This is a genomic window from Symbiopectobacterium purcellii (assembly GCF_019797845.1).
Lineage (GTDB): Bacteria > Pseudomonadota > Gammaproteobacteria > Enterobacterales > Enterobacteriaceae > Symbiopectobacterium > Symbiopectobacterium purcellii.
In genome coordinates this window covers 1,613,125-1,728,467 of sequence record NZ_CP081864.1, presented here as the reverse complement: position 1 = coordinate 1,728,467, position 115,343 = coordinate 1,613,125, and the positions used below count along the sequence as shown (strand labels likewise).

General features: G+C 51.3%; 83 protein-coding genes, 2 tRNA genes, 8 pseudogenes and 1 riboswitch (2 of these 94 only partly in view). Of the genes and pseudogenes, 36 read left to right on the top strand and 57 right to left on the bottom strand.

Translation table 11 applies throughout. The features are described 5' to 3' along the window. Positions 1-137, bottom strand: the start of a protein-coding gene (gene ompX / locus K6K13_RS07965; protein ID WP_222160306.1) for an outer membrane protein OmpX. The gene continues 379 nt to the left of window position 1, outside the view; 137 of the gene's 516 nt are visible here — the first part of the coding sequence; the start codon lies at positions 135-137; its stop codon lies off the left edge, out of view. Positions 138-545: 408 nt separating this feature from the next. Here ompX and rhtA point away from each other — a divergent pair, with 408 nt between their 5' ends. The 5 genes from rhtA to glnQ all read left to right on the top strand — a co-directional run bounded on the left by rhtA (position 546) and on the right by glnQ (position 4,777). Further along, on the top strand, positions 546-1,427 hold the full coding sequence (gene rhtA, locus K6K13_RS07960; RefSeq protein ID WP_222160305.1) for a threonine/homoserine exporter RhtA: 882 nt from the start codon (positions 546-548) through the stop codon (positions 1,425-1,427). Between the two features lie 340 nt (positions 1,428-1,767). Beyond that, on the top strand, positions 1,768-2,274 hold the full coding sequence (gene dps, locus K6K13_RS07955; protein ID WP_222160304.1) for a DNA starvation/stationary phase protection protein Dps: 507 nt from the start codon (positions 1,768-1,770) through the stop codon (positions 2,272-2,274). A 354-nt stretch (positions 2,275-2,628) separates the two neighbouring features. Beyond that, positions 2,629-3,372 carry a glutamine ABC transporter substrate-binding protein GlnH gene (gene glnH / locus K6K13_RS07950; RefSeq protein WP_222160303.1) on the top strand — a complete coding sequence of 248 codons (744 nt, stop codon included), beginning with the start codon at positions 2,629-2,631 and terminating at the stop codon, positions 3,370-3,372. A 26-nt stretch (positions 3,373-3,398) separates the two neighbouring features. After that, positions 3,399-4,058 (top strand): glutamine ABC transporter permease GlnP, encoded by a 660-nt coding sequence (gene glnP / locus K6K13_RS07945; RefSeq protein WP_222160302.1) that lies wholly within the window; start codon positions 3,399-3,401, stop codon positions 4,056-4,058. Beyond that, positions 4,055-4,777 carry a glutamine ABC transporter ATP-binding protein GlnQ gene (gene glnQ / locus K6K13_RS07940; protein WP_222160301.1) on the top strand — a complete coding sequence of 241 codons (723 nt, stop codon included), beginning with the start codon at positions 4,055-4,057 and terminating at the stop codon, positions 4,775-4,777. The genes glnP and glnQ overlap by 4 nt, the downstream gene beginning before the upstream one ends. Positions 4,778-4,905: 128 nt before the next feature. Here glnQ and K6K13_RS07935 read toward each other — a convergent pair. From K6K13_RS07935 to dinG, 5 genes and pseudogenes are all read right to left on the bottom strand, one after another. After that, a pseudogene (locus K6K13_RS07935) lies at positions 4,906-6,782 on the bottom strand (M3 family metallopeptidase). Between the two features lie 64 nt (positions 6,783-6,846). Then, positions 6,847-9,714 (bottom strand): hypothetical protein, encoded by a 2,868-nt coding sequence (locus K6K13_RS07930; RefSeq protein WP_222160299.1) that lies wholly within the window; start codon positions 9,712-9,714, stop codon positions 6,847-6,849. Between the two features lie 3 nt (positions 9,715-9,717). Beyond that, positions 9,718-10,788, bottom strand: a complete 1,071-nt coding sequence (locus tag K6K13_RS07925) for a hypothetical protein (protein WP_222160298.1) — start codon at positions 10,786-10,788, stop codon at positions 9,718-9,720. A gap of 289 nt (positions 10,789-11,077) precedes the next feature. Further along, positions 11,078-12,046 (bottom strand): DNA-binding protein YbiB, encoded by a 969-nt coding sequence (ybiB, locus tag K6K13_RS07920; RefSeq protein ID WP_222160297.1) that lies wholly within the window; start codon positions 12,044-12,046, stop codon positions 11,078-11,080. Between the two features lie 56 nt (positions 12,047-12,102). Further along, positions 12,103-14,202, bottom strand: coding sequence for an ATP-dependent DNA helicase DinG (gene dinG / locus K6K13_RS07915; RefSeq protein WP_222160296.1), 2,100 nt, complete (start codon positions 14,200-14,202; stop codon positions 12,103-12,105). A 130-nt stretch (positions 14,203-14,332) separates the two neighbouring features. On the opposite strand from dinG, the gene K6K13_RS07910 reads away from it, so the two are divergent. From K6K13_RS07910 to K6K13_RS23150, 3 genes and pseudogenes are all read left to right on the top strand, one after another. Further along, the gene (locus tag K6K13_RS07910; protein WP_222160295.1) at positions 14,333-15,172 is read left to right on the top strand and encodes a helix-turn-helix domain-containing protein; all 840 of its coding nucleotides are present in this window, start codon (positions 14,333-14,335) and stop codon (positions 15,170-15,172) included. A gap of 61 nt (positions 15,173-15,233) precedes the next feature. After that, a pseudogene (locus K6K13_RS07905) lies at positions 15,234-15,864 on the top strand (LysE family translocator). Positions 15,865-15,942: 78 nt separating this feature from the next. Beyond that, positions 15,943-16,050 carry a YohO family small membrane protein gene (locus K6K13_RS23150; protein ID WP_252120450.1) on the top strand — a complete coding sequence of 36 codons (108 nt, stop codon included), beginning with the start codon at positions 15,943-15,945 and terminating at the stop codon, positions 16,048-16,050. 76 nt (positions 16,051-16,126) lie between these two features. Here the strand turns inward: K6K13_RS23150 and bglX are convergent, their stop codons facing one another. Further along, positions 16,127-18,442 (bottom strand): beta-glucosidase BglX, encoded by a 2,316-nt coding sequence (gene bglX, locus K6K13_RS07900; protein ID WP_222160294.1) that lies wholly within the window; start codon positions 18,440-18,442, stop codon positions 16,127-16,129. A 491-nt stretch (positions 18,443-18,933) separates the two neighbouring features. On the opposite strand from bglX, the gene K6K13_RS07895 reads away from it, so the two are divergent. Next, positions 18,934-19,620, top strand: coding sequence for a glutathione S-transferase family protein (locus K6K13_RS07895; RefSeq protein ID WP_222160293.1), 687 nt, complete (start codon positions 18,934-18,936; stop codon positions 19,618-19,620). Positions 19,621-19,690: 70 nt separating this feature from the next. Here the strand turns inward: K6K13_RS07895 and pbpG are convergent, their stop codons facing one another. From pbpG to K6K13_RS07805, 18 genes and pseudogenes are all read right to left on the bottom strand, one after another. Beyond that, positions 19,691-20,644: a D-alanyl-D-alanine endopeptidase gene (gene pbpG, locus K6K13_RS07890; protein WP_222160292.1), complete on the bottom strand. Its 954-nt coding sequence runs from the start codon at positions 20,642-20,644 to the stop codon at positions 19,691-19,693. A gap of 204 nt (positions 20,645-20,848) precedes the next feature. Continuing rightward, the gene (locus tag K6K13_RS07885) at positions 20,849-22,267 is read right to left on the bottom strand and encodes a flavocytochrome c (protein WP_222160290.1); all 1,419 of its coding nucleotides are present in this window, start codon (positions 22,265-22,267) and stop codon (positions 20,849-20,851) included. 600 nt (positions 22,268-22,867) lie between these two features. Then, the gene (locus K6K13_RS07880) at positions 22,868-23,218 is read right to left on the bottom strand and encodes an FMN-binding protein (protein WP_222160289.1); all 351 of its coding nucleotides are present in this window, start codon (positions 23,216-23,218) and stop codon (positions 22,868-22,870) included. A 77-nt stretch (positions 23,219-23,295) separates the two neighbouring features. Next, a complete protein-coding gene (locus K6K13_RS07875; protein WP_222160288.1) occupies positions 23,296-24,714 on the bottom strand; it encodes a flavocytochrome c in 1,419 nt (472 codons plus the stop codon). Positions 24,715-25,055: 341 nt separating this feature from the next. Further along, complete coding sequence (gene cyaB, locus K6K13_RS07870) at positions 25,056-25,595, bottom strand: class IV adenylate cyclase (protein ID WP_222160287.1); 540 nt, start codon at positions 25,593-25,595, stop codon at positions 25,056-25,058. Positions 25,596-25,760: 165 nt separating this feature from the next. Next, positions 25,761-26,228 (bottom strand): GNAT family N-acetyltransferase, encoded by a 468-nt coding sequence (locus K6K13_RS07865; RefSeq protein WP_222160286.1) that lies wholly within the window; start codon positions 26,226-26,228, stop codon positions 25,761-25,763. 64 nt (positions 26,229-26,292) lie between these two features. Then, positions 26,293-26,868, bottom strand: a complete 576-nt coding sequence (locus K6K13_RS07860) for a hypothetical protein (protein ID WP_222160285.1) — start codon at positions 26,866-26,868, stop codon at positions 26,293-26,295. Then, positions 26,849-27,802 carry a homocysteine S-methyltransferase gene (mmuM, locus tag K6K13_RS07855; RefSeq protein ID WP_222160284.1) on the bottom strand — a complete coding sequence of 318 codons (954 nt, stop codon included), beginning with the start codon at positions 27,800-27,802 and terminating at the stop codon, positions 26,849-26,851. Before mmuM ends, K6K13_RS07860 begins: the two co-directional genes overlap by 20 nt. Next, entirely contained in the window at positions 27,792-29,225 is a 1,434-nt protein-coding gene (gene mmuP, locus K6K13_RS07850; RefSeq protein ID WP_222160283.1) for an S-methylmethionine permease, read from the bottom strand. The genes mmuM and mmuP overlap by 11 nt, the downstream gene beginning before the upstream one ends. A gap of 150 nt (positions 29,226-29,375) precedes the next feature. Further along, positions 29,376-30,311 carry a tRNA dihydrouridine(16) synthase DusC gene (gene dusC / locus K6K13_RS07845; protein ID WP_222160282.1) on the bottom strand — a complete coding sequence of 312 codons (936 nt, stop codon included), beginning with the start codon at positions 30,309-30,311 and terminating at the stop codon, positions 29,376-29,378. A gap of 97 nt (positions 30,312-30,408) precedes the next feature. Then, a pseudogene (locus K6K13_RS23710) lies at positions 30,409-31,774 on the bottom strand (MFS transporter). A 193-nt stretch (positions 31,775-31,967) separates the two neighbouring features. Continuing rightward, positions 31,968-33,332 carry an ATP-dependent RNA helicase RhlE gene (gene rhlE / locus K6K13_RS07835; RefSeq protein ID WP_222160281.1) on the bottom strand — a complete coding sequence of 455 codons (1,365 nt, stop codon included), beginning with the start codon at positions 33,330-33,332 and terminating at the stop codon, positions 31,968-31,970. Positions 33,333-33,528: 196 nt separating this feature from the next. Then, on the bottom strand, positions 33,529-34,332 hold the full coding sequence (locus K6K13_RS07830; protein ID WP_222160279.1) for an IucA/IucC family C-terminal-domain containing protein: 804 nt from the start codon (positions 34,330-34,332) through the stop codon (positions 33,529-33,531). Beyond that, positions 34,325-35,152 (bottom strand): ABC transporter ATP-binding protein, encoded by an 828-nt coding sequence (locus K6K13_RS07825; protein WP_222160278.1) that lies wholly within the window; start codon positions 35,150-35,152, stop codon positions 34,325-34,327. The genes K6K13_RS07830 and K6K13_RS07825 overlap by 8 nt, the downstream gene beginning before the upstream one ends. Positions 35,153-35,161: 9 nt before the next feature. After that, positions 35,162-36,163, bottom strand: a complete 1,002-nt coding sequence (locus K6K13_RS07820; protein WP_222160276.1) for a FecCD family ABC transporter permease — start codon at positions 36,161-36,163, stop codon at positions 35,162-35,164. After that, positions 36,156-37,145, bottom strand: coding sequence for a FecCD family ABC transporter permease (locus K6K13_RS07815; protein WP_222160275.1), 990 nt, complete (start codon positions 37,143-37,145; stop codon positions 36,156-36,158). Before K6K13_RS07815 ends, K6K13_RS07820 begins: the two co-directional genes overlap by 8 nt. Continuing rightward, complete coding sequence (locus K6K13_RS07810; RefSeq protein WP_252120447.1) at positions 37,142-38,038, bottom strand: ABC transporter substrate-binding protein; 897 nt, start codon at positions 38,036-38,038, stop codon at positions 37,142-37,144. Before K6K13_RS07810 ends, K6K13_RS07815 begins: the two co-directional genes overlap by 4 nt. 71 nt (positions 38,039-38,109) lie before the next feature. Next, positions 38,110-40,239 carry a TonB-dependent receptor gene (locus K6K13_RS07805; RefSeq protein ID WP_222160274.1) on the bottom strand — a complete coding sequence of 710 codons (2,130 nt, stop codon included), beginning with the start codon at positions 40,237-40,239 and terminating at the stop codon, positions 38,110-38,112. 441 nt (positions 40,240-40,680) lie between these two features. Here K6K13_RS07805 and K6K13_RS07800 point away from each other — a divergent pair, with 441 nt between their 5' ends. The 5 genes and pseudogenes from K6K13_RS07800 (at position 40,681) to K6K13_RS07780 (ending at position 46,398) form a co-directional block, all read left to right on the top strand. Further along, positions 40,681-41,370 (top strand): CerR family C-terminal domain-containing protein, encoded by a 690-nt coding sequence (locus tag K6K13_RS07800; RefSeq protein ID WP_222160273.1) that lies wholly within the window; start codon positions 40,681-40,683, stop codon positions 41,368-41,370. 23 nt (positions 41,371-41,393) lie between these two features. Beyond that, positions 41,394-42,387: pseudogene (hlyD, locus tag K6K13_RS07795) on the top strand (secretion protein HlyD). Further along, positions 42,384-44,126 carry an ATP-binding cassette domain-containing protein gene (locus tag K6K13_RS07790; protein ID WP_222160272.1) on the top strand — a complete coding sequence of 581 codons (1,743 nt, stop codon included), beginning with the start codon at positions 42,384-42,386 and terminating at the stop codon, positions 44,124-44,126. The pseudogene hlyD and the gene K6K13_RS07790 overlap by 4 nt, the downstream one beginning before the upstream one ends. Then, a complete protein-coding gene (locus K6K13_RS07785) occupies positions 44,119-45,279 on the top strand; it encodes an ABC transporter permease (protein WP_252120446.1) in 1,161 nt (386 codons plus the stop codon). The genes K6K13_RS07790 and K6K13_RS07785 overlap by 8 nt, the downstream gene beginning before the upstream one ends. 12 nt (positions 45,280-45,291) lie before the next feature. After that, positions 45,292-46,398 (top strand): ABC transporter permease, encoded by a 1,107-nt coding sequence (locus K6K13_RS07780; RefSeq protein ID WP_222160271.1) that lies wholly within the window; start codon positions 45,292-45,294, stop codon positions 46,396-46,398. 158 nt (positions 46,399-46,556) lie between these two features. On the opposite strand, the gene K6K13_RS07775 is transcribed toward K6K13_RS07780, so the two are convergent. From K6K13_RS07775 to moaA, 6 genes are all read right to left on the bottom strand, one after another. Then, positions 46,557-47,267, bottom strand: a complete 711-nt coding sequence (locus K6K13_RS07775) for a Bax inhibitor-1/YccA family protein (protein WP_222160270.1) — start codon at positions 47,265-47,267, stop codon at positions 46,557-46,559. Positions 47,268-47,690: 423 nt separating this feature from the next. Then, entirely contained in the window at positions 47,691-48,158 is a 468-nt protein-coding gene (moaE, locus tag K6K13_RS07770) for a molybdopterin synthase catalytic subunit MoaE (RefSeq protein ID WP_222161007.1), read from the bottom strand. Between the two features lie 2 nt (positions 48,159-48,160). Beyond that, on the bottom strand, positions 48,161-48,406 hold the full coding sequence (gene moaD, locus K6K13_RS07765; protein WP_222160269.1) for a molybdopterin synthase sulfur carrier subunit: 246 nt from the start codon (positions 48,404-48,406) through the stop codon (positions 48,161-48,163). Then, a complete protein-coding gene (gene moaC / locus K6K13_RS07760) occupies positions 48,403-48,888 on the bottom strand; it encodes a cyclic pyranopterin monophosphate synthase MoaC (protein WP_222160268.1) in 486 nt (161 codons plus the stop codon). Before moaC ends, moaD begins: the two co-directional genes overlap by 4 nt. 2 nt (positions 48,889-48,890) lie before the next feature. Then, entirely contained in the window at positions 48,891-49,409 is a 519-nt protein-coding gene (gene moaB / locus K6K13_RS07755) for a molybdenum cofactor biosynthesis protein B (protein WP_222160267.1), read from the bottom strand. 40 nt (positions 49,410-49,449) lie between these two features. Next, positions 49,450-50,439, bottom strand: a complete 990-nt coding sequence (gene moaA, locus K6K13_RS07750) for a GTP 3',8-cyclase MoaA (protein ID WP_222160265.1) — start codon at positions 50,437-50,439, stop codon at positions 49,450-49,452. Then, a riboswitch (molybdenum cofactor riboswitch) is annotated at positions 50,427-50,576 on the bottom strand. Its footprint overlaps the gene before it by 13 nt. Positions 50,577-50,814: 238 nt before the next feature. Here moaA and K6K13_RS07745 point away from each other — a divergent pair. Next, entirely contained in the window at positions 50,815-51,723 is a 909-nt protein-coding gene (locus K6K13_RS07745) for a gluconeogenesis factor YvcK family protein (RefSeq protein WP_222160264.1), read from the top strand. An 18-nt stretch (positions 51,724-51,741) separates the two neighbouring features. Here the strand turns inward: K6K13_RS07745 and K6K13_RS07740 are convergent, their stop codons facing one another. The 7 genes from K6K13_RS07740 to bioB all read right to left on the bottom strand — a co-directional run bounded on the left by K6K13_RS07740 (position 51,742) and on the right by bioB (position 59,360). Beyond that, on the bottom strand, positions 51,742-52,176 hold the full coding sequence (locus K6K13_RS07740; protein ID WP_222160263.1) for a glyoxalase: 435 nt from the start codon (positions 52,174-52,176) through the stop codon (positions 51,742-51,744). A 25-nt stretch (positions 52,177-52,201) separates the two neighbouring features. Further along, complete coding sequence (uvrB, locus tag K6K13_RS07735) at positions 52,202-54,214, bottom strand: excinuclease ABC subunit UvrB (RefSeq protein ID WP_222160262.1); 2,013 nt, start codon at positions 54,212-54,214, stop codon at positions 52,202-52,204. 863 nt (positions 54,215-55,077) lie between these two features. Then, complete coding sequence (locus K6K13_RS07730) at positions 55,078-55,608, bottom strand: hypothetical protein (RefSeq protein WP_222160261.1); 531 nt, start codon at positions 55,606-55,608, stop codon at positions 55,078-55,080. A 109-nt stretch (positions 55,609-55,717) separates the two neighbouring features. Next, positions 55,718-56,398: a dethiobiotin synthase gene (gene bioD / locus K6K13_RS07725; RefSeq protein WP_222160259.1), complete on the bottom strand. Its 681-nt coding sequence runs from the start codon at positions 56,396-56,398 to the stop codon at positions 55,718-55,720. Continuing rightward, on the bottom strand, positions 56,391-57,152 hold the full coding sequence (gene bioC, locus K6K13_RS07720) for a malonyl-ACP O-methyltransferase BioC (RefSeq protein ID WP_222160258.1): 762 nt from the start codon (positions 57,150-57,152) through the stop codon (positions 56,391-56,393). The genes bioD and bioC overlap by 8 nt, the downstream gene beginning before the upstream one ends. Next, positions 57,145-58,317 (bottom strand): 8-amino-7-oxononanoate synthase, encoded by a 1,173-nt coding sequence (gene bioF / locus K6K13_RS07715; RefSeq protein ID WP_222160256.1) that lies wholly within the window; start codon positions 58,315-58,317, stop codon positions 57,145-57,147. Before bioF ends, bioC begins: the two co-directional genes overlap by 8 nt. Before the next feature lie 5 nt (positions 58,318-58,322). Next, positions 58,323-59,360 carry a biotin synthase BioB gene (gene bioB / locus K6K13_RS07710; protein ID WP_222160255.1) on the bottom strand — a complete coding sequence of 346 codons (1,038 nt, stop codon included), beginning with the start codon at positions 59,358-59,360 and terminating at the stop codon, positions 58,323-58,325. 132 nt (positions 59,361-59,492) lie between these two features. Here bioB and bioA point away from each other — a divergent pair, with 132 nt between their 5' ends. The 5 genes from bioA (at position 59,493) to K6K13_RS07685 (ending at position 64,987) form a co-directional block, all read left to right on the top strand. Further along, entirely contained in the window at positions 59,493-60,785 is a 1,293-nt protein-coding gene (gene bioA, locus K6K13_RS07705) for an adenosylmethionine--8-amino-7-oxononanoate transaminase (RefSeq protein ID WP_222160254.1), read from the top strand. Positions 60,786-60,926: 141 nt separating this feature from the next. Further along, positions 60,927-61,337: a CidA/LrgA family protein gene (locus tag K6K13_RS07700; protein ID WP_222160253.1), complete on the top strand. Its 411-nt coding sequence runs from the start codon at positions 60,927-60,929 to the stop codon at positions 61,335-61,337. Beyond that, positions 61,337-62,032 (top strand): CidB/LrgB family autolysis modulator, encoded by a 696-nt coding sequence (locus tag K6K13_RS07695; RefSeq protein ID WP_222161006.1) that lies wholly within the window; start codon positions 61,337-61,339, stop codon positions 62,030-62,032. Before K6K13_RS07700 ends, K6K13_RS07695 begins: the two co-directional genes overlap by 1 nt. Before the next feature lie 189 nt (positions 62,033-62,221). Continuing rightward, entirely contained in the window at positions 62,222-63,109 is an 888-nt protein-coding gene (gene cdd / locus K6K13_RS07690) for a cytidine deaminase (RefSeq protein WP_222160252.1), read from the top strand. Positions 63,110-63,289: 180 nt separating this feature from the next. Then, a complete protein-coding gene (locus K6K13_RS07685; RefSeq protein WP_222160251.1) occupies positions 63,290-64,987 on the top strand; it encodes an NAD-dependent malic enzyme in 1,698 nt (565 codons plus the stop codon). Positions 64,988-65,048: 61 nt separating this feature from the next. Here K6K13_RS07685 and gsiD read toward each other — a convergent pair whose 3' ends face one another. The 4 genes and pseudogenes from gsiD to K6K13_RS07665 form a co-directional block, all read right to left on the bottom strand. Then, positions 65,049-65,954: a glutathione ABC transporter permease GsiD gene (gene gsiD, locus K6K13_RS07680; protein WP_222160250.1), complete on the bottom strand. Its 906-nt coding sequence runs from the start codon at positions 65,952-65,954 to the stop codon at positions 65,049-65,051. Positions 65,955-65,963: 9 nt separating this feature from the next. Next, entirely contained in the window at positions 65,964-66,884 is a 921-nt protein-coding gene (gsiC, locus tag K6K13_RS07675; protein ID WP_222160249.1) for a glutathione ABC transporter permease GsiC, read from the bottom strand. Positions 66,885-67,018: 134 nt separating this feature from the next. Then, positions 67,019-68,506 (bottom strand): annotated as a pseudogene (gsiB, locus tag K6K13_RS07670) (glutathione ABC transporter substrate-binding protein GsiB). A 99-nt stretch (positions 68,507-68,605) separates the two neighbouring features. Beyond that, complete coding sequence (locus tag K6K13_RS07665) at positions 68,606-70,516, bottom strand: dipeptide ABC transporter ATP-binding protein (RefSeq protein WP_222160248.1); 1,911 nt, start codon at positions 70,514-70,516, stop codon at positions 68,606-68,608. 352 nt (positions 70,517-70,868) lie between these two features. On the opposite strand from K6K13_RS07665, the gene moeA reads away from it, so the two are divergent. From moeA to K6K13_RS07650, 3 genes are all read left to right on the top strand, one after another. Further along, positions 70,869-72,107: a molybdopterin molybdotransferase MoeA gene (gene moeA, locus K6K13_RS07660; protein ID WP_222160246.1), complete on the top strand. Its 1,239-nt coding sequence runs from the start codon at positions 70,869-70,871 to the stop codon at positions 72,105-72,107. A 2-nt stretch (positions 72,108-72,109) separates the two neighbouring features. Further along, complete coding sequence (gene moeB, locus K6K13_RS07655; RefSeq protein ID WP_222160244.1) at positions 72,110-72,892, top strand: molybdopterin-synthase adenylyltransferase MoeB; 783 nt, start codon at positions 72,110-72,112, stop codon at positions 72,890-72,892. A gap of 384 nt (positions 72,893-73,276) precedes the next feature. After that, positions 73,277-73,876 carry a nitroreductase family protein gene (locus K6K13_RS07650; protein ID WP_222160242.1) on the top strand — a complete coding sequence of 200 codons (600 nt, stop codon included), beginning with the start codon at positions 73,277-73,279 and terminating at the stop codon, positions 73,874-73,876. A gap of 45 nt (positions 73,877-73,921) precedes the next feature. Here the strand turns inward: K6K13_RS07650 and K6K13_RS07645 are convergent, their stop codons facing one another. After that, the gene (locus tag K6K13_RS07645) at positions 73,922-74,812 is read right to left on the bottom strand and encodes a lipid kinase (protein ID WP_222161005.1); all 891 of its coding nucleotides are present in this window, start codon (positions 74,810-74,812) and stop codon (positions 73,922-73,924) included. A gap of 347 nt (positions 74,813-75,159) precedes the next feature. Between K6K13_RS07645 and K6K13_RS07640 the strand changes: the two genes are divergently transcribed. Next, the gene (locus K6K13_RS07640; RefSeq protein ID WP_434064594.1) at positions 75,160-76,611 is read left to right on the top strand and encodes a sensor domain-containing diguanylate cyclase; all 1,452 of its coding nucleotides are present in this window, start codon (positions 75,160-75,162) and stop codon (positions 76,609-76,611) included. Here K6K13_RS07640 and K6K13_RS07635 read toward each other — a convergent pair. From K6K13_RS07635 to K6K13_RS07620, 4 genes are all read right to left on the bottom strand, one after another. Continuing rightward, a complete protein-coding gene (locus tag K6K13_RS07635) occupies positions 76,608-77,519 on the bottom strand; it encodes an AEC family transporter (protein ID WP_222160239.1) in 912 nt (303 codons plus the stop codon). The two genes, K6K13_RS07640 and K6K13_RS07635, sit on opposite strands and share 4 nt — an antisense overlap. 250 nt (positions 77,520-77,769) lie before the next feature. Next, complete coding sequence (locus K6K13_RS07630) at positions 77,770-77,937, bottom strand: YqaE/Pmp3 family membrane protein (RefSeq protein ID WP_222160237.1); 168 nt, start codon at positions 77,935-77,937, stop codon at positions 77,770-77,772. Between the two features lie 454 nt (positions 77,938-78,391). Continuing rightward, the gene (locus K6K13_RS07625) at positions 78,392-85,147 is read right to left on the bottom strand and encodes an Ig-like domain-containing protein (protein ID WP_222160236.1); all 6,756 of its coding nucleotides are present in this window, start codon (positions 85,145-85,147) and stop codon (positions 78,392-78,394) included. Between the two features lie 601 nt (positions 85,148-85,748). Further along, positions 85,749-87,653, bottom strand: a complete 1,905-nt coding sequence (locus tag K6K13_RS07620) for a collagenase (RefSeq protein ID WP_222160235.1) — start codon at positions 87,651-87,653, stop codon at positions 85,749-85,751. 1,397 nt (positions 87,654-89,050) lie between these two features. On the opposite strand from K6K13_RS07620, the gene K6K13_RS07615 reads away from it, so the two are divergent. After that, on the top strand, positions 89,051-89,494 hold the full coding sequence (locus K6K13_RS07615) for a hypothetical protein (protein WP_222160234.1): 444 nt from the start codon (positions 89,051-89,053) through the stop codon (positions 89,492-89,494). A gap of 126 nt (positions 89,495-89,620) precedes the next feature. Further along, positions 89,621-90,514, top strand: coding sequence for a hypothetical protein (locus K6K13_RS07610; RefSeq protein WP_222160233.1), 894 nt, complete (start codon positions 89,621-89,623; stop codon positions 90,512-90,514). 540 nt (positions 90,515-91,054) lie between these two features. Here K6K13_RS07610 and K6K13_RS07605 read toward each other — a convergent pair. Further along, positions 91,055-91,144: transfer RNA gene (locus K6K13_RS07605), tRNA-Ser, on the bottom strand. Between the two features lie 96 nt (positions 91,145-91,240). Here K6K13_RS07605 and mtfA point away from each other — a divergent pair. From mtfA to K6K13_RS07580, 5 genes are all read left to right on the top strand, one after another. Further along, the gene (gene mtfA, locus K6K13_RS07600) at positions 91,241-92,032 is read left to right on the top strand and encodes a DgsA anti-repressor MtfA (protein ID WP_222160231.1); all 792 of its coding nucleotides are present in this window, start codon (positions 91,241-91,243) and stop codon (positions 92,030-92,032) included. 108 nt (positions 92,033-92,140) lie between these two features. Next, positions 92,141-92,216: transfer RNA gene (locus tag K6K13_RS07595), tRNA-Asn, on the top strand. Positions 92,217-92,445: 229 nt separating this feature from the next. After that, positions 92,446-92,604 carry an Arm DNA-binding domain-containing protein gene (locus K6K13_RS23705; protein WP_434064606.1) on the top strand — a complete coding sequence of 53 codons (159 nt, stop codon included), beginning with the start codon at positions 92,446-92,448 and terminating at the stop codon, positions 92,602-92,604. 754 nt (positions 92,605-93,358) lie between these two features. After that, positions 93,359-93,595 (top strand): hypothetical protein, encoded by a 237-nt coding sequence (locus K6K13_RS07585; protein ID WP_222160230.1) that lies wholly within the window; start codon positions 93,359-93,361, stop codon positions 93,593-93,595. Between the two features lie 126 nt (positions 93,596-93,721). Continuing rightward, complete coding sequence (locus K6K13_RS07580; RefSeq protein WP_222160229.1) at positions 93,722-93,967, top strand: hypothetical protein; 246 nt, start codon at positions 93,722-93,724, stop codon at positions 93,965-93,967. A 71-nt stretch (positions 93,968-94,038) separates the two neighbouring features. Here K6K13_RS07580 and K6K13_RS07575 read toward each other — a convergent pair whose 3' ends face one another. Next, positions 94,039-94,350: a hypothetical protein gene (locus K6K13_RS07575; protein WP_222160228.1), complete on the bottom strand. Its 312-nt coding sequence runs from the start codon at positions 94,348-94,350 to the stop codon at positions 94,039-94,041. Between the two features lie 277 nt (positions 94,351-94,627). Between K6K13_RS07575 and K6K13_RS07570 the strand changes: the two genes are divergently transcribed. Both K6K13_RS07570 and K6K13_RS07565 read left to right on the top strand, forming a co-directional pair. Continuing rightward, positions 94,628-95,185 (top strand): histidine phosphatase family protein, encoded by a 558-nt coding sequence (locus K6K13_RS07570; RefSeq protein ID WP_252120498.1) that lies wholly within the window; start codon positions 94,628-94,630, stop codon positions 95,183-95,185. 130 nt (positions 95,186-95,315) lie between these two features. After that, positions 95,316-95,561 (top strand): hypothetical protein, encoded by a 246-nt coding sequence (locus K6K13_RS07565; RefSeq protein ID WP_222160227.1) that lies wholly within the window; start codon positions 95,316-95,318, stop codon positions 95,559-95,561. A gap of 263 nt (positions 95,562-95,824) precedes the next feature. On the opposite strand, the gene fos is transcribed toward K6K13_RS07565, so the two are convergent. Both fos and K6K13_RS07550 read right to left on the bottom strand, forming a co-directional pair. Next, complete coding sequence (gene fos, locus K6K13_RS07560; RefSeq protein ID WP_222160226.1) at positions 95,825-96,223, bottom strand: fosfomycin resistance glutathione transferase; 399 nt, start codon at positions 96,221-96,223, stop codon at positions 95,825-95,827. A gap of 587 nt (positions 96,224-96,810) precedes the next feature. Beyond that, a pseudogene (locus K6K13_RS07550) lies at positions 96,811-102,135 on the bottom strand (autotransporter-associated beta strand repeat-containing protein). 1,577 nt (positions 102,136-103,712) lie between these two features. On the opposite strand from K6K13_RS07550, the gene K6K13_RS07545 reads away from it, so the two are divergent. Then, positions 103,713-104,464 (top strand): IS5 family transposase gene (locus K6K13_RS07545; RefSeq protein WP_252120271.1). Its coding sequence is split into 2 segments (ribosomal slippage): positions 103,713-104,046 and positions 104,046-104,464, totalling 753 coding nucleotides; the frame shifts between segments, so codons are not numbered across the junction. An 850-nt stretch (positions 104,465-105,314) separates the two neighbouring features. On the opposite strand, the pseudogene K6K13_RS07540 reads toward K6K13_RS07545, so the two are convergent. The 3 genes and pseudogenes from K6K13_RS07540 to K6K13_RS07530 all read right to left on the bottom strand — a co-directional run. After that, positions 105,315-106,002, bottom strand: a pseudogene (locus K6K13_RS07540) (integrase core domain-containing protein); the annotation flags it as partial. Between the two features lie 51 nt (positions 106,003-106,053). Beyond that, positions 106,054-108,150 carry a hypothetical protein gene (locus tag K6K13_RS07535; RefSeq protein WP_222160225.1) on the bottom strand — a complete coding sequence of 699 codons (2,097 nt, stop codon included), beginning with the start codon at positions 108,148-108,150 and terminating at the stop codon, positions 106,054-106,056. Positions 108,151-108,738: 588 nt separating this feature from the next. Continuing rightward, positions 108,739-109,158, bottom strand: a complete 420-nt coding sequence (locus tag K6K13_RS07530; protein ID WP_222160224.1) for a winged helix-turn-helix transcriptional regulator — start codon at positions 109,156-109,158, stop codon at positions 108,739-108,741. Between the two features lie 230 nt (positions 109,159-109,388). On the opposite strand from K6K13_RS07530, the gene K6K13_RS07525 reads away from it, so the two are divergent. Continuing rightward, positions 109,389-110,132 (top strand): SDR family oxidoreductase, encoded by a 744-nt coding sequence (locus K6K13_RS07525; protein ID WP_222160223.1) that lies wholly within the window; start codon positions 109,389-109,391, stop codon positions 110,130-110,132. A 230-nt stretch (positions 110,133-110,362) separates the two neighbouring features. Continuing rightward, positions 110,363-110,710, top strand: a complete 348-nt coding sequence (locus K6K13_RS07520; protein ID WP_222160222.1) for an urea transporter — start codon at positions 110,363-110,365, stop codon at positions 110,708-110,710. Positions 110,711-110,961: 251 nt separating this feature from the next. On the opposite strand, the gene K6K13_RS07515 is transcribed toward K6K13_RS07520, so the two are convergent. The 3 genes and pseudogenes from K6K13_RS07515 to tssM form a co-directional block, all read right to left on the bottom strand. Then, positions 110,962-112,320 (bottom strand): tetratricopeptide repeat protein, encoded by a 1,359-nt coding sequence (locus tag K6K13_RS07515; protein ID WP_222161003.1) that lies wholly within the window; start codon positions 112,318-112,320, stop codon positions 110,962-110,964. A gap of 26 nt (positions 112,321-112,346) precedes the next feature. After that, complete coding sequence (locus K6K13_RS07510) at positions 112,347-113,783, bottom strand: VasL domain-containing protein (protein ID WP_222160221.1); 1,437 nt, start codon at positions 113,781-113,783, stop codon at positions 112,347-112,349. Between the two features lie 49 nt (positions 113,784-113,832). After that, positions 113,833-115,343: pseudogene (gene tssM, locus K6K13_RS07505) on the bottom strand (type VI secretion system membrane subunit TssM) (it continues 1,987 nt past the right edge of the window).

Here is a 115,343-nt window from a genome sequence, read left to right as displayed (position 1 = left end):
CCTTTCGCTTTGTTCACCACGCCCTGGGCATCACCCTGAGCATAACCGGCGGATACGGTACTTTGGCCGGCGAATGCGGAACCTGCGCTTACTGCAAATACGCAAGCCAGTGCGGAAAGACACGCAAATTTTTTCATATACTGCCTCGAATTCATCTTATGAAAGAAGTTTAAGCAGGATTAATATAACAAAAAAAACCTGAGGTGCTGCCCATTAAATATTTATCAAACCGCTTATAGATGTAACAAAAATTTTCATAAAATAAATAAATCAATGATTTTTAATCATAAAAAAACACTGACAACGAAACTAAAATTAATTCCCCCCGACAGTAAAATGCAGACAAATCTTAATTATGCGTTCAGTTAATATACAGCCTGCTATTCATTCCGCACTGCAAATAAATATATCGTAAATAAAAGTCAATTAAAGTAAGCGCAGTGCCGACAAATCCTTTACACTAGATTAATGTGGAAAAATCCTAATTTAGGGGCCCTTTTTCCCACACCATCGTACTTTCTTTCCTGCTTATCAAGGCCCAAAGGATGACCTTATCAGCTTTGCGCAGCTCGACGCTGCTGCCTGTTCTTCTGATCGTAATAGCGATGCTTTCCATCCAAAGTGGGGCTGCTTTAGCGAAAAACCTGTTTCCGCTGATAGGAGCACCCGGCGTCACAGCGCTTCGCCTGGGGCTTGGTGCGTTGATTTTATGCATTGTGTTTAAACCCTGGCGCATGCGTATTCAAGGGAATCGATTACCCTTGCTGTTGTACGGCTTGACCCTTGGTGGCATGAATTTTTTGTTCTACCTCTCTATTCGAACTGTTCCACTGGGTGTCGCGGTCGCGCTTGAATTTACCGGCCCACTCGCCGTGGCCATTTTCTCGTCGCGTCGGGCACTTGATTTTCTTTGGATCCTTTTGGCACTAACCGGCATGTGGTTTCTATTGCCGCTGGATAACGACATTGCCAACGTCGATATGCAGGGCGCGCTCTGTGCCATCGGCGCAGGTGCCTGCTGGGCGTTATATATTGTGTTCGGAAAAAGCGCAGGCGCTAACCATGGTCCCGCGACAGTGGCGATTGGTTCATTGGTGGCGGCGGTGGTGTTTTGCCCCCTGGGGGCCTATTTTGCGGATACCTCATCACTCTCCCCTGCTATTCTGCCGCTAGGCATCGCTATTGCGATCCTCTCAACGGCACTGCCTTACTCGCTGGAGATGGTGGCACTGACGCGCCTCCCGGCCAAAACCTTCAGCACATTGATGAGCATGGAGCCGGCGATTGCAGCCCTATCCGGTATTCTGTTTCTCAGTGAGCATCTGTTGCTGACACAATGGCTAGCGCTGTTTTGTATCATCGCCGCTTCCCTTGGCGCTACGCTTACAGTAAAACGAGCACGCATCATCAATAGCGCCCAAGGTTGACCCCATTCCCGCCTGAATTTAATCGTATTTCTTCTCTTGCAGGCAACCTACTGCGGCAAGAGAAGGGCCATTTCAGCTATATTGCACCGCGAATAATGCCCGCGCCTGAATAGGTACAGGTTATTACTAGCGCTAAATAATTCTCATTCATTATCGTTATTTACTGTCATAATGACGTGCAATTTCTATAATTAAATCAGTGAAAAAGATATTCACCTGCATTGTATGTGGGCAATTTCTATAATAGGTATTACCTTGTTATTGCCTGCTTCGAACTCTGCTATAGTTATTTGCATTGAGCAGTCAGATTATTATTTCATTTATCAGGAGGAGATACCTTATGGCTACGGCTAAATTGGTAAAAGCAGCAGCATCCGACCTCATCTATACTCGCAATAATCTGGATGAGCACGTCAAAACGTCCACCATCAAACTGTTGGACAAGTTAGTTGTCGACTTAATCGATTTATCATTGATCACCAAGCAAGCCCACTGGAACATGCGTGGCGCCAATTTCATCGCTGTTCACGAAATGCTGGACGGCTTCCGTACCGCCCTGACCGATCATCTGGATACGCTGGCAGAGCGCGTGGTTCAACTGGGTGGTGTCGCGCTAGGCACGGTGCAGGTCATTAATAAAGAAACTTCGCTGAAAAGCTACCCGACCAATATCCACAGCGTACAGGATCACCTGAAAGCGTTGGCGGAGCGTTACAGCGTTGTCGCCAACGAAGTACGCAGTGCTATTGCGAAAACAGAAGATGAAGACAGCGCGGATATGTTAACAGCAGCCTCTCGCGATCTGGATAAATTCCTGTGGTTTATCGAAGCCAACATCGCAGAATAACTTGGCATGCTATAAATAGTATCAGGCCATCGTAGCTATCTCGGACACGATGGCCTGCCTATTACGTTACCGTTCATCTATCCTGCCATTCATACATTTTCCTCTTAAAATTCGTACAAAAAGTTAGTTTTTATCCCTTCAAACACAATCAACGGTTGTGTCCCGCAGCATAATCAGTTATTCATAGCGGCGTCCCGTGCCGGAGGCGATGTTTGCGTGCATTGGCGACACTGAATAAAAACAAGGAGTTATAAAACATAACCCTCTGTTTCTACAGCTTTTCCCTTAAATACTATTATTAGTAGTGCCTGCTTGAAACAGGCTTCCCACAAACGGCTAATTAGGAAGGATCGGATGAAATCACTACTTAAGGCCTCATTGGCAGCGCTGGCGCTGACCATGAGCGTTTCCAGCTATGCGGCGGACAAGCCTCTCATCGTTGCCACAGACACAGCGTTTGTTCCCTTCGAGTTTAAGCAAGGCGATAAATACGTCGGCTTTGACATCGACCTCTGGGACGCTATCGCGAAAGAGTTGAAACTGGAATACACCCTGAAACCGATGGATTTCGCAGGTATCATCCCTGCCCTGCAAACCCGCAACGTTGATTTGGCGCTGGCCGGGATCACCATTACGGAAGAACGCAAACGTGCAGTCGATTTTTCTGAGGGTTATTACAACAGCGGCTTGCTGGTCATGGTAAAATCAGATAACACCAGCATTCAGGGTGAACAGGATCTGGCAGGCAAAGTGGTAGCCGTGAAAAGTGGTACCGGTTCGGTTGACTACGCCAAGGCTAATATCAAAACCAAAGAACTGCGCCAGTTCCCGAATATTGACAATGCCTACATGGAGTTAGGTATCGGTCGTGCCGATGCAGTACTGCATGATACGCCGAACATCCTGTACTTCATCAAAACAGCGGGCAACGGTCAGTTTAAAGCGGTGGGTGATTCCATCAAGGCGCAGCAATACGGTGTCGCCTTCCCGAAAGGCAGCGAACTGCGTGAAAAAGTGAATGCGGCATTACAAACGCTGCGTGATAACGGCACCTATGCTGAAATTTATAAAAAATGGTTCGGCACTGAACCGAAATAATTGCCGTATCAGTCTGGAGAACGTTCATGCAGTTTGATTGGAGTGCCATCTGGCCTTCTCTGCCCCTTCTGTTAGAAGGGGCAAAAATGACCTTGCTGATTTCCGTGCTGGGTCTGCTGGGTGGCTTGGTTATCGGTGTCGTCGCGGGCTTTGCCCGCGTTTACGGGAGTTGGATTTCCAACAAAATCGCGTTGGTGTTTATTGAAATCATCCGCGGTACACCGATTGTTGTACAAGTCATGTTTATTTACTTCGCCTTGCCGATGATCCTGACGTCGGTGCGTATCGATCCCTTCGCTGCCGCGGTGGTCACCATCATGATCAACTCCGGTGCCTATATCGCGGAGATTACACGCGGATCGGTATTGTCGATTCACAAAGGATTTCGTGAGGCGGGTTTGGCACTGGGGTTATCAAAACGCGATACGCTACGCCATGTGATTGCACCGTTGGCGTTGCGTCGAATGTTACCGCCATTAGGCAACCAATGGATCATCAGTATCAAAGATACCTCGCTGTTTATCGTTATCGGCGTGGCGGAACTGACGCGTTCCGGGCAAGAAATCATTGCGGGTAATTTTCGTGCGCTGGAAATCTGGAGTGCGGTCGCGGTGATCTACCTTGTTATCACCTTGGTACTGAGTTTCATTTTGCGTCAGTTGGAAAGAAAACTTAAGATTATATGATTGAATTCAAGAACGTTTCTAAACACTTTGGTCAGACAAAGGTGTTGCATGACATCAATCTGAATATCAACCAGGGTGAAGTAGTGGTGATTATCGGTCCGTCAGGCTCCGGTAAATCCACGCTGCTGCGCTGCATCAATAAGCTGGAAGACATTACCAGCGGTGAGCTGATTGTCGATGGCCTGAAAGTGAACGATCCTAAAGTTGATGAGCGCCTTATCCGCCAGGAAGCGGGTATGGTGTTTCAACAATTTTATCTTTTCCCGCATCTTACCGCGCTGGAAAACGTGGCATTTGGCCCGATTCGCGTGCGTGGTGCCAGCAAAGCGGAAGCCGAAAAGCTGACGCTGGAACTGTTGGCGAAAGTGGGCCTGTCTGAACGTGCGAACCACTTTCCCTCCGAGCTTTCCGGCGGCCAGCAACAGCGCGTGGCAATCGCACGTGCACTTGCCGTCAAACCCAAACTGATGCTGTTTGATGAGCCAACGTCGGCACTCGACCCAGAATTACGTCACGAAGTACTGACAGTAATGAAAGATCTTGCCGACGAGGGCATGACCATGGTCATCGTTACGCACGAAGTGGGATTCGCTCATAAAGTTGCTTCACGGTTGATTTTCATTGATAAAGGCCGTATCGCCCAAGATGGCGATCCTGAAGAACTGATCACCAATCCTCCCAGTGAGCGGTTGCGTGAGTTCTTGCAGCATGTCTCCTGATACGGTAGCCGTAATGCACTAAAAAAGGGGGGAGCACCTTGCCGGTCTCCCCCCTTTTATTTGTCACGGCCCCTTGCGTTCCCGACCGAAATCCCCCGCTGTAGCCAGCACGCCCCCAACGTTGAGGCTCATGCTATATACGGGTATTCACGTTCGATGAACGCCGCAAACGCCTCACACATCGCACGATCGCCCTCCCGATTATCAGCCAATAGACGCGTACCATCGACGATACGAATGTGGGCATTCAAATCTGCATCAGCCTCAGGTTGCACATGCTCGGCAGCATGTTGGATAGCCGCTTGCGCCTGTTGCCACGCTTGCTCAACCGTCAAATTACAGGCTTCGGCCAGATAAGCCGGATTGAACCCTTCGCCGGTCAAACTGCGCAGCGTGTCATCGTGACTGACGCTGTTGCCAGGGCGCCAGTAATGCTGTGCCAGATCCGGACCAATGGCCGGGTTATCCGTAAGATAACCATCGCGCTTAAGAAAGAAATGCCGCGTCTGCTCGACCGCCATCAGTGCCAACAGATAACCTTGGTAGGAACAGGCCGACTCCATCGACAACAAATGCGGAATGGCAATGGTAGGACGTGGGCTGCCGCCAATACCTAAAATACGCTGCTCAATGTCACGTGCCAGCTGTGTAATCGCTGCTGGCGTGCGTGCCTCATCCTCCATGCTGTAAAGCTGCCATTCAAAGTAAGGCACCAGCAAAATGTGGCGCTCGTTAAAGGCACGCATCGGTTGACGCACCGCGATATCCGCTTTGATCAACGCATCGGAGAGGACCTCGCCCTCACGATTCTTCGCATAGCGCTTTAACCAGTCAGCGTCGTGCAGCAGGCTGTCAAAAAACATGGATTGCGTTTCCGCATAGGCCATCGATGTAGGTGGGAATTCCTGCGAGAAGCAAGGTGCATTCTGACGAATATTGGCAAAATGCGCCGCATGACCACCTTCATGAAACAGGGTATTGATGCCCGTGGCACCGCTGCCCACTTGATCCGGTTTAGCCAGACTGGTGAAATTGATTTTTGCTGGCAGCCACTGCCCTTCCTGCACAAAGGGGGGAACCGGACCATGCATAAAGCCATTTTCATATTTGCCTTTGCGCACCAACAGATCCAATTGCATCTCTGCACCGTTAAACGCGATATGCAGTCGCTTAAAGCTGTTAATCCAGCGTTCTAACGAGGCGGAGAAAGGAAAATAGGGATCCAATTGACGGGTAACGTCCCCAGAACTGGCATAACGAATATTCCAAGGTTGCAACGCACGGTCGCCCTTCTCACTCGCCAGTACGGCCAGACTGCGTGCATTCGCATCGCGCGTTTGCTCTTCAAAACGGTCGAGGATGGCAAACAATTGCTCAGGGGTCATCCGCTCCGTTTTATTCACTTTATAGTCAAAATAATTGCGATACCCCATCTGCCGGGCAAAACGGTTACGCAGGGTAATCAGCTCAGGGAAACCATGGTGCAATAACCACTGTTCTATATCGCGCAGGGCCTGCTGCGAACTGTGGCGATAAGATTCATTGTCGTTGGTCGCCTGGTTGGTGAGCAGTTCACCCAAGGATGCAGCGACGTTGACGCCTTCGGCATTCAGGTGCGTCACCTCATAGCTTTTTCGCTGCGTATAGAGTGCACTTTCCGCAGCGATAATCTCATCCATCAGCGCTTGAGCCAGGGGATCTTCAATCACATTACAATCAAAAAAACGATACCACCCCTGCAAGCCATGCAGTAACGCGCCTGCCTGGGCGTCCTCTGTTCGAGGTTCGGCAACGTCTCAAGGGTAGCGATATAAGTGCGCAATTCTTTCAAACGTTCAGGCGCAGCGATAAAGCGTTTATAGGCGCTTTCAGCAGTAGAGAAGTTCTCCGCTGCATTATCATCGCCAATGCCCATATAGTGTTGCCAAAAACACGCTTCTTTCTCTTGATGCACGGCGAGATAGTCGCGGTTCAGGGTATTAAAATACTCAACGACGTTTTGCATGTATTTACCTTTATCAACTAATTCACTTGCCTATTGAGATACGTATTAGGAAAGAGCACAAGCATCATCTTGCCCCTGATTCAGTAGCAACCAGGCCAATCAAGGCTTTTAGTGTCAAGTGATCAAAAGAATGGGATTGAGAGGGGGATGACTGTACATTACGCGTTACCCGAGACGGAAGCAATAGTTTATGAATGTCTATAATGATGTTGGATAATGAATCTGCGTTATCCATAATAATATTTGCTTTAAGCATATCATCATTGAGTATCATTTGCTTGAAGGATTCAATGTCAGGCCGCTCTATACCCATATGTGTGGCATAAGCATCCAGAAATTGGTTATCGAGATTCAGTGGGGCGCGGGTATCTGCACCTGTTAATTGTTCGACAAGCGCCTCTGGTATATCTTCAGGATCTCCCACCAGTTTGGTGTATGGGCTGTAAAAAAAATCTTGTGTACCTAATTCGGCATGTGTTGCTTCATGTATCATGGTCAAGACCATGTCATCGTTATAGCCACGTCCAGTGTCAAAACTATCAGTAAAAATTACGATACGTTTTTGGGAATCTTTGATGTTAGTAAAACCAAATACCTTAGGTCTGTCAGAAGAAGAAATGTCGTTCCTTTTGGTAGTCACCAAATACACTTTTTCTTCATAATTAACAAAATAATCACTAATTCGATTTAGCGCTAAACTTAATCTTTCCACCGCATTACGAAGAACATCAGGAGACTCTGTTGCGAGTACATTTTTGAGATATTCATTTATAACATTGTCACGCAAGTTAACATTTTCGGCTGATAATGTATGACTATGGAATAAAGTATCAAACTCCATCATAACATTATCAACGAGAAGCATTGCATTATTTAAACGTATTTTATAAAGATCGAAGTTATTTTTAAACTGAGAAAACACCTCAGGGATCATAATTTCACTTTCTGAAACACGTTGTATATGCATCAGGGAAAAAGCATTTTCCATATTAATGATTTCTTCATGGGTATTTGGAAAAGAGAGCTCTAAAGCGAATGACTTGTACTCGGTGTAATCTATAAATTCTTTATTGATGAAATCAAAATCGGCGCGTAGGGGAAGAAATGATTTGAGTCGTGGCACATCGACAGTAACACGCCCCCCTCTCAGATTAGCATTTGGGGCGGAATATGAATGTTCAGTTCGCCGCCGAGGATAATGAAACAATAGATTAGTTTTTCTTTTCAAGGCTTTTGGTAATTTTCTCTCGCCATGACGATCTTGCTTAGAAAATCGTTCATTTAAAACAAAGCCATTTTCTTTCAATTTAACACCAGATATACCCTTAAGAATATTACCCTGTTGCAGATGAAAATATTCGCCACCCATTTCACCAGTATCCGTGTTAACCATCGCGTAGACCCCTTGTTCTGCATCTGAGCCTACCTGTTGCATTGCTATTTCAATCTCGGAACCGGGAAATCGGGCGAAAACAACAGGTTTTTGTGGTAATAGCGATCGTTCTAACACACCAGAAAAAGCAATTCTCTCAGCTAGCTCAGTTGTTTTCGCATCTTTTCTCAGAAGATTGATTAATTCGGTCGAGAATTTTCTACCTATACCACCAATGAGTTCGAAGCCAGGATCCAGAACGTTGAGTGTATGTTTTCCCAACAAGCGCAATTCACTGGTTTTTGGCATCACAATGTCGTTCAGGAGTACCTGCCTCGCGGTAAACCGACTACCATGACGCAATACATGACTACCTTTATGTATACCCGATGCCAGCCCCATGCCAAATTTACTGCTGAGCTTTAGCACATGCCCAATAACGGGAATAAGTGAAAAAGCATCGAGTAAACAGGAGGGGACCGCTTGTACAGGATCATTATTGGCAACCCCGGATATGCATTCATAAAAAGGGATAAAATTTTTAATTACTTTCCATAAATTTTGAATATCAGAAAGAGAATTACCTTCAGCGTATAACCTCTGATATAAGACCTCACGATGAGATGAGCTTAGTTTATCAATAATAACTTTCTCATTGTTACCCTTTGGATACGGACTGCTGGTTTTAGTAAAAATTGAAAAATAAAAAGTATCCTCTGCTGTCCGTAGCACATTACCTTCAACAACAGTATTACTCTCAAAGCCATTATGATCCAGAATACCTGAATCAATGTATCGTTCAATCTGTCTGTCCACCCGAATTAGATTATAGTGCAACATGTTATCATGTGAATCCGCTTTCAATGCATATATTCTTTCTTCACCATCATGAATAACAGAAAAAAGATCAGTCTTATCAAGACGAACATGTACATCAACATCTTTAGCAACGCCATAAGCGGTGATCATCGGCTTATTGGTTTTCATGGTAAAAGAAACAGGGTAGATAGATGTATCGGGAGAGGTAATAAATTTTTTATCATCACTTACCAGAGAGTCAAGTGCTGTAAAAATAAGGTATCGATCAATTTCCCTAAACCCATCTGCAACATTTTCAGTTAACCGCTGATATTCATCACCCAAACTTTCTGGTGCTGTCTTACAGGGTTTAACCCATCCGTTCATATAAAGTTGCTTTGCATTTATTTCTGCCTTCTCACGCCTCTGTGACAAGGTACGGATAGGGTCAGCGACATCATACAAATAGGGTAACTCTTCGTCAGGACAACTATTAATAACTTTATCTGCCAGTTGGCTTTTACTAAACCATTCACTAACAGCCTTCTGATAATTATTTACCTTTTCGGCAATATCATTTTTTATTTCCGCAAAATCTCTTCGAGAGTCTATATAATCATGGATACAACGTTCAACATCATTAACGTCTCTTATCGCGGTCGCATCCCTTGATGTGTTGCTGGCTGAAAAAATCATAGATGGAAATAAAAAATAAACCAGATTATTCGCATTTACACCTTCATTTAATGCTATAGCCCACATCCTCTAACCAACGGATAAAATATTTTCACGACTTACACCGTGTAACTGGCCGACATCTTTGAGAAAGCGCGCACCTGCATATAAATGGCTAAACACTTCACTATCTATTGGTACGTCATTTATATTTTCATCATCGAGATATATAGCAGGAAAAGTATTTTTGAGTAGAGAGGACCACATTTCAACGAGATCAGATCTCCATTCAACGGGAACGTTATTCATGTTGAATACTTCACTATCACTCAGCGTCCCTAATTTCAATAAGTTTTTTATCTCTCCAATTGTCAACGGTATACCGTCCGAATGAGTCTCAATTTTACTAATAAGATATTCATTGAGAGACACTCCCAAAATTGCGTTGAACATCCATTGCGCAACTACTTTTTCAATGTAATGGTGAGATAATTTCTCGCGCTTTTTACTACCATACTCTCCAAACTCACTAAGGATACACTTGGCGATATCTTCAACTCTATGCAATGGCGTTATGTTTTCTTGAATGTCAGAATCATAAATCCAATGTGCCGCGCCAGAGAGTAACAATTCTTTTGATACTGATGGTATTTTCAAACCATGTGCCAACACCTTATTTCGCTTTAAAAAGTGAATCATTTTTTTATTTTTTGAATGATTTAATTTTCTATCATTGACACTGCGTTTTATTCCTTTTACAGCATCGAAATTAATTCTTTTAAATAAATCATCAATAGGAGTAACCGCTGTAACTGGCAATAAAGAAGGCTCATACGACTCAACGATACCCACTGTGGGAACCACACCATAAGGGGCCGAACCAGCTCCTGGCGACCTAAGCGATGTTGGTTGTGAATTGTCTATCCCTCTTGTTGTATTGATAGCCGTATTTGATACAATATTTAATAAAGAAATAAGCCTAACTAAAGCTTGCGCCACATTCTTCCTGTCTCGGTTTCCTGAATGTAGGCCAGGATTACTGGCCAATGCTTTGATACGTTCATTTTGGTCACGCTGGCTGCCATATTTCCCATCCTGCATGTTTGTATAATTACCGATAACATTTCTGTATTGATCATTTATCAAAGGGATTTTAGGCATGATATTTCCTTATAGGTATTCCATGTATAGCACTTGACTCACTGAATGCAAGTCTCATTACCACACTTCATAAAAAATCATGAAACAGCATCAAATAAAATAAAAATGCAGCACGCATCTACCAACATATCATTATCATCACATCCATCACCAACAAATAATAATCACATCATTGATCTCTCAATCCAAAAATCGTGAATTAATATGCATAATCACACCAGTAAACAAAAAATTTTTACTGGTGTTTTGGAAATAAAAATATTACCTGCAGAATACAATATCGACTATTTTAACCAAACCGTTTGCTAATGGTCGCCACAGCTTGTTCCATGGTTGGAGACATACCGCCCGCAACCAGACAGCACGCAAGTTGCAAACGCAGGGCATAAGGCACCGCAATTTCTCCCGCCAGGCACTGTGCTGTCCAGCGCGCCGTCGTCGCTACATCACGGGCGATCGGCAATTTATCCGGCGCAACAACAATGTCCTGACGCTGTTGCAGCACTACGCTGTGTTGGCCCTGAATAAAGCGAATTTCAGGGCAGCGCTGCGGATTAGCATAGACCTCGCCCTCCGTGCCGTGCATCAGCAACGCTCGGGTATCGATATCAAGGAAGAACTGATTAAGTCGAGTGACATATTCCGGATGGGAGACGCTGGTCAAACGTAATGCCGCTTGCTCGCCAAACGGCGTCAACAATTTAGCCAGCGTATGGCTGCTGTTACGCACGCCCATGCGCCAGCGCAGTTGCAACTGTTTATTTAGGGCAGGACTCAAGGCCGAAATCGGGATAAATACCGGGAACCCTTCATCAATCAATGACTGCGCAGACTTGGCGCTGCTGGCGCTTTTCACTCCGAGCGCTTGCAAAATTTCCGCGCTGGTGACCCGCGTAGGGTCATGGTCAACGCCATGCACCACCACCGGGAAGCCCAATTTAACCAGCAATAACGCCAGCAACGGCGTCAGATTGGGCTGGCGCCGCGCACCGTTGTAGCTAGGGATGACAATAGGCATCGGGCGACCCGCGGGCGCGTGCAAGCGCAACACCTGCTCGCTGGCGGCCTGATAGAAACCACGCAGCTCAGCCTCACCTTCCCCTTTGATTCGCAAAGCAATCAGTACACCGCCCAGTTCCAGATCGGGCACATCACCTTGCAGCATATGACGATATAGCGAGTAGGCAGCATCCTGATCCAAATCACGTGCGTGATTTTTCCCCCGCCCAATCTCTTTGATGATGGTGGTCAAGTCCATGCGTTCTCCCGCGAAAAAGACGATCGATCTCTTTGTGCAAAAATAGCATGTTTATATCAGGCTGGCACATCACGTTGTTCAATGGGAAATACCGGCAACGCCGCCAACAGTTGCGCCCCGTATCCCTTGGTCAACAGGCGTCGATCATAGATAATGATTTCACCGAAACAGGTATGACTGCGAATCAGGCGCCCAACCTGCTGGATCAGGTTAAATGACGCGGCAGGCAGGCTTTGCACCACAAAGGGATGGCGTTTCTGACTTTTTAACCACTCCCCTTCGGTCAGGATCACGGGGCTGTCAATCGGGGGGAAAGCAATCTTATGGATATGGACCTGCGACAGCAGTTCGCCTTTCAAATCCAGTCCTTCGGCGAAAGATTGCAAACCTACCAGTACGCTGACGTCTCCTGCTTCCACGCGTTGTCGGTGCAATGCAATCAGGCGCGAACGCGGCTGATCCCCTTGCACCAGCAGCATTAAGCGCAAATCGGTAACCTGTGAGAGAAACTGTTGCATCGCTCTTTGGCTGGCGAACAACACCAAGATCCCTTTGTGCTTCTGTTGCGCCAGTGATTGGCGGAAAAAACGCGCCATTTCGGCAATATGTGGCACTTCATTTTCCAGCAACGGCTCACAGTGCATTTTGGGGATCACCAGCGTGCCCTGCTGACAGTGGTTGAAAGGCGAATCCAGCGTAATAAAACGATCGCCCTCTTCTTCATCCAGGCCTGAGAGCTCTTTTAATCTCTGGTAGCTGTTCAGGGAGCGTAGCGTCGCGGAGGTCAGCACCACGTGCGAAACATTGCGCCACAGCAGGCGATCGAGCTGGTCACAGACGCGTATTCCCGCACAGTGTAGCGATAACCGCCACTGCCCTTCGCGGTATTCCCGATGCAGCCATTTGGATACCGGCGCATTGGAGACTTTCTCCAGTGCGGCCAAATGCCAGAGTTGCGTTTTACTCTCCAGATAGCCCATCGCACGGCTCATACGCAACAGCGCCTGATGCACCCGCACTACATCGTGCTTGCCGGTTTTCTCTCCCAGATCGTGAGACAGGTATTCGGTTAATCCACGCAGACCATCCGTTAGCTTGTGCAGCCTGACACACACCTGGCGCATCTCTTCCGGCATAACCCCCATCGGGAAGCGATAATCGCTCTCTTGCCCTTCTCCCTTAAGAAACAGCTCACTCATGGCAACAAAGGCGGCATTCTGCTCGATCATCTCTTCAATATGCGCTGTCAACCGCTCAGGGTTGGTCAGACGCGGCGGTGATTTTGGCGGAAACTGCGCCATACAGGTCGCTACCAGTTGGACCACGCTGTCCATCTGCGTTTTGACATACGCCGGGGTAATGTCCCCCGCCATTTCCAGCGAATCGCGCGCCACGTCCGGCACGTGATGCCCCTCATCCAGCACCAACAACAGATCTTTTGCCGCAGGCAGCACCGAATCGCTTTCCATTGCCGCCATCACCAAGGCGTGGTTGCTCACCACGACCTCCGTGTTTTCAATTTCACGGCGGGCAATAAAAAATGGGCAGTCACGGTAATAGTGGCAATTTTTACCCAGGCAGTTAGCTTTATCGGTACTGACCTTACGCCATAACGTATCGTCGATCGTCAGGCTATAATGGTCGCGCATCCCGTCCCACTCATACCCTTGAAACGCTTTCGCCATCGTGAGACACGCCCCGCGCTCTTCTTTGCTGGCTGGCTCCAGTTCATCACTGAGAAATGCCAGCAAATCCCCTTGCGCGGTCTCGGAGCTCAGCGCCGCCAGATTGCGCGGGCAGAGATAGCGCGCCCGGCCAAAAGCAGCGGTGAAGGTGAGTTCTGGGATAAATTTTTTCAGTAATGGCAGATCTTTGGTGACGATCTGATCCTGCAACGCGATATTGGCAGTGCTGATCACCAGCGTTTTGCTTTCGGCACGCGCGATGGCGATACCGGGAATCAGGTAAGACAGCGTTTTGCCCACGCCGGTAGGCGCCTCAATAACCGCGTGACGCGGATATTCACCCGCCAGGGTCTTCGCCACTTCGGCGATCATCTGTCGCTGTGGAGCACGCGAGATAAAATCAGGAATATGTTGTTGCAGCGCCTTATACCACTGGTCGATTTGCTGCTTGATTGTGGGAGTAAGCGCCATGCCATCTCAATGTCGGTCCAATTCTGCGGCTATTGTCCCACAGACAGCGGCAAACGTCAGCCGCCATTCCCCTCGACAAACCCGCACGCAGCCAGTAGGGTAAAGAAAATCGTGATAATGAGTCTTTCCCATGTCGGCGGTGCACCGCGTCAAACAAGCCTATTGGTTTTCTCCGCGCCTGCCTCAGGTCGAGTGCCGTTCGACCTGGTGCAGCAGTCAGGGGTATAAAACCCATACACACACCCAACTCTCCCTCGGCCTGATCGTAGCGGGCAGCACCGTCTGCCACTATCGCGGTGCAGACCACCTGTTGCACGCCGGCGAGATGGTTTTGATCGACCCGCATGCGCCGCACAGCTGTACTCCGCTGCCCGGACAAACGCGCAGCTATCATATGTTTTACCTCGACGCAGCCTGGTGTCAGGCGCTGTTGGCCGAACAGAGCGGACAGCCGGTAGCGGCGATCCATTGCCAGCCGGTGCGAGTACAAGACCCCATGCTGTTTAGCGATAGCCTGCAACTGCTCAACAGCCTCGCTCGCCACGATATAAACAGCGCGACACCACAGTTGAACGCGTTGGTATCCACGCTGTTGTCTCGTTATTGCTCGGCACAACAGCCTCTCGCAGAGCAATCCACCACGCGCTATATGCGCCAGCGTCTGCTCAGCAATTTGCAAACCTCACCGTCGCTGGCCACGCTGGCACAGGAGCTGCACCTGCGCCGGGAAACGCTGGTGCGACATTTCCGTGAAGATACCGGCATCACGCCCATGGCTTTCCTTAACAATGCGCGTATTGAATATGCCAAAACGCTGATTAAGCAAGGTGTATGGCTGGCCGATGCCGGATACCAAAGTGGCTTTAGCGATCAAAGCCATTTTCACAAAATCTTTGTGCTGCACACAGCGGCCACACCGGGGCAATATCAACAAGCGAATGAATCGTCGTCTGCCACGATCACTATTTGACAATAATTAGCCTGACAAGCTCACTAGACTTGGCCTCGTTTATTCCGTTGAGGTCACTGTTATGGTTATTGATGCCCTGTTTCCCGCTCATTTCCCCGCGCTGGCCTTAGCGCATTTTGTCGCACTGCTCAGTCCCGGGCCCGATTTCTTCTTGCTGGCAGCCTTCGCGCTGCGCCACCGCCTGCGCGGCAGTATCGGGATTGGTATTGGCATCGCGCTGGGCAATGGCGGCTATATCCTGCTGGCCATTATGGGCGGTGCAGCTATTCAGCAAATGCCACCGCTTTTTATTCTGCTGCAACTCGCCGGGGCGCTGTATCTGCTGTGGATCGGTTCACAGCTTGTGCGCAGTTCGGCACGGACCACCACACTGACGGCCACGGATACGCAGCTCCTGCCCTCACTGTCACATCAGTTACTACTCGGACTGGGGTCCTCGTTGCTTAACCCCAAAAATATGCTGTTTTATATCAGCCTGATGGCCAGTATTCTTGGCCCATCCGTCACGCTGACACAGCAAGCCGTCAGCGGTGTATGGATGTTCAGCGTGGTATTACACATTGGCCGCAACGATAGGACAACAACGGATACAGCAGACATTGCAACGCTACCTTTATCTGATTGAACGCGGCGCAGGGGCTATTTTGATACTGTTTGGTAGTTATCTGTTGCTGGGTTTATGGCTGGGTTGACACCGTAAATCGCGCAGGCCGCTTGTTTCATACGTGATAGGCTTTATAATTTATGGCGATTAACAAAAGGATAACTTTATGAATCTCGGCAAAATCGCCATGATCGGCGTGTTCTCATTGATGACGTTAGGCGGGATCAGCGGTCTGATGCTGGTTGGCTATATCATTCTGGTTCACGTTGGTTGAAACCGTCACGCCAATGTTATCGTTAAACAAAGGCGATCCCCGGCAAGCGCCGAGGATCGTGAGTGCACTACGGGTATCAGAGCAGCGTAAAGCTCTGCTGTTTCACGCGTTGTGAATCCAGACCAATAAATACCTCAAATTTGCCCGGTTCGACAACCTGCTGCATTTGCGCATTGTAGAACTTCAGATCATCTTCCGTGATGGTAAAGCTGATAACACGGCTTTCGCCCGGTTGCAGCATCACCTTCTCGTAACCGCGCAGTTCCTTGACCGGACGGCTGATAGACGCGACGACATCGTGCAGGTAGAGCTGCACCACGGTTTCGCCTGCGCGCTTACCGGTGTTGGTGACCGTTACGCTCGCATTCACGCTGCCGTTACGTTTCATCAGCGGACTGGACATGCTCACATCCGACACGCTGAAAGTGGTGTAACTCAAGCCGTAGCCAAACGGATAGAGCGGACCATTCGCTTCGTCGTAGTAATGCGACGTGTACTTGCCGGGATTTTCCGGCGTATACGGACGGCCGGAAGGCAAATGGTTGTAATAAATTGGGATTTGCCCAACAGAACGCGGGAAGGACATCGGCAACTTACCTGACGGATTATAGTCACCGAACAGGACATCGGCGATCGCATTGCCCCCTTCCGTACCGCTAAACCAGGTTTCCAACAGCGCGTCCGCTTGCTGATCTTCACGCACCAGCGCCAGCGGTCGACCGTTCATCAGCACCAGCACCAACGGCTTGCCGGTGGCTTTGAGTGCGGCGATAAGATCGCGCTGACTCTGTGGTAAATCGATGTTGGAACGGCTGGAAGCTTCATGCGCCATACCGGCCGCTTCACCGACGACCGCAACCACTACATCCGATTTCTTCGCCACCGCCACCGCTTCATCAATCATCGCTTGCGGTGAACGCGGGTCAACCTGTACCGCATCTTCATATTGATTCAGGAAATCAATAATGCCTTTGTGATTACTGACATTAGCTCCTTTGGCATAGAAAACCGTCGCATCATTACCCACTGCTGTACGAATACCGCGATACACGGTTACCGTTTGGCGCGCTAGCCCAGCCGCAGACCAACTGCCCATCGTATCGCGCTTGCTGTCCGCCAACGGCCCCACCACCGCAATTACGCCCGATTTTTTCAGTGGCAGAATGTTGAGGCGGTTTTTCAGCAATACCAGACTGCGTTTGGCAACGTCACGCGCCTCGGCGCGATGTAAACGGCTTTCCGCATTGGTATCCACCGGATCGCTGCTGGCAGCACCCAGCATACGGTAAGGATCGGCAAACAGTCCCATGTCATACTTCACGTTCAGCACCTGGCGGCAAGCCTCATCCAGCTCTTGCACCGTGATAGCACCGCTTTTCACCAACTCAGGCAGATACTTGACAAAGTACTCATCGCTCATGCTCATCGCGATGCCGGATTTCAGAGCAATACGCGATGCGTCACGAGGGTCGCTCGCCACACCGTGTTTCATCAGCTCTTTAATCGCACCGTGATCGGTGATGGTAATCCCCTGGAATTTCCACTGATCGCGCAGCAACTCTTTCAACAACCAGCGATTTGCCGTTGCAGGCACGCCATTAATCGAGTTCAGAGCGACCATTACCCCGCCACTGCCTGCGTCAATTGCCGCTTTATAAGGTGGCAAATAATCCTGAAACATACGCTGAGGACTCATGTCCACCGTGTTGTAGTCACGTCCGCCTTCCACCGCACCATAAAGGGCAAAGTGTTTGACGCTGGTCATCAGTGAATGCCTGTCGGTCGGGGCCTCGCCCTGAAATGCTTTCACTACCACGCGGGCAATTTGGCTGGTCAGCCAGGTATCTTCACCAAAGCCTTCCGATACCCGTCCCCAACGTGGATCGCGGGTGATATCCACCATCGGCGCCCAGGTCATGTTCAGCCCGTCTTCGGTAGCTTCATAGGCCGAGACACGGGCGCTTTTGGCGATGTTGTTCATGTCCCAGGAAGAGGCTAGCTCCAGGGCGATCGGGAAAATGGTTCGATGACCGTGCACCACATCGTAGGCAAAAAACAGAGGAATTTTCAGGCGACTCAGTTCCATTACCTGATCTTGCATCGCTCTGATGTCCTGACGCGTTACCGTGTTGAAAATCGCGCCCACCTGCCCGTCCCTGATCATCTCGCGGATCACGTGTTTCGGGTTATCGGTGCCCACACTGATCAGGCGTAATTGCCCAATTTTTTCGTCAGTGGTCATTTTACGCAGCAGATCGGAGACAAAGGCATCACGCTGAGCCTGATGTGCCGCATTACTTTGTGCCGCAACAGGCGCAGTGTTGGTCAGTTGCGCCCCGGCTGGCGCGCAGGCCAGGCCAATCGCAATCGTCAAAGAGGTAAGCCATTTCATTCGTTATTCTAGCCCAAGCATGCCGCACTCCACGTCATCGGGGAGCGCCTGTGAGGTTTGAAAATGACGTCGGTAACGTCGTCAAAATATCCAGCGCGTAATCATAATGTATTTGTTCTGATTGTCTTTAGTAAAACTGAAAGAATTACGCAATCCTGCGCCATCTCTCATCTGCTGCGTGTCATTAGTCGCATTTCATGATACTCCTACTGATCTCTCACACCGCTATACCCTAAATAATTCGAGTTTCAGGACAAAACGTTTACGTTTTGAACAGCGCTTGCGCTGGCCCTTTAGGGCGAGCGAATGAATCCCGATGAACTTACTCAGGTAAGTGATTCGTGTGACAAATCTGCCGGGAGCAGATTTGAACGCCGCGTGCGGCGGCCTCGTTAGAAGTGAGGCCCAGGGATGGGCCGAATAACGAGCGCCGCCAACGCACCTGCAGCTTGATGTATGACGGGTATAAACTGCCTGGAGCATCACTAACGATGTATCAATTGCATATCGCCAATAAAAACTATTCGTCCTGGTCACTGCGCCCCTGGGTATTGATGACAGCACTGGATATTCCTTTTACCGAACAGTTGATCCCCTTTAGCACAGGTGCGGTACAAACCGCCTTCAAAGCCTTTTCTCCGACGGCTAAAGTGCCCTGTCTGGTCGATGACCAGCAGGTGGTGTGGGATTCACTGGCGATCGTTGAATACCTGGCTGAACGCCACCGCGGCGTATGGCCCGAAGAGAGTGCAGCGCGCACCTGGGCTCGCTGTGCGTCAGCGGAAATGCACTCGGGCTTTACCGCATTGCGCAACCAGTGTGCCATGAGCTGTGGGATACGTGTCGCGTTGCCGGAAATATCAGCGGCATTGCGCGATGAGTTGGCTCGTCTCGATGTACTCTGGACGGAAGGTCTTACGCGTTTTGGCGGACCATTTCTGGCAGGAAAGACCTTCAGCGCCGTGGATGCCTTTTTCGCACCGGTGGTGTTTCGCATTCAAACCTATAATTTGCCGGTTTCACCCACCGTGAATAGCTACTGCCAGCATCTGTTAGGGCAACCGGCCATGCAGAACTGGTACACCAGCGCGTTGGCTGAAACCTGGCGCGAGCCGGCACACGAAGATGAAGTCACCGATAACAGTAAGCGGGTTGTCGTAGCGGATTTTCGCGCCTGACGGCGAGGAGCCCCCCCGACGGAGGAAAAGTTCGTCGGGGGATGCGACAAAGCGGCAGCGTGAAAACGCGTTATTCAATATCTGTTGTAACCCGAGCCACTTGACCCGGGGCGCGTGAGGCGAGCGCTTTTTGCTTTTTATAGCTCAACGCGGCATCCGGTACTGCGGTTACCTGCCCGGTTTCCATCCAGCGGCGCAGACGGTTGGCGTCCGCAAAATGGGTGTATTTACCGAATGCGTCCAGTACGACCAGCGCGACCGGTTTCTGGTTGATCACGGTACGCATGACCAGACAATGCCCCGCCTGATTAGTAAACCCGGTTTTGGTCAACTGAATGTCCCAGTCATTTTTGTAGACCAGATGATTGGTATTGCGAAACGGCAGGCTATAGCCCGGATTGGTGAAGGTGGCGGTTTTCTCCTGCGTGGTGCTCAGTTGGCTCAGAAGCGGATATTGCTTGCTGGCAATCAGTAATTTGACCAGATCGCGCGCGGTAGAGACGTTGTTAATCGACAGCCCCGTCGGTTCCACATAGCGGGTATGCGTCATGCCGAGCGCTTTGGCCTTGGCGTTCATCGCAGCGATAAACGCCTGATAGCCTCCCGGATAGTGGTGTGCCAGACTGGCCGCAGCGCGGTTTTCGGAAGACATCAGGGCCAATAACAGCATGTCGCGGCGGCTGATCTGACTGTTCAAGCGAACGCGCGAATAAACCCCCTTCATTTCCGGTGTGTGGCTGATATCGACCGAGATAACTTCATCCAACGGCAAATTTGCATCCAGCACCACCAGCGCCGTCATCAGTTTGGTGACAGAGGCGATAGGCACCACCACATCCGGGTTGGCGGAGTAAAGCACCTTATTATCACGCAGATCGACCACCATCGCGCTACCTGACGCGATCTTCTGATGTGTACTGGCAATGGCGGGAGCCGCCGTTTTCGCCAAGACGGAGGGGGTGAATGTCATCTGTGTGGACAGCAACAGCAATGCAAGCAGAGAAAACTTATGTTTTTTAATCATTATTCAACGTCTTAAATAAATAACGGTTACGGTATTGGTAACAACCCGGGCATTATAAGTTAGCGCTCGCCGCTACGCACTGCGCAGCAGAAAAAGCTTTTGTGACAAAGTTTAACAGCGATTATTCTTTCAGCTACAACGCTGAACGCAACAACACACAATAACGCCTGTGAACTCAGTCACAGGCGCTGCGTTGAGTGATGCTTATTGACCAGCTTTAATTTCTTTCACTGCCTCATCAGCGCCGATACGGCCAAAGGTCACGATATCTGCCAGTGAATTACCCCCCAGACGATTTGCCCCGTGCACCCCACCCGCCGCTTCACCGGCTGCAAACAAGTTCGGGATCACCTTGCCTTGGTTATCGACCACCTGCGCTTTGGTGTTGATGGCGATACCACCCATGGTGTGGTGGATACCCGGCGTCACTTCAATGGCGTAATACTTTCCGCTATCCAAGGCTTGCTTAAAGCTTTCACGGCCAAACTCGGTGTCTTTTTTTGCTTTCGCATAGCCTGTATAAGCGGCGAGCGTGGCAGACAGCTGTTTGGGATCCATCTTAATGGCAGTGGCAAGTGCCTCAACAGAATCACCTTCAAACACCAGTTTCTGTTTAAAATAGGTATCAATGGTTTTGTTCTGTTTTACCAGCGCGTCATTAAATATCACGTAAGCATGCGCATTGGGTTGTTTTAAAATATTTTGCGAAACCACGTCGCGCGTTAGCAACTCATTAATAAAACGTTTCCCTTGTTCATTGACTAAAATAGCACCATCACCGCGAACCCCCTCCGTGATAAGAATGCCTTTTCCGGGAACGGTGGTTGGGTGAATCTGGATATATTCCATATCCACCAGCTTGGCGTTAATACTTTCCGCCATTTTAACCCCTTCCCCCAGCGAACCTGGCGCATTGGTCGTTTTAAAACCGACCAGTTTGGGATCGTAGTGTTTAATCATGTCAAAGTTGGCACCAAATCCGCCCGCAGTGATCATTACCTTCTTGGCATCAATGGTGTAAACGTTCCCGTCTTTGCCCTTGGCTTTAATTCCCGTAACTTCACCTTTATCATTTTTGATGATGTCCGTCGCCGAGGTACGCGTACGTAAATCGATATTAAGCGCTTTGACTTTTTTGATCAGCGCCGTAGCAATAAAGCTGCCAGCAGGTTCCCCACCCACGGGCCGGTGAATGCGATCGACGCTGGCTCCGCCCGCTCGCGACACATCCGCCAGTTCAGCACCATTGATTTTCAAGAATTCAATGGAGTCTTTCGCCTGCTCGGAAAGGATACGCACCAGTTCAGGGTTATTAATATTGCGCCCCCCTTTCATCGTATCTTTAAAGAACAGCTCAGGATTATCCTCAATGCCCTTGGCTTTTTGATAAGGCGTTCCCGCCGCGTTTAAACCGCCCTCCGCGCGCGCGGTATTGCCTCCGGCAAACGGCATTTTTTCCAAAAGAATAACATTAACACCCTGGTTGTGTGCTTCAATGGCAGCGGACATGCCTGCCCCACCGGCACCAATGATAACCAGATCGGTAGATTCCCGGTTTTCACTTTGCGCCATAGAAGAAAAAGCGAGTGCCAGCGCACTGAATAACAGCACCTTTGTTTTCATGATATATTCCTTTATTCAATAGTATTGTCACAACATATTCACAGTGCATTACACCATCATGGCTTTTAATCATGGTATACCCGTCATACTTCAAGCTGCAGGTGCGTTGGCTGCACTCGTTATTCGGCCCATCCCTGGGCCTCACCTCTTACGAGGCCGCCGCAAGCGGCGTTCAAATCTGCTCCCGGCAGATTTGTCACACGAATCACTTACCTAAGTAAGCTCATCGGAATTCATTCGTTTGCCGCCTTCCCGCAACTCGAATTATTTAGGGTATCTACGACGTGCAACGACGCTGCTTTTTCAAATACTACACCCTTAGCAGAATAATTATTTTAACTTGATCATGAAATGATAATGCTTCAATGCTTTCAGCAACCATCAAATTACATGCCTACATAATAAAACCCGTTTTTTATCAATATTCATGCATGACACCAACATAATGAAAACAGCCAGCGATAACATTTACTGAAAGAGAGAATATCAACGTTGAAATTCGCGATAAAACGAGGGGAATACCGAGGTATATATAATAAAGAGCAATAAAGGTGAGAATAATAATAACGCCTGTGACAGTGGCCGCAGGCGTCTGACTGATTAGGATTTAGCTTGTGCCAGCGCTTGTTTCGCGGCTTCCAATACACCCGTACTGGACATGGTGGCACCCGTTACCGCATCAATACCGTCTGCCGTTTGTTTTTCCACAATTTCCGGCACGATATTATCAATAACCCCGAGCATCAGCGCTTCTGTGTCCTCGTGTTTTACCACTTCCACATTGGCAATTTTGCCCTCGCTGATTTTCACCGAAACTTCGATCTCCCCTTCTTTACCCTGCGCTTTGCCGGTGTAGGTACCGTCTTTATACGTTTGGGCAGCCTGAACGCCGGCTGAGGCAACAAACAACAAGGCAGCAGCAGCCACCAACGATGGAACGATTTTTTTCATAATTTTCTCGCTTTCTCTGGTTTTGTGATAATAGCAACGCCGCTGCTCACGAAGCGGCGTCCCCTGAACAATACGACTTATTTACCTGCTTTGATTTCTTTCACCGCTTCATCGGCACCGATGCGACCAAAGGTAACAATATCCGCCAGTGAGTTACCGCCCAGGCGGTTAGCACCGTGGACACCACCCGCCGCTTCACCCGCCGCAAACAGGTTCGGGATAACTTTCCCGTCTTTGTTCACCACTTGTGCTTTGGTGTTGATAGCAATACCACCCATGGTGTGGTGGATGCCCGGCGTTACTTCAATGGCGTAATATTTACCGGTATCCAGCGCCTGTTTAAAGCTGTCACGCCCGAATTCGCTATCTTTGTTGGCTTTTGCGTAGCCGGTGTACGTTTTCAAGGTTAACGGTAACTGCTTGGCATCCACCTTGATGGCGTTAGCCAAGGCTTCCGGTGTATCACCTTCAGCCACCAGTTTTTGCTTGAAGTAGCTGTTGATGGTCTTGTTTTGTTTTACCAAATCATCGTTGAAGATCAAATACGCGTGAGCACCCGGTTGTTTCAGGATACTTTGAGAAACCACATCACGCGTCTGCAATTCATTGATAAAACGTTTGCCCTCTTCATTGATCAAAATCGCGCCGTCACCGCGCACGGCTTCGGTGATCAGAATCCCTTTACCCGGCACGGTGCTGGGGTGAATCTGGATATATTCCATATCCACCAGCTTGGCATTGATTTTCTCCGCCATCTTAACCCCTTCACCCAGTGAACCCGGTGCATTGGTGGTTTTGAAGTTGGCGAGTTTCGGGTCGTACTGCTTGATCATGTCAAAGTTGGCACCAAAGCCACCTGAGGTGATCATGACTTTTTTAGCATTGAGCGCAAATTCTTTGCCATCTTTGCCTTTCGCTTTAATGCCGGTTACTTCGCCCTTGTCATTTTGTACAATTTCAGTGGCGGACGTATTGGTGCGCAGATCGATGTTCAGCGCTTTCACTTTTTTGATCAACGCAGTCGCAATGAAGCTACCGGCCGGTTCGCCGCCAGCAGGTCTGTGGGTACGATCCACGCTGGCACCGCCAGTACGGGTTAAGTCGGCCAACTCAGCGCCGTTATCCTTCAAGAATTGCACAGAATCTTTTGCGCGTTCAGACAGTGTACGCACCAGATCGGGGTTGTTGATGTTACGGCCACCTTTCATGGTGTCTTGGAAGAACAACTCAGGGCTGTCCTGAATGCCCTTGACCTTTTGATAAGGCGTGCCCGCGGCGTTCAGCCCCGCCTCGGCGCGCGCCGTGTTGCCACCGGCAAACGGCATTTTTTCCAGCAGGATAACTTTTGCACCCTGGTTATGTGCCTCAATGGCCGCAGACATGCCTGCGCCCCCTGCACCGATGATCACCAGATCGGTAGACTCGGGCGTCTCACTTTGCGCCATGGAAGAAAAAGCGAGTGCCAGCGCACTGAATAACAGCACCTTTTTTTTCATAATTCGGTTCCTTTATTCTGTTATTTTGCAGGATGAAGCAAACACGAATGATTTTTTTACTTACAAAAGCCGGTAATATAATATTTACTGCCTGCCACGTCTATCACCGATATCTCAAAAATCAATTCGCCCCAGAACATCCTTATACAAAGCGTTAAAGTTTTCACAACATAATTCACACCGCGCGGCCCCATCATGGATTTTAATCATGGTGTACGACGTGCAACGACGGTGCTTATTCAGATACTACGCTGATAACAGAATAATTATTTTAACTCGATCATAGAATGATAAATCCTTTTGCCAATTCTATGCATCGAGTTTAATCCAGGTTGACACCATCAAAAACCCAATAATTGACGGTATGAGCGAGGCTCTTTATTTTCCATATCCAGCCCCAGACGCAGCGCGCACTGCACACAGGCCTCCTCCAGCTCTGGCAACGCGGCTTCGTCATCGGTCATGACCGATATTTCTACGTAGTGCCCCAGCATAGCAATATAGTCGAGTGTGATGTGGAACTGATCGAGGAAATAGATACTGCGGGTTTTATTTACGTGATGAATAGGAATATAGCCTAAGGTATGCAACATGCTGTCTGCTTTTTCAGATGATTCGATATTAACAGCCTCGCAACGCCTTTCCTCCGGACCTTTAACAATCCATAATTTAATTCCAGAAGGCGACATAGATCGTAACACCATGCTCATATTTCTTTTATGTAGCGAGGCGAGTGGGTCATCGTAATAAATATCGTATTCATTATTCTCAAACACGAAAGCTTCTGGATGAAGACTTAATAACGTGTCACGAAACTCGCTAATATCCTTAATCTTGAATTTAAGCTCAATCTCATATTTCCCCAAAAAGTGTGTCGTCATGACTCTTCTCCACGTCCGGTGAACGACGAGGCCTCCTGCGCTGCCAAGAACCTGTCATGGCATCGCTTACGGCTGTCCCTTTGGATAAAACACAGCCTGCAAATCCGCTACTATGTCAAACCTACCACAGATAATAGACTTCATCACATAGTCTGCCAGCATGTTTCACTTTCCGAGCGATAAACACATCACAGTGACACTTTCTCCTGCCACATGACGTTGCTCTAGCGGTTGCCACCCCATTCGGGCATAGAGCGCATGCTTGTCAGGTGTATACAAATACAGCATCTCGATGCCCTGTTGCTGGCAGCGTGCCACACAGGCATTGACCAGCGCAGTCGCCAGCCCTTTACCGCGCTGAGACGGGGCCGTGACCACTTCCCCCAGCCAGTATTCGCGTTCTGGGCAATCGTCCAGTTCATAGCGAATGATACTGGCGGTAGCAACCGCATGGCCGTCGTGAGCGAACATCCCCAGCGAGAACGCGCGAGTGGTCGCCACACCACGCTGGCGTATAGCCGATTCAATGGCAGGCGTACTCGACCAGCGGGGAAACGCCGACCATTCGGCGTAGAGCAATGCAGCAACACCCGCAATGCGCGCGGGGTTGTCATGCAGATCGTGGATGTCCATAAACACGCTACCAACGGCCAGAGGAAATCTGACCTTACCGCGAGAGCACGCACAGAGGCAAGCGTTAGGGAGACTCGCTGTCAGAGGTATTAACGATAAATACCGACATATAGCCCAGATGGTGCATAAACTCGCGCAAAATCAACAAACGGGCCGTGAAAGCGTTATCCAGCGGAATGGCTTCCCAGCTGGCGGGGCGACCGAGCATCACCTGCTCGAAACGTTTAAACAGTCGCTCGATATCCTCCTGCTCTATATGCCAACCGTGCGCATTGGCCGGTACGCCGGTAGTCTCGGCCAATGACGTCAGGGCCGGATCGCACAGATAAAGGGGATATTGCGTATCCACCTGGTGGCGAATGCGGGTGACCTCATCCTCAACGGTCATGATTGCCCGCTCCATGTCGTCTGGCGTCGGGGGCAGATGGTGAAAAAAAGTCGCGGAGGTTTTCTCATACCCTAGTGCCAGCCGCAGCACGTCGGCGTCCGGTGATGCCACGACAACGGTTTGTTCCGCAGCGATATCCAGAAAGGTGATGGGTAAGGTAAGTCCCAGAGTCTCACACAGTTGGCGATAAGCGCGGTGAGCGCCCTCAGTCGGGTTGGTCATGATCTCTCCCTCAATAATGGTGCGACTCATGCTTGCACGCATGAGAAATCGCGGCAATGTCCTGCGGCGTGGTACGACAGCATCCACCGATCAGGCGCGCGCCCGCGGCTCTCCAGGCGGACAAATGCGCGGTCAGCGAACATGCCTGCTTCCCGGTTGCGCTCCAGCGTTTGGCATTCGCATCATAATGCTCGCCGGAATTAGGATAGACAACCAGCGGCAACACCGTCAGCGAGGATAAATACGCTAACGCCGCCGTCGCACTTTCTAATGCGACACAGTTTACACCCATCGCCACGACTTGCGGGTGGTTGTCCAATAGCGCCACAACGTCACGCAGTGGCGTGCCATCGCTGATGTGCTGCGCATCACGCAGCGTAAACGAGAACCAGGCAGTGATGGTGGGAAACTCGCGCAGCAACTGTAACAGAGCGGCCATCTCCGGCAGCGAGGGCTGGGTTTCGCACGCCAGCAGGTCAACACCCGCGTCAACCAACGCCGCGATACGTGGCCGGTGGAATGCCATCATCTCCGCCTGCGGCAGGTGATAATCGCCACGATATTCAGCGCCATTCGCCAGAAAAGCCCCATAGGGCCCGACCGAGCCCGCCACTAACAGCACGCCCACATCGGGATGTACCGCGTAATAATCTTCACGGGCACGCACCGCCAGCTCAACGCTGCGCGCGATCAGCGCCAGCGAGTCTACTTCGCTCAGTCCGCGTGCTGCAAACCCCTGTGGTGTCGCCTGATAGCTGGCGGTGATAGCGCATTGCGCCCCGGCGGCAAAATAATCGTAATGCACCTGATAAATTAACGCAGGTGCTTCCATCAACACTTTCGCCGACCAGAGTGGATCGCACAAATCACAGCCGCGCGCCTCCAGTTCGGTAGCCAACGCACCATCCAGGATCACCACGGGTGACTGCTCTAGCAGCGCGGCAAGGGGATTCTCAGGTAACATTATTCACTTCCTCAGGTAATTGACGTGTCTGTTGCCTTTGCGTGAAATAATACGCGGCATAACACACGGCAACAAAAGGCAATCCACACCACAAGGCAATACGCTGCGCGGGATCAAATGCCAGCCCGACACAGGCTAGCAGGCAAAGTAAAAAACCGGCGATGGGGGTAAACGGAAACCAGGGTGCGCGGTAGTTGAGCGCCGACAATGAACGTCCGGAACGCAGATGGTGACGACGAAAAGCAATATGAGACGCACAGATACTGAGCCATACAGCCACCACGGCAAACCCGGAGATGGCGGAAAGCGCCACATATACCGTATCGGGGGCAACGATACTTGAAGCCAACGCCAACAACCCACCCAACATGCTGACCGAGATCGCAATCAGCGGAATGCCGCGTCGCGTAAGACGAGCAAAACAGGCTGGAAGCGTCTTCTCATTTGAAAGCGACCACAGCATACGCCCCGAGGCATAAAGACCGGAATTAGCCGCCGATAAGATCGCCGTCAGAATGACAAAGTTAAAAATATCCGCCGCATAGGGAATACCGATGCGCTCAAATACCTGCACAAAGGGGCTTTTGACAATTCCCGCCTGTTCCATCGGAATCAATGCTGCCAGCACCAGCACGGTGCCAACAAAAAACACAATCAAGCGCACAACGGTGGTACGAATCGCCAGCGGCACCACTTTATGCGGATTCTCCGTCTCACCAGCAGCAATGCCAATCAATTCGGTGCCGGAAAAGGCAAAATTAACCGCAACCATGGTCATCAGAATAGGCAAGCCACCGAAGGGGAACCACCCGTGTGCGGTGAGGTTGGTTAACAGTGGCGCAGGCGTGCCATCTTTGAGCGGAATGACGCCGATCATCGCCCCAGCCCCGAGGATAATAAATGCCAGAATGGTAATCACTTTAATCACAGAGAACCAGAACTCGCCCTCGGCAAAAAAACGCGTCGAAATCACATTCAGGACAAAAATCAAGACGCAAAACACCAGACACCACACCCAGACCGGGACGGTTGGAAACCAGTATTGCATGCAAAAACCCGCTGCTGTCAGGCTCGAACCCAATGCCACTGTCCAGGTCAACCAATAGAGCCAGGCAACCGTGTAGCCCGTTGCCGGACTGAGGTAGCGTGATGCATAAACGTGAAATGCCCCGGTTTCGGGCATCGCCACCGACAGTTCCCCCAGAGACAGCATCACCAGATACACCACCACCGCACCAATCAGATAGGACAACAGCGTACCCGCAGCACCCGTGGTGGAAATAATATAACCGGTATTAAAAAACAGCCCGGTGCCAATGACACCGCCCAATGAAAGCATGATCAGATGGCGCGCCTTCATGGCTCGTTTAAAGGTACCTGATTGCGCGGGGATTTCCGGAGTGGGTGTTGTGTGCTGCGGCATGCGTTCCCTTATACGTATAGACGTCTACACTTCCAAAATGGCTGTGTTATACCGCTCCGTCAAGAGGAAAGCAATTGAATATCCATAAAGTGATTGAAATAGTGAGAAAAACCAACGACGCTGAGATGAAAACCATCAATACAGGCCGCATCAGGCCAGTGTGGCGATGGTTCGCGCAATAGCATCTGACGTGGTCAGAGTTCGAATTTGGCGAAACAGTTCGTCGGCCTCAACATAGGCTTTTCGTAAATAACCGAGCCACTGTTTGATGCGCGCCACATGGTACATGCCAGTATCTCCCTGCTTTTCGAGTTGGGTGTAGCGCTGCAACAACGCGACCACCTCGGGCCAAGGCAACGGCGGGGCATTGTATTTAATGACTTTACTCAGATTGGGCACGTTAAGCGCGCCGCGCCCAATCATAATGTCCTGACACCCGGTAACCGCGATGCAATCCTGAGCGCTTTGCCAGTCCCAGACTTCGCCGTTCGCCACCACCGGGATCGATAAACGTTTGCGGATTTCACCAATGGCCGCCCAGTTAATGCGCTCCGCTTTGTAGCCATCTTCTTTGGTGCGCCCATGAACCACCAACTCGCTGGCACCCGCTTGCTGAACAGCATCGGCAATTTCAAATTGACGATCGCCCGAATCCCAACCTAAACGGATTTTCACCGTCACCGGGAGATGACGTGGCACCGCCTCACGCATGGCCTTCGCCCCCTGATAGATCAATTCAGGATCTTTTAGCAACGTAGCGCCACCGCCGCTGCCATTCACCAGCTTTGATGGGCAACCACAATTGAGGTCAACCCCGTAGGAGCCGAGCGCCACTGCACGTGCAGCGTTCTCCGCCAGCCATTGCGGGTACTGTCCCAATAATTGGATACGCACCTGGGTGCCAGAGGGTGTGCGGCTGGCATGGTGCAGTTCGGGGCAAAGGCGGTAGAAGGATTTAACGGGCAGCAGCGTATCTACCACGCGTAAAAACTCGGTGATACACAGATCGTACTCATTGATGTCGGTCAGCAGTTCCCGTACCAGAGCATCGAGAACCCCTTCCATCGGCGCAAGGAGGATACGCATAACGCTATTCAGCTCATCAGAACGCCGCACGGCGCACCCGTTAAATCAGCCCGCCATGGTACTGCGGCGGGCAGGAAAAGCAAGCGTTACGCGGTCGTTAGCCTTTGTCCGCGACAGAGGGATTGAAGGCCTGACGCGTAAAACTCAGCAGACAGGCCAACGCCGCCGTACCGCACCCCATATAAAGCGCATAGTAACCGCCCTGCATATCAAAGCGCGCCAGCAACATGCCCACCAGCGCAGTGCCGCTTGACTGGCCTATCAAACGCGCGGTGCCCAGCATGCCGCCTGCGGCACCGCTGCGCTGGCGCGGTGCCGACGTGACCAACAGGCGATTATTGGGCGACTGAAATAACCCGAACCACGCGCCACACAGCGCCATGCGCCAGGCAATATCCGCCATGGTGGTGACGGGGGAAAGCTGGCTCAACGCCAACATCCCGACGGCGAGCAGCAGCAAGCCAACACCGCCCAGTATGGCCGGTGACATCCGATCGGAAAGCTTGCCGGCCACCATAGCCATAACGCCAGTTGCCAACGGCCAGGGCGTCATCATTAGCCCCACTTCGGCCGGCGTCAGCGCCAGTTCATGGTGAAACAGAAATGGCAAAGAAACAAAGGCCAACATCTGGGTGGTAAAGGAGGCGATGGAGGTCGCCAGCGACAAACTGAAACGGGAACAGCGGCGCTGTGGCAGAGGCTTCGCGGCGTACCAACAGTAGTGTCGCTACCAGTGCCAGCCCCAGTTGTCCGCCGATCAGCACGGCATTGCTTTTATGACCGATGCTCTCAATGGCGGTAATGGCCAAACCGATCATCAACGCGCTCAATAGCGCGCTCACGCCATCAAACGGCTGCTGGCTACGATCGTTATCCGGTAGACTGCGCAGTGCCAACAGAATGGCCGCGAGACCAAGGGGCAGATTGATGGCAAACAGCCACGGCCAAGAGGCTACGGATAAAATGCCTCCCGCCAGCGTCGGCCCTACAGTGGCGGCCATCGCCACCACCAACGCGTTAATACCAATGGCGCCGCCCAGCTTGGCACGCGGCACGATGTAACGGATTAACGCGGTGTTCACGCTCATCAGCCCTGCGGCACCGATGCCCTGCACCACGCGCGCCAGCGTTAACAGCGGCATGCTGTTCGCCAACATGCAAGCCAGAGACGACAGGATAAACAGAGTCAACCCGCACATATACACCGTACGATAGCCGTAAATCTCGCCCAAACGCGCGAACGGAATCAGGCATACCACCACCGCCAACTGATAACCGTTAACGATCCAGATAACGCTCGCCGCGCTAATGTTGAAATCCGTAGCAATAACCGGCAACGCCACATTGGCGACCACGGCGTCCATCACCGCCAGCGTAATGCTGATGGCGATCGTCAACATGGCATAGTGGCGCTGCGGCGTCGGCAGACCATCTTCAGTGATACCGGGGGCGGCTGTTCTCATTATTCAGTCTTTATTCGGGCAAAGCGCGTCGGCTTGCGGATGGAGGCGAGTTAAGCAGCTTACTGATAATCCACGTGAATGGGAAGTCTGTGAGAAGCGAGAAGGCCACACGGGCAAGACGTTGACGCAAAGGCATGAAACGAAGCAAGCACACTACCGCAGGAGAGCGACAGCTCCCCTGCGAACAGCTTAATTACTCGCTTCTGGCACGCGCCGGGCGACGCTGACCATTACCCTGCGAGCGTGATGCGGCAGGTTTCCCCTGACCGCCACGACGTTGCTCTCCAGAAGGCGAACCTTCGCCACTGCGCTGGCGGCGCGGTGCCGTGCTGTGGCGTTCACTGCCGGAACGATCGCCGCCACGCGGCGCACCGCGCTGGCTTTGGCGCCCATTTTGAATCGGCTCTGCCTTAATATTCGGATCGGGCTCAAAGCCCGGCTCGGCAATGCGTGGAATTTCGCGTTTCAGCAGTCGCTCGATATCGCGCAGCAGCTTATGCTCATCGACACACACCAGCGACAACGCTTCACCGGTAGATTCCGCACGACCGGTACGCCCGATACGGTGCACGTAGTCTTCCGGCACGTTGGGCAGCTCATAGTTCACCACATGGGGCAGTTGGTCGATATCCAGACCGCGCGCAGCGATATCCGTTGCCACCAGCACCCGAATCGATCCTTCCTTGAAATTCGCTAACGCACGGGTACGGGCTCCCTGGCTCTTGTTGCCATGGATAGCCGCGGCGGTAATGCCGTCTTTGCCCAATAGCTCAGCCAAGTGGTTGGCACCGTGCTTGGTACGGGTAAACACCAGCACCTGCTGCCAGTTCCCTTTGCCGATCAGCAAAGAGAGCAGCTCGCGCTTGCGTTTCTTATCGACAAAGTGCACGTTCTGGGTCACCAATTCCGATGGCGTATTGCGACGCACCACTTCGACCGACGCAGGGCGCGTCAGCAGTGTATTGGCCAGCGCCTTGATCTCATCCGAGAAGGTGGCCGAAAACAGCAGGTTTTGGCGTTTGGCCGGCAATTTTGCCAGCACACGACGAATGTCGTGGATAAAGCCCATGTCCAGCATGCGATCCGCTTCATCCAGCACCAGGATTTCGATACGGGAAAGGTCAACCGCATTCTGATGCTCCAGATCCAGCAGACGTCCCGGCGTTGCCACCAGAATGTCGACGCCACCGCGCAGTTTCATCATCTGCGGATTAATACTGACACCGCCGAACACCACCAGCGAGCGCAAGCGCAGGTACTTGCTGTATGCCTGCACGTTTTCACCAATCTGAGCAGCCAGTTCACGCGTCGGTGTCAGGATCAAGGCACGTACCGGGCGACGGCCTTTAACGTCACTGGGCTTGGCGCTTAGCAGCTGCAACAGCGGCAGGGTAAAACCAGCCGTTTTACCGGTACCGGTTTGCGCGCTGGCCATCAAGTCCTGACCCGACAGCACCACGGGAATCGCCTGGCGTTGTACCGGCGTAGGTTCACGATAGCCCTGTTCTTCAACAGCACGGAGAATATCGGCGCTCAGGCCGAGAGATGAAAAAGACATAGACAAAACAACTCCAGATCCACCCTGACCGAGCCAAAGCCGGTGCAGTTTCCAGGGGGAACATCAGGCGGGTTTGCTGAGCCACCATCAACCAAGGAATAACGACGTGAGCAACAACCACAATGAACGGGCACAAACTACGGTGCATAAGGCGGCTAGTGTAACAGAGATTTCACCTTCCTGATATGCCATCCGATTAGCGCTTATTCCTAAAAGGTAACCGGTGCGCTTTATCAGGCCTCAGCAAAGGGCAGGCCTGACAGAACTCTTGCGGCTGAGCGGCCTTATAGTAAAAACAGCAGGTACGACGAAAGCGGACCCACTCACCTTTCGCCGGTACCCAGGTTAACGGGCGAAAATAGACGGTAAGCGGATTGGCATCCAATCCAAACAGTGCGCCAGGTGCCTCGTGAACCACATAGTGAAAATCCTGTTTTACCCGCGCGTCGGTCGCCGCATCAGAGGTTTGCATTCGATGCTCAAACAGTGAAAACAGCCGCACTGCGGTATTCTCCCACAAAATCCGCGACGAGATGCCTGACGCAGCCGACAGCTCCTGCCACAACGGCGTCAAATGTTCCGCAAATACGCCACGTAGCTGGGCATCACGCCAACTCGCGCGCGCCAAATCCGACACGGGGGTTGAGAGCGATACCTCGTTCATCACCATATGCGACAGCCAACGATGTCCATCGTGACGCGTATCCAACAGGCAGTTGGTCAGCGCCATATTTAACCCTTTGTTGTACATCGATAAGGGATAAAAGGCAGCCGCGGTAGTAAGAAAAGCCACGCGTTTACTTAACAACGACGCGGTGATCCCCAGCGAGGGGGCCCCCAGTCGTGGAGCAAGCTGTTGCAACATACGCTGACACGATGCCGTCTCCAGGAGTGTCGATACCGGCACCGCGCTGCTGAACGGGTATTCCGCCGCTGCGATCAGATTAAAACGATCGGCGAGATCTGCCCGCTCTTCGGCGTGAAAGGAGAGATCACGCATCGCGCACGTTTTGCTGTTTCGGCGCATAACGGCCCAGTGGAATACAGAGTGGCGTACCGAACACGGGGTCAGCGATGATGCGGCTATCGAGATCGAATACCGTTTTGATCAGCGTTTCCGTCAGGATCGCCTGCGGTGCGCCTTGCGCAACTACGCCTCGCTGGTGAACCGCCACCATGTGATGTGCATAACGGCATGCCAGATTCACATCGTGCAGTACCATAACGATGGTTTTACCGTGTTGTTCGTTGAGCTCACGCAGCAAATCGAGCACCTCAATCTGGTGCGCCACATCGAGATAGGTGGTTGGCTCATCCAGCAGCAAAATATCCGTATCCTGCGCCAAGGTCATGGCGATCCACACCCGCTGACGTTGCCCGCCAGACAGCGTATCCACCACCCGCTCGCCCAGCGCGGTCAGCCCGGTACTGTTCAGCGCCTGCGCCACTTTTTCTTCATCCTGCGTCGACCACTGGCGTAGCCAACTTTGATGCGGGTAGCGCCCCATCGCAACCAATTGACGCACGGTCATGCCCTCTGGCGCAATCGGAGTCTGTGGCAAAATTGACAGCTTACGTGCGATGGCGTGGGATGATTGGCGATGAATATCCGCCCCGTTGAGCATGACACTGCCGGAGGTTGGCGAGATCAAACGGGCAAAGGCTTTTAGCAAGGTGCTTTTGCCACATCCGTTGCTTCCGACAAATACCGTGATGCGCCCGGCAGGCACCTGCAAATCCAGATGTTCAATAATCACCTGCTGGTCATATTGCAACGTCAGTGCACGTCCTGAGAGCGGAAAAGGGTTTGGTGAATCCATCGTTATGCCTTAATGATGACGTTTCCGAATCAATAAATAGAGAAAGAAGGGGCTGCCCAACGCAGAAATAAAAATGCCTGCGGGCAGATCCAACGGTAAAAAGAGCGTACGCCCCACCCAATCCGACACCACGACCAGATTGGCACCGATCAGTACCGTTGCCAACGCACTGCCAACAAAGGTTCGGCCCACCAGACGTTTCGCCATGTGCGGGGCAATCAACCCCACGAAACCTATCGCCCCCGCATGGGCGATCGCGCTACCGGCCAGCGCTACGCTCAGCAACAGTAATGCGCTACGTCGTCGCTCCAGCGCGATCGGCACATGGCGCGCCAGTAATACCAATAGCGGCGCGACAAGCGCCAGCCATCCAGTCAGCGATGTCACATCCTGCCAGTTAGCACCGTAAACACTGCCTGTCAGCCAGATGTAGGAGGAGAGCGTGGTATTGAATGGGCTAAGCAGCAGCAACCCCGTCGCCACCGCCCCCATCAAGGCGGAGATCCCTACCCCAACCAATACCAGACGGTAAGGCGATACGCCACGCCGCCAGGTCAACAGGTAGATCAGCAGCGCCGTTCCCCAGGCACCCGCAATGGCCGCCAACGGCATCCATTGCTGACCGAGCACACCCGCGCCGAACGAGAGAAAAGCAACGGCGGCAGCAGACGCGCCGCTGGTAACCCCCAGCAAATCCGGTGATGCCAACGGGTTACGCACCAGACTCTGTAATATCAGCCCCGAAAGCGCTAATGCCCCGCCTACCATCGCCGCCAACACCACGCGTGGCAGGCGCAATTCCCAGACGATAAACGCGTTACCCTCGATGGTGTGGTGCAGTGCGAACAGTATATGCATTACCTGCCACGGAGAGAGCGGCACGGCACCTCGCGATAGCACCAGGAGGATCGTCACCAGCGTTACAGCGAGCAGTACCAGATTCCAGAGACATGCGCGGCTATCCACCCGACGAGACAACATGCCGATACGCAGCGAGTAAGCGTTAGCCATGACGCGCCTCCCGCCGAACCAACGCAATAAAATACGGTGCCCCCAGCACGGCGGTCATGACCCCCAGTGGCAGTTCCTGCGGTAAAATCGCCACGCGCGCCACCATATCCGCCCAAAGTAGCAGACACGCGCCCAGCAAAGCGCTGGCGGGGATCAGCCAACGGTGGTCGTGAGAACACAATCGACGGGCCATGTGCGGCACAATCAACCCAATAAAACCGATGTTACCCGCAATCGCCACCGCACTGCCCGCTAACACAATCACACACACGCCCATCAGGCCGCGAATCCATGCGGTACGCACACCTAATCCGCGTGCCACGTCATCACCCGCCACCAAAATATTAATATGTGGAGCCAGCACCCTGCTGAATACCAACCCTGCCACCACATAGGGCAGTAAGGGCATCAGCAGATCGCTCTCTCGTCCCGCTACCGAGCCGGCTAGCCAAAACAGTACGCTGTCCAATCCATCCTGATTGATCACCAACATCGCTTGGGTAAACGAGAGGAAAAGTGCCGTGATCGCCGCCCCTGCCAGCAGAATTCTCACTGGGCTTGTAGACCCACGACCCAACGAGCCGATGCCGAACACCAATCCTCCCGCGACGGCCGCGCCGAGAAATCCGGACCACACCAACGTCGCCAGTGACGCAGCACCTAGCCACACGCTGCTCAGGACGATAAAGAAGATCGCCCCGGCATTGACGCCGAATAACCCCGGTGAGGCCAGTGGGTTGCGCGTCATCGCCTGCATCAGCACCCCGGCAACGGCCAGGCAGGCACCGACCGTCAGAGCCATCAAGGTACGAGCCAGACGCGCGGTCTGCACCAAAAGGTGTTCAATCTGCGTCGCATCCGGGTGAAGCCATGCAGCCAGCACAACGCGCGGCGCGATCGGCAGTGCCCCGACCATCAGGCTGGCAAAACAAGAGATGATCAACAGCAGCACCCCGCCACACAACACCCATCCAGGCCTCATGGCGTTGTCTCCACAGGCAGTAGACGTTGTGCGATCTCATCCAATATCCGGTTCGCACCTAAAATGCCTCCCGACAAACTCCAGGCCACACTGTCCACGGTGTAGACGTGCTCACGTTGGGGAGCAATCAGGCGTTGCCACAATGGGTGCGCTGTCCAGGTGCGGTAAAGTTGCGTCACCGCCGGTTTTTCCGAGCGCATAAAGACAAAAAACAGATCGGCATCCAGCACCGGTAAACTCTCTGGCGTGCTTAATTTGCGCATCACGCTGAGCGAATCGGCCTGTGTTTCCGGCCAGATAAAACCCACTTCCGACAGCACTGAGCCGGCAAAGCTGCGTGCTAAATATTGACGAATATGGTCATCACGAAACTCAATCAGCGAAACGCGGAGCGGCCACTGCGAGCCATAGTGAGCACGCAGGCGGTCACGCAATACCGACACCCGCGCCTGCCAGGCGGTGAGCAAGCCCTGTGCTTGCGTCTCCCTGCCCAGCGCCTGCCCCATCAGTTGTACGGTGCGTTTAAATTCAAACACATCCTCCATCGCCACCGTGGGAGCGATCTGCGACAACAAGGTATACACTCGTTCATGGCGAAAACGTGATGCAATGATCAGGTCGGGTTTAAGCAAAGCAATGGCTTCCAAATTCGGCTGCGTTTCCAACCCGACATGGGGAACATCACCTAACGCGCTGCGCAAATAGCGATACGTCGGTTTTTCAATCCAGGAATCCACGACGCCTACCGGTGTTATCCCCAACGCGACAGCCGTATCAGTTGCCCCCTGAAACAGGGTCACCACCCGTTTAGGCTGGCCGTTGATCACGGTTACACCAAGCGCGTGTGACACCTGACGCGCCCAGCCGGTTGTCCCCTGTAACGACAGGAACAACAGCCCCCCCCCATAACATCAGGTATCTTCCCATCTCGCAGCGACGGGCTACGAGACGGGATAAGTGACACTTAGAAATCAATCGAGTAACCCAATGTCACGGTACGTCCACGCCCGGAGAAATAGCGGGTATTGGCCGCAGTACCCAGTCCCACGGACTGCGAATAGTAGGTGATGTACTGTTTATCCAGCAGGTTAGCCACCGCCAGATTCACACGGCCATAAGGCAGTTTGTAGCCGACGGCAGCATCCACCAGCAGATAACCATCAAACCCCAGCCCGGTATCATCAAAACTGCGGCTGAAGGCATAGTTGCCTTGGACAAAGGTGTTCACCTTCTCCGTCCAGCTTGCCGACCAACTGGCAATCACCCGATCCGGCGCGATATTAAGGCCGGTCATCTTTTTATCCAGTGTGCCATCACCATTGCTGTCGCGTTTACCTTCGGTATGGGCATAGGACAGATTGACTTTATGCTGCTCGTTAATCTGATAACCGCTTCGGACCTCAACCCCTTGCACGCGGGTTTTTTCACGCTTTGAAACGAAATCGTCATCGCTGTTAAGCGTCACGGAATCCCCCAGTTTCGCACTGGAACGGAAATAGCTGGCTTCAAAATCAACAGCGCCCTGCTGCACCCGGAAACCCGTCTCAATATTTTTGGTCACCACCGGTTTGACGTTATTCACCCGGCTCAGATCGACCCCCTCGGTGTCAATATCGCGCAGCGCACGTCCGACATCCGGCATGCCAAACCCTTCCGAGTAGTTAGCGAACAGACTCAGCGGTTCCCACGGCGAATAGACAATGCCAGCGTTATATAACGTCTGGTTGAATTTTGGGGTCCCCCCTTTCCCCGCCACGCCGTCATAGACACCGTTTGCATCCGCCGATTGCGTGCGATAGTCATCGACTTTCAGTCTGGCAATTTCGTGGCGCACGCCCGCATGCAGCGTCACGTTATCCAGCAACGCGTACTCGGTTTGTAAAAAAGGCGAGTAGTTGGTGTATTCGATTTCCGGCACATAGGTGCGTTTGGTCAGATAGAGATCTTGTTTGTTCTTATCAAGCAACACATCAAAACCCGCCGTCACTTTCAACGTATCTTCCAGAAGGTCGTCACGGGTGAGCGCGAGTTTTGCCCCCAGTTTGGAGGATACCGCACGGGATTGATCGTACAGCGTTTTGTTGGGCGCGAGGGTCGTGTCCTGAAATGATTGCGAATTGGTGGCACCGAACAGCGCTTCATATTCCTGGCTGAATAACAGCGTCGAGAGCTTGAACCCCGCCAGATTGTTGTGATCGTAAGTCAGGCCGGTGCTCCACACACTGTTAAACGGCGCATCGCCCGGTGGTGTGCCGCGCGCGGAGGTGGTCGGAATACCTTGCGCACGCACGCCATCGACGCTCAGGTAGTCATTTTCTCCGCGAATGTGGTAACGGTTGACACTCAATTGCACACGCTGATCGTCATTAAGCCAGTACCCTACCTTGGCCAACACGTCGTAAGCGCGGGAATCCATGGTATCGCCCTGGGTGTTATCCACGCCGATGGCCCGTCCATTGCCGTCAAGATACAGCCCTTGATTTTCATACCCCAGAGACACCAGATAATCGAGTTTATCCACGCGACCATCAACGCGGTAGGTGGTTTTATAGCTGGCGGTTTCGCCCCGGATCTTCTCTGTGGGCAGCGTGGTTTGCACGGAAACATGCTGATTGAACGCCCCATTTTCCGGGCGACGGGTGATCAGGTTAATCACGCCGCCAGTCGCCCCCAAACCGTTGGTGGCATTAGCCCCGTGAATAACCTCAATCCGCTCGATCATAGAAAAATCGATGGTATGCATTTCACGTCCGGTGGGGCGTAGCGGATTCGATTGTGGAATGCCATCGACTAAAATCAGTGCCGATCGACCGCGGAAGGTTTCACCGCTGCCGCTCATTTTTTGTCGGCTAGGAGAGAAGGCAGGCAACAAGTTACTCAACACTTGCGAGGAATCCGATGTTACGCGCAGCTGTTGCTCAATTTGCTGACGGTTGATGATGGTTACCATCTGCGGCGCTTTAGGCTGTTCGACGTTGGAGCGCGACGCGCTGACCACCATTTCATCATTTCCTGCGGTTCGATTTGTACCTTCTGCATAAGCACATTGCGATACCCCCCAAACCCACGGCGCTGCCGCCAATAACATGCGCATCCGAATCACGCACTCCTCCTGTTGTCACCTGGTAATGAGACGCCAAGACCCCATACGGTCCGGCATAAAAAAATCCGCCCAACGCCACTCCAATTAGGAATAGCGTTGGCGGACAGAATGCATTGCGAGTACACGGCGGGCCGTAAGCAGCAAGTCCGTTGATGCTTACGCACCGTCGATAATGAGATTGTTAATGGTAATTATTACCATTCAATAAACACAATAACAAGTTTTACGTTACATTTTCACCACGCTAACAATCCTGTCTTTTTCATTACAAATTAAAGGGATATAGAGTTTTTTGTCGTCTGAAAGAGCCGATGCCGCGGGTACGTTGTGTAGAAGAAAAAGCGACACCTGTTAAATGAGAAATCGGTCACATAAAAAATCCAAAAAAACGCTAAATTTAATCATACGATTGATTGAAAAAGGCTGTATGCCATGTTATTTCAGGCAACGTCGCCTACCCGAGGTGACCACACCAAGCAACGACTGTTACAGGCAGCCCTCGAAGTGTTTGGCGAGTTTGGCCTGCAAGCCGCCACCACGCGCGACATTGCCCGCCGAGCCGGACAAAATATCGCCGCCATCACCTACCATTTTCACTCCAAAGAGGGGTTATATCGTGCGGTGGCAAGCGCTATTGCCGATGAAGTCGCACACACCTATCTCCCTTTGCGCACAGAAATTACCGAGCACCTGCAACAGCCCGCTGGCACGCCAGAGCGCTACATGGCGTATCTGCAAAAACTGGTGCTGAACTTTACCCGACTGATGACCAGCCCGGAAACATTGCACTTCAGCCGCTTTATGTCGCGCGAACAGTTGTCACCAACCGATGCCTATCCGCTGATGCACGAACGCATTATCGCGCCCATGCACCAGTTGATGACACAACTGGTCGCTGGCTACACCGGACTAGACAGTTCCGATCGCAGAACCGTTATCCATGCCCATGCGCTGATCGGTGAAGCGCTGGCGTTTCGCTTTGCCCGTGAAACCATACGGCTACGAGCAGGCTGGGACGACGTCGGTTTGGAACAAAGTCTGGTGATTAACGACGTGGTGACACAACACATCGCGCTGGTACTTGACGGCCTTAGAGCCGCACAACAGCGCGAATGCCTTTAGCCGGTCAAAAAGGGAAGCCTTCCATGAATAAAGTTAAATCGCGCGTGACCATTGTGGTGCTTTTACTGCTGGTAGCCGCACTCTATGCGGGCTGGGCACACTATGCGCGCCGTGACACCCCTGTCACGCTATACGGTAACGTGGATATTCGCACGGTGAATTTGGCGTTTCGCGTCAGTGGACGTCTGGCAAGCTTGCAGGTGGATGAGGGTGACAGCGTTAATGCAGGACAGGCAATCGCGGCACTGGATACCGCACCACAATGCACTGCGCCAGGCTGACGCCAATGTTGCCAGCGCAGCAGCCCAGTTGGCACTGCTTCAGGAAGGTTATCGGCGTGAAGAGGTTGCCCAAGTGCGTTCTCAAGTAGACCAAGCGCAGGCCGCCTATGAATACGCCGACAAATTCTATCAACGCCAGCAAGGCATGTGGGGCAAGGGTGCCGTGGCACAAAATACGCTGGACGATGCCCGTTCGGCGCGTCAGCAAGCATTTGCTACGCTACAAGCCGCGAAAGAGAAATTGCGCCAATTCGAAAGCGGCAACCGTCCGCAGGAAATTACCGCCGCCGAAGCCGCGCTGGCACAGGCGCAAGCGGTGCAGGCACAAGCCATTCTCGATCTGAGCGATACCACGCTAACCGCCCCTTCTGATGGCGTGATCCTCACTCGCGCCGCAGAAGCAGGCAGTATGCTCAGCGCGGGCAGCACCGTATTCACGCTCTCGTTGACCCGGCCGGTGTGGATTCGTGCCTACATTGATGAGCCACAGCTAGGGCAAGCGAAACCGGGACGAGCAGTGCTGATTTATACGGACAGTCGCCCAGACCGTCCCTACCACGGCACGGTAGGATTTGTGTCCCCCAGCGCAGAATTCACCCCCAAAAGCGTAGAAACCCCGGCGCTGCGCACCGATCTGGTTTATCGGCTGCGTATCATCGTGAACGATGCGGACGACCTGCTGCGCCAGGGCATGCCGGTAACGTTGCGCTTCGCCACTGACAGCGTAACGCCATGAACAGTCCCATGCCACGCATTACGCTGGATGGGGTAGAGAAAACCTTCCCCGACAGCACCACGCCTGCGCTGAAACCGTTAACCGCCACCCTGGATGCGGGTGCGGTTATCGGCTTAGTGGGGCCAGACGGCGCGGGTAAGACCACGCTGATTCGTATGCTGGCCGGCCTATTGACACCGAGCCGCGGGACACTGCGCGTGATGGGGCTCGATCCGGTGCAGGATGACCGACAATTGCATGCCATCCTTGGTTACATGCCGCAGAAGTTTGGGCTGTATGAAGACCTGAGCATGATGGAAAACCTGACGCTTTACGCCGACCTGCGCGGTATTACCGGCACACAGCGTCAGGAAACCTTTGAACGCCTACTGACGTTTACCGACCTCGCGCGCTTCACCACGCGTCTGGCAGGAAAGCTTTCTGGCGGCATGAAGCAGAAGCTGGGACTAGCCTGTACCCTGCTGGGCCAACCGAATGTGCTGTTGCTGGATGAGCCGGGCGTCGGGGTTGATCCCATCTCACGACGCGAGCTGTGGCGCATGGTGCACGAACTCGCTGACGACGGCATGCTGATCCTGTGGAGCACCTCTTATCTCGATGAGGCAGAGCAGTGCCGTGATGTGCTGCTACTGAATAACGGCGAATTGCTGTATCGCGGCGCGCCGCAAGATCTGACCGCCACCATGGCTGGTCGCTGCGTGCTAGCCCATACCGAGGGCGTTGCCCACCGCACACTGCTGCAACAGGCATTGCAACACCCTGCCGTCAGTGACGGCGTGATTCAAGGGAAGTATTTACGACTGATGCTCAAGGCAGGCACAACCCCATCCAGCCTGTGTGATACGCTCCCGCTGACGCCGGACAACATCGAAGCGACAGCCCCCCGCTTTGAGGATGCCTTTATCGACCTGTTAGGTGGCGGCCCTAAAGGGGAGTCGTCACTGGCGCGCATTATGCCGCTCATTCCCGATGACGGCGATGACAAGGTGATAGAAGCTCGTCATCTGACCAAAAAATTTGGTGAATTTGTCGCGACCGATCGGGTCGATTTTACCGTGCGACGCGGTGAGATTTTCGGCCTGCTAGGGCCGAATGGCGCAGGGAAATCAACCACCTTCAAGATGATGTGCGGGTTGCTCACGCCCAGTGAAGGCCATGCGCGCGTGCTGGGTCTGGATCTTAAAATCAGCTCAGGCAAAGCGCGTCAGCACCTGGGTTATATGACACAGAAATTTTCCCTGTACGGTAACCTGACGGTAGAACAAAACCTGCGCTTTTTCTCTGGCGTCTACGGTTTACGTGGCCGTCAACAACGCGAGAAAGTCGCGGCCATGACACAGGCCTTCAACTTTGCACCGATAAGCCGACAAACACCCGATGCCCTGCCGCTTGGGTTCAAACAGCGCTTGGCCTTGGCCTGCGCCTTAATGCACGAACCGGATATCCTGTTTCTCGACGAGCCCACCTCTGGCGTCGATCCCCTCACCCGCCGTGAGTTCTGGATGCACATCAACGGCATGGTCAATCGGGGGGTAACTGTCATGGTGACCACTCATTTTATGGATGAAGCGGAGTATTGCGATCGTATCGGTCTGGTTTATCGCGGCAAACTGATTGCCAGCGGCACACCCGATGCCTTAAAGCAGCAGGCGGTTACGCCAGACATGCCCGATCCCAGCATGGAGCAGGCGTTTATCGCCCTGATTCAGGCCTACGACACGGAGAATGCCCATGACTAATGCCAACAGCAACCCCATGTCGGGCAGCACCGCCTTTTCCTGGCGACGTTTGCGGGCATTGTGTCGTAAAGAGAGCAAGCAGATCGTGCGCGACCCTAGCAGCAGCCTGATTGCGTTTGTCATCCCATTGATGCTGTTGTTTATTTTTGGCTATGGCATCAACCTCGACTCCAGTCGCTTACACGTCGGTATCCTGCTGGAAGAACAGAGTGAAGCGGCGCGCGATTTAGCCCAAACCTTTGCTGCCTCCCCCTATATTGAGCCAACCATCAGCCGCGACCGTCAGGCATTGATCCAGTTGATGCAAGCGGGGCGTATTCGCGGTTTGATCACCATCCCTGGCAATTTTGCCGAGCAGTTGTCACAGCCCGGAGGGCTGGCCCCGTTACAGGTGATCACTGACGGCAGTGAGCCGAATACCGCCAATTTCGTTTCCGGCTATGTGCAAGGGGTTTGGAAGGTCTGGCAGGAGCAGCGCGCACTGGCTCAAGGGGAGACATTTTCACAACCCATAGAGGTGCAGCTGCGCTATTGGTTCAACCCAGCAGCGGTCAGCCAACACTTTATCATTCCCGGTGCCATCACCATTATCATGACCGTGATTGGTGCCATTCTGACCTCGCTAGTGATCGCCCGAGAATGGGAACGAGGCACTATGGAAGCATTGCTGTCAACGCAGGTTACGCGTGCAGAACTGCTGCTGGCCAAGCTTATCCCCTACTATGGACTGGGCATGATAGCCATGGTGTTGTGCATGGTGGTGGCCGTCTTCGTGCTGCATGTTCCCTACCGCGGATCGCTCTGGATACTGTTTGGCATTAGCAGCCTGTTTCTCGCCTGCACCCTCGGCATGGGACTGCTGATTTCCACCCTGACGCGCAACCAGTTCAATGCCGCGATGGTGGCGCTGAACGCGGCCTTCTTGCCAGCGGTCATGCTCTCCGGGTTTATCTTTGAAATTGACAGCATGCCGGCGCTGGTGCGCGCCGTCTCTTATGTCATTCCCGCACGCTATTTCGTCAGTACGCTGCAAAGTTTATTCCTCACGGGTAACGTGGTCAGCATCTTGCTGGTCAATCTGGGCTTTTTAAGCCTTGCCACGCTGTTTTTCATCGGGCTGACCGCGTTGAAAACGCGGCGCAGATTGGATTAGGGAGGGATCGCCATGTTTTACCGCTTATGGACGCTGATCGTGAAAGAGCTTCAATCGCTGCTGCGTGAACCGCAAACCCGCAGCCTGCTGGTGCTCCCGGTGGTGCTTCAGGTCTCTCTGTTCCCGTTCGCCGCGACGCTGGATGTCACCAATGCCATCCTCGCTATTTATAGCGAAGACAGCGGCCCCGCATCGATTGAACTGACACAGCGCATCGCTAACGCGCGCACCTTCTCCCAGATATTAACGCTGCGCAGTCCGCAGGCTATCGCGCCAACTATCGATAACCAGAAAGCGTTATTATTGGTGCGTTTTCCGCCCAATTTCTCCCGCGATATTGCCAATGGCACCAGCACCTCGCTTCAGGTCATTCTGGATGGACGGCGTTCCAACAGCGCGCAAATTGCCGCAAATGACATACAGCAGATTGTTCAGGAATATGAGCGGGAGTTGCTGGCAGGGAAAACGCGCAACAACCAGAGCGAACTGGTGGTGCGTCACTGGTATAACCCGAATCTGAACTACAAGTGGTTTGTGGTGCCTTCGCTTATCGCCATGATCACGACCATCGGCGTATTGATTGTGACGGCGCTCTCTGTAGCGCGCGAGCGTGAACAGGGAACACTCGATCAACTGCTGGTGTCACCGCTGGCGACCTGGCAAATTTTCGTTGGTAAAGCGGTCCCAGCGCTGATTGTCGCCACCGGGCAGGCCACCATCGTGCTTTTGGCAGGGATCTTCGCTTACCAGATTCCTTTTGCCGGTTCACTGCTGCTGTTTTATGCCGCGATGCTGCTGTATGGCTTGTCGCTGGTGGGATTTGGTTTACTGATTTCGTCGCTGTGCGCCACACAACAGCAGGCGTTTATCGGCGTGTTTGTCTTTCTGATGCCCGCCATCTTGCTCTCAGGTTACGTATCACCGGTGGAAAACATGCCGCAGTGGCTACAGGACCTGACCTGGGTAAACCCTATCCGCCATTTCACTGACATCACCAAACAAATTTACCTCAAAGGGGCCGATTTCAGCGTGGTATGGCACAGCCTGTGGCCACTGCTGATTATCACTGCGACTACCGGCAGCGCGGCCTACGGGTTATTCAGGCGAAAAATGTCGTGAACCATCATCGATTTTTGCTCAACGCAACCACGAATGTCATTGAGTAACTCAGGGTGACGTTCGATAAGTTTTAGCATCAACCCTACGCCAATGGCCGGGTTGCGCCCAAAAAAAAGCCCCGCGCGTGTAACGCACGGGGCGATGTGTCGTGTTGCGTCTTAGCGACGGTTGCCGAAAATACGCAGCAGCATCAGGAACAGGTTGATAAAGTCCAGATAAAGCGTCAATGCGCCCACAATGGCGTATTTGCGAAAACTGTCGCGGTCGTCAGCAGAGAGTTGCTCGCCGATATTTTTCAGTTTTTGCGTATCGTAGGCTGTCAAACCAACAAACACCACCACGCCGATATAGGTCACAGCCCACATCAAAGCATCACTTTTCAACCAGATATTGACCAACGATGCCAGCACGATACCGATCAGGCCCATAAACAGCATGCTGCCCAAGCCGCTCAGATCGCGTTTGGTGGTGTAACCGTACACGCTCATGACACCAAACATCCCCGCCGTAATGACAAAGGTGCTGGCGATCGATTGCCCGGAATAGAGGATGAAGATGCTGGAGAGCGTCAATCCGGTCAACGCCGAATAGAGCATAAACAGGCCTGTCGCCACGCTACCGCTCAAGCGCTGTACCATGCCGGAAATGACGAACACCAAGCCCAACTGAGCAATGATCAGCCCGAAAAAGGTAATCCGACTGGAAAAGACGAAACTCATTATCGCGGAGGATTGCGCCGCATACCAGGAAACAAACGCCGTCAGCAATAAACCGCAGGTCATCCAGCCATAAACCTGCGCCATATACGCCTGAAGGCCGCTATTAGCGCGTTCGACTATCGAATCGCCTGAACGAGGGAACCGATCCATGATACTACCCTTACGTTGCTGTCTGGCAGCGCAGACAGAGATTGTGACTCGGGCGTGCATCGCCCACCATTGACAAGTGTATCACATGGCACTGCGCTGCATGTGGCGAAAATCACGCCAGCTTCAACGAACGTTAATCAAACGAAGCCGGTAAAACCTCTTGAGCGTTATACCCTAAATAATTCGAGTGCAGGACAAAAGGTTAACGTTCTGAACAGCGCTTGCGCCAGCCCGTAGGGTGAATCTCAGGGACGAGATTCATTAATCCCGATGAGCTTACTCAACGAAGTGATCCGGGTGACAAATCTGCCGGGAGCAGATTTGAACGCCGCGTGCGGCGGCCTCGTAAGAGGTGAGGCCCAAGGATGGGCCGAATAACGAGCGCTGCCAACGCATCTGCAACTTGACGTATGACGGGGATAATTACCAACGCTCAGCGGCGGCATGGTCACTGTCACGCGCATCCACCCAGCGATCGCCTTCCGGCGTCGCTTCCCGCTTCCAGAACGGTGCGCGAGTTTTCAGGTAATCCATAATAAATTGGGCTGCGTCAAAGGCCGCCTGACGGTGTGCTGCGCTGACACCCACAAACACGATTTCATCGCCGGGATAGAGCGGTCCAACACGGTGGATCACAGAGACACGCGGTAACACCCAGCGTTCTCTGGCTTGCTCAACGATCTCCGCCAACGCTTTCTCTGTCATCCCCGGATAGTGCTCCAGCGTCAATGCACTCACATCGGAAGCCAGATTGTGGTTACGCACTTTACCGGTGAACGTGACCACTGCACCGTCTTCGTCACATTGCGCCAGCCACTGATAGGCCTGCCCCACGTCAAACGGTGCGGTGCCGACCTCAATACGGGTTTCAGGTTGCGGGTTCACTGACATCATCAGCCTCCGGTCACCGGTGGAAAAAACGCCACTTCATCACCCTCTCGCAGCGGGTGTGAGGGCTCGACCAACGTCTGGTTCACTGCTGTCAGCAGTTTGCCGGACTCCAGCGCCAGCGCCCAGCGTTCACCGCGTGCGACCAATGCCTGGCGCAAGTCCTCCACGCTGGAATATTCCGCAGGAAGGCTTAGCGAATCCGTTTGCGTCAGTTCTCGAACCTGCGCGAAAAACAGCACGTTGATCATTCTACCTCCGCCTGAAAATCGCCGGATTTACCACCGCTCTTTGCCAATAAACGCACGGGGCCGATAATCATGTCTTTTTGCACCGCTTTGCACATGTCATAAATGGTCAACGCGGCTACCGAGGCGGCGGTCAGCGCTTCCATCTCCACCCCGGTTTTGCCGGTTAAGCGGCACAGCGATTCGATACGTACCCGGTTGTGCTCAGGCTCAGCCGTCAGCTCAACAGCAACTTTGCTTAACAGCAGAGGATGGCACAGGGGAATCAGTTCCCAGGTGCGTTTCGCCGCCTGGATCCCGGCAATGCGCGCGGTGGCGAACACGTCACCTTTGTGGTGCTGTCCGTTAATTATCATCGACAATGTATGCGCTGACAGCGTGACGAAGGCTTCTGCGCGCGCTTCGCGCACCGTTTCGGCTTTTGCTGAAACATCCACCATGGTGGCTTCGCCAGCGGCATTAATATGGGTGAACTGAGATGACATGGTTAATTCGATTTCTTTAAATGGGGAACAAAATTGCACGGTTTTTGCCGGGCATCCAACTGCTCCTGAATGATACGTTCCCAGGCAGTGCGACACGCGCGTGTCGAGCCCGGCACGGCAAAGATAACCGTTTGGTTTGCCAGGCCGGCAATTGCACGGGATTGAAGCGTCGCGGTGCCAATATCCTCATAGGAGACCATGCGAAACAGTTCACCAAAACCGTCAATCGCGCGATCGAACAGTGGGGAGATGGCTTCTGGAGTGACATCACCCGCGGTGAAACCCGTGCCACCATTGATCAGGATCGCCTGTACCGTCTCGCTGGCAATCCAGGCAGTAACCTGTGCCTGAATCTGGTAGCGGTTCTCTTTGACGATGGCGCTGGCCACAATCTGGTGCCCGGCTTCCTGCGCCGCTTCGCGCAAATAGTCACCCGAGGTATCATCTTGCGCGGTACGACGCGCAGAAACGGTCAATACTGCAATTTGCAGCGGAATGAAGTCATCACTGACCTTGCTCATATCACACACCTCTTAACACGGAAAATTGCAAGAGTAGCTATCAGCCACCGATAAAAGAAAGGTTCTGCGTGATGCCGCTGTTGCCGTCATGCAGGAAGTGGGTCTGTTTTTTCAGCGATAACCCACCCGCAATACGCTGCGCCAAATCGTCCATTTGGCTGTCTTCCGCCAACAGATCGCGCAAGGGAATGCCCTGCTCACCAAACAGGCACAGGTGCAAGTTACCCACGGCAGAGACACGCAGACGGTTGCAGCTGAGGCAAAAATCTTTCTCATAAGGCATGATCAGACCGATTTCGCCCTGATAATCATCGTGCCGAAACACTTGGGCTGGGCCATCACTGCGGCCACGCGGCGCCAACTGCCACCCCTGAGCCAACAATTTGTCACGAATGACCGTTCCGGGCAGATGGTGACGGGCAAACAATGCCCTTCCCTCTCCGGTCTCCATCAACTCGATAAAACGCAGTTGGATGGGCCTGTCTTTGATCCAGTGCAGGAACGCATTCAGTTGATGATCGTTAACGTCACGCATCAGCACGGTATTCACTTTGACTTTGGCAAAACCGCAGTCAAAAGCAGCATCGATCCCGGCCATCACCTGATGAAACTTATCCTGCCCGGTGATCGCATGGAACTGACGCGCATCCAGACTATCGACACTGACATTGAGCGCCGTTAGCCCGGCATCACGCCATACAGCCACATCGCGCGCCAGCCGATAGCCATTGGTGGTCACCGCCAGGGTTTTGATCGAGGGATTTTCTCGGATGGCCGCTAAAATCTCGACAAAGTCGCGTCTTAACGAAGGTTCTCCCCCGGTTAAACGCACCTTTTCCGTGCCGAGCGCAGCAAAAGCGCGGCTAACCCGACGGATCTCATCCAGAGAGAGAAAACGCTTGGTGGGTGCGCCAGAAGGTTGATAACCCTCAGGCAAACAGTAGGTGCAACGAAAGTTGCATACATCTGTGATCGAAAGGCGCAAATAGTAAAACTTGCGTGCAAACGCATCCGTCAATTGACTTAGCATAAACACCTTTCCAAATTCGGGAGGCGCGGGCATTTCTCCCCTGCACCCTGGTGACCTCAAGGGCCACGGCCAGAGCACCGTATGATGCAGTTACTGCCACATCACTTAGGCACAAAGGCTAGGAGTCTGATTTAATCAAAGAAGAGTCTAGCGTTACTCACGCGCTACGTCACCCAGTTATTCGTTATATATTTACGTATATATCGTATATATAAAGATTTTTTCTCTTCCACAGGCTTTCAGCATAGTCGAAAAGGGACGGAAAAAATTGTCGTAAATCATCCTGACGCAAAGATTTTTGGTTTTTTTCGCCTTTATCTGAGAAATCAGCTACCTTAGCCACGTTAATTCCCCCCTCTTTTGCAAAAGGTCTTTATGCGCAATCGCACGTTAGCCGATCTCGACAAGGTTGTCGCGCTGGGTGGCGGCCACGGCCTCGGTCGCGTCATGTCATCACTGTCTTCATTGGGTTCGCGACTCACCGGCATTGTGACAACCACCGATAACGGCGGTTCGACGGGAAGGATCCGCCGCGCAGAGGGTGGCATCGCCTGGGGGGACATGCGTAACTGCCTGAATCAACTGATCACCAGCCCGAGCGTGGCTTCCGCCATGTTTGAATACCGCTTTACCGGCAGCGGCGAACTCGCGGGGCACAATCTGGGCAACCTGATGCTCAAAGCGCTGGATCATCTGAGCGTGCGGCCGCTGGAAGCCATCAACCTGATTCGTGGGCTGCTGAAAGTGGATGCGGTGCTGATCCCGATGTCTGAACACCCCGTCGATCTGGTCGCTACCGACACTGGCGGAAACCAGATCTACGGTGAAGTGCAAATAGACAATCTGAACGTACTGCCACAGGAGCTGCAACTCCACCCGGTGGTCAAGGCGACGCAGGAAGCGATTGATGCCATCGTTCAGGCCGATGTGATCCTGATTGGTCCGGGCAGCTTTCTGACCAGTCTGATGCCCCCGCTGTTGCTGGACGATCTGACGCGTGCCCTACGCCGCACGCCAGCGCAGGTGGTCTATATCGGCAATCTGGGTCGAGAACTCAATCAGGCCGCTGCCCATATGACGCTGGCACAAAAGCTCGCTATGATCGAAAACAAGGTGGGGCGTAAAGTGGTGGATGCGGTTATCGTGAGTCCACACACCTCGGTGCAGGGCATCAACGATCGTCTCATCGTGCAACAGCCGTTAAGCGCGGCCGACGTGCCGCACCATCACGATCGCGAACTGCTGCGCCAGGCGCTGGAAATTACCCTGCAACGCCTGGGCTAACCGTGCAACAACCGAGGGCTATTCCCCGCGTAGCCACGGCGTGTGGGTAACACCAACTAAAATGGCTTCCGGGCTAAGGAAACGTGTCACCCATTGCCCCCACGGCTCGAGTCGGTTATCTACCAGCAAGGTATATCCCGCCCGTTTAACCGCAGCCGTAGCGGCCGCCATATCAGCAACTTCAAACTCCAACCAGCTTTGCGGCACGGTGACATCATCCGGCCAGCGGTCAGTGCCGAAGCAGGATTGGCTCGCCTGCGCCAACGGCCACAGCGCAAAATGTTTCACCCCATCGAGCGTATCGGCGACCAGATAATCGCTCGATTCTCCGAGCGGTTTAAGCGGCAAATGTAACGTGTCCAGATAGAGCGATCGACTGGCCACCGCGTCCGCAACGATCGGGCCGAAGCCCGCGATAAACAGTACATCCACATCGGGTAGAGAAAATGTCATGTCGGCTCCTTGCTCCACAGGGAAATCAGGATGCGGCGATAAATCGCTCACGTAAGGCATGAATCTGGTCACGCAATGCCGCAGCCTCTTCAAATTCCAAATTCTGCGCATGCGTCATCATTTGGCCCTCCAATTCACGAATTTTTTGCTCCAGCGCCTTGGGTGTCAGCGCCATGTACTCTGCGGCAGGCTCAGCCGCTTTACGGCTACCACGCCCCTTACCCTTCGCCGTTGGCCGACCCAGTTGCAAGATATCGTCGATTTTCTTGTTAAGCCCGGTAGGTACAATCCCGTGCGCCTCGTTGTAGGCTTGCTGCTTCTCTCGTCGCCGCTCCGTTTCCTGAATGGCGCGCTGCATCGAAGGCGTTATCTTGTCGCCATACAGAATGGCTTTACCATTGAGGTTACGTGCGGCACGGCCGATGGTCTGAATCAAGGAGCGTTCCGAACGCAGGAAGCCCTCTTTGTCAGCGTCCAGAATGGCCACCAGCGACACTTCTGGCATGTCCAACCCTTCTCTGAGCAGGTTAATGCCCACCAGCACATCAAATTCACCCAGTCGCAGATCGCGGATAATCTCAACGCGCTCGACGGTGTCAATGTCCGAGTGCAGATAACGCACGCGCTCACCGTGTTCTTCAAGGTATTCGGTGAGATCTTCCGCCATCCGTTTGGTTAAGGTGGTGACCAGCACGCGCTCGTTCAGCACGACGCGTTTGCGGATTTCAGACAGCAAATCGTCCACCTGCGTCGCAACCGGACGTACTTCGAGCAATGGATCGAGCAGCCCCGTAGGGCGCACCACTTGCTCGACGACATCGCTGCCGGAATGTTCCAGCTCATAATTACCGGGCGTTGCCGAGACATAGATGGTTTGCGGCGCGAGCGCTTGAAACTCCTCAAACTTCATCGGCCGGTTGTCCAGCGCTGACGGCAGACGAAAACCATATTCGACCAGCGTTTCTTTACGCGCCCGGTCACCGCGATACATGCCGCCCAATTGCGGGATGGTCACGTGGGACTCATCGATCACCAGCAATCCATCAGCAGGCAGGTAGTCAAACAGCGTCGGCGGCGCCTCGCCCGGCCCACGGCCAGAGAGATAGCGCGAATAGTTTTCGATACCGGAGCAATAACCGAGTTCGTTCATCATCTCCAGGTCGAACTGGGTACGCTGTGTCAAACGCTGTTCTTCCAGCAGTTTATTGTTTTCCAACAATATTTTTCGACGTTCTGCGAGATCCACTTTAATATCTTCCATCGCCTGAAGAATACGCTCACGCGGCGTGACATAGTGGGTTTTCGGGTAGATGGTATAACGCGGCACCGTTTGTAACTGCTGCCCGGTAAGCGGATCGAACAGCGTCAAACGTTCAACCTCTTCATCAAACAGTTCGACGCGCAGTGCAATCTCATCGGATTCTGCCGGAAAAATATCAATCACTTCGCCGCGCACGCGGAAGGTACCACGCGTAAAGGCCTGATCGTTGCGCGAATATTGCAGTTCGGTCAGTCGGCGTAAAATAGAACGTTGATCGATAATCATGCCGACCGTCAGGTGCAGCATCATTTTCAGATAGAGATCGGGATCGCCCAGTCCGTAGATAGCCGAGACTGACGCAACTACCACGACATCGCGTCGCTCAAGCAGCGCTTTGGTGGCAGACAGACGCATCTGTTCAATATGCTCGTTAACCGACGCGTCTTTCTCGATAAAGGTGTCCGAGCTGGGCACATAGGCTTCCGGCTGGTAGTAATCATAGTAAGAAACGAAATACTCAACCGCATTGTCGGGAAAAAACGCTTTCATCTCACCATAGAGTTGCGCCGCCAGCGTTTTGTTGGGTGCCAACACCATGGTAGGACGGTTAAGATCCGCAATTACGTTGGCAATGGTAAAGGTTTTTCCCGAACCGGTTACCCCCAGTAACGTCTGATGTGCCAACCCCGCTTCCAGTCCCTCTTCCAGCAGACGGATTGCTTCAGGCTGATCGCCTGAAGGGGTAAACTCGGAGTGCAGTTTAAAGGGTTTGCTCATGAACAACCTACCAACAAGTGGACCAAACGTCGCGAGACCAGGCAACGTACAGTAACGTTCAACAATGGAGTGAGGCGTCAAGCATAGCACTAACCATGCATAGCGCTAACCATGCATAAGCACTCACAGTACGCCTCAGAAATTCGTTCACCCACAGTATACTGGATATAAAAACAGCATCCAGTCATTTGTTGGTCAAAATGATGCACGGGGTAAACCTGCGGTCAGCGTAGCGGGGTGCAAGAGAGAAATGGGCGCCAAAAGCATTAACACAGCGTTACGCATTTATCCAGTTAAAAATGTGCTATTTATCCCCAGAATGCGTATTTGTCTTAACAAAGTGGTTAGACCTGTGGTGTAAAAACATGCAACCATCAGTCGGCGATAAACCGAGACTTGATTTTAATTAACTGACTGATTTATATCAATTAAACAAAAAAGCAGAGAATCACAGCAACTCAACCAAAACCCGCGCCAATTCTCGCTTTCCACCGTTTTTCTAAACCTAATGCACATGGTTATCCACAGAAGTAGTGGATAACTCCCACAACCCCGCATGCCTGCTGCTTTAGTGAAATATCTTATCGTTATGGGGCTGAGGGAAATCAGAATTTTTTTAGCGTTTTTGCAAGGATTTCACTTATGCATGGTTTTTGACGTTTTGCACAAAAAAGCCGCTTGTTAACGCAAGTGGAACACTCACCAGTAGCGGGAAGCGAAAGCCACCACTGCCAACACGGATCTTATGGGCACTCTGCATAACCATAAGATCACAGTGTTAATGAGCACAAATCATTCAATGAATTGTGACTGTGTAAGCAACCCTTGCGGCTTCCTATGCAACAGAAGAAGTGTACGACGGCTTATAATGTTACACGGTGTTCCGGCGCAATATCATATATAATCTCCTGTTCGAGTTCATATGTCGCGCCATAGATAAGTTTTTGCTTTGTTTCTGGATCTAATAAATCTGACTGCGATAAAATTACCTTGCAGCATTTTTCCATATAATCCAAAAGCCGAATCTCCCCTTTCGCATACTCACTGTCTTTTCCTTTGCCTGTGCATTTATGTACCTCGACGGTAACGGTGCCAGTGTTGTTATTTGCTTTTGGTAGAAAGAATGATACTGAATATCCATCAATGTCATGAAGCGTAAGGGAATCAGGCATCAGATCTAGCATCCCCAACGATTCCTTTGTTAAGTTGTCTGACAACGATTGGCATAATTTTGTATATAGTCTCTCATTAGCACGACGTATGCCGCCGGCAGTGAAAAAATTAATAATATGCTCAAGAACCCCTTTGGGGGACATTATTTTATTTTTTTCATCCTCAGATTCAATGCCAGCAGCACATATTGCCATATTACAACACTGACTAATCGTCGCCATATTCATTACCTTCGATAGAGATAGTTATTATATAGAACATAGATTATGTTCTGAGATAAAAATATCCGTAGAAGGCAAACACCTTATTTGTAGGCAACTATAATGATATTCAGGCACACAATAGAGAAATATCCAAATACGCCCCCAAATTTAGTGTATGTGGCGTATCGATATAGGGTATTTCGCCGAGCAACGGCGCGTGAAGATGGTGTTGCAGCGTTTCCAGATAATCGTGATGCCAGCGTCCAGCCGGTTGAATATCGTTGGCAATCCAGCCCGCCAGCGTCAACCCTGACTGCGCAACGGCCTGCGCCGTCAATAACGCGTGATTGATGCAGCCCAGCTTGATGCCTACCACCAGAATCACTGGCAGTTGCTCATGCTGTACCCAATCGGCAAACGTCTGCTGTGCTGTCAGTGGCGTGAACCAGCCCCCCGCCCCTTCAACCAGCACCCAATCGGCCTTTTCGGTCAAAGCCGCCAGACCGCACGACATCACCGCGAAATCAATGGACCGCTGCTCAACCCGGCTCACGATATGCGGCGAGGTGGGCTCAATAAACACCAACGGGTTGACCTCATCGTAAGTGAGCGACACGCTGCTGCACGCTTGCAGATGGCAAGCATCTTCATTACGAATGCCCTGCGGAGTCATTGCCGCCCCGGAAGCGACTGGCTTATAGCCTGCACAGCGGTAGCCCGCCCGCGCAGCGGCCTGTAGTAATGCGCCGCTGGCGATGGTTTTGCCCACCTCAGTGTCTGTTCCGGTAATAAACCAACGTTTAGTCACGATAAATAATCCCATAAACCAAATGATAACTGAGGGGAAAGCCGCCCGGTGCCGCCGGATAAACCTGTGCCAGCGCTTGCAACCGCCGCCGGGTAAGCAAACCGCGCGAACGGTCGCCATGGAGCCAGGTGGCCCCAATCCCTTTCAACGAGTGCATCACATCGCTCACGGTGGCAAAACGGTAGCTCAGGGTATGCGGGTAGAGCCGATGGCGATAAGGGCGGCAGGCATCAGCGATCTGTGCCAACGGTAAAAAATCATTAACGCGTTTTGAACCATCCAGGCTCAGCCACGCCTGTGCCAGCTCGCCGAGGGAACCTTCAGCCAGTGTGGAAAACACCACCGCACCACCGGGGCGCGTGGCCCGATAACAGGCTGCGATGGCACGCGGCAGATCGTCGCACCATTGCACCGCCAGATTACTGAAACAGAGATCGACGCTGGCATCCGCTAACGGTAAATGTTCAATGTCCCCTTGTATGTAAACATCGGCACTGTGTTCAACGGCCGCTTGTTGTAGCATGCCAACTGAAAGATCCAAGGCGATCACCTGCTTACCCAACGCGCGCCAGCGTTGACTAAAATGGCCGGTGCCACAGCCCGCATCCAGTATCCGCGGCCCGGCAAGCGGCAGCGCCAAGGTCATCAGATACTCACCGCTGGTACGTTGCAGCTCGGCAAATCGGGTGTAGCGCTGCGCCGCACGACCAAAAGCCTGCGCAATGGCCCGTTTGTTATGCAATTGATCACTCATTGGCACCCTCTTCTTGCTCATGCGCTGCCGTGTGCAAAGCGGAAAGCAGACGAGCGATATCCTCATCCGTATGGCTGGCCGTCAGCGTAATCCGCAGCCGTGCACTACCGGGCGGCACGGTAGGTGGACGCATCGCACTCACCCAGAATCCCTGTTCACGTAAACGCTGTGCTACGCGCAACGCGGCAGCGTTGTCGCCGACGATCAACGGTTGAATAGCACTTTGCGAAGGCATTAAGGTAAAGGGCAAATCCCCGGCCCCGGCGCGAAACTGAGCAATATGGCGGCCTAGCCTGTCACGTAGCGCATCGCCCTGCTGAATACAGGACAACGCTGCGCGCAATGCGCAAGCCTGAGCCGGTGGCATGCTGGTGCTATAGATCAGATGGCGGGCAAACTGTAAGAAATAGTCAGCCACCGATTCACTGCACAACAGCGCAGCCCCGCTCACGCCAAACGCCTTACCGAAGGTCACGACCAGCAGTTCGGGTTGTATCCCCTGCTGCCAGCAACTGCCACGGCCTTGCTCACCGCACACGCCTACCCCGTGCGCATCATCCACCATCAGCCAGGCACCGCGTGCCTGCGTCAACGCATGCAGTGCTCCCAGCGGCGCACTGTCACCGTCCATACTGAAAATGCCTTCTGTGACAGCAAGGGTTTCGCCCGGGCAATCGCCTTCCAACAGACGTTGCAGCGCTGCCGGCTGGTTGTGCGCAAAGCGCCGCAGGGTAGCCGGTGACTGGGCCGCGGCTTCCAGTAATGACGCATGGCTGAGCTTGTCCGCCAGAATGCGATCTTGCGACTGCATCAGAGCGGCAACTACCGCCTGGTTCGCGGCATAGCCGGAGACAAACAGCAGCGCACGCGGGTAACCCAGCCATTGCGCCAGTTCCCCCTCCAACGCGGCATGCGCATCGGTATACCCCGTGACATGCCCTGAACCGCCGCTGCCCACACCATAGCGCGTTGCACCGGTTTGCCAGGCGTCAATAATGGCCGGATGCTGGCTTAATCCCAGGTAGTCATTACTGGAGAAATTCAGATAGCGTTGCCCCTGCTGCGTCAACCACCGTCCACCGCCCTGATTAACCATACGTGAGCGGTAAGCATCTTGCTCACGGCGCGTTATCAGCGCTGCGTCTATACGTTTTTGCCATCCCATCGGCGTCACACGGCAGCGTTATAGAACTGTTCGGTATCGGCTTCCAGCACCTGCTGCGCCAGTCGCATCTGCTGTTGATTGTCACCGGCCTCCGTTTCCGTTTGCTGCGGATTGAGACCCAGTTTGCGAAACAGGATCAAATCCTTATCTTCTTTCGGATTGGGGGTGGTCAGCAATTTGCAGCCATAAAAAATGGAGTTGGCACCGGCCATAAAGCACATGGCCTGGGTCTGTTCACTCATCTGTTCGCGACCGGCGGACAGGCGCACGTGAGAGGTCGGCATCATGATACGTGCGACGGCGATGGTGCGGATAAAATCGAAAGGTTCAACGTCGTCGTTATTTTCCAGCGGCGTGCCTTTGACTTTCACCAGCATATTGATCGGTACGCTTTCCGGCGGCGTAGGCAGGTTTGCCAGTTGCAACAGCAATCCGGCGCGATCGCGGACGGTTTCGCCCAATCCGACAATACCGCCGGAGCAGACTTTGATTCCTGCGTGACGCACTTTATCCAGCGTATCCAGCCGCTCTTGGTAGGTACGAGTGGTGATGATACTGCCGTAGAACTCCGGTGAGGTGTCCAGGTTATGGTTATAGAAATCCAGCCCGGCGTCAGCCAGTCGTTCCGCTTGATCGCCGTGCAACGTGCCTAACGTCATGCAGGTTTCCATTCCCATTTCCTTAACGCCTTTCACCATCTGTTGCAGATAAGGCATATCGCGCTCATGGGGATTTTTCCATGCGGCGCCCATACAAAAACGGGTTGAGCCAGCCGCTTTAGCCTGACGCGCGGAGTCCAGCACCTGCTCGACCTGCATCAATCGCTCCGCCTCCAGCCCGGTGCGATAACGCGCACTCTGCGGACAATACTTGCAATCTTCCGGGCAGGCACCGGTTTTGATAGAGAGCAGCGTGCTTACCTGCACCTGACGCGGATCGAAGTGCTGGCGGTGCACCTGCTGCGCTTCAAACATCAGCTCTAAAAACGGTTTATCAAACAGTTGTTGCGCTTGCTCCAGCGTCCAGTGAATACGTTCTGCCATATGGTTGGCCTCTTTGTTCAACAGGGTGCCATGCCGCCGCGGCGACATGAAAATGTGGCGTAAGTGTAAATGACAACGTTATACTGTAAACCACATGAGTTTGAATTTAGTTTACAATACGGTTTATTGATAATGTTGCTTTCAAATGCAGACCTGGAATTTGATCAACGCCATATCTGGCATCCTTACACCTCAATGACACACCCCCTTCCCTGTTATCCAGTAGTCGCAGCCCACGGGTATCATCTGGAACTGGACGATGGGCGAGAACTGGTGGATGGCATGTCTTCCTGGTGGGCGGCGATCCACGGCTACAACCACCCGCGGCTGAACCAGGCGTTGCAGCAGCAGATAAGCCAAATGTCGCACGTGATGTTTGGCGGCATTACCCATCCTCAAGCCATCGCGCTGTGCCAGCAGCTGGTCACGATTACTCCTGAGCCGTTGGAGTGCGTGTTTCTGGCCGACTCCGGCTCGGTGGCCGTGGAAGTGGCGCTCAAAATGGCGCTGCAATATTGGCAGGCGCGCGGCGAGCGCCGGGCGCGCTTTTTAACCCTGCGTCACGGCTATCATGGCGATACCTTTGGCGCGATGTCGGTGTGTGACCCGCACAATGCCATGCACAGCCTCTATCAGGGGTATCTGCCTGAACACCTGTTTGCCGATGCGCCGCGCAGCCGTTTTGACGGCGAGTGGCATGAATCTGATATCCAGCCGTTGCGCGCTCAATTGGAAGCGCACTGTCACGACATCGCCGCCGTTATCCTTGAACCGGTGGTTCAGGGCGCAGGCGGGATGCGTATCTACCACCCCACTTACCTCAAGCGCGTGCGCGAGTTGTGCGATCAATACGGTATCTTGCTGATAGCAGACGAAATAGCCACCGGATTTGGCCGCACGGGCACGCTGTTTGCCTGTGAGCATGCCGATATTGCCCCCGACATCCTCTGTCTGGGTAAAGCGCTGACCGGAGGATACCTGACGCTGTCGGCCACCTTGACCACGCGAAACGTCGCAGACACCATCAGCAACGGCGAGGCCGGTTGTTTCATGCACGGCCCGACCTTTATGGCTAACCCTCTGGCCTGTGCGGCAGCCAATGCCAGTCTGGCGTTGCTGGCTGACGGGGAATGGCAGACACAGGTGATGGCGATTGAGCGCCAACTGCGCGCGGAATTACTGCCATTACAAGATACCGCGCTGGTGGCGGACGTGCGCGTTTTGGGCGCGATTGGCGTATTGGAAACCACACGTCCGGTGAACGTGGCGCGCGTGCAGCGCTTTTTTGTCGAGCGCGGTGTCTGGATACGCCCTTTTGGCAAGCTACTGTATGTAATGCCGCCCTATATTATTTCGCAACAGGCTTTAACACGCTTGACCAGCGCCCTGCGTGACGCCGTACAGCAGCCCGAACTGTTTCAATAACACTCAGTCTCGATAACAATCAGTTTCAATAACAACCGGTTTCACTAACAGCGGGGAAAGTCAGCGGGAAAAACCTGTGATCTGTGGCACACCAAATTGATTAGCGCTATGATAATCGCCTCAGCTTATCAGGAACTTCCCATGCGTAATACGACAATCCTTTGCGGGCAGTATTTACGCGCTTTCGCACTAATTTATCTGTGTCTGTTCGCAGGTAATGCGATATCCGCGTTACTCCCGCTGACTATTCCCGGCAGCATTATCGGTATGCTCATCCTCTTTGCCCTGCTGGCTTCGCAGATACTTCCTGCGCCCTGGGTAAAACCCGGCTGCCATTTGATGATTCGCTACATGGCGCTGCTGTTTGTGCCTATCGGCGTGGGCGTCATGAATTACTATGATCTGCTGAGCAAGCAGTTTGGCCCTCTTGTGGTGTCATGTCTTATCAGTACGTTGGTGGTGATGCTGGTCGTCGGCTTTTGCACGCAGTTGATGCAACGTGAACACATTATCACTACGCACGAGACGCCGGATGAGGAAGCGAAAAAATGATGCTGTCCAACATCTGGTGGTCATTGCCCCTGACCTTGCTGACCTTCTTTGCGGCGCGTAAGTTGGCGATAAAATGCAAAATGCCACTGCTAAACCCGCTGCTGGTATCCATGGCTATCCTGATTCCGGTATTGCTGCTGCTCAATATCCCTTACGAAAACTACTTTGCGGGCAGTAAAGTGCTGAACGATCTGTTGCAGCCCGCAGTGGTAGCGTTAGCGTTTCCGCTCTATGAGCAGCTTCATCAAATCCGTGCGCGTTGGAAATCCATCATCAGCGTCTGCTTTATCGGCAGCATGGCGGCCATTATTTCCGGTACGATCATTGCGCTGTGGTTAGGCGCGACGCCCGAGATTGCTGCATCAGTGCTGCCTAAATCGGTAACCACGCCCATCGCCATGGCGGTCGCAAGCACCATCGGCGGCATTCCCGCCATCAGCGCGGTTTGTGTGATTTTTGTCGGCATTCTCGGTGCAGTGTTCGGGCACACGTTGTTTAATCGCGTGGGCATTCGCACCAAGGCAGCGCGCGGACTCGCCATGGGCACGGCGTCACACGCGCTGGGCACGGCCCGCTGCGTCGAGATCGATTTTCAGGAAGGGGCGTTCAGTTCTTTGGCTCTGGTGATTTGTGGCATCATGACCTCGCTGATTGCGCCTTTCATCTTTCCGCTGCTGGTACAACTGTTTCACTAGCGACAGAGACGATGCAGACGGCGCGATAATCGCAGCGCCGTTGCATTCTGCTCGATAATTTGAGATATATCGCGCAGAATGCATCTTAATTTCAATAGGTTCACGTTCGACGAGATACTGCTCACGATTTATTGATAGGCTACTTTTTACCCTGACAACAAACAATAATGGCAAAAAGAGTACATCGCTATGCACCCACGATATCACGCCCCTTTTGCACAACTTTCTGACACACTGCAACACGCTTTGCTGCCGATACTTGAACGCCCCGACTTTGTCGGGATGCTGCTGGCTGACGACGTAACGACCCTGTGTACCCAGTGCGATCTGACGCCGGAGACGTTGGCCTACGCCTTGCTCCCTCTTGCGGCAGCTTGCGCCATTGCCCCTATTTCGCATTTTCAAGTGGGTGCCGTTGCCCAAGGCGAAAGCGGCAACCTCTACTTTGGTGCCAACATGGAGTTCACCGCCGTGCCGTTGCAACAAACACTGCACGCGGAGCAGAGCGCCATCGCCCATGCCTGGCTGCGCCAGGAACGCGGTTTGACCAGTATCACGGTCAACTACACGCCCTGCGGGCACTGCCGTCAGTTTATGAATGAACTGAACCGGGCAAACACGCTGCACATCCACCTGCCGGGGCGCGAACCTGCACAGCTGCACCACTATTTACCCGATGCCTTTGGACCGCAGGATCTGAACATCACCACGCTATTGATGGATCCAGTCAATCACGGGCGCACCCTGCTCGATGCCGATCTGCTGGCGCAGACCGCATTGGACGCGGCCAACCGCAGCCATGCGCCTTACAGCAATGCGTTGAGCGGCGTCGCGCTGGAAACCGAACGCGGCACGGTGTATACCGGGCGCTACGCAGAAAATGCGGCGTTCAACCCCAGCCTGCCGCCGCTTCAGGTGGCGTTGAATCTGATGAATCTGGCCGGTGAAGATATTCACAGCGTGCGTCGCGCCGCACTGGTCGAGCCACGTAATACCACCATTAGTCAGTGGGTGATGTTGCAAATTATTCTGGCTGAAGCTGGGTGTACCGACGTTCAGCAACACTTTATCGACTGATACAGTGCACAAGAATGCTGAACAAACGGGGGAGCATTGACAAAATGTTGTGACGCAAGTCATGTGTAACTATTTTAATTAACATTTTCTGTACATATTTTTTGGGTAATTTAAGATCCGCGCTGTCATGTCGTGTCATTACCTAAATTCGTTTCTGTTACCCAAAGAGTAAGAAAAGTCATGGAATTAGAATACGAAAGCAAACGCGCACTCTACATCCCTTATGCTGGCCCTATCCTGTTGGAATTTCCGTTGCTGAACAAAGGCAGCGCCTTCACCAATGAAGAGCGTGCCAACTTCAACCTCCATGGTCTGTTGCCTGAAGCCGTGGAGACCATTGAAGAGCAGGCAGAACGTGCCTGGCGTCAGTATCAGGAATTCAAAAATGATATGGAGAAGCACGTCTACCTGCGTAATATTCAGGATACTAACGAGACGCTGTTTTACCGCCTGCTGGACGCACACCTGACCGAAATGATGCCGATCATCTACACCCCAACGGTCGGTCAGGCGTGCGAACACTTCTCAGATATTTATCGTCGTGCCCGCGGCTTGTTTATCTCCTATCCGAACCGTGAAAACATCGATGACATGTTGCAAAACGCCACCAAGCAGAACGTGAAGGTGATCGTGGTCACCGACGGTGAGCGTATCCTTGGTCTGGGCGATCAGGGCATCGGCGGCATGGGTATCCCTATCGGCAAGCTGGCACTGTACACCGCCTGTGGCGGCATCAGCCCGGCCTATACCCTGCCGGTAGTGCTGGATGTGGGCACCAACAACCCGCAGCGCCTGAACGATCCGCTCTATATGGGCTGGCGTCACCCGCGCATTACCGGCGAAGAATACGATGCCTTCGTGGAAGAATTCATTCAGGCGGTGAAACGCCGCTGGCCGAATGTGTTGCTGCAATTTGAAGACTTTGCGCAAAACAACGCCACGACGCTGTTAAACCGTTACCGTGATGAAATCTGCTGCTTTAACGATGACATTCAAGGCACCGCCGCCGTGGCGCTGGGCAGCCTGATTGCCGCCAGCCGTGCTGCTGGCACACAGCTGCGCGATCAAACGGTCACCTTCCTGGGTGCCGGTTCCGCCGGTTGCGGTATCGCGGAGCAAATTATCGCGCAGATGAAATCTGAAGGTCTGAGCGAAGAAGAAGCGCGTGCTCGCGTGTTTATGGTGGATCGCTTCGGCCTGCTAACCGACAAACTGCCGAATCTGCTCGATTTCCAGAGCAAACTGGTGCAGAAGAGCGAACTGCTGAGCGAGTGGGACGTTGCCAGCGATGCGATCTCGCTGCTGGAAGTGGTGCGCAACGCCAAGCCGACCATCCTGATTGGCGTCTCCGGCCAGCCGGGTCTGTTCACGGAAGAGATCATTCGCGAGATGCATACCCATTGTGCGCGCCCTATCGTGATGCCACTTTCCAACCCGACCTCCCGCGTGGAAGCGCGTCCGGAAGATATTATCCGCTGGACCGACGGTGCCGCACTGGTCGCAACCGGAAGCCCGTTTGCGCCGGTCAAGCACAAGGACACCCTGTTCCCGATTGCCCAATGTAACAACTCCTATATCTTCCCCGGTATTGGCCTGGGCGTGCTGGCTTGTGGTGCCAAACGCATCACCGATGGCATGCTGATGGCTGCCAGCCGCGCTTTGGCCGATTGTTCGCCGCTGGCCAACAACGGCGAAGGTGCTTTGCTGCCTGACCTGGAAGATATTCAGGATGTGTCTCGCCGTATCGCGATGGACGTAGCAAAAGCCGCGCAGTTGCAGGGCGTCGCAGAAGTGACTTCCAGCGATACGCTGGCGAAGGCGATTACGCATAACTTCTGGCAACCGCAATACCGCAGCTATAAGCGCACCTCGTTCTAAGCGTTTCAGTTACCTAAAACACAACGGCCCCGATACCGGGGCCGTTTTTATTTGCGCTGAACTAGGGGCGTAATTTGGGATCGAGCGCATCGAGCAAACCATCCCCCAGCACATTAAACGCCAGCACGGTCAGGAAAATCGCCAGACTGGGAAACAACGCCACGTGCGGCGCCATCACCATATCGGCCCTGGCTTCGTTAAGCATCGCGCCCCACTCCGGCGTCGGTGGCTGCGCCCCCAGACCAAGAAAAGAGAGGCTAGCCGCCGTAATGATCGACATGCCCACACGCATTGAAAAATAGACCACAATCGACGAAAAGGTGCCGGGAAGAATGTGCCGCAATAAAATGGTGCTGTCGGAGGCGCCAAGGCTACGCGCCGATTCCACATAGGTTTGCTGTTTCAACACCAAGGTATTACCACGTACCAGACGCGCAAAAGCAGGAATGCTGAAAATCGCCACGGCGAAAATCACATTGGCCATACCGCTGCCCATCACCGCGACCACGGCAATCGCCAGCAGGATGCCCGGAAAGGCAAATAATACGTCGCACATGCGCATAATCAGCCGATCCCATCCCCCTTCATAGTAACCGGCCACCAGCCCCAGCAAGGTACCGATAACCATGCCAACTACCACGGACAAAATACCTGCCGCCAGCGAAATACGCGCGCCAAGCAGAATACGACTGAAGATATCGCGACCCAGCGCATCGACGCCGAGCCAATGCAACGAAGAAGGCCCCTCGTTCAAACGGTCATAATCGAAATAGTTTTCCGCATCGAACGGAGCCAGATAAGGCGCGAGTAGCGCTACGGCAATCAGTAGCACCACAAACACGCCGGCCATCACGGCGGTGCGCTGCAATAAAAAACGTCGCCAAAACTCACCGAGCGGCGTGCGGATGGTGGTTTCCCGCAGCAGCGGCAGCGTTGCCAGCACGGCCTTACGTCGCCAATGTTTCATCGCGGTTCCTTATCGATAGCGAATTGACGGGTTGATTGCCGCATAAAGCACATCCACCAGCAGGTTAATGATAATAAACTCCAGTGAGAACAACAGCACCAATCCCTGAATCACGGGGTAATCGCGCATCTCCACCGCGTCCACCAACAAGCGCCCTAACCCCGGCCAGTTAAACACTTTTTCCACCACGATAGACCCGCCCAGCAAAAAACCAAACTGAAGGCCCATCATCGTCACTACCGGGATCAACGCATTGCGCAGACCATGTTTGGTGATGACCAAAAATTCGCGGACCCCTTTGGCGCGTGCGGTGCGCATGTAATCTTCCTGCAGCACATCGGCAAAGGAGGCGCGCGTGAAACGCGCCATCACGGCGGCAACGGCAGCGCCCAGGGTGATTGAGGGCAAAATATAGTGACGCCAGCTCTCCGCACCGACGGTAGGTAACCAACCGAGCTCAACGGAAAACACTTGCATCAACAGCATTCCCAACGCAAACGATGGAAATGACAGGCCAGATACCGCAAGCGTCATCCCCAGCCGATCCGGCCAGCGATTGCGCCAGATAGCGGAAATCATCCCGATGCTCATTCCGAAGATAACCGCCCACACCATGCTGGTTAAAGTGAGCCAAAGCGTCGGCAAAAAGCGGATGGCAATCTCATTGGTGACCGGACGTTTAGAGGCCATTGAGGTGCCCAGATCCCCGTGTAACACATGGGTGAAAAAGCGCCAGAATTGCGCGTAGAGCGGTCTATCCAGACCCAAATCCTGCCGGACCATGGCAATCACGGCGGCATCAGCCTCACGCCCTGCCATCAGGCGAGCAGGATCGCCCGGCAGCAGGTGCACAAACATAAACACCACAACCAGCACAATCAGCAAGGTGGGGATCATGTCCAGCAGTCGTTTGAGGAAATAATTCAGCATAACAACATGATTATCCTTCTTGTTTCATTGTCTGGCATAGCGTTCGCCGCGCCTGGTTCCTCGCGCGACGGCAACACGGAAACGACCAGGTTCTCAGCCGCGTCTATTACGCGGCTGAGAAAACCCAGCGCCACTTATTGCGCCAAATCAGCCTCATCAAAACTGAATGCGGTATCAGGCATCACATAGAACCCACTCAGTTTCTTGCTGTTAGCTGAAACCAGCTGTTCCGTCACCAAAAACGCCCAAGGGGCATCCGCCCAGATTTTGTCCTGCGCGTCTTTATACAGTTTTTCCTTCTGCGCACGATCGGTAGTCTTCAACGCATTCGCCAGATCGGCATCCACCTGCTCACTGCTGTAAAACGCCGTATTAAACAGCGCCGGTGGCCAAGACGCCGTGGCAAACAACGGCGTCAGCGCCCAATCAGCTTCCCCGGTTGAGGCGGACCAGCCGGTGTAGAACAGACGCACGCCAGTCTCCTTCACGCCCTTACCTTCTACTTCGGCGGCACGCTGCCCGGCATCCATCGCCGTCACCTGCACTTTAATCCCCACCTGCGCCAACTGCTGCTGGGTGAATTGCAGTACTTTCTGCGCCGTACTGTGGTTATGCGATGCCCACAGTGTGGTGGTGAATCCATCCGGGTAGCCCGCTTCTTTCAACAGTTCGCGCGCTTTTGCCGGATCGTAAGGCCACGGTTGATACTGCTGGGCAAAATCGATGCTCTTTGGCAACGGTCCCTGTGACGGCACCGCGTAACCGGAGAATGCCACCTTGATTAACGCCTCTTTGTTGATGGCATAGTTAATCGCCTGCCGCACCTTGATATTGTCAAACGGCTTTTGAGTGACATTGAAGCTGATATAACGGTGCAAAATAGAAGGCGATGTCACCACCGCCAGTTGATCATTTTTCTCCAGCACCTTGGCCTGCTCAAACGGCACCGGGAACGCAAACTGTGCTTCGCCGGTCTGGAGCAGCGAGGCGCGGGTGTTGTTATCCACGACTGGACGTCAGGTAATACTGTCGAGTTTGGGTAGCCCGGCACGCCAATAACCGGAGAATTTCTCCACTTTCACATAGTCCGTCTGGTTCCAGGTGACAAACTTGTAAGGGCCAGTACCCACCGGATGAAAACCAATATCCTTACCGTATTGTTGCAATGCGGCAGGTGAAATAATCACCGCAGCAGGGTGTGCCAGGTTGTTGATAAAAGCCGAGAACGGCTGTTTCAGCACGATTTTTACCGTCTGCGGATCCACCACTTCTGTAGTGGCAATCACCTTGAACAGGTTATAACGTTTCAGGCGATTTTCCGGATTGCTGGCGCGATCGAGGTTCACCTTCACCGCCTGTGCATTGAAATCGGTGCCGTCATGAAATTTCACACCGGTATGCAGTTTGATGGTATAGGTCAGGTTGTCGTCGCTGACCTGATAGCTTTCGGCCAGCACGTTGACTAACTTCATGTCCTTATCGAAGCCAAACAGCCCCTGATAGAACGATTTTGCCACCGTTTGTGACAGGGTGTCGTTGGCATCGTAGGGATCGAGCGTGGTGAAGTTGGATGCCACAGCAATTACAGCATCTTTCGCCGCCCAGGCCGGTGCAGACGCCATCAAGGCTGCCGCCACTGCCAGCGCCCCCGCACGTTTGGCTGTGAGCAGATTAACGCGAGTCAAAAGTGTCATTGTGATCGTATCTCCCTGTATCCTCTGTCAATAAGCGCCCGCAATCGTATGGTGGGCCACATAGTGCCGTTCACCCACCTCGATCAGCGGTGCGATCGTTGGTTCATCGCCCAGCGCCCGAACAGGGCTGGGTATATCATCCGCCAGCAGTGCATGGCGGTGATGGCGGCGGCCCGGATCGGCGATCGGTACTGCTGCCATCAGTTTACGGGTATAAGGATGTTGAGGATTCTCAAACACCGCCTGACGCGGGCCGATTTCCACAATCTGCCCCAAATACATCACAGCAACGCGGTGACTAATACGCTCGACTACCGCCATATCGTGAGAAATAAACAGGAATGCGATACCGTATTCCTGCTGCAATTCCATCATCAGGTTGACGATTTGTGCCCGGATCGAGACATCTAGCGCTGACACCGCCTCATCAGCGATCACCACTTTGGGGTTTAGCGCCAGTGCACGCGCAATGCAGATGCGCTGCCGCTGCCCACCAGAAAACTCATGCGGATAGCGTCCGGCATGCTCTGGCAGCAGCCCCACCCGCTTGAGCAGTTGCGCCACCCGCACTTCAGCGGCCTGTTTATCCATCACCTTGTGGACCAACAGCGGCTCCATGATCGAGAACCCCACCGTCAGACGTGGGTCCAGCGAGGCATACGGGTCCTGAAAAATCAGTTGAATATTGCGGCGTATCCGGTGCAGCGCCTCGCTGCCCAGACCTTCAATGCGCTCATCGGCAAAGGTGATCGTGCCGCGCTGGCTCGGCACCAGTTGCAACAAAGCGCGCGCTGCGGTCGATTTTCCACAGCCAGACTCCCCGACCAGCGACAGCGTTTCGCCGGGGTAAAGATCGAAACTGATGTGCTCCACCGCATGTACCTGATGGGTAACGCGGTTGAGTATTCCCCGGCGCAGCGGAAATCGCGTGACCAGATCACGCACGTGCAACACGGGTGTCAATGGTTCGGGTCGACTTGCCGGTATCCGGCTGGCCGAGGCTTGCGGGACCATTACCTGCCCAGGGGCATCGCTGAGATGCAGTGAGAACGGTGCCGGTTCGCTACGCCCGCGCATCTCGCCTAACGTCGGTACTGCCGCCAGCAATGCACGGGTATACACATGCTGCGGCGTGGCAAATATCTCGCTCACGCCGGCGGTTTCGACACAGTGCCCGTTATTCATCACCAGCACGCGATCGGCCACTTCCGCTACCACGCCCATATCATGGGTGATGAAAATCACGGCCATCGCCATTTCACGCTGCAATAGCTGAATCAGTTGTAAGATTTGTGCCTGAATAGTGACGTCGAGCGCGGTGGTCGGTTCATCGGCTATCAGCAAGGTCGGTTTGCAGGAGAGTGCCATGGCGATCATGATACGCTGGCGCATGCCGCCGGAAAGCTGGTGCGGATAACGGCCCAGCACACTTTTCGCCTCCGGGATTCTTACCAGATCGAGCATGCGCAACGCCTCTGCCTTCGCGTCTCGCGCAGACATGCCCTGATGCAAGCGAATGGACTCAGCAATTTGCTCCCCCACCGGAAACACCGGGTTAAGCGAGGTCATTGGCTCTTGAAATACCATCGCCATGTCCGCACCGCGTAAACGACGCATCTCACGCTGGCTGGCGGTTGTGACATCCAGAATATGGCCATTACGACGGCGAAACAGAATCTCACCGTGATGAATATTGCCCCCCGCCTGCTCGATCAAACGCATGATCGCTAACGCCGTGACCGATTTACCAGAACCGGATTCACCAACGATCGCCAACGTCTCACCGCGAGCCACCGTTAACGAGAGATCGTGGATCACCGATACCGGCTCCCGCTGCGCGTGAAAACGCACGCCGAGTGACCGCACTGACAGAATCTGCTGTTCGGGCAGAATCAGTGTAGTATCAGTCGCTTCACGCACGGGCGCATGGGATATCATGAACGATGTCTCTCCTTGTTTTAACGTGCAGCGGAACCAGTCCGTATGAAAAACGGTTTTAGTTTTATTTAGCACACTGAGGGAGGTTTAGCATAAAACTGCCGTGCAATGAATAAAATATGTCTCTTATAACATTGCGTTACAGCACATAATCATTCCGTCTATACCTGTTCAGTATTAAAGCGTGTTACTCCCTGATGGTGCACTTTCCTGCCATAACCTTGACGTTGTCACGTTCACCCGCAGAGTGTTCTCTGACATAATAGCGATCACTTTGCTGGCGTAATCCCAGTGCACTGTATCGCGTTTTGCCCGACCTCCCGACGCAAAGATGTCGGCGAATGGAGTCATCATGGAAGCATTTACTTCAGGTTTACTCGCGCTTGAGCAAGCGCTGCAACGTATGCTGGCGCTGGTTTCACCGCTGGCGCAGACCGAAACCGTCGCGCTTGAGCAGGCTGCGGGCCGCATCACCGCCACCGACATTACCTCCCCTCTTGACGTGCCCGCCTTTGCCAATGCCGCGATGGATGGCTATGCCGTGCGCATGGCCGATCTGGCACAGGGTGATACACTGCTGCCCGTGGCGGGGAAAGCGTTTGCCGGTAATCCGTTTGTGGGTGACTGGCCCACAGGAAGTTGTATCCGCATCATGACCGGTGCACCGGTTCCGCCGGGGACAGAGGCGGTTATCATGCAGGAATACGCCGAAGCTGAGGCTAACGGCGTACGCTTCACGCACCCGGCGAAGGCGGGACAAAATATCCGTCTGGCAGGCGAAGACATTCAGCGCGGCGCGCGCGTCCTGGCAGCGGGCTGCGCATTGGGGGCAGCCCGTTTGCCGCTGCTGGCATCGCTGGGTGTGGCTGAGGTCACCGTAATGCGTCGCCTGCGCGTGGCGCTATTTTCTACCGGCGATGAGTTACAGCGTATCGGTCAGCCATTACAGGCAGGGCAAATTTACGACACCAACCGTTTTGCCGTGCGCCTGATGCTGGAAAAACTGGGCTGCGATATTCTCGATCTCGGCATTATCCGCGACGATCCGGCAGCCCTGCGCGACGCGTTTCAACGCGCCGACAGCGAGGCCGATTTGGTCATCAGCAGCGGTGGCGTTTCAGTGGGAGAAGCCGATTACACCAAACAGATTCTGGACGATTTGGGTAACATCCATTTCTGGAAGTTGGCTATCAAGCCCGGCAAGCCGTTCGCCTTTGGCAAACTGCGTCAGGCCTGGTTCTGCGGCCTGCCCGGTAATCCGGTCTCTGCTGCCGTCACCTTCTACCAATTGGTGCAACCGCTCATCGCGCGGCTTTCCGGCCACAGCCAGTGGCACTTCCCGCCGCGCCAGCGGGTGAAAGCGGCCTCGGCGTTGAAGAAAACCCCCGGCCGCCTCGATTTTCAACGCGGTATTGTTAGCCGAAATGATCTCGGAGAGTTGGAAGTCAGGGCCACAGGCCATCAGGGTTCGCACATTTTCAGCTCATTTAGCCTGGGTAACTGCTTTATCGTATTGGAAGCCGAGCGCGGTGCGGTCGCCGCCGGAGAGTGGGTTGAAATCGAACCCTTCAACGCACTGCTGGGAGAGTGAGTATGTCAACTACCGTCCCTGAAGCACCAGAGTGTGAGGATGCACTAAGCCACAGCGAAATGCTGCGCTACAACCGCCAGATCATGCTGAAAGGCTTCGATTTTGACGGGCAGGAAGCGCTGAAAGCGGCCAGCGTGCTGGTGGTGGGACTGGGCGGCCTGGGGTGTGCCGCAGCGCAGTACCTGGCGGCGGCGGGTACAGGGCAGTTGACGTTACTGGATTTTGACACCGTTGCGCTTTCCAACCTGCAACGCCAGATTTTGCACCGTGATGCACGTATTAATATGGCAAAGGTCACCTCTGCCGCGACAGAACTGGCCGCGATTAATCCCCATATTGTGCTGGAATGCATTAATGACGATCTGGCGGACGAGGCCTTACAGGCGCTGGTAACGCGCCATCAGGTGGTGCTGGATTGCACCGATAATGTGGCGATACGCGATCGCCTCAACCGCTTTTGTTTTCACAGCAAAACGCCGCTGGTTTCTGGTGCCGCCATTCGCATGGAAGGCCAGATCAGCGTGTTTACCTACGGTGAACAAGAACCTTGCTACCGCTGCCTAAGCCGACTGTTTGGTGAAAACGTGCTCACCTGCGCCGAAGCCGGGGTGATGTCCCCGCTGGTCGGTATCATTGGTGCCTTGCAGGCGATGGAAGCGATCAAACTGCTGGCGCATTTTGGCGAACCGGCAGTCGGTCGGCTGGTGTTGTATGACGCCATGACCACTCAATTTCGCACGATAACGCTACCCAAAAGTCCACACTGCGAGGTGTGCGGGCACTGATCGGGCTGCAGTAGCGCGGGTTCCCCCTCATCGGTTAAGCACATTTTTGCTTAGCAGCTATTCTTCTATGGTATTGAGTTATCAGACTTGAAGCTGTAACCCAAGGGTGCCAGAGTATCATCTACCCGTCATACTTCACGTTGCAGATGCGTTGGCTGCGCTCACTCACCCGAATCACTTACGTAAGTAAGCTCATCGGGATTGATGAATCTCATCCCTGAGATTCACCCTACGGGCCAGCGCAAGCGCTGTTCAAATCTGTTCCAGACAGATTTGTCATTCACTTGCCGCCTTCCTGCAACGCGAATTATTTAGGGTATGGATATTTTGCGCCAAGGTTGCAAAATAACATCCTGATGAGGAATGATTAGAGGGGAATAACGCATGAGCAACGCATTTTTGCAGGCTATCAAGGTTCGCCGTTCCATCTATGCTATCGGTTCACATTTGCCGATTTCTGAAGAAAAAATTACCGAAATCGTCACTACGGCAGTGAAACAAAGCCCGTCATCTTTCAACTCACAAAGTTCTCGCGTCGTGATCCTGTTCGGCACACAGCATAAGAAACTGTGGGATATCACCAAACATCAGCTCCAAAAAATCGTGCCCGCGGACGCTTTTGAGCCTACCGAAAAAAAACTGGCCTCGTTTGCAGCGGGCGCAGGAACCGTGCTGTTCTTTGAAGATACCGACGTTGTCGAGACCTTGCAAAAGCAGTTCGCGCTTTATGCTGACAACTTCCCTATTTGGTCTGAACACAGCACCGGTATTGCGCAGTTTGCCGTCTGGACCGCCTTGGCGCAAGAAAACGTCGGCGCATCACTACAGCACTACAACCCGCTGATTGATGACGACGTGAAAAAAGCCTGGAATTTACCCGCACAATGGAAACTGCGGGCGCAGTTACCGTTCGGCTCCATTGAGCAACCCGCCGGTGAGAAAACCTATATTGATGACGAAACCCGTTTCCGCGTCTTCAAATAAGGAATAAACCGCACTGACGTTCAGGGGCGTAGTTACGCCTCTGAATCAGCGCGGAGCAAACACCTCAATGGCTTTTTGTTCGATGGTAAAGTGCGCCGGTGTGCGACCAATCAGCTCACCGTCCGCGTTGATATCGTGCGGTCGCCGAGTGTTAAGTATCAGTTCTGTCGTGGAGAAGGCCCGCACCTGACGCCAACGCCCTTGAGTGCCACGACGTAAAAACGGGAGCAGCGCAATCATCTGCCACCAGTGGGTCACTTCAAGGCTATAGAAATCAAGCAGCCCGTCATCCGGCGCAGCGCGCTCTTCTACTGTCATACCACCGCCATAAAAACGCCCGTTACCCACCGAGATTTGCACCGTTCTGACACGCTCGGCCGTGCCTTCATGAACAATTTCCGCACGAAATGGCCGACTTTGTCGCAACAGCTTACAGGCAGCCAGCGCATAGCCGAGCGTTCCCCAGCGCTTTTTGGATTCAGCCGTCAGCTCACGCGCCAAAGCAGCAGAAAAACCAATACTGGATACGTTAAAGAACAGATGACCGTTCACCTTGCCTAAATCGACAGGCCGACGATGACCAGCAACGATCACCGCAATGGCGCGGTTCAGGTCGAAGGGGATATCCAGCGTGCGAGCAAAATCATTGGCCGTTCCCAGCGGTAGCACGCCCAGCGGCAACCCTGTAGCCACCAAGCCCGAAGCGGCCGCGTTCAGGCTGCCGTCGCCGCCCCCAACGATGACACTATCGACGCGATCGGCATAGTGCTCGATCAATTCGCTGTAGGTCATCGTTAGGTCTGCGCTGGGAACGATCACTCGCAGTCCCTGCGCCGTCAGCTGAGCCAACGCTTCTTTGCGTGCGCAGTCGCCCTTCCTTGATTTTTCATTAATCAACAACAAGGCCGTGGCGGGTTGCTGTTGGCTTGTCAGCATCGGCGGCATATTTGTTTTTCCCGTATGGCGTGCCTAAATAACCCTCGATTTAACCACAGGATAAATCGCTCACTCAACCCCTCTTGCCTAAGGTGACATTAGTCTACAAAACATGACATTGAATGGGCTTTCGACTTTCGCTTGAGCAACATTGGAGGACGCGCAAGAGAAATGACACGCCTGTTTGCCGTTTTGTCAGGCGACTGCTTAACTTCAGTTAGCTGCATCTATCATCTTGATGCATAATCAGCGGCGTCCTTCACTCCCGCACAGAACACTATGAGGGTACAGCTTTGCGTGTAGATCTAATGACAAGCGCTGTATGGTTAAATAAAACACGAGCAGCCATGTTGTTCACTGTCATGCTACTGACCGCATTTCTGATCATCAGTTGGACCAGCTTTAAAGTGGCTCAACAATCCCTAGAAGCGGAGATCAAAGAAAATACCCTGCCGCTCACCAGTGACAATGTCTATTCAGAAATTCAGCAGGACCTGCTACGCCCTATTTTTATCTCCTCGCTGATGGCGCACGATACCTTCGTGCGCGACTGGGTGTTGGAGAATGAATCCGACCCGCAAGCCATGATCCGCTATCTGCGTGAAATCGATAATCGCTTCGATACCATTTTTTCCTTTTTTATTTCTGACAAAACCAAACGTTATTACGATCCGCAGCGGATTTTAAAAACCATGTCTGAGAGCGTTCAAGAAGATCAGTGGTATTTTCAGGCGCGCGAACTTTCGGATGAGCATCCTTATCTGATTGACGTGGGGCACGATCCGGAAAAACGCGACCGCCTCGATATATTTATCAATCACAAGGTCAAAGACTACAACGGTAATTTTATCGGTATTGCTGGCGTCGGGATTTCGGTTGAAAAGGTTAAACATCTGATTGAAAAATATCAGGAGCGTTATCGTCGAACCATCTATTTTACCGACAAGAGCGGCCAGGTGGTGCTACACGGTGATGATTTTCGCCATGCGCTAAACATCCACCAGCAGCCGGAATTATCCCCTCTTGCCACTGCCATTTTGACCAATCCAGGCGGCAGCTATCAATATGACGACGACGGTCCGGTATTTCTCAATACGCGCCTGATTCCCGAATTTGACTGGTATTTGATGATCGAACAACGTAGCCACCCCAGTGAGCATCGACTGTGGATTACGTTGATGAAAAATCTGGGTGTCAGCCTGGCGGCAAGTCTGCTGTTTCTGTTTTTGCTGTGGTTGACCATCGGCGGCTACCAGCGTCGCCTCGAACGCATGGCTACCACGGATAAACTGACTGGCGTGATGAATCGACAGGCATTTGATTATTTTTTCAAACGTCTGCGTGCCATGCGATTTACTCATCGTAACCCCATGTCAATCCTGATCCTGGATATCGACCATTTTAAACGGGTTAATGACGCCTATGGCCACGGCGTGGGTGATTTGGTGCTGCAAAATATTGCACAACTTCTACTTCAAGCGATCCGCAGTTCCGATCAGGCCTGTCGTTGGGGCGGCGAGGAGTTTGTGGTGTTGCTGGATGACTGTACGCTGGAGAATGCGCTGCAACGGGCGGATATTCTGCGCCGGGCAGTGGAAATCGCCGAAGTGTCATACCAAAAAGAAAAAATCCACATCACCATCAGCGTGGGCGTCACCCAGTATCGCGAAAATGAGAATCTGGACACCTTTATCAATCGCGCCGATATTGCACTGTATCGCGCCAAACAACTTGGCCGCAATCGGGTAGAAAGTGCGGACAACAACGCAGAGCGCCATCGCCGCACCCCAACGCTTTAAAGCTGCATACTGGTCAGCAGCACGGTCATGATAACAATGCTTATCATGATCGATGCCGAGTTGGCAAAGCTGGCGACCACAGATAAATTGCCGCTAAAGCGCGACGTAAATATCGGTGACAACGAAGAAAGCGGCGCAAACACCACCACCGCCAACACCTGACGGATCTCCAACGGCAGGGGCGTGAAGAAATAGAACAAACAGGCAAACGCCGCCGCGGAACCGTAGCGCAGCAACAAAATGGTCAACACGTGTTTTAACTGCGAGCGTTCGATATTGATTTCAAGCAGCATACCAATAATCAGCATGGCGACAAAGGGGTTCGCATTGCCCAGCGTGGAAACCACCAGGGTTATCTGCGGCGGCAAATGCCATCCCATCAACGCGGCAATCATCAGGAACACATAGACATCAAACGGCACGGATGAAAACAAGCGTTTGATAATGTTGAGCCAACCGGAACTTCTGCCGGTTGCGGCAGACGCCGCGGCAAAGCTTCCCCCGGTGCAGATGACCGAGTTTCCGGCGTCAAACAGGCAGGTGGCCACAATGCCAACCGGCCCGAGAAAACTCTGCACATAGGGCAATGTAAAACAGCCAATGTTATAACCGGGCGAGTTGATCATGTAATACGCTTTCAGCCCTTCCGGGCGACGGCGGCCAATTATATAGCCAACCCCTAACAAAAGCAGATTACAGCCAAGCCCAAACGCCACCAAAATCAACAGCGAGTGATCGACCTGAAAACTGGCAAACCCCGTGATAACGGCGGCTGGCAACGTAAAATTCATCATCAGCTTGGACAGCGCCGTTCCCGTTTCCGGCTGTAACACCCCACGCCGTTTTAATTGATAGCCAATGATAATAACCAGAATAAATGAAAATGCTTTTATCAGAACATCAACCATCTCTTATCCCCAAAAACAGACCGCACCGCATCAGACTTGAGCAGGGCTAAATGCAGCAGCAGTGAAGGCGTAACGATACCATTCTCCGCTATGCCAGTAATGAGGGATATCATGACAATCGCATGTGATCAGCACAAAAAGGCCAGATACGTCAACGATCGGCATCACAGCGATGCTAAAAGCAGCAAATGCTCTTTAATGAAACACCACGGCACGCCGTGGTGTTGGTGAATACCCGCGATGCAGGCGATCAACGCGTTTCAGGTCGGGTCTGCACCCAGAATGCGTGAATCAAACCCGGAATATAGCCCAGCAATGTCAGTATGATATTAAGCAAAAACGCCAGCCCTACCCCTTTCCCTAATAACACACCCAACGGCGGAAGAAGAATGGTTAACACAATACGCCAGAATCCCATGGTTACCTCCGCTATACGTCAAAAGGAACGCGTCACCCGTTCCTTTTGAGCCTAGTACAAAGTAAATACACTGACAATAATCATGCTTTCCGACACTCGAGTCGTGATAAAAATAACCACTTTATTGGTGCGCATTTATGACTACGGGTTATTAGTGTTATCGAAAATGACGCTCTTATGCGCATTGGCAAGGCTATCGCCCCCCAGCCATGCACTGCTAATGAGATTAAAACTCTGACTTATCCCGCCGAAATGAATCTGATAAGACGCCGTAAAGGCGGCTTGATGGTCAGTCCAGCAATTTTCTCTGAGTGTAGGTCCATGTTCTAATAGCACCTGATTACGGACATAATTGAGAGACGAACTGGTTAATCTGGCTGTTTCCTGATTTTCGTTATAGCCATCAATGCCAGTAATAATCACCAGAGTCATCGGGGATAATAGCGTTTTACCGCTAAAATCCCCGCCATAAAAGATAATCTCCCCCCCCACCACGCCACTCAGTATTTGCAGCAAGCCAGGTTGCTCTGCAGTAACTCGTAGACTCATTGGTGGAAGTCTTGACTGTGCCGACTCGGGCCAGCCCTATCACAAAATTTTTAACATCGGCAATGCCAGCAGAGGCAATCGTCACCGTCTTGGTGAACTCCGTCTTCAAGGCTCCCGTCCCCTCAGCCACCACAGTGAGCGTCGCCACTTTACCCCAGAAATTCGGCGTTGGTGAAATTGTCATGAGTTGAGGACCATTAAGCGACGTTGTGGTTTGTTGTGCCAATACCGCCCCAATGGCATCTTTTAGATAAATGTTGACACTCCGGGTTGCACTAAACTCATTGGCGTTATCCACACTCCAGGGGACTGACATGCTGTCATCAGTAAACAACGGGCGCCAGGCACCACTAGTATTACTGCTCCCGCGGGAAATGTAGGATACCGTGCCGACACTCAGTAAGGGGCGGGAGAATACCAAGACATCGTGGTAACCCGTACTGGCATGATAAAAATCGTTTGCCAGTACACTGAGGGTAAGACGGGTTTGGCCTTTACTCACAGCGCCCTGAACAACGCCCGCCTCAGATAGATTTATTACAGCACTGTTGCTGGATTGCCAGAGGGTATCAGCGTCCGAAGGCACCGCTTGCTCCGGAGTCTGAAGCGTAAAGTCCTCTTCATCCGTCGTGCTCACTTCTGCTGTTGCAAAATGGATACTCAACGTTCCCTTATCCAGGATATAGACGACTGAAACTTCACTGGGTCTGAACTGTTCCGTTTCCTGCGTCCTCACCGTTATCAGAGTATTGCCAGGACGCACGGCAGTAAGGATCCCCTCGCTGTTAACGGTCACCACCCCCGTATCATTACTGCCATATTGTGCTATCAACATGGCCTCTGCATCCGGATTATCAAATCGTGCAACAACGGAATGGGTTTTACCGTCAGACCAGGTCGCATTGATCGGAGCGCCGTCGCCAGCGCTGATCTGCGGATCGGCTTTTGCCACGCTCAGCCGGTAGCTTCCCAGCGCGGGGTTGTATTGCGCATTGCCCGGCATATAGACTGAAATTGTCGTTTCCCCTGATTTCAGCAGAGTAACAATCCCCGTTGAGCCATCAACGACTGCAACCCCTTCATCGGTGCTAGACCACTGTTGCGGCATGCCATCTGGCAGTCCCTCAACAGGTTGAGATGCGGTGAAATTCCGCGTAAAGACCACCTGCTGATTCGCATTTGCAAAACGCAGTTCAGGCGTCACAGCACCAACGACAATAGTGATACCAGCACCGATTGAGATACCGTCTGCCTCGGCCGTTAGCGTTACCTGCCCTTTAGCCATTGAGGTTGCTTGCGACTGGTAGCTACCATTGCCATTATCGGTTACCGCACCGATCGTGAAGCCGCTCAACGCCTCCGCGCCACTGATCGTCACGACCTTACCAGAAATGGGATTATTGTATTGATCTGCGAGAATGACGGTCAGGTTGGCAGCGTCGATACCGTCAGAGCCCAGCAGGGCTCTGTCACTACTGAACGTTGACCGAGTGTCATCTATGGCTCCGGCGATCACTGTCACCGGCTCGGCTTGCAGGCTGTTCTCCTCATCCAGATGTACCGTCATACGCAATACACCTGCCGTCTGGCTCTGCACCTGCGTGGTGGCTAATCCGTTCTCATTGGTGCGAGACGTTGGCGCAAAGCCATTTGCCTGCCCGCTCAAGTGCCATGAGACAACCACCCCAGCCAGCACATTGCCATGCGCATCCGTTACTCGCGCGCTGTAGGTCACGCCCTGTGCATCTCCGGCGGTAAAACGGGTGGTGTTCGCTGTAACCTCAGAAAGGCGCCAACTGCTGGTGTCACCCGTTACGGACAACATTCTGCTTTCGCTAAATGCCGAACCGTTGACCATTATGGACAGTAATGCGTCACCCGCACGCTCGCCAGACACCGTGATGCGGTAATCTCCATCAGACACTTCATGACTCGCCCCCAGGCTTACCGCATTGTTATCGCTGACTCCGCTGACTGACTGTCCCGCTAATGCATTACCGTGTTTGTCTCGCAGTAACAGACACAGCGTAGCCGTTGTCTGGCCCGCAATGATGGTCGCAGGTTCAAGCTTTAATTGAGAACCGGGTTCATCCGCTGCCGCTGCGCTAAACATCACATCCGGGGCCGCAGTTGCCCCTGACGGCAGGATGGCGCTTACCTGCGCCGTGCCAACCAGCAGGCGTGTAAGCGTTACCGAGGCACTGCCGTTATCGTCAGTGTGTGTCATCGGCGCGTCCAACGCGCTACCTTCATTGGCGCTCCAGGTAACCGGTATTCCGGCGCCAAGTGCATTTCCGTGACCATCCACTAAGGTAGCCGTGTAAGTCACCCGCTCTCCCACCACTGCTGATGTCGGAGTGACGACTATTTCACCCTGTATAGCAGCGGTACTGTTATCCGCCTTCACGGTGAGACTACCTTGTTGATTGAGAGTGACACCGTCAACGACTGCCGATACCGTTGTCATGCCAGCGCGATTGCCGGTGACCATAGCGATATACACACCGTTGGCGACTTCAGTGAACATCCCGGTAGACATCAACAGTTCGGGCGTGTAGGTCAGCGTGATCCGATCGCTGAGATTCCCCAGCAGATTACCTTCAGTATCCCGCACCACAATCCGCACGGTAGCCTGCTCCAGTGCGGCCACGATGGTGCCAGGGGTGACCATAAGCAGCGACCTGTCTGCCGCAACCGCACCCGCACTGAAAGTCACCAGACTATCAGCCGTAACCGGCTGCGCTCCGCCTAACACCGCGGAGACGGTACTCTGCCCAGCCTGGGTGCTAGTCAATGTGATTTCCGCTCCCCCCTCCTGATTAGTATGGCTAAGTGGAGAGGCCAACGTTCCAAGCGAACTTTGCCAGCCCACCGCAACACCTTCCAGTGCCGTATTGCCATTTTGATCTTGCACCTGCGCCCGCAACCTGATGGTCTCAATACCGTCCGCTTTAGCGGTGGTCGAACCGATCACTGTCACTGAGGCCAGCAGCGCAGTACTTTGGTTAGCCAATAGCCCCAACTTAGCCTGCTTGACGACGTCGTTACTGGTTGCATTCAGCGTCCAGCTGCCTTCCTGCCTGCCAGTAACCAGCGCCTGATATACGCCGCCCCCCAACTCGGTTGCACTAAATGTAATACTGGGTTCATCCGAGGCCCAGCGCACTGTCTGACCCAGTACCGGGTTATCCCAGGTGTCTCTCAGTGTGAGTTGCGCAGTGGCAGCACTTGTGCCATCAGCCGTTATCGACTGCGGATGAACCGTTAACCCACTGAGTTCAGCCACAGCCCCCCCTGATGCGAACTGCACCTGCGTATTGTCGCTGTTACCGTTAAACAGCAATGCAGTCACCTCGGTCGTGCCAGCTTGAGTGCCTGACAACATGACCGACGCATTTCCCACCCCATCCGTCTGTGCCACCGTTGCGTTAAGCTGATTATTGCTGCTACGCCAGGCAATACTGGTCTCGGGTACCGGGTTGTTATGCCCATCAACTGCCGTTGCCGTTAACATCACCCCACTTCCGCCAGCAATGGCCGTGGGGGATGCCGCACGTAACGACACGGTTGCACTATGCGTATCAGCCAGCGCATTAAGTGGCAACCTTTGCGTCTGCCCATTATCCAACGTCGCTCGAACTTGGATCGCGCCCGCCTTGAGCGTCGTTAAGGTTGCAAAGACGTGTCCTTGCTCATCGGTTTGCCCTTGCGTTGGCGTAATAGTGGCTTGATTGTCAGCATCAAAATTGACGCTGACTCGCTCTAATGGATTGCCTTGCGTATCTTCAACCCTGACAGTGACCGTAGCGCGATCGGTTGTCCCAGCAACCAGCGTTGGCCGATCGCTCGTCAAAAGCGCGATCGTGCCATTGTTGAGATCCCCATCGAACGTAATCGGGGACGCCGTGTGTGTCGACGCATTGCTGGAAGCCGTCACCGCGACGGCAAACGCCTGGGTGCTGGTAATGCTGGTTTGTGCAATCCCATCCGCATTTGTGCTGCTTTGGCGCTGACTGAAACGTACCTGGTTGCTATCCCGGTCTGAATGCCAATCCACCACCACGTTGGACAACACGTTCCCATTGCTGTCCTCAACGTTGGCACTGAAGATCACCGGGGTGCGGCCATCCGCAATATAAGGACCTGATGCGGGTGTGACAGCGACGACCTGCGCTGAGGCATTGTTCCCGATAAAGACGGTCTCTTTCGTCGTCTGCTGTCGATTGACTTCCGCGGTTACCCGAGATATGCCCGCTACCGTGCTAAGAAGCGTCGTCTCAACGCGACCCTGAGCATCGGTGTTCACTGATGATGCCGCCACAACCGCACCGTTATCAGCGCTAAACCCTACGGCAATATTTGCCACTGGATTTCCTTGTACATCATTCACTTGAGCGCGAATGGTTTTCAGCGTTTTGCCATCCGCTATGCTGATTTCGGGCAGAACTGACAGATCGGCATCCGCGATATGAGCCGTGCTGCTATCAGACACAAAATGAATGTCAGCCCGTCGATTACTGTCGCCCACCGTTGCAGTAAGCGAACTGCTGCCAGCCCGAATGCTGGTGACCAACACCGTTGCCTCTCCATTACTGTCCGTCAACACACTCTCGGCAACAATCGCTTGGTTTGTCGCTTGCAGGCTGACGCGCACGTTTTGTACGCGGTTCCCCTGCGCATCAGAAACAATCAGATGAACGCTATTCTGTGCATTTCCATCGGCAAGGGCACGGTCGTCTACCACGTTCATCGCTTCGATACGCGCGGTGAGGCTATTCGCTACCACTGACACGTTGGCGGAGGCAAAACGGGTGCCACGCGCTGATGGCGTGATGGTAAACGCCTCTGGGTATGTCCCAGCAGTCAGGGTAGCAATGTACTCACCGGCTGTTTGACGAATGAAGGGCGTTAAGAGGGTGTCGCTGCTTGCACGATTGATTCCTACCCGCTCCACGCTGATTTCGCTGTCTGAGATATCAACCGGAGTCCCCTCGCGATCGTTGATGTTGAGTACCAACTGTTGTTGCGCGGTGCCATCGGCGGGAAGGCTGATATTTTTTGGCGTTAATGTGCTGCTCTCTGCGTAAATAGCTGCCTGAGTGACCAAAATCTGGGTATTGGTCCGCGAGGATTGATTGCCGCGCTTGTCCACTGCTACGCCAGTAATGATATAGCTGTTACCCCCCTGAGGGGATTGATAATGAGGCAGTATTACGCTGTAATCATCATTACTTTCAGGCACAATGAGCCCACCAGCAGCCATTAGCTTCGGCGTAGACCAGTCAATGCGGGCTAATCCGTATTTACTCTCCACCGTGACATGCAGTGATTTTTTCTCCCTGGCAAAACCAGTAACCAAATTGGCCGTTTGCAGAGAAATAACATCGTTCTTGCGATATTCCAGGATGATATTGTTATTGCGATCGACCAGATCATAACGACTGCCAGCCAACTGACGCATCGCGCCTACTGCATCTGGATCGATTTGCTGGCGCCAGGGCACGCCTAAACGGTAATTCAGTTGTACGCCTAAACTCGCATCACTTTCTCCCGCCTTGCCTCTGCGTTGTTCTGCATTGAACGTAGCGAGAGGAAATGGCGTGTAGTTCACTCCAGCGGTAAAAGCGTATGGATCGCGCTGACGATTGTTCTTACCAAACAGCGCAACGTCATTGCCATAATATTGCTCAAAGGTCAGTGCACCTCCCCATTGCGGCAATGCAGGTAGCCATCCTTGTGCTCGGACATCCCAACCACTCGCAGGACGCTCCTGAAAATCAGCAAAGTCGGGGGAGTCTTTCCAGCCTGTCAGGCGATGATAGCTGTTAGCACCCAATTTCATAAAATCACGCCAATATTCAATTCCGACGCCCATACGCGCGTGGTCTCGTGATAAGTCGTAATCAAGAAAGGTATTGCCACCCAGCATCCAATCATCATTGAACCAGCGTAGGCCGAGACCCACGTTTGACTGAGTGCGATCGTCGGTACGGTGCAGGCTACCTTGCGTAAAAACCAATTTGTCAGGTTCCTCGTATAAAGGAACTAACACGTCAACCTGAGAATTCTTGAGGTTCAGATTTTCATCGGCATTGAGTTGCACTCGAGCAGTACCAAACTGACTGAGCCACTGTTGGATGTGCGCATTTGCTTCGTTAGTGACCATTCCTCGGGCCAGTGAAGAGGCCGCATCGCTGCTTTTATTGTGAGATAACTGCGACCCCGTCTGGGATGCGAGACCCGCTATTTTCTTGACTTGTGTATCATCTTGCTTGAGTGGGGCAGGCGTTGCCCTTTGCCCGGACTCGTGCCATTGCACTGGCGGCAGTGGCGCTAATGGAACCTCTAGTTTCTCACCAGGTTGTAACTGTTCAAAATCGCGCGCATACGTACGAAACTGGTTAAGTTTGCGCAATTCATCCAGGCTTATATTGAATTTCTTCGCCACTGAGGCTGTCGTTTCACCGGGTGACAGCACGTAATCCTGAGTTTGCAAACCACTTTGGCTTGCAGGCCTTTGCAAAAAGCGCAACTCATCGTTAGCCGTGACAATTGATGGTGTTAGGGTGGCCGACAAAAGGAAACAGGCATGAAAAGCCAGTTGTAACCAGACAAACGCCTTTAAACGTAATACCTTAGGCTGCGTATTAATTATTTCCATTGTCGACACCAATTTAATTATACATTATTCGGCCTGACCACATGAATATGACACTATTACCTTTCGCTTTGCATTCACGAAAAAAAATAACAAACTGAGATAATTAATTATGTTGCAGAGTTTTCTGAATCACCACTTATCACGCAAACTTTAGGAATAGGCGTTCAAACAATGTTCACCGAACACGGCTCATGAAAGCCCGTAAGCCAGCGCAATCTCGGAGTTCTTATACTGACTCACTTCACAATCACCCACGATCATTGTGGTTATAGTGGCTATCCAATGCTTCATTTATTCATGACTCAGATCCTACTAAATTGGTTATTTTCACTGATCATTTTGGTGCTTTTATACTTGACGATATACTTGCTGATTGATTTTTTGCAGAAAATCAATGACTAATACCTATAAGTGAAAGATATTTTCTGAATACTGCAATGAAGTCTTTGAAATCAAAAAGAGCAGAAACACTGTTGTTCATAAAATCACGTTGATGTATAGCAACTAGGTTGTGTCAGTCTTATTAACGCGTAATTACGCGACAGAGAGACACAACCTAAAACATCATTAATTTCACATTTTATTTAATCATTGAATTAAATCATCTGCGAGTAGAGTATCTATTTATACTGGTTGAATGGTTAGACTGTTGATTTAGCCAATAATAAAACTCCTCGTTGTATTTTTGGCCAAAGTTTTTTAAAACTCTAGAATAAGAAGGTTTATCACCGCTGGATCCAATTTCTTGTCTTAGGGAGCGAACTAATTCACCGCGAACAGAACGCATTTGTGGTGAACTGTCGAGGAATTTTTGCACGAAATATGGCCAGGCGTATAATCTCTCGCTATGTCCATTAGCAGAAAAACCATCTATATCAATTGCTTGAATTAAGCTAGGTCTGTTTTCTGGTGGACAATTCATTAAAACACTTTCTGCATATTCATTTTTTTTCCCATGCGATAGATACTCTGCCAAACCTTCGCTCCACCATGTAACCTCCTCTGAGGGATACATATTAGCATCACCATACTTGTTATATTTACCATCAAGATAATGAACAATTTCATGTCCAAAATTATGGATATTGTTGTCTTTCATATAAACAAAAATACGTGGCTGATTATTAGGGTTTTTAGAATCCCCTTCAATATAAACACCGCCATTATTTGTGTCTATACGGAAAGGATAGTTACCATATCGATGATAGTGATCTTTATTCTTCATCACTATAATTTCCAATGGTTTTGAATTATCATCTCTTACGCGTTTTTCCCCGAATGATTCGTGAAAATTCTTTAGAACTTTAGTTGCTATAACATTTAGTTTGTTTTTCTCTTCATTATTAAAATGATAAGAAGATTGTATTCTGTATCCGCTATTAAGTTTGAAATCATGCGGGATAAATTCTTTTTCTAAAATAGGTTTCAAAAAACCAGAAAACACGGACGAGTTGTTTTTTTCAGAATGTCTCCCAGTATCTTCTAAATATTTAGTCAAAACAACATTAATTTCCTCACGCAAATCACTTTTGGCGGGCAAGGAGTTATATTTTTTCAATATTTCACCTAAATTAAAATCAATGTTTTTTTGTGTTTCAAAACTAACTTTAGGGTTGTTTCTCTTCTCAGAATTGATGATGGATGACAGTACATCCAAGGCACAGCGAATATGATAAAGAGGGAAATTATTTTTTTTGGAATTGACTATATTTAAAGATTGACTGACAAGCTTAAATAAATTTTTCTCTATCGCACCCTTACTCTTAGATAATATCTGGCTATCTAGTGAACCAGGCCTTATATGATAAATTAAATTTAGTAACTTCCCAGTGTTAACTGAGAATTCATAATTATCCAATAATTTCTCTTGGTTTAAAACATGATATTCCAATATTGCATTGAGACTTTTATAATTTATAGTAGGATTATCCCCTTTTGAATTATTCTTGGTCATCTCTATCATCGCGCCTACCCAAGAACTTGTTAAACCTGATAACGCTTTATCAGGTTCATTTGATATGCCATGAAAATTATTATATGTTTTAGCAAGATAGTCTCCTATTTTGCTTAATGTTCTAGACACAATAATGTTGTCGCTTTTCCAATATGGACCTGATGTATCAACTCTATGATAAAAACTTTCAATATATTTTGACAACAAACCAAGATCACGTTTGTTTATCTCTGGCTCGAGCATTAATTTATTAATAATTTTAATTGAGGCTGTTAATGTTTGTTTAGAGTGTTGATAACTTGTTTTTAAGAATAATTCTTTTTCATCATGAAGATCTTCCATTAATTTTTTTTCTAATACGGTAAACTTCATTTTACTTTGAAGAGAATTTGAATATATTGACGGGATGTATTTCCCAACTTCATTTTCGACACTTGAATGTCTTTTTTTCTCGAAAACAGTTTCATTTTTTTTATTCCTTACATTAGTCATCTCATCAAACAATACATTTGAATGATGATTATAACCGACACCACTTAAATTTACTGACATAAACAACAATCTCCATTTAATTACAAATAACTAATAGCGTCATAGCACTTCTAGCAATTATGCATATATCTATTTTTCAAGTCATGCATTAAAATTAAAACTAATATTTATTGAACACTCCTTATTAACGTTAATAATTTAAGTATAAACCAACAACACCCACTGTTTGATAGTTAGAAAAAAAGTCTAAACAGAAGACATATCGATGAATTTCGATATTTACCAGTAGATTCATCCAAGTCTACTTTTAATAACCACTAAACTTAAACAGTTATATACCCACCCATAGTTGAAAAAATAATTCAGTTATTTCTATTTCACTCATTATTTAATATAAATAACCCCTATAAAATCAGCTAAAAACCTTATTTTTGTTATTATAGAGACTTTGTTAAATGATGAAAAACCAAGTCTTGACAAAAACAAAATGGTATAAAATGGTCACAGGCATCGGGTTACTTCCCCTCAACAGTATAAATAAGATAGTTTGTCTGAAAATTGTCATTGCAATAGCATAATACTTATTATCATATGTTATTCTGTCCGGAAAATTTCTCTTCTATCTGACCGATTCGGAGAAAAAGTGGCTCACCTTTCACAGAAAACACTGATTAACTATCGCACGTTAAGAGATACCTTCCGACCAGAGCGCATCGAAGACTATAAAGTCCGTAGCACGCTTACCCTACCGGCAATAAAATGCGATCTACTGATATTCAATCGATCCAGAGCAACTCTGTTTTTTCCCGTTGGTCAGAGATAGATTTCAAAAGTGCCTTATGGGTTATCCCTGAACAGCGCGAAGCAATCTCACAGTCATGCATTCAGTCCATAGTACCAAAACGCTTATAAACCATTATGTTCCCTTATGCCATCAGGCACTGGAAGTTTTGGAAGAACTAAAAGACCTGACCAATGACGTTAACGGTAATGGCGGTTTTATTCTTACGGGTTGTTATGATGTGATGAAAACGATGAGCGAAAGCGCCACCAACGAGGCACTTGTTCTTATCATTTTTTCATATTTAAACACATGATCTTGTTTTAAAAAAATATTGCTATAAGCACCTCAGCCTAATGAGCCAGGCATTTTAGGTTATCAGGATTTATTATTTTAGTTTTCACTCACACATGACAAGAATAGGGATGTCCGCGAAGATCCTCAATGTGATACAGAGATGGTTCATATCACAAGACTGTGCCAAACAGCAGATAAATTTAGAATATCAACGTACTAAAAAAATTGCCTGACAACAACGCTAACCCAAACAGACCATTATTTTAAAAAAGAAATAAACACAATACAAACGAAAAGCAGACGAGATTAAACCCATCATAGACTATGTTAATAGTGTAGCTTAAGATAATATTAAAAATAAACATTAGGTGATAACATCATGAAAGATAAGCTAAAAGGCGGGGAAGTTTATACTCTCAATAATGAAGAGGCAGCCGTTGAAATGTTAATTGGTTATGAGAATCAAAAACGGGTAGAGTTAAATAAAGACACGATAGGACCTGTACAGCTAAAGTTAATAGAAGATGTCGTTAATTTAACAGCTGCTGCTATAGCCTTTGGTGTTACATACTCTTCAACTGATGCACCACCTGACAAAGTGTGTCTAGATTTAAATATAACCAATGATGCTGATATAATATTAGTTCCTGTTTGTATAAATATGCCGACAGGTTTTTATTATAGGCAGTCATTAAGTCCATTAGTAAGAAATTCACAAGGTAACTTGATAATAGAGTGCAACAGTCTTGATCAAGACATGTTAATAAAGTTGGATTTTGTCGCTATCACAACCGACAAGAGAAGATTAGATCCAATAAAATAAGTTGATACTTCAGCACCTGATTTTTATAAAGAACTTGACTCCTTTGATATCCCCATTATAAGTATATACATTAAAGTTAAAGATGATTTTTTAATATTTTATTATTTGTGGGTTAATGAGCAAGGCGTGTTAATCAACGATAGTAATTACATTGATACTACTGGCTTCACATACGGAGCATTTCAAGGATATAAATCAAGTACATCGCCATCATTTGGCGTTTGTTTTAATAAAATTAAGGTAACTAGAAAAAAGGGAGAGACTGTACGTGCCGATATTGTTTTCACCCCGTTATATTTAATTGCTGATGATGTTATTGGTCCCTATATCTCACGAAAAATTGTCGACATCGGAGAAAAGTCTGGAGTCGGTTATCAATGGGCAAAATTGGCAGCACTCGATTTTTGGCTTTCAATTAAAACCAAACAAGAAGACGTATCAAAAATTAGTGGCGGCCCAGATATTTTTACACTAATGTCAGCTGGAGCGATATTGTTAACAGCTGGATTTGCTGCTTTTAGTTCAATTAGAACGCAGATAAATAAAATAGATCCTATAACGCTTACACTTACCATACGGAACTATTTGGATTCTTGTTTATGTATCAGTGCCATGTCGATTGTCGATGATATACACAAGACCAGATCGCCAATTTTACGCTCTGGCGAAACAGCGGTTTTTCCGTATTCGAAAAGCAAAAACTTTGATAAAACACAACTCATTGACATCATTGTTATTTCTAATGTAACCGAACTAAATGAAGGGGATTTTTTAAGATTCTGCATTGAAAATGCAGGACGGGGAAAATCAATTAGATTGAAAGAAATAACTGAATATAAATCAGGAAAAATCATAGGCTTGTGGGATGAAAACTTCAATGAAGATTACAAAACAAACAGCATGCAATTTGCCAGACGTATGATCCGTGATCATAACACAGGGTTAACACGTTATTATACAATAATATCTAATAATCAAACCTATCGTTCAGCTGGGAATATTGGCATTACTTTCTTTTAACCTAAAAATTAAACATGTCATAAAAACCATCAAATTTTTTATTAAAACGAAAGAGTTGTTAAGTCATCTACTTAACTTCATTTCGGTTTTATCCGAAAAGCAAAACACGTAGCCTAATGAAGAGGGAAACCAATCATTTTGTAGCAACAGCTGATGCAGACGTACTGGCAGGCAAAGACAATGATTACGAAGCGCTAAAGCTGGCAATATGCAGCTCACGCTAGTCGAGCACTCACCTCCCTCTTCAGGTCATTACCTGCTATCTCCTGTGGCACATCATAGTTACTCCGCTTAAACCACGGCTTTACTAACTTCATGACGTCACTGACATACCTTTTTCTCTGACAAACCATCAACTTTGCTGCGCGCTTTGCGAACGCTAAAAATAATTTATTTCAAGAGTGTGAGCCAGGAGGGCTGCTCAGAAAATTACAACATGATAGAAATGTGAGGGTTAGGGACAGAAGGTGATTTTAACGGGATGTTTAATGCAGTAAAAAATCAAAAAAAAATCGTAACCAATTGATTTTATGGATTAATTGGCGGGGAGGGAGGGATTTGAACCCTCGGTAGAGTTGCCCCTACTCCGGTTTTCGAGACCGCTCCATTCAGCCGCTCTGGCACCTCTCCGTTTAAGTGGTTGCTATCATGCCCTGTTTTGCGGCATTTTGACAGCAGATATCCTTGCCTTTGTATTCAAGTGACGACTTAGCGAGCAACACGACGATGAAATGGCCATGGAAAACACAGCACGCACCGGAAAGCACCCCCATTCAGTGGCAAGATGCTCTTGCCATTCCGCTGTTGGCACCGTTAAGCGATAGCGAACAACAACGACTTATCCTGCTTGCCAGTGATTTTTTACATCAAAAACGTATCATTCCTTTACAGGGACTGGCGCTGACCTCCGTTATGGAGCAGCGAATCGCACTGCTGTTTTGCTTGCCCGTTCTCAAGCTCGGCATTGAATGGCTAAACGGTTTCCATGAGGTGTTAATCTATCCCGGCCCTTTTATTGTTAATGATGAATGGCAGGATGATATCGGTCTGGTACACGCCGGGCCAGTGGTGCAATCCGGTCAAAGTTGGGATCAGGGCCCCATCATATTGAACTGGCAAGAAGTGCAAGACAGTTTTGATTTATCAGGGTTCAATCTGGTTATTCATGAGGTCACGCACAAGTTGGATATCCGTAACGGCGGTGAAGCCACCGGTGTTCCACCGATTCCTTTACGTGATGTGGTGGAGTGGGAAACACAGTTACATGCCGCAATGGAAGCACTGCAAGATGAAATCGATCAAGTCGGAGTCGATGCCGCCAGCATGGATCCTTACGCAGCCCAAGATCCGACCGAGTGCTTCGCGGTGCTCTCTGAATATTTCTTTAGCGCACCAGAGCTTCTTTTCGAACGTTTTCCTACGCTTTATGGCTGTTTTAGTCGCTTCTACCAGCAAGACCCACTGGCGCGATTAAAATCCTGGCAACAAGCTAACCAGCGGGCCCCCGTGCTCTATTGATGAATAATCGGCCTTAATTGTACACAGCCTAAGCAAACAGACAATACGGGCGAATTTACCGTTGACAGCCTGCCAGCCGACCGATAATATTCGCCCCGCTTACACAATTCCTCTGTAGTTCAGTCGGTAGAACGGCGGACTGTTAATCCGTATGTCACTGGTTCGAGTCCAGTCAGAGGAGCCAAATTCTAAAAAGCAGATGTCTTCGGGCATCTGCTTTTTGCTTTTGGATTCAAAAAAATAATACAAGAATCCTTTCCCGACTCGTGGGTGTTTTCCCCTCCGCATCGGGTGAATGTGGTGGTCAGATGTGGGGTCTTTCCGGTTCGATAAAAGAGTGATCCGCATATGCCCCTTAACGACTCAAAAATCCGCAACGTAAAAACCCTTTCAAAGCCTCCGATTCACACGGTCTGTATTTAGTCGTCAATCCCAACGGTTCACGCAATTGGCATCTCAAATATCGCAGCAAGGGCAAAGCATCACGTTTCAGCCTCGGAGCCTACCCGCTAATAACGCTGCCTAAAATGAGGTATACGAATGCACGCGTAAGAGCGTGTGCCATGGGCTGACGGCTATCAGCCTGCTTATTCCTGCCCTCACCGATAGGCGAGAGTGCGCGCAAGCATTGACCAAAATGTTCCAAAGACAGCGTCTTTGCAAAATGCAAACAGTGCAGGGTTAATGGAAACGAGATTTCAGTCCTCACCCTGAGGGACTGGGCCCAATGAAATAGCGCATTCTTACGGCAGATGACGTCAGCCTGCTCTGACATAGAGGCGGAGAAATGAGGTTCGTGACGGATGATCACACACGAAGCAGACCGCTGTCCCACTCAAAGAACATGCTAAGCAAGGCGCGGACGTTAAATTGCTGGAATCTTTCTGGAGGGGAATAATCAGGTATCCCCAAGGGCACTCTACATTGGCCTGACGTTTTTCTCCCAATAGCGGTTGGCGTACAGCAACACTAGTTTATGTATCTTTTCTCGATTAGCATAGGGCACACACCTCAATATAAGTGTTCAAGAAATAGAAATTGACGAAGGCAATAAAAGGGAGGCGTGATGTTTACCCCGGAATTTATAAATGAAGAACGCGGAGAGTTTCTCCTTATAGCCAACCACAGCCTAGCATCTGCGGAGTCGATACAATTCAGTATTGCCTATAATCTTGCCAGGATATCCTACGGGAAATCCCAACTTCCACCGCATATTCGAACCTGTAGGGTCGTCTATGACACCAGAGGGCAATCAATCCCTGACGCCGTCCTGACTCAGGTCAACAGAGCGCTTGAGCAGGTTGCCATTGTGGAGTTTAAACGCTGATGGGACTCCAGTTAATTATAAAAGCAGATCGTAAAAAAATAGAAAAAGTTTTGGGGTCACTGGCGTCAGAATGTGAGATTTTTCCGGTTGCAGAAGGCCTTTTTGGTATTTCAATTCCGGAGCGAAGTCTCTTATCCGGGGGGGAAGATGTGGTTCTACGCAAACTTGAACAACTAAAGCGTTTTGACCTCTGGCAGGGATCATGGCAAGAATCCAAGCGACGTTGGTTCTGGTGAGGTTCAGCGCTGAGCGAGAAGCAGATATTTTAGATTCGACTATTTTCTCAGCTTCCCGGGTCAGGAATAATCACCCTGTAGAATGGCTTTTATTACCCCAATGACTGTTCCGGGGACATCGACCCTATGAGCAAATTACAAAAACTAATTGCCGCTGAACATACCACCTTTTCACCCTACTCCAACCTTCCCTCGACGGCGATATCTCGTATTGCATCAAAATGCCAAAGGGATGAAGTTGCCGAAGCCCCTATCAGAATAAAAGAACTCAACGCGGAGTTAGCCACAATACCTGATTGGGATGGTGATACACAGGACGATATTTGGAGGGCCATCGAATTGTTCAGAGCAATCCCCGCGAAGGTGAGATAATAAATGACCTTGATATCCGCTCATAACACGACCCGCTCACAGTAGCGATTATTGGCAGCTAAGAACAAAAGTTAGTCAATTATTGCAGATGGTTTTTCATTCTCGGGCGACCAATAGCCACCACTGCCATGGTAGGTTTCAGCTCCCAGTACGAACTGCGTTCCGCAATGCTTACATATAAAATGATAATCAACGATATCGCCCCATATCATCTTTTCAGCACACTCACGAAAGCTGTATTGGTTGCCATCATCAGTTGCTTTGATTTCAGTCAGAACCCCTTCGCTGAGAGCATGCTTTGCAATGCGGATTGCCTTCCGTAATTGTTCAGGTTGACGGATAACGTATTTAACACATAGATCCAGGCACTGCTCGCAACTCATTAAACGACCTCCATACTGATGATTTTATGCCTTGGCTTATCCTAATCACTCACCACTGTAAACAAATCAAATTTTTCATCCCCTCTTAACACAGGGTAGCTATGTCCGTTCCTGAAAAAAAGCGGCCCATCTAGAAGTTAAGTGGAATATCTATAAGCAAAAAGCAGAAATGCCAATGCCGAAGAAGAGTTGTTACCCACGCCACCTACGGTAAAATGGCTGCAAACGATAAAGGTGCACTTTCTGACTAGACGTTAATAAAAGGACGAGCCAGGTGATGGAAATTATTCTGATGCGTCACGGTAAACCCAGTTTTACTGGCGCCCGAAAAGTAGCTACTCGCGAAATGGCCAGTTGGATTCAGCAATACGATCTTTCTTGTATCGGCAGTGATCAACCACCTGAAGCCAGTCGGGTGCTGGTTCACAGGGCGTTAATGGTTTTCAGCAGCCCCCTTCCCAGGGCAATGTCTTCTGCACGCAATCTCAATGTAGAGCCTGAGATAATCGATAACGTATTCAGGGAAGCAGAGCTGCCTGTATATCTGATCCCTGTCGTTAAGTTATCCCCTTTCAGTTGGGTTATTTTTTTCCGTCTGATGTGGCTTTGCGGTATGTCACAAAAGGCTGAATCTTTAGCAATGGCAAAAAGGCGTGCCCGTCAAGCTACAGGCATGCTGGTAGAGCATGCCAGAGAGAACACCGGGCCCGTGCTGCTGATAGGGCACGGTATTATGAACCGTCTTATAGCTAATGAATTGATATCATTGGGCTGGAAAAAGCGTACCCGTGCCGGAAAAGGATACTGGGAGGCAGGCGTTTATGCGTTCCTTTAGCATAGTCTCTCAGAGACATAACCCCTCTTTTGTTCTCGCGTGCAAAATTTCCGCCTCTAACATGCTGAGGACAGAATCGATACTCGACTGGATAACCCGTTAATTCTGTATCCAATATAAGGAAATGAGTATGGATTATGAGGTGGTGGCGCTCTCATGCATGACTTATATCATGGCTGTTTGGATGCTATTACATGGCATCAGAGGAGCTCAGTCAGGCGTGATTGTTGAAAGCAGAAAAGGCTCCTCAGTGAAAGATTGCTATTACCGGGGTGATATTGGTTTTTACGTTAATGTCTTTCTTTACATCGTTGGTGGCACTTTTATGGTGGGTATCTCGACATGGCTTTTAATGAGGGGCTTAGGTTACTGGTAATCCCCGCGCCAGCCTGGGAGTACAGGTGTTTCTGTCTGCACGTAACTGAAAATCGTTTTTGTGAAGTTGAAGGTTTGCCTCCCCGGCGAGGGAAACCCGGTGATTTCATTCGGTATCAGGTGGCTCACCCGTCTGTAGCTTCGGTGCTCTGAGAAATCTGAGCAGTTGCTATGAGCAAAAGCGGCAGTTAGTAAGGTCATGTTCGCCTCAATCAAGAGGGACAAGCGTTAACAAAGATTATTGTTTCATACAATCTTACGAGATTAAAAAAACTCCATATTTTTATATGGATATTTTATACAGGCATTGAGGCGGCTATCCAAATCTCCGTCATGTATTTCAAGTTTGTGCCCATCGGGATCTAAAAAGTAGATAGATTTTCCTTCGCTCTTATTTATTTTCCACTCTGTAACACCCGCTGATTTTAGATGATTAGCATATTCATCAAAGTCTTCGCCTCTGATGCTGAATGCATAATGAGTGTAATCCTCCCTGGGAGTAACATCACCAACAGAGAGACATAACCACAGATTGTCCAGACAAAGATAGGCACCTTCGTCCCATTTGGCCTTCGGTATAAACCCCAGTGTGTTCACGTAAAAATCAAAACTTCGTGAAACGTCACTTACGGAAATTGTCATATGATTCAGTCCATTCAGCATGTACAGTCTCTTAATCAGTGAGTGTAGAGTGAAAGTCTCTCTAAGAGTACTTCAGTTCACCGTCAACGTTTAGCATTGTCCGTTCAGTTAAGAAGCAGACAGCCAGCTCAGACACAGCCCCCCATAGCCCGCCCAACTCTCGCCAGCACTGCCTGTCGTGATTCATCCTGATTACCAGGGCAAAGGGTATGCCTCCCTAGTGATGGGCACGACCCGGCGCCTTCCCTTCGGGATCGGCAAATGAGTTTAACTGTTCATGGTGTCTGCGACTTTGAGTTCTGATCGCATACATTTATGGCAAAACACTAATAATGTCGTTGGCCTGCCACTATAAAATCTGAGTGAAAAGAGCCAATGCGCCTTTAGTGAGGATTTTAGGTGGCGGTCATGCGATGACCATCATGGAAACTGTTCGTCGCTTTCTGGATGAACAATGCGGAATATCTGAAATAACACATCGCGCTGGCTTTGTACGAGTGAAAACCCCCCACGGCATTAGCGCAAGGCCCGTGCCCCTATCAGGTCACAAACGCAGTACGCTATGTGTTAAAGCCGTTATCATTACCCATGATGATAACGGCGAGCGGTTACCAGAAATAATTCACGCCGAGTGAAACCCGTCCTGCCTTATAAGACGACATATTGGTATCTACCCCGACCGCGCCCGTTACACTCAGGTTCGGCATCACCGTGCCTTTCACGCCAAATTTGAATTCAGCCCGATCCGCAGGCATCGGTTCCCGTACCGTCGTGCCATCCATGCGCATTGTTTGTGATGATGGCCCATGCCACCAGTTGGCTTCTATGAACCCCTGCATCAACGTTTGGCCATTCCGGTTCAGCCTGTCTTAATAAAACCGAACCCCCAACCGTGTGGTGGCGCTGTTGTCAGACATGTCGGATACTACCGACCCACTGGCCGTTGTGTGATCTTTTGCGCGATACAGGGAGTAAATGATCTCAGCCTGGGGCTCCAGGTAATACCGTGCCGTGGGGGATTCAGCCATCTTGAATTTATAGCCGCTCTCAATCGACATCGTTGTGTTGCGTGAGCGATAACTTTCGGTACGTTGTCCCTGGCCTGTCACGTCGTTGTCAAATCGCCCATGCATCACCCAGGTATCAATATAGGGGCCGGTTTGCGGATCGCTCTGGCCAAACCAGGTGCCATAGAGCCCTGCGCTGTAGCCTTTAAGGCTGTGGGATGAGCGTGAGACTTCATCCTCACTGTTGCCGGAACTGGTGCCGTATTGCGCCATCATCCCAACCCGAATGCTGCCGCCGTGCCTGTCGCTGAAACGTGCAATGTCACTCCCTCCGTGTAACACCCAGCGCCTGTCTTCTGTTTCCTGGCTATCCACTCCGTCGTGTTGAACCATGGAGCCTTCCATGCGCAGCCAGGTATACGAATCTTCTTGCCCCGGCACCTGCCACTGTCTGTCGCGCAACGTATGTCTATGCATCGCCATTGCCGACTGGCGCTCTTGCAGGTATGAGCCAACCACCGGTGAAAGCAGCGAAACCAGATACCAGTCCTGCGCCTCGCCACCCTCGCCACCGCGTTTTAAATGGTAATTATAGGCACCCACGTTCAATATCCCTGTACTGTTGTACCCGTCGGAGTTGGGGTCAAGTTGAAAAGCGTCAGCACCGGTCGTACCGCCATTTTCAGTCTGTACCAGGGCAACGCCCTTCTGGGTGAGTCCGCCCAGGCTATTCCCTGTTTTCACCAGAAGTGACGTATGGCCGGAGGCGTTACCGCCATCAATGATCAGGCGATCGGTGGGGGAGGTATCCCCGCCGAGCAACGTATTGACCACAATGATCCCGCCATTCCCAACATAATCGCCTTTAACGGTCAGCGCTGCGCTGGGGCCGCTGCCGTCGGTCATATTTACCGTCCCCGCATTATTGAGTCCGGCGATGATCTGACTGAGCCCATCGAGTGCCAGCGTGGCGGATTGTGCGACAGTAATAATAGAGTTCGGGCTGAATACGTTGAGATCGCCGGCTTGCAGTGTCCCCGCTTCTACAGCGGTTGAACCTGAGTACGTGTTGTTTGCGGTCAGCGTGGCGATACCCGTACCGAACAGCCGTACGCCACCGCTGCCAGAAATAAGCCCGTCAAAGAAATAATCATCACTGCGGTTAAAGGCAAGTGTCCCTGCATTATCGACATCACCGATGATTGAGCCGGTATTGCCGCCGTTGCCCAGTTGCAAGGTGCCTGCGGAAATCAGCGTGCCGCCGAGATAGTTATTGGCCGTTGTCAATACGGTGGTGCCACTGCCTCGCTGGTCAACCAGACCATTACCGGACACGGTATGATTGAAAATCAATGTGTCACTGCGATCAAACGCCAGTATTCCATTGTTGTTGACGTTGCTGGTGAGTGACCCCGTGTTTCCACCATTACCCAATTGCAGAGTCCCTGAGGATATCGTGGTGAGCCCCGTATAGGTACTGTTTGCTGTCAGCACCGTTGAGCCCGTGCCTGTCTGGTTGACCACGCCGGTGCCGGAAATAACCCCATCATAGACGAGCGTGTTATTACGATTAAACGCCAGCGCCGCATTGTTGATCACATGACTGACGATTGACCCGGTGCTGCTGCCGTCGCCAATTTGTACTGTCCCCTGGGTAAGCACCGTCTCTCCGGTGTACGTGTTCTCCCCTGTCAGGGTGAGCAAACCGGCACCGATTTTGGTCAGGGCACCTGCGCCGGAAATAATACCGCTTAAGGTTAACGGGGAGGCGAGCGCGATATCCATGGTACCGCCGAGGGCATTTAACAGGGTCGCGCGTGACGAGGACATCATGGCATCGGTGGCAAGCGTACCGCCATTAAACGAGAGCCCCCCACCGGACTGACCAAGATTGCTGTCGCTGGTGATGCGCAGCGTACCGCCGTTGATTGCCGTGCCCCCGGTATACGTGTTGGCACCGTTAAGCACCAGCGTGCCGAGATCGGTTTTCACCACCTGCACATCGCCTTGCAAGAGGGCATCGATGGTTGCGGTGTAGGCGGCGCCGGGCAGGCTGCCATTGCCAACCCGCACCGTGGTGTGCCCTGTGCCGGTTTCCGTTTCCACCAGTGACAGCTCCGCGCCATTCAACACGTAGCTATCAGAGGCAAACTGCATTCCCGATGAGGTCACCTGACCCAGGCTGTTATCTACCTTGACGGTACCGGCTTCTGCCTGAAAAATGGCAAAAGCCCCCGCCTGCCACGGGGCGTTCAATAGGCCATCGGAGACCGTCCAGTTGTCGTTGCCCACCGTAGCGGTTTGCCAGACCCCGTTACCGCCATTGACTACACCGTTATTTTTATTACCCACCGCGCCGCCGTCCCACATATTCAGCGTCAACCCGGTGGTATCCACCAGGTTGACCTGATTCGCCACCGAGGTTTGTACATATTCAACCCGGCCCGGCGGGATGTCCCCGAGCTCCAGACCGTTATTGGTCAGGGCACCGGTGTAGTCAATGACGCGATAGATACCGGGACCAAAGGAGCCTCCGGTGGTGGCCGTAACGTTGATGGTTCCATCCAGAACCAAATCCCCGTTGACCTTCACCAGGTCGTTAAGGGGGCCCCCCACTTCATAAGGTAACCCGAAGTGGTAATCGAGCATTGAACCGCTGCTTAATGTGAGATTGCCATTGATGGTCAGTTTATCAATGATCCCACCCACCGCGCCGGGGGACAGGGTAGCGCCGTCGGCAATGGTGACATCGCCGCCGATAATACCGGTGCCGCCGAGTGTGGCGCCGCTGTTGACCGTGGTGATGCCCGTGGCTGCGGTTTGATCGCCATTGATATACAGCCCGCCCGCCGTAACGCGGGTTGCGCCCAGATAGGCGTTACTACCGGTTAATACCGTGTTTCCTGAACCGGTTTGAGAGAGAGCGCCGTCACCGGAGATGTGGCCACCGTAGGTGAGTAAATTGCTGCGTTGAAACGCCAGTGTGCCACCACTCTCCACATTGACATCGCTTGCTATCGAGCCCGTGCTGCCGTTATTGCCCAGTTGCAGTGTGCCGGCTGTGACGGTGGTGATACCGGTGTAACTGTTCTCTCCGGTCAGGACCGTGATGCCGCTTCCACGTTGGTTCACCTGGCCACTACCCGAAATGACGCCACCATACGAGAGACTGTTATTGCGATTAAAGGCCAGCACGCCGTCGGTGCCAATCGCAACATCACTGGTGATGGCGCCAGTGCCAAGACCGTTACCCAGCTGTAGCGTGCCGTTCAAAATGTCGGTTTGACCGGTATAGTTGTTTGCGCCCGCCAGCGTCAACGTGCCGCTTCCCGTCTTGGTGAGCGAGCCTGAGCCGCCGATAGCGCCATTCATTATCAGTGTCGTCGTGGGGGCTACCGCAAATGTGCCACCGCCAGGACCCAGAGTGACGGCACGCGCCGAGGAGAAGCTGCCCGTGGTGGCGAGGGTGCCGGTGTTCATGCCAAGGCTGCCTGCCAGGTTACCAAGATTGCTGTCGGTGCTGACCTGCAGTGTCCCGCCTTCGATCGCCGTGCCGCCGGAATAGGTATTGAGTCCGTTTAATACCAAGGTGCCCAGATCGCCCTTCACCAGCGTGGTGGTGCCCTGTAACAGCGCGTCAATGGTGGCAACATAACCGGCACCGTCTGAGGTATGGTCGCCGACCTCAACAAGGGTTTCTCCTGAACCGGCTTCGCTTTCAACCAGCGTTAGCGCCGCGCCATTGAGGGTATAACCGTCTGAGGCAAACTGCATGCCCACGGCGATAACCTGTCCTTCACTGTTATCAATGGTGACAGTGCCGGGGTCAGCGGTGAAGATGGCAAACGCCGCATTGCTCCAGGGCGTGTTAATCGTGCCTGCGTCGAGGGTCCAGTTATCGTTACTGGCCGGTGTGGACGCCTGCCAGATGCCGTTTCCGCCATTAACCATGCCGTCGTTTTTATTGGCCAGTGCGCCACCGTCCCAAAAATTCAGTGTGAGCCCTGCGCTATTGATCAAATTAACCTGATTGGCAACGGATGTCTGAATAAACATGCCACTCGTTTCAGGGAGACTTCCGAGACTCAATTGGTTATTGGTTAATGTCCCGCTGTAATCGATAAGGCGATAGAGACCGGGAGTAAACGCACCGGGGGCGCTTTCGGTAACGTTAAGTATGCCGTCCAGCGTGAGATTGCCGTTAACCACGGTCAAATCGTTGTTACTGCCGTTGATGACACCGACTTCACCCAGGGTGTAGTTAAGTACCGAGGTGTTGTTAAGCGTCAGGTTGCCGTTAATGGTCAGGGTTCCGACATGGCCAGAGGCCGCACCGGGGGATAAGATACCGCCATTCGCCACGGTGACAGCGCCGCCGACAGTGCCATTGCCGCCCAGCATTGCGCCGTTGCTGACGGTGGTTGTTCCGGTGGCACTGGTCTGATCGCCGTTGATGTACAGGCTGCCATTACTCACTGACGTGGTGCCACTGTAGCTATTGTTGGCACTGAGCGTGGTCACCCCGCTACCACTTTGGATGAGTGCACCGCTTCCGGAAATAATATCGCTGTAGTCAATCGCGTTGCTGCGGTTAAACGCCAGCGTTGCATTATTGGTGATATTGCCGACGATGGCGCCGGATGTTGTGCCGTTACCCAATTGCAACGTACCGTTCGAGAGCGTTGTGCCGCCCGTATAGGTGCTATTGCCTGTCAGTATGACAGTGCCTGAGCCGAGGTTACGCAGCGCACCATCACCTGAAATCACACCACCATAGGTCAGCGTGCCGGAACGGTTGAAAGAAAGTAATGCATTATTGGCAACAGACGTATTGCCGCTGATTGAACCCGCGCTGCCGCTGACCTCCAGGGTGCCCTGATCGATGGCGGTGCCATTGTAGGTATTGGCGCCGGTAAGCGTCAGCATGCCAAGGCCCTGTTTGGTAAGGGAATTGCCCGTGATAGTACTGTTGATGGTCACCGCGTTACTCTGGGTATCAAGAATACTGTCGGCGTCAGTGATATTCACGGCGCGTGCTGCCGACAAGGTGGCGTTACTGATGAATTGCAGCGTACCGCCATCAAGCGTCAAGGTGCCTGCTGTACTACCCAGCGCGCCCTCTGAGGCAATCTGCAAGATACCTGCCACCAGCGTCCAGGGTGTGTTAGCGGTGGTGGTGTTAATCAGTCTCCAGGTACTTGAGTCGGTTTTATAAAAGCTGGAGAAGTTTTGGAATTTGTTGCCGAATTGCGAGACATCAAAGAGGGTCGAGCGCTGAGTCCCAGAGGTGTTGCTCGTCAGGTTGCTGGTCGCCCCCCCTAATATGAATTTGTTAGTGGTACCTGAATTTGCAGAGATATTACCATTAAAAAGCCAATTATATTGCAACTCCAGGCTGTTGTTCCCCTCGGTGAAATAAATGGCGTTTGCCCGAGTTGTACCGTCTGAATTAAAACCGCCTTGGATGGTGTTATTATTAATAATATTGAGGTTCTTTCCGGGAATGCCGTATCCTCCGCGTGGGGAAGTCCCAGAAGCATACATGCCAGTACTCCCGGCATTACCACCAGAAATTGTTCCACTGTTATTGCTGGTTGTATTCTCGGCGTATATTCCGGCACCACCATTTGCACCAAACCGCCCATGGGAATAACTTGAACTACCACCATTCCCACCATTTCCACCATTTCCACCTGTAATAATATTTAATATATTTAGCGTAGCGTTTCTTACCCAAATAGCCGATCCACCCTCACCGCCCAAACCCGCACCGCCCATTGCATATGCGTTCCCACCGTTCCCTCCATTTCCTCCAAAGATAAGGTTTGAAGTACTCATGGTTCCGCCATTGAGAATCACGACACCAGCACCGCCGCCGCCACCACCTCCGCCATCAGCACCATTAACCGCACTGCCAACAGTCGAAGCCCCCCCATTTCCTCCAGATCCGCCATAAATAACAGCAGAAATACCGTTTAATGACCCTACAAAGCCATCGCCGCCGCCGCCAGAACCAATAGAGGATTGACATTTGTTTTTATCATTATCGCATTGATTGTCTCCTCCATTTCCGCCTGCGCTCCCTACTGGACTAAATGCATTACCGGCCTTACCACCTAAACCTGCGCTTCCTGGTGTACCACCAGATAGCGCATTTCCTGCACTGCCAGCACCGCCATCTCCGTTGCTAAAACCACCACTTCCTGAATTCACTGCGGAGTTCTCTGTCCCTCCTTTTCCAAATACTCCACCGCCGCCCCCCACTCCCCCATGTTCTCCGTAGCCATCAATAGGAAAAGGGTTACTTGCTCCGTCGCCGTCAGCAACAGCCACTGATACGTTTACGCAAAGGCCTATGATTAACGGCAAGCGTAATATATGTATCTTCAAGGCCACTTTATTTATTGTCATGACACCCCCTAGGGCCTGTTGACAATCATCGCCAAGAACCTGTTTTTTTGTAAAAGAATCTGTTTACATTCTGTCTTTTTTGGAAAAGCAGAATGCCAAGATTGATGCTCAGTGATGACCAATACGAACGGATTAGCCCGTTTTTGCCGGGAAAGGATTCGGATCCGGGACGAACAGCAGCAGATAATCGGCTTTTTGTCGAAGCGGTTTTATGGATCGCCCGAACTGGAAGCCCATGGAGAGATTTACCACCCGATTTCGGACTCTGGAACTGTGTGTACAAACGCTTTGCCAGATGGTCACGGGCAGAAATATGGCATTCCGTTTTTGCTGAACTTGCGGGCGATGCCGATTTCGAGGAAATCTTCATCGACAGCACTATCGTACGGGTTCATCAGCATGCAGCGGGCGCTCCCAAAAAAACGGTGACCAGTCGATTGGTCGTTCTCGCGGGGGATTGACAACCAAGATTCACGCTCTGGTTGATGGGCTGGGCATGCTTGCCCGTTTTAGTTTGACTGGTGGTCAAAAGAGCGACACCAGAGAAGCATTGCCTTTACTTGGTGAATTGAAACCTTCAAGCTTGGCTGCAGACAAAGCCTACGATACGAATGTGATTCTACAATATCTGGAGTCGGTAGGCATTCAGGCTGTCATCCCCAGCAAAGAGAATCGCCGTGAGCAACGCCCACTGGACAAACATCTTTACGCTTCACGCAATTTGATCGAACGTTTCTTTTGCCGTATCAAGCAATTTCGACGCGTAGCTACACGCTTCGACAAACTCTCAAAACGCTTCGCATCATTCGTTGCGCTCGCTGCTGCATTCGTCTGGCTGTGTTAATTGTCAACAGCCCCTAGGAAGAAAGGCTGAAAAATATTATTTTTTTCTATTTATTGGGGAAATGAATGAATAAAATTGCATCTAGCCATTGCTAACTCCATGATAATTTCAAACGAAGTTTGGCACCGAATTGCTTTTGTGAATCATGGCCCTTTTGAATAAATGATTATCAAGTTTCATAAATAACGTTTCTGTACATTTCATGCAAGGCACACGCGGTTCGATACCCGCAGTAACGCCATGATGCTTAGCGTTTTAATTAACTCTATAGATTCACCTATCTGTACATCGTAGTTCCGTAGCGTCAACCGCTCGCCACACACTTTTTTACGCGCGGCATCGCTGTTTCCATCGCTGAATGCAGGTGATAAAGCATTTTGTCTTATAATAATTTTTTGTTACCTGTCAGTCGCAGGTGCTCCACCGCGTTACTTTATTCCATTTTTCCACCGTCATGCCACGTCACCAAATACTTTCAGTCCGGTGCATCGATAACAAGGTGAGCTATCTCGCTACATAGTGGAGTCTTGGTGTTAATCTCACGTCCTGGGCCACCTTGTTGATACTTATGTAATCCGGGCAACGTGACAGAAAATCCATCACTTAGAAAACAGAATCAATCATCCACTGTAACGTAAGGTGAAAAACGTTTTTTAGCCTTAGCACGGTGGTTATCACCATACTTCACGTTGCATGTGTGATGCCCCTCTTTGCTATTCGTCTATCTCATCGTTTAATATTTCACACAGACGCCGTAAGTCTGCGTTTAAATATACCTTATAAAACATCAACTAACTCTTTAACATTGGTAGAAAAAAATATATTTTCAATGTAATACAATTCTGAATTTTTATTGGCTGTGAGCTTGTCCAAAAATCAATGCAGCGCCGAAATAGAGACCTTGATATTTCACGAGACTCCGGATGAATGCTGCCGGAGTCATATTATTTAGCGAGGAGTGAGTCCTTTCATGATGATATTTCTTCTCCACTGGTCGAGTTTTTCTTGCGCGTCTTCCAATGAAAGAACCCCGTGAATGTTAAGACCCCATCCCGCAGGCTACCGTTAAATGATTCAATAAAAGTATTATCTGTCGGTTTTTCAGGCTGAGAGAAGTCCATTGTCACGTTATTTTCATAGGCCCATATCCCAGTTTTCGAGAGAAATTCACTGCCGTTATCTGTCTGGACACGCTTTGGCAGGCGGTTACTCAGCACACGCAATGCCTCCATCACGTCGACGACATCCTCATCCTTCAGAGATTTTCCAACATCGAACGCACGGCACTCACGGCTAAAATTATCCCCTACAGTGAGCGCCTGAAATCGCCCCTCGTTAAACAGATTATCGGAAAAAAAATCCATGCTCCAGCACTGATCAACATAAATCAGCACCGGCCGCTGCAGAAGATGCATTGCCGTTACGTGACGACGAGGGCGTTTACAGCGTAGGTTTACCCCTTCCCGACGCGAGTGCCGATTTCGGCCGGTATCAATGCAAACGCAATCTGTTCTTCGCCTCTCTGTGTGATGTAAGAGAGACCGTACACTTTAGTTTAGACGGGTCCTTTTTTCAGGGAGAAGATCAGTTCAAATTATTATTTTATTAACACGTTGTTCAATTGCTGATTTAGACGCCAATCCGTTTATGATATTTTCATAAGCATCATCCCTCAAGGACTTACCTTCATTTTTCATTTGCTTAATAAAGTAATGGTTATGATGCTGGGTGTAAATGGCTTTCGCTTTTTCATCACGCCGAATGATTTCTTGCAAATCACTCCAATTAAACGATTTATCAGAAACACCATCTTGATGTTGTAAAGCCTCTTTGATTTCTTTTCTTTCACCTGCTAACGTTAAAAGATCTCGCACGCTAGACGCTAATATTTTTTCTTTTGTATTGATGGATAGAGATAGATTATGGTTTTCTTTCATAAATTCCAATCTGGATAATAGGTTATAACTCCCTTGTTGCTTATCCAATTTACCGTCCAAAGAACCAATGTTATATTCGCCATCACTAAGCATTCCCTTTATTATTTTTAAATCATCTGATAATAATGAGGTGCGTTGCCGAATAAAATACTTACCCGGTTGTTCTATAAATTTTTTCTGGCTCCGTGTTACTCTATCAAGTAAAACATCAACTCTAGAGCCTACTTGCTGATGCAATGCTTCAACCGTTAGTTGAATATTATTTTTATGCGCTTTGTTGATCGTCTTTTGAATCAATGAAAGTAATTTTATTTCTGCTAGGATTTTTTGCTGTTCTAGCATTACAGTCGTTGCCGCTTTAACAACCGTGTTGAGAGTATCAATCGTTGTTATAGCGGATTGTGTTGTCTGATTTGTGCCAGTAGAGGTTGTAGTTTGATATTTCATAAAGTTATCAAAATTTAATTTTTTATCCAATACATTTTGAGCATCTCTAGCACCTAAATATTTTCTTTCTTGCACTCTAGTTCTTGTCCGAATATAAGATCCATAAATAGTCGCTGGCGCGCCAATTAAAGCAGGAACAAACCCCAGCGCGCTGCCAATACCCGTGAGTGCACTTAAGGAGCTTAATGCCATCGCAGCTTGGCCAACAGCAGTGACAGCACCATACTCTATTCTTTGCTTATAATTATAATATATTTTTCGGTCAGCTATTTCTTTTAATTGTGCAATGTTTTCTTTAATAAACTCGGGTTGATGGTCCTTTACTAATAAAGAACGATTCTTCTTCAGCAGTTTATCGTACTTATATCCAGAAACAGTTTGCGAAATTCCATACCCAGTCATCATGACTTGTGCGGGCAAAAGTAGAATATTACTGACCATTCCTGCTAAATCACTCGCGGCTTCTGCGCCGCTGATTCCCTGCGACATGACTAGATCTGCTATTGATTTTGCAGACAATCCAACCATTCCACCTGTCATTAAACTCATTGCTGTAGCTTGTAATGATGAGAAATTGCGGTCAATTTTCACCATCGGAACGTCTTGTTTCATTCGTTGATATTCTGTAGCCACATAACGTGTTTTCGCAGTAGCATTGTTTTTTTCTTGCAACGACTTCCAGGTCGCACACAATTGTTGGAAATTTTCAATATTTTCTTTTTCATTGCCACCTTGTAACCAATTAATCCAAACCTCAAAAAAGGGTTCAATCCGTTCCTCAACGAGTTTCTTATTGGCATCATCTTCAGCAAAGTTTTGTTGTAATATTTCTAAAACCTCTTGTTTTTTCCCCTTAAGATCCTCCATAAACTTAGGATAAATTATTTTATAACTTTCAACTGATTCATCAAAAGCACCTTTTGCACCCACCCCGACTAATGGAATAGCGGGCAGTAAAATGCTTAATGATAATAATGATTGGTGAAACTGTGGTAAAACCTGACCTGTCGCTCCGGTAAATTCATCAATGCCATCAATAGAACGCAAGTAATTATAGGCTGATACGACTATTTTATTACAATACGTTTTTACTTTACTCAATATGTTTTTTTGTTTATCTAAATCACATGACCGCACAAAAAGAGAGGGTGTCGAATCATTATTTATACTTTGATTAGAATTACTAATATTACTGACCATAGAAGAAAAATGGGATTGTTTTATATCATTTTTATGCTCTGATATTTTTCCCAAGCAGCCTGTGGTGTAAAGAGAATTAGAGAAAGAGGCGATAGAAAGCATATAATGTCCTTTACATTGTCTCAGATGATATTGATAATCAATCTCATCTACGCTATCAGTTTTTTTGTCTTGGTGATAGATTTTTATTGGTCGTTTTTGGCTTTATCACGTTCCTCCGCTGAATATTGTCGCCGTAAAGGCCTTTATCTTGAAGACATTCAACAATGAAAGGACGCGTTTAAGCGCCCCGGGCAACGTGAAAGCAACGCACAGGAAAATAAACAAAAACAATTTATTCAATAAGTTATTTGTGATATTCCCGCAAAGTCAAGGCTCTGCTGATCTTGGGATATCTTGATATTCTATTGCTCCCTGTTCCATATTAACGATGCCGTCAAACAAGAGTCAACAATTAAAGCAAACTGTAAGCAAATAGGGTGGTCATTCTGGTGGTCTTAACCGATCCCCTCCTCGTTCAGCGTGCTCATTAGCGAGCGGCTGGCAAAGGCTGTCCTGGTTAAAGGCGCCAAATGCAAAAAGCAGATGTCTTCGGCATCTGCTTTATCAAACAACAGGCGACACCCATTGCGCCATATAACACAGTTTTTTCTCACAAAAACAACGCACTGGCTGCCAGAACAGTGCGTTTTACTCGCTTTTTTTTCTTTGATCGAAGACTGTTCGAGCATGTCTGATAGTTGCAAGATTTTCTTCAGCCCACAGCCACACACCACAAAAGGCAGCCCCCAGACTGAGGCCAAGATCGGTCAACTGGTATTCCACTTTTGGCGGCACGACAGGATAAACCGTACGAATAACCAGCCCTTCCCGTTCCATCTCTCTCAGCGTTTGCGTGAGCATTTTCTGGCTGATACCGGCCACGTGTTTTGCCAGTTGCGTAAAGCGCTGTTTGCCATGTTCAGCCAGTACCTCGAGGATCAGCATGGTCCACTTGTCTGCAACCCTGGCGATGACATCATTAACCAGCGCTTCAACGAGAGGGTCTGGTTTATCTGCCTGCGAAAGCTGTTTCTGAACGTCCTCATGACGGAGTCGGTTATCGCTCATATCGTTACTCTCTTTTAGAAAGTTATAGCCCTTTTAGACGATTTATTTCAGGAAGTATGCGGTAACCCGAATTTTCTTTCCAGAGTGAAACAGCTCGACGCCTTGCTATGCCTAAATCTAACCGCAAGGTAAGTAGGGTACTTTTCCGTGCCTACTTCCTAAAAAGCGTAAATGCTCTTACTGTCTTAAGCGTACCCATTCCTACTCCTACTCAAAAGGCAGCGTTCAGCATGAAAACAGCAAATAACACCATACTTATTACCGGGGGTGGCTCGGGCATTGGCCGGGAACTTGCCTTGCGCTTCCACGAACTGGGCAATACCGTTATTGTCAGCGGCAGGCGCTTGCAGTCCCTCAAGGAGACGATTGCAGGAAGAGCGAATATGCATGCAATTGAACTTGATATCGATGACCCGACAGACATTAGCGCGTTTGCACAGCGAGTTGTGGAGGAATACCCCACCCTTAATGTACTGATCAACAATGCAGGCATTATGCGTTACGACGATCTCAGTACCAAGAGCGATTTGCTGGATGCTGAGGCGCATATTACGACCAATTTACTCGGACCTGTCCGTCTCACTAACGCCCTGCTTGATCATCTCAAGCGCCAGTCGGGCGCTGTTATCGTCAATGTGTCGTCCGGTCTGGCGTTTGTACCGCGCACTGATGCGGCCATCTATAGCGCAACCAAAGCGGCTATCCATTCCATGACCCAATCTTTACGTCATCGACTCGCCGGGCAGATAGAAGTCATCGAACTGGTTCCACCCGCAGTCCAGACCGAACTTACGCCAGGTCAGGCCAACCGGGAAGGATACCTGCCGCTCGGCGCGTTTATCGATGAGGTGATGGCGCTCTTTTGCGAAACGCCTACGCCAGAAGAAATCATTGTCGAACGTGCCCGACTTCAGCGATTGGCCGAGCGAGAAGGACGCTTTGCTCAGGTGTTTGAACGGATCAATGGGCATTGATATCGACAACCAGTCAGCTAGCTGGGACGGGCGGCACCCCATGATTACGGATGTCATATGCCGATCGGGGCCGCCCGTATATGCTTGGCAAAAGGCTTTATCGTTTGACCATAGGCTAAATCATGCTCATCTTTCACTCCTAATGACACAGAACGCAGTAAATAGTCATACATTCAATTAGATAGAATGAGATATACTTGCATGGCGGCCAAAAAATTGAAGGATCAAACATGAACAACGATGAAATGGAAGCAACACTGCTGAAACATGGCTTCACGCCGAAAGAGATTGCGCTTATGCAAAAGCGCATCCGACGTGGGGTAAAAGAGGGTGATACTGAGATAACATTACTTTCGTTAGTACCTATTTTAAAGGATCGTTTTTATAACGTATTTTCAATAGTGTCACTGATTATTAGTGTGTTTATTTTAAACATTTATTTTAAATATCCGATGAGCACTGCATCTTTTATCAGCAATGTTATTGTGACCCTTGTGGGCTTGTTTTGTACCTATCATATTGGCGCTTTACCCCTGAGTTACAAATCTTATCGTTATTGTAAGAAAAAACAGGGTTAACAAGCTATTTTCCCCAGGTCTCAGCGTTACCTATTTCAAATATAACCCGTATCTTATTTCCTGTACCTCCCCTTTTTAACGTGAGCAAAGTGGCGGTGATAAATACTGTTGCATTTCCAGAGAAAACATCGTTCTCCGCCAGGAAGCAACAACCCTGTCGGTCTTTTGCAGATCGCAACCCCACGTTGTCCTAATTCTTGATTGTATTACTGGTTACTGACTATGCCCTGGTTCAGGTAAACATCCCTTCTCTACTCTTCCATTTTCCCTGACGACCAGTGCAGTGCCAGTCGCTGCCCGGCGTTGATTTCATTAGGTTGCATCACCGCTTCCAGATCGTTGCGCGCATGGATAGCGTCGTTCATCCCCTCCGTCGCCGCCATGGCATACCAGGCATACGCATGAATGCGGTTACGCGAAACCCCCATCCCATCCTGGCGCATCATGCCCATCCGGTATTGCGCCATGCGGTTTCCGGTTTGTGCCGCCAGCCAGTACTGTTTTGCCGCCGTCGTATAATCCGTTTTACCGCCTAGCCCAAGCCGCAGCATGTCGGCATAGGCCACGCGTGCAACGGTATCACCAGCCATCGCGGCCTTTGCGTACTCTTCACGCGCACGTTCCAGCAGGTTGCGTTTAAAAAATACATCCCCCAATTCACGCTGCGCGGGCAAATACCCCGCCGCAGAGGATTGTTGTAACAGTTGCTCACGCCCCTGGTGCTGGGGGTGTTGCTGGCTGAGTAAATAGCTGGCTTCGCCCGAGCCCCCTGCTGCCGCACGCGTCAGCCAGTCATGAGATTTCTGTCCATCCAGGGGGAGCAATCTGCCTTCGCGATACGCCTTGCCCAGCCACAGCTGTGCGGTCGGCTCATCGTTGATCGCTGCCCGTTGATACCAAGCCAGCGCGTTCTGCCCACCTTCATGTTGTGCCATCCACAGTTGTGCTTGCGGCTGACCGAGCGTTGCCGCGCGGAAATACCACCGTTCCGCGAGATCGCGCCGAACCGCCACACCGCTGCCCTGCTCATAGCGTTTTGCCAGTTGATATTGCGCATCCCGATTATCGCGCTCAGCGGCCTTTTGCAACCAATTGACGGCCTCAGCCTCGCCACCTGTGCGGCTGGCATGCCATTGCGCCACCTTCAGCTGTGATGGCGCGTAGCCATTGGCCGCGGAGGCTTCAAAATCATCCAGACAGGCAGCAACCAGCTTGTCCTGATGCTGTGTCTGACAAGCCATTCCCAGCCGATACCCAGCTTCACCGTTACCGAGGCGCGAGGCAGTGTTCCACCAACGCCGTGCGGCAGACGCATTCTTCGGTTCACCCAGTCCATCCTGGTACCAGTCGCCGACTTGCAGAGCCGCAGAGGCACGTCTGTCAAGGGGTGCAGCGCGTTGCGTCTCTTCGACTGTTTGTTGCATCCACTTCATCGCTTCCGGATATTTTCGCTGCTCAGCCAGTTGCCTCGCCAACTGATACTGCGCCTCACCGTTACCCCGTTGCGCCGACGCAGTGAGTTCTGCTTCTGACTGCATGGTTACCGGAGCCTGGCACGCCACCAAACTGCACACCGCTAGCACCAGTACGCGTCGTTTATCTTTAAACATGCTATCCAGACCGTTTGATTTCATGGTTAACGTACCGCATCGCCTTGTTGCAGGCGATACAGCCTGATGGAGAAAGCCCGCAACTCATCCTCAATTCCACGCAGTTCAGTTGCAGAGAGGGGTTGATGTTTGGCGTTGCGCGCTTCAAGCTCACGCAAACGCAAAGTGAAAGGCACATCCGCGGCCAATACCTTTTGCAGATCGTACAGTTTGGTTTTGAGGTAGGATAGGGTCACCGTGCGCCGCTGCCGTTCAAGCTCGAGCAAATCTTGCAAGGTATTGTCAACGTTGGCTCGCGCCTGCTCGTAGCCGGTAATACGCGGTTGTTCTCCCTGAAGCTGGTCAAGCGAACGTTGCCACTGACGTTCCATCTCCTTCACTGCCAATGAATCGGGATAAAGCTGGTGCATGACGTTCTTCAACCCATCGCAATACTGATAGAGGTAGAGTGGCGAGGTATTTTTCAGTTGATCCAATCGCGTCTGATAATGGCCTATCAGCGCACCCTCCATGCTTTGCAGTTCTTGCTCCCCCAACACAATGCGCGCGTTGCGGATCGCCGTGTGATCCGGCGCACTCGGCAGCGTTGAGGCCGGCTGCTGCACCAACGCCAGCGCGTGCGCCTTTTGCTCCTGCACATAGTGCCAGGCGCTAAAGGCCGCCACGGGAAGCGCGCAGCTCAATGCACCTGCCATGAACCACAACCAGGCCGGTTTGGGTTTCTTGTGCGCCTCAATTTTTACCACTGTCGGCTTTAATTGCCCTTTTTCCCGTCCGATGAGAATACTGCCCGTCGGCGCGGGAGCCTTCTCATCACTGGCGTTCGGCTCCCCCGCCCCCACTGCGGCGGCTGCCTTGTCCGTGTGGAAAAACACCATCGGCGGGATCTGCATGTCCTGTTTGTTCAGCGTGAGCTCATCAGAAACGAGGACAATTTCCGATTCATCAAACAGGTGGGTATAGCCTTCAATAAAGTGCAGCAAGTTCTCCACGCGCGGAATACGGCTCAGCCTGACGTTATGCAGCTTTTCACTCATCAGTTGCAGTGCGCGTTCACAGCGATACACCAACCGCTTATCTTCGTGACTGATGTCATATTGACGAATCACTTCGCTGATTCGGGCAATAAACCAATCCAGCATCTCCACCCGTGCCCGTTCCTGATGCACCGGCGGCCAGAAGTTGTCCCACTGGGTGACAATAAGGTTGGCGAGAAACTCACAGCTTTCGGTAAAACCGCTCAGCCCAGCCAGCCGTGAGCGTGCCAGCGCGAAGTAAAGGGCAGTTTGCAGGTCCACACCCTGTTTCTCAAAGAGCGTGGTCGCCATATCATGCACCCGCATCCAGTCAATATCGGGGCGTGAGGCGTGACTCAGCTTGTTGATCTCTGCCCGCAACGCATCAAACTCAGGCAACATCCGTGGATCGCGGCCCACATTCAGGGCCTGTTGTGCATCTTGCATATCACGTCATCTCGCAGGCAGGCATCACGCTGGATGCCCACCCGGTTAGTTAGTAGAGAGACTCAGGCAGCGTAAACTGGCTGAACAGACCGCCCGCAAACGGGTTATGGCTGGCATCGGTGTAGACGCGATAGGTCATCGCTCCCTGTTCCACCCCGAAGCGTACATCAAAGGTGTTGTCGTTGACCTGAGTAAGCTGGGCGCTGTCGAGCAGGCGATACATTGCCCAGGGCCCGCTGAAACTGACACTGCGCGGCGAACGCTCACGATCGTCCGGCACCAGCGTCAGTTTGCTTTCCGCCCCATCGCGCATACTGTTCGGCCACACCAGCGGGGTCTTCAGGCGGCGACCGTGGGTGTATTCCAACAACTGGCCGTCAAGGTTCAACACGCTGCGGCGTTTATTTGCAGTCAGCTCAAGGGGTTCCAGTACAAAATGCACCTCCAGACTGCCTTGCGCATTAAACAGCGTCTGTCGGATACGGTTGGCGCGATCCAGTTGCTTCATCAGTTCAGCCTGGCCCGGTGTCGACATGCCTTCCTCCAACATCCCGCTCTCCAGCATGGCCTTGAGGTTGGTCTGGTAGAAGCTGTCCAGCGTGCCGCCCGCCATAAAGAACTGTTCCATTTCTGACAGTGGGACATCCTTATTGGACGAGGGATTGAACGGGTAGCGATTCGCCAGCTTGTCGTTAAACGGCGTCACCACCTTATTCAGCCACTCATCATTGAGTGAAGACATCGCCAGCCCGGTCACCAGACTGGTACTTTCCGCAGCCAGTCTGCCCACCCAGCGATCGAGCGGTGCCGGTAGGCCGCGCGCATACTGCTGCAAGGCGAACAACGGATCGGAAAATTTGTTGCCCTGACGCGCCTGTAGCGCTTTCAGTGCGGCTTGCCCGGGATCGGTGGCATTCACTATCTGATCCAGATAGTGGTAGAGGTCAGTCAGCTTCTGGTTCACTTCCTGCACCAGCGGACCGAGTTCTCCCCGACCGTTCAACGCCGCGTTGATGGTCATGAAGGGGCGACCTGCACGGGTATTGATGTTTTGCGCCGTATCGTTGTCGTCATCAGCCAGCTTGCGGATACGGGTATTGTCACTGACCGTGGTTAGCACGCGCTGGAACGGCTGATCGTTGCCGGTGATCTCCGTCAGGATATCAAGTGCATGCTCCGGTGTTGCCAGTGTCTGCACATCGATATTGGCCAGCACTTTCTGCCACTGGTTGATGTAATCGGTAACATAGCGATCATTTACCTGACGCAATATCTCGCGCCGGTCCGCGTCGCTAAACTGAACACGCTCCCGTTGTCCCAACACCCAGGCATCCAGCGCCGTCATATCCAGCAGCGCTTTATCCTGCTTGAGGTAGTAATCGATAAACCCCGGATAGGTGAGAAAGCGCGGCACGCTGCCTGCACTTTAATTGCGCAGAGTAAACGTTGATTCAAATGTCGGGCCCACTTCATCACGAATGGCCAGATAGGGAGGCAACACCTCCAGCGCGCGCATCACCAGACTCTGATACACCCGCTGGTACATCGGGAGCTTGCCCA

What these genes read in the sequence shown, in the direction of transcription:
- K6K13_RS07685 (WP_222160251.1), top strand. Translation starts at nt 63,290, where the DNA reads ATGGAATTAGAATACGAAAGCAAACGCGCACTCTACATCCCTTATGCT.
- rhtA (WP_222160305.1), top strand. Translation starts at nt 546, where the DNA reads ATGACCTTATCAGCTTTGCGCAGCTCGACGCTGCTGCCTGTTCTTCTG.
- mtfA (WP_222160231.1), top strand. Translation starts at nt 91,241, where the DNA reads ATGAAATGGCCATGGAAAACACAGCACGCACCGGAAAGCACCCCCATT.
- K6K13_RS07650 (WP_222160242.1), top strand. Translation starts at nt 73,277, where the DNA reads ATGAGCAACGCATTTTTGCAGGCTATCAAGGTTCGCCGTTCCATCTAT.
- K6K13_RS07510 (WP_222160221.1), bottom strand. Translation starts at nt 113,783, where the DNA reads ATGCAAGATGCACAACAGGCCCTGAATGTGGGCCGCGATCCACGGATG.
- bioA (WP_222160254.1), top strand. Translation starts at nt 59,493, where the DNA reads ATGTTGCTTTCAAATGCAGACCTGGAATTTGATCAACGCCATATCTGG.
- uvrB (WP_222160262.1), bottom strand. Translation starts at nt 54,214, where the DNA reads ATGAGCAAACCCTTTAAACTGCACTCCGAGTTTACCCCTTCAGGCGAT.
- bioC (WP_222160258.1), bottom strand. Translation starts at nt 57,152, where the DNA reads ATGAGTGATCAATTGCATAACAAACGGGCCATTGCGCAGGCTTTTGGT.
- gsiC (WP_222160249.1), bottom strand. Translation starts at nt 66,884, where the DNA reads ATGCTGAATTATTTCCTCAAACGACTGCTGGACATGATCCCCACCTTG.
- K6K13_RS07865 (WP_222160286.1), bottom strand. Translation starts at nt 26,228, where the DNA reads ATGGACATCCACGATCTGCATGACAACCCCGCGCGCATTGCGGGTGTT.
- moeB (WP_222160244.1), top strand. Translation starts at nt 72,110, where the DNA reads ATGTCAACTACCGTCCCTGAAGCACCAGAGTGTGAGGATGCACTAAGC.
- dusC (WP_222160282.1), bottom strand. Translation starts at nt 30,311, where the DNA reads ATGCGTATCCTCCTTGCGCCGATGGAAGGGGTTCTCGATGCTCTGGTA.
- K6K13_RS07700 (WP_222160253.1), top strand. Translation starts at nt 60,927, where the DNA reads ATGCGTAATACGACAATCCTTTGCGGGCAGTATTTACGCGCTTTCGCA.
- bglX (WP_222160294.1), bottom strand. Translation starts at nt 18,442, where the DNA reads ATGAAATGGCTTACCTCTTTGACGATTGCGATTGGCCTGGCCTGCGCG.
- K6K13_RS07740 (WP_222160263.1), bottom strand. Translation starts at nt 52,176, where the DNA reads ATGACATTTTCTCTACCCGATGTGGATGTACTGTTTATCGCGGGCTTC.
- cyaB (WP_222160287.1), bottom strand. Translation starts at nt 25,595, where the DNA reads ATGACGACACACTTTTTGGGGAAATATGAGATTGAGCTTAAATTCAAG.
- K6K13_RS07910 (WP_222160295.1), top strand. Translation starts at nt 14,333, where the DNA reads ATGTCGGCGGTGCACCGCGTCAAACAAGCCTATTGGTTTTCTCCGCGC.
- glnP (WP_222160302.1), top strand. Translation starts at nt 3,399, where the DNA reads ATGCAGTTTGATTGGAGTGCCATCTGGCCTTCTCTGCCCCTTCTGTTA.
- K6K13_RS07815 (WP_222160275.1), bottom strand. Translation starts at nt 37,145, where the DNA reads ATGAGGCCTGGATGGGTGTTGTGTGGCGGGGTGCTGCTGTTGATCATC.
- dps (WP_222160304.1), top strand. Translation starts at nt 1,768, where the DNA reads ATGGCTACGGCTAAATTGGTAAAAGCAGCAGCATCCGACCTCATCTAT.
- fos (WP_222160226.1), bottom strand. Translation starts at nt 96,223, where the DNA reads ATGCTGAATGGACTGAATCATATGACAATTTCCGTAAGTGACGTTTCA.
- K6K13_RS07790 (WP_222160272.1), top strand. Translation starts at nt 42,384, where the DNA reads ATGAACAGTCCCATGCCACGCATTACGCTGGATGGGGTAGAGAAAACC.
- moaB (WP_222160267.1), bottom strand. Translation starts at nt 49,409, where the DNA reads ATGAGCAAGGTCAGTGATGACTTCATTCCGCTGCAAATTGCAGTATTG.
- K6K13_RS07820 (WP_222160276.1), bottom strand. Translation starts at nt 36,163, where the DNA reads ATGGCTAACGCTTACTCGCTGCGTATCGGCATGTTGTCTCGTCGGGTG.
- cdd (WP_222160252.1), top strand. Translation starts at nt 62,222, where the DNA reads ATGCACCCACGATATCACGCCCCTTTTGCACAACTTTCTGACACACTG.
- pbpG (WP_222160292.1), bottom strand. Translation starts at nt 20,644, where the DNA reads ATGATTAAAAAACATAAGTTTTCTCTGCTTGCATTGCTGTTGCTGTCC.
- moeA (WP_222160246.1), top strand. Translation starts at nt 70,869, where the DNA reads ATGGAAGCATTTACTTCAGGTTTACTCGCGCTTGAGCAAGCGCTGCAA.
- K6K13_RS07885 (WP_222160290.1), bottom strand. Translation starts at nt 22,267, where the DNA reads ATGAAAACAAAGGTGCTGTTATTCAGTGCGCTGGCACTCGCTTTTTCT.
- K6K13_RS07645 (WP_222161005.1), bottom strand. Translation starts at nt 74,812, where the DNA reads ATGCTGACAAGCCAACAGCAACCCGCCACGGCCTTGTTGTTGATTAAT.
- K6K13_RS07520 (WP_222160222.1), top strand. Translation starts at nt 110,363, where the DNA reads ATGAACAACGATGAAATGGAAGCAACACTGCTGAAACATGGCTTCACG.
- K6K13_RS07620 (WP_222160235.1), bottom strand. Translation starts at nt 87,653, where the DNA reads ATGTCAGTAAATTTAAGTGGTGTCGGTTATAATCATCATTCAAATGTA.
- rhlE (WP_222160281.1), bottom strand. Translation starts at nt 33,332, where the DNA reads ATGTCTTTTTCATCTCTCGGCCTGAGCGCCGATATTCTCCGTGCTGTT.
- K6K13_RS07525 (WP_222160223.1), top strand. Translation starts at nt 109,389, where the DNA reads ATGAAAACAGCAAATAACACCATACTTATTACCGGGGGTGGCTCGGGC.
- moaD (WP_222160269.1), bottom strand. Translation starts at nt 48,406, where the DNA reads ATGATCAACGTGCTGTTTTTCGCGCAGGTTCGAGAACTGACGCAAACG.
- K6K13_RS07580 (WP_222160229.1), top strand. Translation starts at nt 93,722, where the DNA reads ATGAGCAAATTACAAAAACTAATTGCCGCTGAACATACCACCTTTTCA.
- K6K13_RS07665 (WP_222160248.1), bottom strand. Translation starts at nt 70,516, where the DNA reads ATGATATCCCATGCGCCCGTGCGTGAAGCGACTGATACTACACTGATT.
- K6K13_RS07780 (WP_222160271.1), top strand. Translation starts at nt 45,292, where the DNA reads ATGTTTTACCGCTTATGGACGCTGATCGTGAAAGAGCTTCAATCGCTG.
- K6K13_RS07695 (WP_222161006.1), top strand. Translation starts at nt 61,337, where the DNA reads ATGCTGTCCAACATCTGGTGGTCATTGCCCCTGACCTTGCTGACCTTC.
- K6K13_RS07570 (WP_252120498.1), top strand. Translation starts at nt 94,628, where the DNA reads ATGGAAATTATTCTGATGCGTCACGGTAAACCCAGTTTTACTGGCGCC.
- bioF (WP_222160256.1), bottom strand. Translation starts at nt 58,317, where the DNA reads ATGGGATGGCAAAAACGTATAGACGCAGCGCTGATAACGCGCCGTGAG.
- K6K13_RS07625 (WP_222160236.1), bottom strand. Translation starts at nt 85,147, where the DNA reads ATGGAAATAATTAATACGCAGCCTAAGGTATTACGTTTAAAGGCGTTT.
- K6K13_RS07860 (WP_222160285.1), bottom strand. Translation starts at nt 26,868, where the DNA reads ATGAGTCGCACCATTATTGAGGGAGAGATCATGACCAACCCGACTGAG.
- K6K13_RS07535 (WP_222160225.1), bottom strand. Translation starts at nt 108,150, where the DNA reads ATGCTTTCTATCGCCTCTTTCTCTAATTCTCTTTACACCACAGGCTGC.
- K6K13_RS07875 (WP_222160288.1), bottom strand. Translation starts at nt 24,714, where the DNA reads ATGAAAAAAAAGGTGCTGTTATTCAGTGCGCTGGCACTCGCTTTTTCT.
- ybiB (WP_222160297.1), bottom strand. Translation starts at nt 12,046, where the DNA reads ATGGACTTGACCACCATCATCAAAGAGATTGGGCGGGGGAAAAATCAC.
- K6K13_RS07640 (WP_434064594.1), top strand. Translation starts at nt 75,160, where the DNA reads ATGTTGTTCACTGTCATGCTACTGACCGCATTTCTGATCATCAGTTGG.
- K6K13_RS07585 (WP_222160230.1), top strand. Translation starts at nt 93,359, where the DNA reads ATGGGACTCCAGTTAATTATAAAAGCAGATCGTAAAAAAATAGAAAAA.
- K6K13_RS07565 (WP_222160227.1), top strand. Translation starts at nt 95,316, where the DNA reads ATGGATTATGAGGTGGTGGCGCTCTCATGCATGACTTATATCATGGCT.
- K6K13_RS07925 (WP_222160298.1), bottom strand. Translation starts at nt 10,788, where the DNA reads ATGCCTAAAATCCCTTTGATAAATGATCAATACAGAAATGTTATCGGT.
- K6K13_RS07635 (WP_222160239.1), bottom strand. Translation starts at nt 77,519, where the DNA reads ATGGTTGATGTTCTGATAAAAGCATTTTCATTTATTCTGGTTATTATC.
- K6K13_RS07515 (WP_222161003.1), bottom strand. Translation starts at nt 112,320, where the DNA reads ATGTTTAAAGATAAACGACGCGTACTGGTGCTAGCGGTGTGCAGTTTG.
- mmuP (WP_222160283.1), bottom strand. Translation starts at nt 29,225, where the DNA reads ATGCCGCAGCACACAACACCCACTCCGGAAATCCCCGCGCAATCAGGT.
- K6K13_RS07615 (WP_222160234.1), top strand. Translation starts at nt 89,051, where the DNA reads ATGAAAGATAAGCTAAAAGGCGGGGAAGTTTATACTCTCAATAATGAA.
- moaC (WP_222160268.1), bottom strand. Translation starts at nt 48,888, where the DNA reads ATGTCATCTCAGTTCACCCATATTAATGCCGCTGGCGAAGCCACCATG.
- K6K13_RS07830 (WP_222160279.1), bottom strand. Translation starts at nt 34,332, where the DNA reads ATGCGTGATCTCTCCTTTCACGCCGAAGAGCGGGCAGATCTCGCCGAT.
- moaE (WP_222161007.1), bottom strand. Translation starts at nt 48,158, where the DNA reads ATGTCAGTGAACCCGCAACCTGAAACCCGTATTGAGGTCGGCACCGCA.
- moaA (WP_222160265.1), bottom strand. Translation starts at nt 50,439, where the DNA reads ATGCTAAGTCAATTGACGGATGCGTTTGCACGCAAGTTTTACTATTTG.
- dinG (WP_222160296.1), bottom strand. Translation starts at nt 14,202, where the DNA reads ATGGCGCTTACTCCCACAATCAAGCAGCAAATCGACCAGTGGTATAAG.
- K6K13_RS07775 (WP_222160270.1), bottom strand. Translation starts at nt 47,267, where the DNA reads ATGGATCGGTTCCCTCGTTCAGGCGATTCGATAGTCGAACGCGCTAAT.
- K6K13_RS23150 (WP_252120450.1), top strand. Translation starts at nt 15,943, where the DNA reads ATGAATCTCGGCAAAATCGCCATGATCGGCGTGTTCTCATTGATGACG.
- K6K13_RS07825 (WP_222160278.1), bottom strand. Translation starts at nt 35,152, where the DNA reads ATGGATTCACCAAACCCTTTTCCGCTCTCAGGACGTGCACTGACGTTG.
- K6K13_RS07800 (WP_222160273.1), top strand. Translation starts at nt 40,681, where the DNA reads ATGTTATTTCAGGCAACGTCGCCTACCCGAGGTGACCACACCAAGCAA.
- glnH (WP_222160303.1), top strand. Translation starts at nt 2,629, where the DNA reads ATGAAATCACTACTTAAGGCCTCATTGGCAGCGCTGGCGCTGACCATG.
- bioB (WP_222160255.1), bottom strand. Translation starts at nt 59,360, where the DNA reads ATGGCAGAACGTATTCACTGGACGCTGGAGCAAGCGCAACAACTGTTT.
- K6K13_RS07930 (WP_222160299.1), bottom strand. Translation starts at nt 9,714, where the DNA reads ATGTGGGCTATAGCATTAAATGAAGGTGTAAATGCGAATAATCTGGTT.
- K6K13_RS07785 (WP_252120446.1), top strand. Translation starts at nt 44,119, where the DNA reads ATGACTAATGCCAACAGCAACCCCATGTCGGGCAGCACCGCCTTTTCC.
- K6K13_RS07805 (WP_222160274.1), bottom strand. Translation starts at nt 40,239, where the DNA reads ATGCGCATGTTATTGGCGGCAGCGCCGTGGGTTTGGGGGGTATCGCAA.
- K6K13_RS07630 (WP_222160237.1), bottom strand. Translation starts at nt 77,937, where the DNA reads ATGGGATTCTGGCGTATTGTGTTAACCATTCTTCTTCCGCCGTTGGGT.
- mmuM (WP_222160284.1), bottom strand. Translation starts at nt 27,802, where the DNA reads ATGTTACCTGAGAATCCCCTTGCCGCGCTGCTAGAGCAGTCACCCGTG.
- K6K13_RS07530 (WP_222160224.1), bottom strand. Translation starts at nt 109,158, where the DNA reads ATGAGCGATAACCGACTCCGTCATGAGGACGTTCAGAAACAGCTTTCG.
- K6K13_RS07575 (WP_222160228.1), bottom strand. Translation starts at nt 94,350, where the DNA reads ATGAGTTGCGAGCAGTGCCTGGATCTATGTGTTAAATACGTTATCCGT.
- K6K13_RS07895 (WP_222160293.1), top strand. Translation starts at nt 18,934, where the DNA reads ATGTATCAATTGCATATCGCCAATAAAAACTATTCGTCCTGGTCACTG.
- K6K13_RS07745 (WP_222160264.1), top strand. Translation starts at nt 50,815, where the DNA reads ATGCGCAATCGCACGTTAGCCGATCTCGACAAGGTTGTCGCGCTGGGT.
- K6K13_RS07880 (WP_222160289.1), bottom strand. Translation starts at nt 23,218, where the DNA reads ATGAAAAAAATCGTTCCATCGTTGGTGGCTGCTGCTGCCTTGTTGTTT.
- glnQ (WP_222160301.1), top strand. Translation starts at nt 4,055, where the DNA reads ATGATTGAATTCAAGAACGTTTCTAAACACTTTGGTCAGACAAAGGTG.
- K6K13_RS07730 (WP_222160261.1), bottom strand. Translation starts at nt 55,608, where the DNA reads ATGGCGACGATTAGTCAGTGTTGTAATATGGCAATATGTGCTGCTGGC.
- gsiD (WP_222160250.1), bottom strand. Translation starts at nt 65,954, where the DNA reads ATGAAACATTGGCGACGTAAGGCCGTGCTGGCAACGCTGCCGCTGCTG.